The 97,044-nt window shown below is 69.3% G+C and carries 85 protein-coding genes, 6 pseudogenes, 1 CRISPR repeat array, 1 riboswitch and 2 other annotated features; of the genes and pseudogenes, 49 read left to right on the plus strand and 42 right to left on the minus strand.

Features of this window, described 5'->3' with window-relative positions; all coding sequences use genetic code 11:
• Positions 1-56: 56 nt before the first annotated feature.
• The 11 genes and pseudogenes from G4G93_RS29970 to G4G93_RS36645 form a co-directional block, all read right to left on the minus strand.
• The gene (locus tag G4G93_RS29970; RefSeq protein WP_165090322.1) at positions 57-347 is read right to left on the minus strand and encodes a hypothetical protein; all 291 of its coding nucleotides are present in this window, start codon (positions 345-347) and stop codon (positions 57-59) included.
• Positions 348-534: 187 nt separating this feature from the next.
• A protein-coding gene (locus tag G4G93_RS29975) for an IS3 family transposase (RefSeq protein WP_165090325.1) occupies positions 535-1,763 on the minus strand; the annotation gives its coding sequence in 2 pieces (ribosomal slippage) (positions 535-1,469 and positions 1,469-1,763; 1,230 coding nt in all).
• Positions 1,366-1,482: a sequence feature (AL1L pseudoknot), on the minus strand. (Overlaps the previous gene by 117 nt.)
• Before the next feature lie 49 nt (positions 1,764-1,812).
• Positions 1,813-2,528 (minus strand): annotated as a pseudogene (locus tag G4G93_RS29980) (IS3 family transposase); the annotation flags it as partial.
• Positions 2,131-2,247: a sequence feature (AL1L pseudoknot), on the minus strand. Its footprint overlaps the pseudogene before it by 117 nt.
• Positions 2,529-2,638: 110 nt before the next feature.
• Entirely contained in the window at positions 2,639-3,322 is a 684-nt protein-coding gene (locus tag G4G93_RS29985) for an SDR family NAD(P)-dependent oxidoreductase (protein WP_165090328.1), read from the minus strand.
• A gap of 10 nt (positions 3,323-3,332) precedes the next feature.
• Positions 3,333-4,532: a sialidase family protein gene (locus tag G4G93_RS29990; protein ID WP_165090331.1), complete on the minus strand. Its 1,200-nt coding sequence runs from the start codon at positions 4,530-4,532 to the stop codon at positions 3,333-3,335.
• A 15-nt stretch (positions 4,533-4,547) separates the two neighbouring features.
• Positions 4,548-5,984, minus strand: a complete 1,437-nt coding sequence (locus G4G93_RS29995) for a sodium:solute symporter family protein (RefSeq protein WP_165090334.1) — start codon at positions 5,982-5,984, stop codon at positions 4,548-4,550.
• Positions 5,985-6,201: 217 nt separating this feature from the next.
• Entirely contained in the window at positions 6,202-7,119 is a 918-nt protein-coding gene (locus G4G93_RS30000) for a dihydrodipicolinate synthase family protein (protein ID WP_165090337.1), read from the minus strand.
• Positions 7,120-7,131: 12 nt separating this feature from the next.
• Positions 7,132-8,259 carry an iron-containing alcohol dehydrogenase gene (locus G4G93_RS30005; RefSeq protein WP_165090340.1) on the minus strand — a complete coding sequence of 376 codons (1,128 nt, stop codon included), beginning with the start codon at positions 8,257-8,259 and terminating at the stop codon, positions 7,132-7,134.
• Positions 8,256-9,296, minus strand: coding sequence for a 4-hydroxythreonine-4-phosphate dehydrogenase PdxA (gene pdxA, locus G4G93_RS30010; RefSeq protein WP_312892294.1), 1,041 nt, complete (start codon positions 9,294-9,296; stop codon positions 8,256-8,258). The genes G4G93_RS30005 and pdxA overlap by 4 nt, the downstream gene beginning before the upstream one ends.
• Positions 9,293-10,381, minus strand: coding sequence for a four-carbon acid sugar kinase family protein (locus tag G4G93_RS30015; RefSeq protein WP_165090343.1), 1,089 nt, complete (start codon positions 10,379-10,381; stop codon positions 9,293-9,295). The genes pdxA and G4G93_RS30015 overlap by 4 nt, the downstream gene beginning before the upstream one ends.
• 14 nt (positions 10,382-10,395) lie before the next feature.
• Positions 10,396-10,896: an FAD-binding protein gene (locus G4G93_RS36645; protein ID WP_312892295.1), complete on the minus strand. Its 501-nt coding sequence runs from the start codon at positions 10,894-10,896 to the stop codon at positions 10,396-10,398.
• Between the two features lie 214 nt (positions 10,897-11,110).
• Between G4G93_RS36645 and G4G93_RS30025 the strand changes: the two genes are divergently transcribed.
• Together G4G93_RS30025 and G4G93_RS36825 are read left to right on the plus strand one after the other, a co-directional pair.
• Positions 11,111-11,857: a FadR/GntR family transcriptional regulator gene (locus G4G93_RS30025; protein WP_165090345.1), complete on the plus strand. Its 747-nt coding sequence runs from the start codon at positions 11,111-11,113 to the stop codon at positions 11,855-11,857.
• A gap of 166 nt (positions 11,858-12,023) precedes the next feature.
• Positions 12,024-12,156: pseudogene (locus tag G4G93_RS36825) on the plus strand (IS481 family transposase); the annotation flags it as partial.
• Here G4G93_RS36825 and G4G93_RS30030 read toward each other — a convergent pair.
• Positions 12,103-12,500: pseudogene (locus G4G93_RS30030) on the minus strand (transposase); the annotation flags it as partial. The pseudogenes G4G93_RS36825 and G4G93_RS30030 overlap by 54 nt on opposite strands.
• A gap of 78 nt (positions 12,501-12,578) precedes the next feature.
• The gene (locus G4G93_RS30035) at positions 12,579-13,310 is read right to left on the minus strand and encodes a GntR family transcriptional regulator (RefSeq protein WP_206290105.1); all 732 of its coding nucleotides are present in this window, start codon (positions 13,308-13,310) and stop codon (positions 12,579-12,581) included.
• A 190-nt stretch (positions 13,311-13,500) separates the two neighbouring features.
• On the opposite strand from G4G93_RS30035, the gene G4G93_RS30040 reads away from it, so the two are divergent.
• Genes G4G93_RS30040 through G4G93_RS30060 form a run of 5 tightly spaced genes read left to right on the plus strand, consistent with a single transcriptional unit; the run spans position 13,501 to position 18,214 of the window.
• A complete protein-coding gene (locus G4G93_RS30040) occupies positions 13,501-14,271 on the plus strand; it encodes an ABC transporter permease (RefSeq protein WP_246737115.1) in 771 nt (256 codons plus the stop codon).
• Between the two features lie 2 nt (positions 14,272-14,273).
• On the plus strand, positions 14,274-15,059 hold the full coding sequence (locus tag G4G93_RS30045; RefSeq protein ID WP_165090352.1) for an ABC transporter ATP-binding protein: 786 nt from the start codon (positions 14,274-14,276) through the stop codon (positions 15,057-15,059).
• A gap of 37 nt (positions 15,060-15,096) precedes the next feature.
• Positions 15,097-16,065, plus strand: a complete 969-nt coding sequence (locus tag G4G93_RS30050; RefSeq protein ID WP_165090355.1) for an ABC transporter substrate-binding protein — start codon at positions 15,097-15,099, stop codon at positions 16,063-16,065.
• The gene (locus G4G93_RS30055; protein WP_312892296.1) at positions 16,062-17,513 is read left to right on the plus strand and encodes an amidohydrolase family protein; all 1,452 of its coding nucleotides are present in this window, start codon (positions 16,062-16,064) and stop codon (positions 17,511-17,513) included. The genes G4G93_RS30050 and G4G93_RS30055 overlap by 4 nt, the downstream gene beginning before the upstream one ends.
• Positions 17,510-18,214: a sulfite exporter TauE/SafE family protein gene (locus G4G93_RS30060; protein ID WP_165090357.1), complete on the plus strand. Its 705-nt coding sequence runs from the start codon at positions 17,510-17,512 to the stop codon at positions 18,212-18,214. The genes G4G93_RS30055 and G4G93_RS30060 overlap by 4 nt, the downstream gene beginning before the upstream one ends.
• Positions 18,215-18,349: 135 nt before the next feature.
• On the opposite strand, the pseudogene G4G93_RS30065 reads toward G4G93_RS30060, so the two are convergent.
• The 5 genes and pseudogenes from G4G93_RS30065 to G4G93_RS30085 all read right to left on the minus strand — a co-directional run.
• Positions 18,350-18,506, minus strand: a pseudogene (locus G4G93_RS30065) (IS5 family transposase); the annotation flags it as partial.
• Between the two features lie 50 nt (positions 18,507-18,556).
• Positions 18,557-19,468 (minus strand): carbohydrate ABC transporter permease, encoded by a 912-nt coding sequence (locus tag G4G93_RS30070; RefSeq protein WP_165090359.1) that lies wholly within the window; start codon positions 19,466-19,468, stop codon positions 18,557-18,559.
• Positions 19,465-20,343 carry a carbohydrate ABC transporter permease gene (locus G4G93_RS30075; RefSeq protein WP_165090362.1) on the minus strand — a complete coding sequence of 293 codons (879 nt, stop codon included), beginning with the start codon at positions 20,341-20,343 and terminating at the stop codon, positions 19,465-19,467. The genes G4G93_RS30070 and G4G93_RS30075 overlap by 4 nt, the downstream gene beginning before the upstream one ends.
• A 62-nt stretch (positions 20,344-20,405) precedes the next feature.
• Positions 20,406-21,716: an ABC transporter substrate-binding protein gene (locus tag G4G93_RS30080; protein ID WP_165090364.1), complete on the minus strand. Its 1,311-nt coding sequence runs from the start codon at positions 21,714-21,716 to the stop codon at positions 20,406-20,408.
• 74 nt (positions 21,717-21,790) lie between these two features.
• Positions 21,791-22,855, minus strand: coding sequence for an ABC transporter ATP-binding protein (locus G4G93_RS30085; protein ID WP_165090367.1), 1,065 nt, complete (start codon positions 22,853-22,855; stop codon positions 21,791-21,793).
• A 119-nt stretch (positions 22,856-22,974) separates the two neighbouring features.
• Between G4G93_RS30085 and G4G93_RS30090 the strand changes: the two genes are divergently transcribed.
• Both G4G93_RS30090 and G4G93_RS36245 read left to right on the plus strand, forming a co-directional pair.
• A complete protein-coding gene (locus G4G93_RS30090; protein WP_206290106.1) occupies positions 22,975-23,790 on the plus strand; it encodes a DeoR/GlpR family DNA-binding transcription regulator in 816 nt (271 codons plus the stop codon).
• 41 nt (positions 23,791-23,831) lie between these two features.
• A complete protein-coding gene (locus G4G93_RS36245; protein ID WP_165090369.1) occupies positions 23,832-30,224 on the plus strand; it encodes an Ig-like domain-containing protein in 6,393 nt (2,130 codons plus the stop codon).
• 127 nt (positions 30,225-30,351) lie between these two features.
• Here the strand turns inward: G4G93_RS36245 and G4G93_RS30100 are convergent, their stop codons facing one another.
• On the minus strand, positions 30,352-30,552 hold the full coding sequence (locus G4G93_RS30100; RefSeq protein ID WP_165090372.1) for a hypothetical protein: 201 nt from the start codon (positions 30,550-30,552) through the stop codon (positions 30,352-30,354).
• 43 nt (positions 30,553-30,595) lie between these two features.
• On the opposite strand from G4G93_RS30100, the gene G4G93_RS30105 reads away from it, so the two are divergent.
• Positions 30,596-30,958 (plus strand): hypothetical protein, encoded by a 363-nt coding sequence (locus G4G93_RS30105; protein WP_165090374.1) that lies wholly within the window; start codon positions 30,596-30,598, stop codon positions 30,956-30,958.
• A 50-nt stretch (positions 30,959-31,008) separates the two neighbouring features.
• Here G4G93_RS30105 and G4G93_RS30110 read toward each other — a convergent pair.
• The 3 genes and pseudogenes from G4G93_RS30110 to G4G93_RS30120 all read right to left on the minus strand — a co-directional run.
• Positions 31,009-31,200 (minus strand): annotated as a pseudogene (locus G4G93_RS30110) (IS630 family transposase); the annotation flags it as partial.
• A complete protein-coding gene (locus G4G93_RS36255) occupies positions 31,179-31,604 on the minus strand; it encodes an NAD(P)H-dependent flavin oxidoreductase (protein WP_395414206.1) in 426 nt (141 codons plus the stop codon). The pseudogene G4G93_RS30110 and the gene G4G93_RS36255, both read right to left, overlap by 22 nt.
• A gap of 28 nt (positions 31,605-31,632) precedes the next feature.
• Entirely contained in the window at positions 31,633-32,847 is a 1,215-nt protein-coding gene (locus G4G93_RS30120; protein ID WP_165090379.1) for an ABC transporter substrate-binding protein, read from the minus strand.
• A gap of 575 nt (positions 32,848-33,422) precedes the next feature.
• Here G4G93_RS30120 and G4G93_RS30125 point away from each other — a divergent pair.
• Positions 33,423-33,770, plus strand: a complete 348-nt coding sequence (locus G4G93_RS30125) for an AMP-binding enzyme (RefSeq protein ID WP_165090381.1) — start codon at positions 33,423-33,425, stop codon at positions 33,768-33,770.
• A 155-nt stretch (positions 33,771-33,925) separates the two neighbouring features.
• Here the strand turns inward: G4G93_RS30125 and G4G93_RS30130 are convergent, their stop codons facing one another.
• Positions 33,926-34,546 carry a TetR/AcrR family transcriptional regulator gene (locus G4G93_RS30130; protein ID WP_246737116.1) on the minus strand — a complete coding sequence of 207 codons (621 nt, stop codon included), beginning with the start codon at positions 34,544-34,546 and terminating at the stop codon, positions 33,926-33,928.
• A gap of 392 nt (positions 34,547-34,938) precedes the next feature.
• On the opposite strand from G4G93_RS30130, the gene G4G93_RS30135 reads away from it, so the two are divergent.
• From G4G93_RS30135 to G4G93_RS30175, 9 genes are all read left to right on the plus strand, one after another.
• Entirely contained in the window at positions 34,939-35,700 is a 762-nt protein-coding gene (locus tag G4G93_RS30135; protein ID WP_165090384.1) for an SDR family NAD(P)-dependent oxidoreductase, read from the plus strand.
• Entirely contained in the window at positions 35,697-36,899 is a 1,203-nt protein-coding gene (locus G4G93_RS30140) for an acyl-CoA dehydrogenase family protein (RefSeq protein ID WP_165090386.1), read from the plus strand. Before G4G93_RS30135 ends, G4G93_RS30140 begins: the two co-directional genes overlap by 4 nt.
• A complete protein-coding gene (locus G4G93_RS30145) occupies positions 36,896-37,948 on the plus strand; it encodes a phosphotransferase (RefSeq protein ID WP_206290107.1) in 1,053 nt (350 codons plus the stop codon). The genes G4G93_RS30140 and G4G93_RS30145 overlap by 4 nt, the downstream gene beginning before the upstream one ends.
• Positions 37,945-38,733 carry an enoyl-CoA hydratase/isomerase family protein gene (locus G4G93_RS30150; RefSeq protein WP_165090392.1) on the plus strand — a complete coding sequence of 263 codons (789 nt, stop codon included), beginning with the start codon at positions 37,945-37,947 and terminating at the stop codon, positions 38,731-38,733. Before G4G93_RS30145 ends, G4G93_RS30150 begins: the two co-directional genes overlap by 4 nt.
• A gap of 4 nt (positions 38,734-38,737) precedes the next feature.
• On the plus strand, positions 38,738-39,898 hold the full coding sequence (locus G4G93_RS30155) for an acetyl-CoA C-acetyltransferase (RefSeq protein ID WP_165090394.1): 1,161 nt from the start codon (positions 38,738-38,740) through the stop codon (positions 39,896-39,898).
• On the plus strand, positions 39,898-40,680 hold the full coding sequence (locus G4G93_RS30160) for an enoyl-CoA hydratase-related protein (protein WP_165090397.1): 783 nt from the start codon (positions 39,898-39,900) through the stop codon (positions 40,678-40,680). The genes G4G93_RS30155 and G4G93_RS30160 overlap by 1 nt, the downstream gene beginning before the upstream one ends.
• Before the next feature lie 436 nt (positions 40,681-41,116).
• Positions 41,117-42,331 (plus strand): ABC transporter substrate-binding protein, encoded by a 1,215-nt coding sequence (locus G4G93_RS30165; RefSeq protein ID WP_165090400.1) that lies wholly within the window; start codon positions 41,117-41,119, stop codon positions 42,329-42,331.
• Between the two features lie 58 nt (positions 42,332-42,389).
• Complete coding sequence (locus G4G93_RS30170; protein WP_165090403.1) at positions 42,390-43,583, plus strand: acyl-CoA dehydrogenase family protein; 1,194 nt, start codon at positions 42,390-42,392, stop codon at positions 43,581-43,583.
• The gene (locus G4G93_RS30175) at positions 43,580-45,121 is read left to right on the plus strand and encodes an acyl-CoA synthetase (RefSeq protein WP_165090405.1); all 1,542 of its coding nucleotides are present in this window, start codon (positions 43,580-43,582) and stop codon (positions 45,119-45,121) included. Before G4G93_RS30170 ends, G4G93_RS30175 begins: the two co-directional genes overlap by 4 nt.
• Positions 45,122-45,124: 3 nt before the next feature.
• Here the strand turns inward: G4G93_RS30175 and G4G93_RS30180 are convergent, their stop codons facing one another.
• On the minus strand, positions 45,125-45,379 hold the full coding sequence (locus G4G93_RS30180; protein WP_165090320.1) for a hypothetical protein: 255 nt from the start codon (positions 45,377-45,379) through the stop codon (positions 45,125-45,127).
• A 16-nt stretch (positions 45,380-45,395) separates the two neighbouring features.
• Positions 45,396-45,779, minus strand: a complete 384-nt coding sequence (locus G4G93_RS30185; protein WP_165090408.1) for a hypothetical protein — start codon at positions 45,777-45,779, stop codon at positions 45,396-45,398.
• A gap of 814 nt (positions 45,780-46,593) precedes the next feature.
• A riboswitch (cobalamin riboswitch) is annotated at positions 46,594-46,791 on the plus strand.
• 112 nt (positions 46,792-46,903) lie between these two features.
• Between G4G93_RS30185 and G4G93_RS30190 the strand changes: the two genes are divergently transcribed.
• The 8 genes from G4G93_RS30190 to G4G93_RS30225 all read left to right on the plus strand — a co-directional run bounded on the left by G4G93_RS30190 (position 46,904) and on the right by G4G93_RS30225 (position 53,743).
• The gene (locus tag G4G93_RS30190) at positions 46,904-48,868 is read left to right on the plus strand and encodes a TonB-dependent receptor plug domain-containing protein (RefSeq protein ID WP_165090411.1); all 1,965 of its coding nucleotides are present in this window, start codon (positions 46,904-46,906) and stop codon (positions 48,866-48,868) included.
• Positions 48,869-48,928: 60 nt separating this feature from the next.
• Complete coding sequence (locus tag G4G93_RS30195; RefSeq protein WP_206290112.1) at positions 48,929-49,762, plus strand: ABC transporter substrate-binding protein; 834 nt, start codon at positions 48,929-48,931, stop codon at positions 49,760-49,762.
• Positions 49,759-50,787 (plus strand): iron ABC transporter permease, encoded by a 1,029-nt coding sequence (locus tag G4G93_RS30200; protein ID WP_165090416.1) that lies wholly within the window; start codon positions 49,759-49,761, stop codon positions 50,785-50,787. Before G4G93_RS30195 ends, G4G93_RS30200 begins: the two co-directional genes overlap by 4 nt.
• Complete coding sequence (locus tag G4G93_RS30205; protein WP_165090419.1) at positions 50,784-51,581, plus strand: ABC transporter ATP-binding protein; 798 nt, start codon at positions 50,784-50,786, stop codon at positions 51,579-51,581. Before G4G93_RS30200 ends, G4G93_RS30205 begins: the two co-directional genes overlap by 4 nt.
• On the plus strand, positions 51,578-52,549 hold the full coding sequence (locus G4G93_RS30210; RefSeq protein ID WP_165090421.1) for a DUF6925 family protein: 972 nt from the start codon (positions 51,578-51,580) through the stop codon (positions 52,547-52,549). Before G4G93_RS30205 ends, G4G93_RS30210 begins: the two co-directional genes overlap by 4 nt.
• Before the next feature lie 150 nt (positions 52,550-52,699).
• Entirely contained in the window at positions 52,700-52,894 is a 195-nt protein-coding gene (locus tag G4G93_RS30215; protein WP_165090423.1) for a hypothetical protein, read from the plus strand.
• A 202-nt stretch (positions 52,895-53,096) separates the two neighbouring features.
• The gene (locus tag G4G93_RS30220) at positions 53,097-53,342 is read left to right on the plus strand and encodes a type II toxin-antitoxin system VapB family antitoxin (protein WP_165090426.1); all 246 of its coding nucleotides are present in this window, start codon (positions 53,097-53,099) and stop codon (positions 53,340-53,342) included.
• The gene (locus tag G4G93_RS30225; RefSeq protein WP_165090429.1) at positions 53,342-53,743 is read left to right on the plus strand and encodes a type II toxin-antitoxin system VapC family toxin; all 402 of its coding nucleotides are present in this window, start codon (positions 53,342-53,344) and stop codon (positions 53,741-53,743) included. The genes G4G93_RS30220 and G4G93_RS30225 overlap by 1 nt, the downstream gene beginning before the upstream one ends.
• A gap of 2 nt (positions 53,744-53,745) precedes the next feature.
• On the opposite strand, the pseudogene G4G93_RS36830 reads toward G4G93_RS30225, so the two are convergent.
• Positions 53,746-53,982: pseudogene (locus tag G4G93_RS36830) on the minus strand (hypothetical protein); the annotation flags it as partial.
• Positions 53,983-54,054: 72 nt separating this feature from the next.
• Positions 54,055-54,333, minus strand: a complete 279-nt coding sequence (locus G4G93_RS30230; protein ID WP_165090431.1) for a hypothetical protein — start codon at positions 54,331-54,333, stop codon at positions 54,055-54,057.
• A gap of 401 nt (positions 54,334-54,734) precedes the next feature.
• On the opposite strand from G4G93_RS30230, the gene G4G93_RS30235 reads away from it, so the two are divergent.
• Positions 54,735-55,640, plus strand: a complete 906-nt coding sequence (locus G4G93_RS30235; protein WP_165090433.1) for a LysR family transcriptional regulator — start codon at positions 54,735-54,737, stop codon at positions 55,638-55,640.
• A gap of 53 nt (positions 55,641-55,693) precedes the next feature.
• Here the strand turns inward: G4G93_RS30235 and G4G93_RS30240 are convergent, their stop codons facing one another.
• The 4 genes from G4G93_RS30240 to G4G93_RS30255 form a co-directional block, all read right to left on the minus strand.
• A complete protein-coding gene (locus G4G93_RS30240) occupies positions 55,694-58,120 on the minus strand; it encodes a YbcC family protein (RefSeq protein WP_165090436.1) in 2,427 nt (808 codons plus the stop codon).
• A gap of 19 nt (positions 58,121-58,139) precedes the next feature.
• Entirely contained in the window at positions 58,140-59,699 is a 1,560-nt protein-coding gene (locus G4G93_RS30245) for a proton-conducting transporter membrane subunit (RefSeq protein WP_165090438.1), read from the minus strand.
• Positions 59,700-60,677: 978 nt separating this feature from the next.
• Positions 60,678-62,147, minus strand: a complete 1,470-nt coding sequence (locus tag G4G93_RS30250; RefSeq protein WP_165090441.1) for an FAD-dependent monooxygenase — start codon at positions 62,145-62,147, stop codon at positions 60,678-60,680.
• A gap of 109 nt (positions 62,148-62,256) precedes the next feature.
• The gene (locus tag G4G93_RS30255; protein WP_165090443.1) at positions 62,257-62,505 is read right to left on the minus strand and encodes a hypothetical protein; all 249 of its coding nucleotides are present in this window, start codon (positions 62,503-62,505) and stop codon (positions 62,257-62,259) included.
• A 169-nt stretch (positions 62,506-62,674) separates the two neighbouring features.
• Between G4G93_RS30255 and G4G93_RS30260 the strand changes: the two genes are divergently transcribed.
• From G4G93_RS30260 to G4G93_RS30310, 12 genes are all read left to right on the plus strand, one after another.
• The gene (locus tag G4G93_RS30260; RefSeq protein ID WP_246737117.1) at positions 62,675-62,881 is read left to right on the plus strand and encodes a hypothetical protein; all 207 of its coding nucleotides are present in this window, start codon (positions 62,675-62,677) and stop codon (positions 62,879-62,881) included.
• Positions 62,882-63,031: 150 nt separating this feature from the next.
• Complete coding sequence (gene cas3 / locus G4G93_RS30265; RefSeq protein ID WP_165090445.1) at positions 63,032-65,626, plus strand: CRISPR-associated helicase Cas3'; 2,595 nt, start codon at positions 63,032-63,034, stop codon at positions 65,624-65,626.
• Positions 65,627-65,889: 263 nt separating this feature from the next.
• The gene (locus G4G93_RS30270) at positions 65,890-66,063 is read left to right on the plus strand and encodes a DUF1508 domain-containing protein (protein WP_165090447.1); all 174 of its coding nucleotides are present in this window, start codon (positions 65,890-65,892) and stop codon (positions 66,061-66,063) included.
• Between the two features lie 571 nt (positions 66,064-66,634).
• A complete protein-coding gene (locus tag G4G93_RS30275) occupies positions 66,635-68,161 on the plus strand; it encodes a type I-E CRISPR-associated protein Cse1/CasA (RefSeq protein WP_165090449.1) in 1,527 nt (508 codons plus the stop codon).
• On the plus strand, positions 68,151-68,798 hold the full coding sequence (locus G4G93_RS30280; RefSeq protein WP_165090451.1) for a type I-E CRISPR-associated protein Cse2/CasB: 648 nt from the start codon (positions 68,151-68,153) through the stop codon (positions 68,796-68,798). The genes G4G93_RS30275 and G4G93_RS30280 overlap by 11 nt, the downstream gene beginning before the upstream one ends.
• 2 nt (positions 68,799-68,800) lie before the next feature.
• A complete protein-coding gene (gene cas7e / locus G4G93_RS30285) occupies positions 68,801-70,015 on the plus strand; it encodes a type I-E CRISPR-associated protein Cas7/Cse4/CasC (protein WP_165090453.1) in 1,215 nt (404 codons plus the stop codon).
• 5 nt (positions 70,016-70,020) lie between these two features.
• Positions 70,021-70,830 carry a type I-E CRISPR-associated protein Cas5/CasD gene (cas5e, locus tag G4G93_RS30290; protein WP_165090455.1) on the plus strand — a complete coding sequence of 270 codons (810 nt, stop codon included), beginning with the start codon at positions 70,021-70,023 and terminating at the stop codon, positions 70,828-70,830.
• On the plus strand, positions 70,827-71,672 hold the full coding sequence (locus G4G93_RS30295) for a type I-E CRISPR-associated protein Cas6/Cse3/CasE (RefSeq protein WP_165090457.1): 846 nt from the start codon (positions 70,827-70,829) through the stop codon (positions 71,670-71,672). Before cas5e ends, G4G93_RS30295 begins: the two co-directional genes overlap by 4 nt.
• A 4-nt stretch (positions 71,673-71,676) precedes the next feature.
• The gene (locus G4G93_RS35640; protein WP_206290108.1) at positions 71,677-71,895 is read left to right on the plus strand and encodes a hypothetical protein; all 219 of its coding nucleotides are present in this window, start codon (positions 71,677-71,679) and stop codon (positions 71,893-71,895) included.
• On the plus strand, positions 71,892-72,605 hold the full coding sequence (gene cas1e, locus G4G93_RS30300) for a type I-E CRISPR-associated endonuclease Cas1e (RefSeq protein ID WP_312892297.1): 714 nt from the start codon (positions 71,892-71,894) through the stop codon (positions 72,603-72,605). The genes G4G93_RS35640 and cas1e overlap by 4 nt, the downstream gene beginning before the upstream one ends.
• Positions 72,606-72,624: 19 nt before the next feature.
• Positions 72,625-72,978 (plus strand): type I-E CRISPR-associated endoribonuclease Cas2e, encoded by a 354-nt coding sequence (gene cas2e, locus G4G93_RS30305; RefSeq protein ID WP_165090459.1) that lies wholly within the window; start codon positions 72,625-72,627, stop codon positions 72,976-72,978.
• Positions 72,979-73,000: 22 nt separating this feature from the next.
• Positions 73,001-73,577: a CRISPR direct-repeat array (repeat unit 28 nt; unit sequence GGCTCCCCCGCATCCGCGGGGATCGACC).
• 189 nt (positions 73,578-73,766) lie between these two features.
• Positions 73,767-74,051 carry a hypothetical protein gene (locus G4G93_RS30310; protein WP_165090461.1) on the plus strand — a complete coding sequence of 95 codons (285 nt, stop codon included), beginning with the start codon at positions 73,767-73,769 and terminating at the stop codon, positions 74,049-74,051.
• Positions 74,052-74,251: 200 nt separating this feature from the next.
• On the opposite strand, the gene G4G93_RS30315 is transcribed toward G4G93_RS30310, so the two are convergent.
• Both G4G93_RS30315 and G4G93_RS30320 read right to left on the minus strand, forming a co-directional pair.
• Entirely contained in the window at positions 74,252-75,196 is a 945-nt protein-coding gene (locus G4G93_RS30315) for a glycosyltransferase family 32 protein (RefSeq protein ID WP_165090463.1), read from the minus strand.
• A 706-nt stretch (positions 75,197-75,902) separates the two neighbouring features.
• A complete protein-coding gene (locus G4G93_RS30320; protein WP_165090465.1) occupies positions 75,903-76,715 on the minus strand; it encodes an IS5 family transposase in 813 nt (270 codons plus the stop codon).
• A gap of 314 nt (positions 76,716-77,029) precedes the next feature.
• Between G4G93_RS30320 and G4G93_RS30325 the strand changes: the two genes are divergently transcribed.
• The gene (locus G4G93_RS30325; RefSeq protein WP_165090466.1) at positions 77,030-77,695 is read left to right on the plus strand and encodes a DUF1796 family putative cysteine peptidase; all 666 of its coding nucleotides are present in this window, start codon (positions 77,030-77,032) and stop codon (positions 77,693-77,695) included.
• Here the strand turns inward: G4G93_RS30325 and G4G93_RS30330 are convergent, their stop codons facing one another.
• Both G4G93_RS30330 and G4G93_RS30335 read right to left on the minus strand, forming a co-directional pair.
• Positions 77,696-79,951 (minus strand): right-handed parallel beta-helix repeat-containing protein, encoded by a 2,256-nt coding sequence (locus G4G93_RS30330; RefSeq protein WP_165090468.1) that lies wholly within the window; start codon positions 79,949-79,951, stop codon positions 77,696-77,698.
• A 261-nt stretch (positions 79,952-80,212) separates the two neighbouring features.
• Positions 80,213-80,776 carry a hypothetical protein gene (locus G4G93_RS30335; RefSeq protein ID WP_165090470.1) on the minus strand — a complete coding sequence of 188 codons (564 nt, stop codon included), beginning with the start codon at positions 80,774-80,776 and terminating at the stop codon, positions 80,213-80,215.
• A 289-nt stretch (positions 80,777-81,065) separates the two neighbouring features.
• Here G4G93_RS30335 and G4G93_RS30340 point away from each other — a divergent pair, with 289 nt between their 5' ends.
• Positions 81,066-82,064: a glycosyltransferase gene (locus G4G93_RS30340; RefSeq protein ID WP_165090472.1), complete on the plus strand. Its 999-nt coding sequence runs from the start codon at positions 81,066-81,068 to the stop codon at positions 82,062-82,064.
• 549 nt (positions 82,065-82,613) lie between these two features.
• On the opposite strand, the gene G4G93_RS30345 is transcribed toward G4G93_RS30340, so the two are convergent.
• Positions 82,614-83,561 (minus strand): AEC family transporter, encoded by a 948-nt coding sequence (locus G4G93_RS30345; RefSeq protein ID WP_165090474.1) that lies wholly within the window; start codon positions 83,559-83,561, stop codon positions 82,614-82,616.
• Positions 83,562-83,611: 50 nt separating this feature from the next.
• A complete protein-coding gene (locus G4G93_RS30350; protein ID WP_165090476.1) occupies positions 83,612-84,085 on the minus strand; it encodes a site-specific integrase in 474 nt (157 codons plus the stop codon).
• Positions 84,086-84,316: 231 nt separating this feature from the next.
• Here G4G93_RS30350 and hutH point away from each other — a divergent pair, with 231 nt between their 5' ends.
• From hutH to G4G93_RS30365, 3 genes are all read left to right on the plus strand, one after another.
• Positions 84,317-85,858, plus strand: a complete 1,542-nt coding sequence (hutH, locus tag G4G93_RS30355; RefSeq protein WP_165090478.1) for a histidine ammonia-lyase — start codon at positions 84,317-84,319, stop codon at positions 85,856-85,858.
• Positions 85,855-86,664 (plus strand): N-formylglutamate deformylase, encoded by an 810-nt coding sequence (gene hutG, locus G4G93_RS30360; protein WP_165090480.1) that lies wholly within the window; start codon positions 85,855-85,857, stop codon positions 86,662-86,664. Before hutH ends, hutG begins: the two co-directional genes overlap by 4 nt.
• Positions 86,665-86,862: 198 nt before the next feature.
• Positions 86,863-87,435 carry a HutD family protein gene (locus tag G4G93_RS30365; RefSeq protein ID WP_165090482.1) on the plus strand — a complete coding sequence of 191 codons (573 nt, stop codon included), beginning with the start codon at positions 86,863-86,865 and terminating at the stop codon, positions 87,433-87,435.
• Here G4G93_RS30365 and G4G93_RS30370 read toward each other — a convergent pair.
• A complete protein-coding gene (locus tag G4G93_RS30370; RefSeq protein ID WP_165090484.1) occupies positions 87,430-88,341 on the minus strand; it encodes a LysR substrate-binding domain-containing protein in 912 nt (303 codons plus the stop codon). The two genes, G4G93_RS30365 and G4G93_RS30370, sit on opposite strands and share 6 nt — an antisense overlap.
• Positions 88,342-88,581: 240 nt before the next feature.
• On the opposite strand from G4G93_RS30370, the gene G4G93_RS30375 reads away from it, so the two are divergent.
• Entirely contained in the window at positions 88,582-89,934 is a 1,353-nt protein-coding gene (locus G4G93_RS30375; protein ID WP_165090486.1) for an LLM class flavin-dependent oxidoreductase, read from the plus strand.
• 73 nt (positions 89,935-90,007) lie between these two features.
• Positions 90,008-90,544 (plus strand): flavin reductase family protein, encoded by a 537-nt coding sequence (locus G4G93_RS30380; protein WP_165090488.1) that lies wholly within the window; start codon positions 90,008-90,010, stop codon positions 90,542-90,544.
• 243 nt (positions 90,545-90,787) lie between these two features.
• On the opposite strand, the gene G4G93_RS30385 is transcribed toward G4G93_RS30380, so the two are convergent.
• Together G4G93_RS30385 and G4G93_RS30390 are read right to left on the minus strand one after the other, a co-directional pair.
• Positions 90,788-92,401 (minus strand): ABC transporter substrate-binding protein, encoded by a 1,614-nt coding sequence (locus tag G4G93_RS30385; protein ID WP_165090490.1) that lies wholly within the window; start codon positions 92,399-92,401, stop codon positions 90,788-90,790.
• Between the two features lie 51 nt (positions 92,402-92,452).
• The gene (locus G4G93_RS30390; RefSeq protein ID WP_246737118.1) at positions 92,453-94,498 is read right to left on the minus strand and encodes an FAD-dependent oxidoreductase; all 2,046 of its coding nucleotides are present in this window, start codon (positions 94,496-94,498) and stop codon (positions 92,453-92,455) included.
• 156 nt (positions 94,499-94,654) lie between these two features.
• On the opposite strand from G4G93_RS30390, the gene G4G93_RS30395 reads away from it, so the two are divergent.
• The gene (locus tag G4G93_RS30395; protein WP_165090494.1) at positions 94,655-95,593 is read left to right on the plus strand and encodes a LysR substrate-binding domain-containing protein; all 939 of its coding nucleotides are present in this window, start codon (positions 94,655-94,657) and stop codon (positions 95,591-95,593) included.
• Between the two features lie 359 nt (positions 95,594-95,952).
• Here G4G93_RS30395 and G4G93_RS30400 read toward each other — a convergent pair whose 3' ends face one another.
• Positions 95,953-96,678: a transporter substrate-binding domain-containing protein gene (locus G4G93_RS30400; protein WP_165090496.1), complete on the minus strand. Its 726-nt coding sequence runs from the start codon at positions 96,676-96,678 to the stop codon at positions 95,953-95,955.
• A gap of 75 nt (positions 96,679-96,753) precedes the next feature.
• A partial coding sequence (locus G4G93_RS30405) for an aldehyde dehydrogenase family protein (protein ID WP_165089796.1) occupies positions 96,754-97,044 on the minus strand: 291 nt, incomplete at its 5' end.

A 97,044-nucleotide genomic window follows, 5' to 3' on the forward strand; every position in this document is an offset into this window, starting at 1 on the left:
CGAGACGCCCAGCACGCGCGCCATGACGGCGATCGGGAAGTGCGCCTGGTTCTCGCTCATGAACCGGAAGATCCCGATGGCAGAACTCCGGTCTCGCGCGCAAACCAGGCTGTCGCGCGAGAGAGGATGTCGCGCTCCAGCTTCAGCTGACGGTTCTCGCGCCGCAGCCGAAGCAGCTCATCGCGCTCGTTCGCCGACAGGGCAGCCTCCACGGCAGGGGGCTTCACCTCCCGGCGGCCTTCCTGTTGATCGGCCTCGGCCACCCAGTTGCGGATGGCTTGGGCCGACGGCTCGAACTCTCGGGCGAGGTCGGTCGGATCGCGTCCGGCGCGGACCAACTCGACCATCTGGCGGCGGAACTCAGCCGGGTATGGGGGACGGGTTCTCAGCATGGCAAATACACCTCACGCAAAAGCGTTCTCGGTGTCCACCGATCCGGGGCAATCCCAGTCGAGTCCGCCCAGCATCTGGTCGGCTTGGCGGGCCAGTACGGTCTGAACCGCTCCGGGTTTTTCGGAGGCTGATTGTCTTGGGTCAGGCGGCCATGGCTTGGTCGCCGACGTGGGTATGATAGCGCGCTTCGGCCTCGGCGGGAGGGACGTTGCCGATGGGCGCGAGGAGGCGACGGTGGTTGTACCAGTCGACCCACTCCAGGGTGGCGTACTCGACCGCCTCGAAGGAGCGCCACGGCCCGCGCCGATGGATCACCTCCGCTTTGAACAAGCCGTTGATCGTCTCCGCCAAGGCGTTGTCGTAAGAGTCGCCGACGCTGCCGACCGACGGCTCGATGCCTGCACCGATAAGGCGCTCCGTGTACCGTAGAGCCAAGTATTGCGAGCCGCGGTCCGAGTGGTGCACCTGCCCGCTGCCCTGGACGGGACGGCGCTCGTGCAGGGCCTGCTCCAGAGCATCCAGAACGAAGCTTGCATGGGCCCTGCGTGAGGCCCGCCAGCCGACGATGCGCCGGGCGAACACATCGATGGCGAAGGCCACATAGACGAAGCCCGACCACGTCGCCACGTACGTGAAGTCGCTGACCCACAGGGCGTTCGGCCGTGGAGCCTTGAAGTGGCGGTTGACCCGGTCGAGGGGGCAAGCTGCGGCCGGGTCGGGGATCGTGGTGCGCACACTCCTGCCCCGCACCACCCCCGCCAAGCCCAATCGGCGCATCAGCCGCGCCACCGTGCATCGCGCGGTCACGATCCCCTCCCGGGCCAGCTGCCGCCAGATCTTGCGCACGCCGTAGACGCGGAAGTTGGCCTCGAACACGCGCTGGATCTCGATCATCAACGCGGCGTCGCTGCGAGCACGAACTGGTTGCTTCTCGGGATCGGCACGCCGGGCGGCATGCACGTAGTAGGTCGACGGGGCGATCGGCAGCACCCTGCAGATCGGCTCGACCCCGTAGACTGTCCGATGATCGTCGATGAAGCTGATCATGGCCGCGACCGGCGGTCGAGCTCCGCCATGGCGAAATACGCCGACGCCTTGCGCAGGATCTCGTTGGCCTGGCGCAGCTCACGGTTCTCACGTTCAAGCGCCTTGATCCGCTCGCGCTCGTCCGTCGTCTGACCGGGTCGCACACCTTGATCACGCTCGGACTGGCGCACCCAGTTCCTCAGCGTCTCGCCCGAGCAGCCGATCTTGGCCGCAATCGACTGGATCGCTGCCCATTGCGAGCCGTGCTCGCCCTCGTGGTCGCGCACCATCCGTACGGCGCGCTCACGTACCTCGGGGGAAAACGGGGCTGTTCGCTTCGTCATGGCTCCATCCTCTCAGAAGTTGGAGCCTCCGGGAAACCCGGGGCGGTTCATTCGGCCGGGGAGCCTTGAAGTGACGGTTGACCCGATCGAGCGGGCAGGCTGCGGCCGGGTCGGAGATTGTGGTGCGCACGGTCCTGCCGCGCGCCACCCCCGCCAAGCCCATCTTGCGCATCAGCCGCGCTACCGTGCATCGCGCGACCACGGTCCCCTCCCGGGGCAGTTGCCGCCAGATCTTGCGCACGCCGTAGACGCGGAAATTGGCCTCGAACACGCGCTGGATCTCGATCATCAACGCGGCGTCGCTGCGGGCACGAACCGGGTGCTTGTCGGGATCGGCACGCCGGGCGGCATGCAGGGAGTAGGTCGACGGGGCGATCGGCAGTACCCAGCAGATCGGCTCGACCCCGTAGACCTCCCGGTGCTCGTCGATGAAGCTGATCATGGCCGCGACCGGCGGTCGAGCTCGGCAAAAGCAAAATACGCCGACGCCTTGCGCAGGATCTCGTTGGCTTGGCGCAGCTCACGGTTCTCCCGTTCCAGCGCCTTGATCCGCTCGCGCTCGTCCGTCGTCTGTCCGGGTCGCACGCCTTGATCACGCACGGACTGACGCACCCCGTTCCTCAGCGTCTCGCCCGGGCAGCCGGTCCTGGCGGCAATCGACTGGATTGCCGACCACTGCGACCCGTGCTCGCCCTCATGGTCGCGCACCATCCGCACGGCGCGCTCGCGCACCTCGGGGGAAAACGGGGCTATTCGCTTCGTCATGGCTCCATCCTCTGAGAAGTTGGAGCTCCCGGGAAACCCGGGACGGTTCACCGCGAGCTTGACGACACGTCCAGAATGAAACCAACGATCGGTTTCAACGACTGTTGGTATCATAAGGAGCTGCCGCCGCAGATCACCAAGTTCTGTCCCGTCACCACCCCCGCGTCGGGCGACAGGAAGTAGGCGACCGCCGCCGCGACCTCCTCGGGCCGGATGAAGCGCCCGAGCGGCGGGAGCTTCGGCGTCACCCCGGTGCGGGAGGGATCGGTCAGCATCGGGGTCTCGGTCGCGGCCGGGGCGACGACGTTGACGGTGATGCCGCGGGGCATCAGTTCGGCGGCCCAGGAGCGGGCGAGCCCGATGAGCGCCGCCTTTGAGGCCGCGTAGGCGCCCCGTCCCGCTGCGCCGGTCGCGGTGCGGCTGCCGATCAGGACCACGCGGCCGCCCGCCTCCATGCGCGGGACCAGGAGGTCGGCGAGGCGGGCCGCCGCCTCGACGTGGAGTCGCCACATCGCTGCGGAATCCCCGGCCGCCCCGTCCTCCGGCGCGGTCTCGCCGAGGCGGCCGACCCGCAGCAGCCCGGCGGCGTGGACGAGTGCGTCGACGCGCAGTGCGCCGATCGCCGGCGCGATGGCGTCGAGGTCGGAGAGATCGAGCGGGAGGTGGCGGTAGCGCGGATGCGCCGGTCCGCCCGCTCCCCGGCTCACCCCCGTCACCTGCCAGCCCTGGCCGAGGAGCCGCGCGACGATCGCGGCGCCGATGCCGGAGCTTGCCCCCGTGACGAGGGCGCGCATGCCAGCCGCTTCACTCACCGGCTGCCACCCAGTCCTCGCACACCCGCACGTGCTTGATCGCCTGGCGGTGATAGGTGAAGGCGACGTGGATCGCCCCGTCCGGCGTCTGGGTCACGGAGGGGTAGGACAATTCGCGATTGGAGCGGTCGCGGGAATTGTTGGTCATGCAGTAGCCGTCGCCAACCTCGAGGTTGCGCCGCCGCGGCCAGGTGCGGCCACCATCGGGCGAGATCGCCAGCGTCAGCGGCGCCCGCGGCGTGCCCCAGAACGCCGTGCGCTTGTGCGGATCGAGCGGGGCCGCGGCCGCCTCCGACGCGGGCGCCTCGTCCTCGATCTCGTCGTAGAGCGAGGCCCGGCGCTCGGTCTCGGCTTCCGCGTTGATCGCGTTGTAGACCAGGGCGACGTGGCCGTTGGCGAGCACGGTCGCCTGGATCGACGAGTTGTTGTTGGGCAGTTCCGTCGGCACCGGGGCCGACCAGGTCTCACCGCCATCCAGCGAGCGGCTCTCGTGGATCGCGTCGGCCCACCGGCTGCGGAAGAGTGCCAGCAGCGTGCCGTCGTGGAGCAGCAGCACGTTCATATGCACCGCGCCGGTGCTGTCCGGGACCGGCACCTCGCGCCAGGTCCGGCCGGAATCGGACGAGATCATCACCGCGCTGGTGTCGTCGTCGCCGACCCACTTGGCGCCCGGCACGCTCGGGCAGTGGAAGATCGGCAGGAGCCAGGTGCCGTTGTCGAGCACCACCGGCGGCTGGCGCACGAAGGTGCCGCATCCCTCCCGCTGCGCGAACAGGGTCTCGATCGGGTCCCAGGTCACGCCGTGATCGTGCGAGATCCGACGGCGCACGAAGGCGGTGTCCTGGTTGCCCGAAACCTGCGCGGTCCAGATCAGCCAGAGCTCGCCGGCCGGCGCGTTGAACAGGATCGGGTTCTGCTCCGAGCGGGTGGGATCGTCCGAGAGCTTTTGCGTCTCCGACCAAGTGTCGCTGCCGGCGGGCAGGCGCGACCCGTAGACCGAGATGTCGGCCATGCCCTCCTGCGTGCCGCCGAACCAGACGCAGGCGAGGTCGCCGTTCGGCAGCGGCATGACGTTGGCGGCGTGGTTCTGCACGCACGGGGAGGGGATGAAGGCCTCGCGGCGGAGCGGGTCGTTGGCGACAGGCCGGACCTCGCCGGTGCGGTTCGCCGGCTTGTCGATGGTGTCGAGCATGGGGGTTCTCCGGGGTCAGGCGGTAGTGGCGGGACGGGCGGGCTCGACCTTCGCGGCCTCCTTGTCGCCCCGCCTGGGGCTGTCGCCCCAGCGGAAGACGCGCTCGACCGCCATGACGAGGAGCGGCGCGAGGGCGGCGACGTACATGTTGTCGATGCCGTAGGGGTTGCCGAGCGCGTACCACACCGTGGTGGCGAGCGCCGCGCCGAGCAGGCCCAGCGTCGCGCCGCGGTTCGAGCCGAACCAGGGCAGGTAGAAGCCGACCATCGCGACGATCGAGATCGACAGGCGAAGGGCCCGGGTGAAGAACGACAGCTTCAGGATCTCCGGGATGAAGAACACGAAGACCAGCGGCACCACGGCGATGACGAGCGAGAACACGCGGGTCATGCGCAGCTCCCGGGCCGGGTCCGGCTTCCAGTACGGCACGTAGAAATCGCGCACCACCAGCGACGCGATGGCGAGCGCCACGGTGCTGACGCTGACGAAGATCGAGGCCACGAGCGAGGTGGTGACGACGCCGGCAAGCAGCGGGTGCATGGTCTTGAGGAAGATCGGCAGCGCGTAGAGGCTATTCATGCTCGGATAGAGCGTCTTCGCCGCGAGCCCGATCAGCGCCAGCACGAGGCCGAGCGGCAGGCAGAACGCCGCCGCGTAGAGAGCCGAGGCCCGGGCCGCGGACGCACTCTTCGTCGAGGAGATCGCCTGGACGATGAACTGGGTCGAGAAGATCGCCCCCACGGTGCCGAAGGTCCAGGCGAAGATGGTCGCCGCGCCGATCTTGCCGTCCCAGGTGAAGTATTCGGGCGGCAATGCCGCCTGCATCGGCGCGATGCCCCCGGTGGCCGAGAGCGCGACCCACAGGATGATGCCGATGCCCGCGACCTTGATCGCGCTGTGCAGGATCGTCACCCAGGCGACGCCCTTCAGCCCGCCGAACACGTAGTAGAACGTGCTCACCGCCGCGATGATGCACATCGCGGTCGGAATGTTGACGCGCAACGCCGTCGAGATCGCCGCCGCGCCGCTGATGTAGTTGCCGACGTTCACCAGCAGCAGGGCGTAGATCATGATTACCGAGACGGTCATCATGGTCGACTTGCCGTATTTCTGCGCGATCGCGGCTGAGATCGTGTACTCGCCCGAATCGTAGATGCGGCGGACGATCAGCAGTCCGAACAGCAGGAAGCCGATCGATGCGCCGAGCACCGACCAGGCGGCGGCGATGCCGGAACTGAACGCCTCCTGGGCGGTGCCGACCGTCGACTTGGCGCCGACGAATTCCGACATCAGCAGCACGCCGACGACGAGCGCCGGCATCGAGCGCGACGCGGTCATGAACTGGGCGTTGGTGCGGCTGCGCAGGCGCAAGGTCAGCCAGCCGGTGAACAGGATGTAGGCGCCGACCATGACCGCGATGGTCAGGCTCTCGCCCTCGGTGAATTCGTGCATGGGCGTGTCCTCGGGGTGGTGTTTTTTCCGTTTCGGAAAAACGATGGTGTTCTTCTTGGCCGGGCGATCGGTCAGGCGATCAGCCTCTTCGTCGACATCTCTCAGGGTCATCCCGGGGCCGAGAAAGCGGAGCCCGGAATGACGCGGAGGACTGGACGACCTTGATCCGGAAATCGGCATCGGGCCGGCGTCGTCGCGCGCCGTTCCCCGGCCGATGTCAGGACGCCCGGGGCAGTGCTTCGTCCGCGCCCAGCAAAGCCGCCCGCTCGGCCTCGGTCAGGGCCATGAGCGGCGGCCGCAGGCGGTGCCAGTTCGCGTCTCCGGTCCGTGCCGCCGTCAGCGCCTTGAGCGAGGCCATCTGGGCAAAGCGCGAGGCGCGCTCGCGGGTCGCCACCACCCGGCTTTGCGCCGCCGCGACCGCGTCGGCCTTGCCCAAGTCGGCGTGGTGGTCGAAGACGAAGCGCAGGTCGCGGGCGCAGAGGTTGGTGGTGGCGGTGATCGCCCCGGCGCCACCCTTCTCGAGGAGCGGCAGCATCAGCGGGTCGGCGCCGGCGAGCACAGCGAAGCCTGGAAAGCGCTCGACGAGGGCCGTCATGTGGGCGAGGTCGCCCGACGAATCCTTGATGCCGGTGACGAGGCCGGGGAAGCGCTCGCGCAGGGCCGCGATGACCCCGTGCGGGATCGGCACGCCGGACATCTGCGGGATGTGGTAGAGCACGACCCGCAGGCGGTCGTCGCCGACCCCCTCGATGATCCGCGAATAGGCGGCGACCAGGCCGTCCTCCGAGACGCCCTTGTAGTAGAAGGGCGGCGGCAGCACGACCGTGGTGACGCCGACCGAGAGGGCGTGGCGGGTGAGCGCCACGGTCTCGGGGATCGCCGCGACGCCGGTGCCGGGCATCAACCGGGAGGGGGCGACGCCGCCGGCGAGCGCCGCTTCGAGCAGGCGCATCCGCTCGTCAGCGGAGAAGGAATTCGCCTCGCCGGTGGTGCCGAGAAGCGCCACGCCGGTGCAGCCCTCCTCGATCAGGTAGCGGCAATGGGCGGAGAAGGCGGCGTAGTTCGGGTTCAGGTCCCGGTCGAGGGGCGTGAGGGCGGCGCAGAACACGCCGCGCGGGAAGACAGGATCGGTCATGGCGGGCGTTCCTCAGCCGGCGGCGTGGTAGAGGGCGAGGATCTGCTGTTCGCTGATCTCGCGCGGGTTGTTGTCAAGGAGCCGGCGGATGGCGTGGGCCTCGGCCGCCATGGCGGGCAGGTCGCCGGCCGGCACGCCGTGGGTCGAGAGGCGCATGGCGATGCCGAGATCGGCGCACCAGCGCGTCGTCGCCGCGACCACCGAGGCCTCGTCGTCAGCCTCGGGCAGCCCGAGGGACGCCATGACCTGGCGAGTCTTCTCCGGCACCGCCGGCGCGTTGAAGGCGAGCGTGTGCGGGAAGATCACCGCGCAGGCGAGCCCGTGCGGGATGTGGTGGCGGGTGCCGAGGGGATAGGCGACGGCGTGGCCGGCCGTGGTGTTGACCGGGCCGAGGCAGAAGCCGCCGTAGAGCGAGGCCAGCGCCAGCCCGGCCCGGGCCTCGCGGTCGGCGCCGTCGCGCACCGCGCGGGCTAAGAAGCGGCCGACGAGGCGGATGCCCTCCAGCGCGTAGAGGTCGATCAGCGGGTGGGCCTTCTTGCTGGTGAAGGCCTCGACGCAATGCGCCATGGCGTCGACGCCGGTCGCCGCGGTGACGGCGGGCGGGACCGTCATGGTGAGGTCGGGGTCGATCACCGCGGCGTCGGCCAGCATGTGGCGGCTCTGCACCGCGAGCTTGTTCTGCGTCGCCGGATCGGTGACCAGCGCCCGGGTGCCGCCCTCGCTGCCGGTGCCGGCGGTAGTCGGGACCTGGATCAGGCCGATGCGGCGGCCGCGCACCTTCTCGGGACCGACGACCTCGTGCAGGGTCTGCCCGCTGCCCGGCAGCACCGCCACGAGCTTCGCCAGGTCCATGGCACTGCCGCCGCCGAAGCCGACGACGAGATCCGGGTTGATCTCCTCGGCGAGCGCCAGGGCCCGGTCGAGATTCGGGATGTCGGGCTCCGGCTTCACCTCGCCGAACACCCGCACCTCGCCGGGCAGGTCGAGGCAGGCGACCCGGGCGGCGTTGAAGGCGTCGGCGACGACCAGGATGGTGCGGGCGCCCATCGCCCGGGCGCGGCGGCCGACCTCCGCGACGGTGCCGGAGCCGAAGGCGATGTCGGGGCGGACGATCTCGATGGGGGTCGCAAAGGGGTTCATGCGGCGCTCCTCTGGGTGATCGCGCCGTTGGCGGCGAGCCGCTCGGCGTATTCGATGGCCTCGATCAGGCTGCGCTCGTTGGCGATGCCGCGGCCGGCGATGTCGAAGGCGGTGCCGTGATCGACCGAGGTGCGGATGATCGGCAGGCCGAGCGTGATGTTGACGCCCGACAGGTCGACCCAGCGGCCGGTCGCGGGGTCGACCTCGAAGCCGAGCAGCTTGACCGGGATGTGCCCCTGGTCGTGGTACATCGCGACGACCGCGTCGTACTGGCCGGCCCGGAGCTTGACGAAGACCGTGTCGCCCGGGACCGGGCCGACGATGTCGAGGCCGTCCGCCACCTTCCCGGCGATCACCGGCGCGCTGACGTCGATGTCCTCGCGGCCGAACAATCCGCCTTCGCCGGCATGGGGGTTGAGCGCCGCGATGGCGATGCGGGGCTTGTCGAGGCCGATGCCCTTCAGCGCCGCGTGGGTGAGGTCGATGACGAGGCGCAGGCGCTCGGGGGTGAGGCGCTTGGGCACGTCCTGGAGCGCGACGTGGGTGGTGACGTGGCTCACCCGCATGTTGCCGTGGGCGAGCATCATCACCGAGCCGCGCACGCCGATGAGGTCGGCCAGCATCTCGGTATGGCCGGCATAATGGTAGCCGGCGAGGTTCAGCGCCTCCTTGTTCAGCGGCGCCGTCACGATGCCGCCGATCGTGCCGTCGAGCGCGAGCCCGACCGCCCGCTCGATCGCCTTGAAGGCGAAGCGGCCGCCATCGGCACTGAGCTTGCCCGGCTCGATCGGCGCGCCCTCTTCATCGGCCTGGAGGCAGCACAGCGCCGGCCACTCGCCGGTGCCCGACACCTCGGGAATCGCGATGCCGAGGCCGAGCGCGCTTTCCGCCCGCTTCAGCGCCGGGTTGCTGCCGACGACGACGAGCTTCAGGTCGCCGGAGGCGAGACGGTCGCGCAGCTTGTGCGCGGCCTTGACGATGATCTCGGGGCCGATCCCGGCGGGATCGCCCATGGTGATGGCGAGGTGGCGGGTCACGCGCAGGTCCTTTCGTGAATGAGGCCGTTCTCGCGCAGGAGGTCGCGCCAGACGGCGGGCGAGCCGAACGCCCCGGATTTCGAGATGACGGCGGTGCCGTCCCACAGGCCGCCGCGCATGCGCGAGCGCGGCAGGCCCGGGACGACCTGCCCGGTGACGACCAGGGATTCGGCCCCGAGCGCGAGGCACAGGGCCTTCAGGGTCTCCCCCCCGGCGACGATCAGCGTCCCGGGCGGCGGCAGGGTGTGGGCGAGGCGCCCGAAGGCGGCGGCGATGCGGGACGCCGCCTCGTCCCGGGCGGTGCCGGGGGCGAGCGCGAGGCTGACGAGGGCGACACCGTCGGCCGCCAGCCGGTCGGCGACCCGCAGGGCGGATTCGCCTTCGGCCAGCACCAGCCGGTGCTCCGGGCAGGCGGCGAGCTGGCTCTCGGTCTCCGGCCGGTCCGAGCCGAACAGGCCGAGGATCGGGCCGCGCAGGCGCCCGTCGCCGGGGGCCGGCGCGTGGCGGGCCAGCGCCCCGGCGAGGCCGCCGCTGCCGCACCACAGGACCGGCGCGTTCCGGCCGAGCGCGGCGATCCGGTCGAGGTCGTCGTCGTCCGCCGCGTCGTAGACGGCGACGCCGTCGATCAGCCCCTCCGAGACGTCCGCGCGGCGGGCCGGCACGCCGGCCGCGCGCAGGATCTCGGCGATGTTGCCCGAGACCGCCTCCCAGCCGTCACCCCTGCGGGCGAGTTGCCGGCCGTCCCGGGTGCGGCGGCCCTGGTAGGGGAAGGCGGGCGCCACCACCCCATGACGCCATCCGCCGAGACAGGCAGCGAGCTCCGCCGCCCAGGGCCCGCGCAGCAGGCTGTCGAGCTTCTTGAAGGCGAGATCGGCGCCCGCGAGCATCGGGGCCGCCCTGGCGGCGATCCGGACCGCCGCGGCCGCGTCGTGCTCGCGGGTCCCGGTATCGAGGGCGAGGCTGCCGCTCGCGGGAAGCGCGGCGCCGACCCACGCGGCTTCCACCGGCCCGACGAGCCCGGTGAAGCCGGCCGCCGTGTCGAGGGTGCCGGTGAGGTCGTCGGCGAGGAGGCGCAGGGTCGGCATCGGTCTCACGCCCGTCAGGTCGCCAGGGCCGGGGCGGGCGCGCCGCCCTCGTCGTCGTCGCCCTTGGCCTTGAGCGGAGCGATCTCGCCGACGTTGAACAGGTAGGAGGCGGCCCCCACGAGGCCGAGGCAGCCCGCCACCGCGAGCGGGATCACGAACGAGCCCTTGGTGATGCTGACCATCACGCCGGTGAAGGTGGTGAGGGCGATGCCGGCGATGCGCCGCATCCGATCGAGGCGGACGATGACGCTCGGCCGGCCGCCGGACGGGATGGCGGCGCCGCACAGGCCCGTATTGCCGCCCTGGGGCAAGATCGCCACGCCGGCCGCGACTAACAACCTGACAACCTCGGCGACCTCCTGGGTCGAGCCGGGCCGAACCACCGCCAGGGCGTCGCCGCGATAGCGGCCGCGCCAATCGACGGTGTAAGGCTCCTGGTCGTCAACCGGCAGGATGACGTTCGTCCGCCCGACCAGGGCGATGAGCCTGTCCGTCACTCCGCCGGGGTTCTGCATGCCCGTTCCTCCCCTTCGGTGCCCGTACAAGGGCCGAATTTGTTGTAAACTTGTAATTCGGTACGGGAGAAGGACTGGGGTTGTCAAGCGAGGAGACGGGGCGCCGTAGGGCCGCCTGACAACATTTTACAAGCTTGCGCCCGGGACCGGGATCGCGACATACTTGTTGCGAGGTGGCCGGCGATCCGGCCGCCCGGGAAGTCCAGGGGATTCCATGCAATCGGCAGTTCAGGATGTCGTCGAGTCCGAGCCGGACGGGCCCGCGCGACCCTCGGGTCTCGCCGACGGCGTCTACCACGGCCTGCTCGCCGAGATCGCCGGCGGCCTCTATGCCGAGAACCAGAAGCTGCCGAGCGAGAACGACCTTGCCACACGCTATAAGGTCTCGCGCCCGGTGGTCCGGGCGGCGCTCGATCGGCTGCGGCGTGAGAACGTCATCGTGTCGCGCCAGGGCGCCGGCAGCTTCGTGCGTCAGCAGGCGCGAGCCCCGGCCCTCGGCTACGCGCCCGTGGAGAGCATCGCGGACATCCAGCGCTGCTACGAGTTCCGCCTCACCATCGAGCCGGAGGCCGCCCGCTACGCCGCGCTTCGGCGCAATGCCGCGGCGCTCGACCGCATCGGTGCCGCCCTGGACCTGATGACGACCGCGACGCGCCAGCAGCAGCACCGCGACGACGCCGACTTCGCCTTCCACCTCGCCATCGCGGAGGCTTCGAACAACCACTATTACGGCGCCTCGCTCCAGGCGCTGCAATCGCACATCGCCGTCGGCATGAAGATCCATGGCCTGGCGCTGCTCGGGCCCAATTCCGGCCTGCAAGGCGTGCTCGACGAGCACCGCGCCATCTTCGCGTCGATCCGCGACGGCGACGCCGAGGCCGCTCGCGACCGGATGCACCGCCATATCTGCTCGTCGCGCGACCGCCTGTTCGAGGGGCGGCTGCTGGACCTGTCGCTGTAGAGGCGTGGTGAGCGACGCACCCCGCGAGGTTGACCATCAGGAACGTGTGTTGGGTGGCCAAACGTCGTTGGGATGCGGCGCGTTGGGCGATTGAAGCCTATGCATGGCAGTTCGCGGGCGGTGCCACCGTGCCGCCCGGAGGGCCCGCAGATGCTCGCCATCCGTCCCCAAGGCCCGCACAACCTCAGCCGTGCGCGCCGAGATCGCCCGCTCGCACGAGCGCTCCGGCGTGCTGGCTAAGCGCTACGGTGTCTCCACCGAGACCATCCGCAAAGGGCGCAAGCGCGGTCGATGCGCTGTCGATTGTAGTATCCCTCGATGTAGGCGTACGTCCTTTGGGCATCTCCGCGAAGATGCCGTTCGCGTTTTTGCACGTCGCGCTCCATGCCCGTCCGGTCGAGCTCACGGCGCCGGCGGGCGATCTCGGCCGCCTGGTCGGACGGCGAGGCGACCGGGCTCGCAGGAGCGGAGCCCGGCAAGCCTGCGGGTCGCGTTGGCGGGGAGCCCTCCATCGGCACGGTTCGCTACTGGCGCAGCATGGAGGGCTGGATGCCGAGTTCGGCGGCGACCGGCCGCTGCTCTCAAGCAGGGCCACCGCCTCGCGTTTGAACTCGGGGGTGAACCCGCGTCGTGTCCTTGCCATCGAACACCTTCCCGGCCCGAGCCGAGTGTATCAGAGGTGCCCTCGAAACCGAGGGAGGACCACTGTTCGACTCCCGGATCATCGGACGTTCCGATCCACGGTGAGCCGATAGCGGAACGTGTCGCCTCGATAGACGAGGTACTCGAAGTCGATCGGCGTGCCCTCTGCGTCGTGGGTAAGGCGCTCGATGCGTAGCACCGGCGCATTGAGGGCGATGCCGAGGAGGGGGGCGACCTCGCCCGAGGCGAGAGCCGCCTCCACCGTGAGATCGGCGCGTCCGAGACGGCGGCCCAGGTCGTTCTCCAGGATGGTGAAGATGTCCCGGCGCGCCAGATCCGCGCTCGCGAGGCGTGCGCCGATCAAGGGGGGCAGGTACGTCACCTCGTAGGAGATCGGTGCGCGGTCGAGGTGGCGGACGCGGCGGATCTCGGTGACCGCGGCGCCCCGCTTCAGCCGCAGCCGCTCCGCGACCTCGCGGGAGGCAGGAATCTCTCCGAAGCCGACGACGTCGTTCCAGACCTCGTGGCCCGCTGCGCCCATGGCCTCGGCGAAGCCCTCCAGCCGCGACAGAGTCTGCGCGGCCTTCGGCAAGGACACGAAAGAGCCCTTGCCTTGAAGGGCGAAGATCATCCCGTCGGCGGCGAGCGCGCCGAGCGCCTGGCGCACGGTGATGCGGCTCACCCCGAAGCGCCGCATCAGTTCGGCCTCGGACGGAAGCCGGTCGTGAGGCTTGAGGAGACCCGAAGCGATCTCCCGCATCAGGGTCTCGCGGATCGCGGCGTGCAGCGCCATCGGTGCGCGGGTGGGCACACTGCCAGCAGCTTCATCACACTGCTCTGTATTTGAACTTGTCATGTCATGTTATACCTGGCTATTCCCGATCTAGCGTGAGCAATGCGGCGTGGCAACGGCCCGTCGCCCAAATGGCGGAAGCGCGAGCATGACTGTCAGCTCAAGAGATGCGTCGGTGCCAGAGGCCAACAAGGCCGCTCGTTCTTCCTTGCCTGCGCTCGCGGCGCCGGCGTGGCTCGGTCCGGGTTTGCGGGCCGGGCTCGCGATCCTCGGCTTCGCCGGCCTCTGGACGCTGGTGACGGTCTCCGGCCTCGTCAACCGCGAGCTGTTTCCCTCGCCGGCGATGGTCTGGGCGGCCGCCGTCGAGCTGGGGGAGGAGGGGGCACTCGGCTCCGATCTCGCCGCCTCCCTCGGCCGGGCGGCGATCGGGTTCGCTCTCGGCTCGGCCGCGGGCGTCATGGTCGGCCTCCTCACCGCCCGCACGCGGTTGTTCTCCGCGGCGCTGACGCCGCTCCTCACTCTGCTGCGGCCGATCCCGGCGATCGCGCTGGTGCCGCTCGCCATCGTCTGGTTCGGCGTCGGCGAGGGCTCGAAATACTTCGTCATCGCCTACACGGTGTTCCTGGCGGTCTGGCTCAACACCCATCACGGCGCGGCCGGCATCGCCGGCACCTACATCCGCGCCTCGCGCTCGCTCGGCGCCGGCACGCGGCGCGAGTTCTTCGAGGTGGTGCTGCCGGCCGCCGCCCCGCACATCGTGGCGGGCCTGCGCATGGGCGCGGCGCTCGCCTTCCTCAGCCTGGTCGCCGCCGAGCTGTCGGGCGCGTCGAGCGGCATCGGCTACCGCATCCAGGAGTCGCGCCAGTTCTTCCGCACGGACCGCCTGTTCGTGGGCCTGATCGAACTCGGCGCCCTGGGGGCGCTCCTCGACGTCCTGTTCGTGGCGGTGTCCCGCCGCGTGATCCACTGGGAGCACTGACGATGGCTGCCTCCCCCGCTCCCGTTCCGAGCGGCCGCGTCCGCGTCGACGGCGTCGCGATCCGCTTTCCGAGCAGCGGCGGCCGCCAGGTCGACGCGCTCGCGCCCACCGGCCTCGTGCTGGAGCCCGGCTCGTTCACGGCGCTGATCGGCCCGTCCGGCTGCGGCAAGTCCACCTTGCTGAATGCGGTCGCCGGCTTCGTGCCGGTCTCCTCCGGCCGCATCGACGTCGACGGCAAGGCGGTCTCGGGGCCCGACCCGGAGGTCGGGGTCGTGTTCCAGCAATATGCGCTGTTTCCCTGGCTCACCGCCGCCCAGAACGTCGGCTTCGCGCTCAAGCGCTTCGGCCTGGCCAATGCGGAGCGGCGCAGTCGGGCGCTGGCCCACCTCGCCGAGGTCGGGCTCGAGGGCCGCGGCGACCTGTATCCCGGCCAGCTCTCGGGCGGCATGAAGCAGCGCGTGGCGCTCGCCCGGACCCTGGCCTCGCGGCCCAAGGTGCTGCTGATGGACGAGCCCTTCGGGGCCCTCGACGCCCAGACCCGCGTCTCGATGCACGAGCTCCTGCTCGGCGTCTGGGAGGCGCACCGCACGACCGTGCTGTTCGTCACGCACGACGTCGACGAGGCCCTGGTGCTCTCCGACCGCATCCACGTGATGTCGGCCGGCCCCGGCCGCATCGTCGAGACCCTCGACATCGAAAGCCCGCGCCCGCGCCGGGTCGACGACGTCGACGCGACCTACCTCGAGAACCGCAACCGCATCATGCGCCGCCTGCGCCACGCGCGCTGACCGCCCGCTCCCGATCCCAGAGCCGAGAGACGTTCCGATGCTCCACACACTGCGCGTGCTCCTGCTGGGGCTCCCGCTCGTCCTCGCCGCCCCCGCCTTCGCCCAGAAGGTCGTCACCGTCGGCTGGGGCTCCTACGCCATGGACGCGCCGCAATTCCTGGTCGCGTCGGAGAAGGGGTACTTCAAGGAGGCTGGGATCGAGCCGAAGTTCATCCCGTTTCAATCAGGCCGCGAGGGCTTCGAGGCGCTGATCGGCGGCCAGCTCGACGTCAACGTCATGGCGGAGTTTCCTGCCGTCGTCGGCACGATGCGCAAGCAGCCCTTCTCGGTTCTGGCCGTGCTCTCGCGCTACGCGGCGAACCGGTTGATCACCACGCCTGCCAGCGGCGCGAGCGACCTTGCCGGCCTGTCGGGCAAGACGATCGGCCTGCCCCTCGGCACCAACGTCCAGTTCATGGTCGACGAGGACCTGAAACGCGCCGGCGTCAAGGCACAGATCGTCAACCTGACCCCGCCCGACCTGCCACCGGCGCTCCTGCGCGGCGACGTCGACGCGATCGCGACCTTCCCGAATGCGTTCGGAGGCGCGCGGCGCATCCTCGGCGAGCGCTACCGTGAGCTGCCGGTCTCCCCCTATGCGACGACCTTCGTGGTCGCGGCCTCGCGCGAGTTCCTGGCCAAGGACGCGGCCGTGGCGACCAAGCTCCTCGGGGCCCTGACCCGCGCCGACGCCTTCATGAGCAGCGACCCGGCAGGGGCGCAGGACATCGTTGCCAAGACCGCCGGCAAGACGCTGACCCTCGAAGCGATCCGGGCCGGATGGGGCCATTACCACTATGATGTCGCCCTCGACGGCGGCCTGCTCGACCTCATGGCCCGCGAGGGCGCATGGATCCGGGAGCGGGGCATCGTGAGAGATGCGGACCCGAGTGCCGCCTTGTTCCGGTCGAGCGTGGCCGATGCCCCGCTCAAGGGCGTTGCGCCCGCGAAGGTGACCCTGCCGTGACCGGCCTCGCTGCCGACCGCGGGCCGCACCCCATGACGCAAGGCGGCTCCTTTCAGCCGGACGCCTTCGCGGGTCCCGGTTTCGTCCTCGAACCCGAGCAGATCCTGCTGCCGGAGGGGCCGGCGCGGGATCGTGCCATCGTGGTGGAGGCGGGACGGATCGCCGATCTCGGGCCGGCGGCAGCGGTGGCGGGGCGGCGCCCCGATCTCCCGCGGATCGCGCTGCCGAATCGACTGGTGATGCCGGGCCTGATCGACATCCACCACCACCTCACCCAGAGTTTCGGCAAGGCGCTGGCCTTCGGCGAACCCTCGGAGATCTTTCGGCGAATCTGGGTGCCGCTCGAGAGCAGCCTCGACGACGAGATTGTTCATGCCTCGGCGAAGCTCGCGGCGCTCGAGGCCTTGCGGGGCGGCTTCACCACCGTCGTCGATGCCGGCACCCGGGCCGCGGGTGACGTCGGAGCCATCGCGCGCGCCACCGAGGCGGCGGGCTTGCGCTGCGTGCTGGGCTTCATCTGCAACGACCTCGGCGGCGGCAAGGCCGGCGATCCGGACGCGATCCTCGCTGCCGCCGACGCTCACCTGGCCCGCTTCCCATCCGGCGGCCTGGTCCACCCCTCGCTGGCGGTCTCGATCCCCGAGGTCGCGAGCGACCGCATGCTCGCCGCCGTGGCGGCACGCTGCCGCGAGGCCGGTGCGATCTTCCAGACCCACGCCAACGAGCATCTCGTCGCCGTCGAGCGGTCGCTCGTCGCCCGCGGCGAGCGGCCGATCGAGCACCTGGCCTCCGTCGGCGCGCTCGGGCCGGCGACGCTGCTCGCCCATGCCACGCTGGTCACGCCCTCGGAACTCGCCCGCATCGCCGACAGCGGCGCGGCCGTAGCCTACAACCCCGTCGCCACGGTCTGGAAGGGCAACGCCGCGGCGCCGGCGCTCGACATGATCGCCCGCGGCATCCCGGTCGGACTCGGCACCGATGGCACCCGCAGCGACGGCTTCCGCCTTCTCGACGCGGCCGAGACCGTCCAGCGCCTCGCCTTCGGGCTGGCCACCGGCGATTCCTCCTGCGGCGGCGGCTGGACCTGGCTCGAGGCCGGCACCTCCGGTGGTGCCCGGGCGGCCGGGCTCGGGGGCGTCACGGGGACGATCGCCCCCGGGCTCGCGGCGGACCTTCTCGTCGTCGACCTCGCGGTCCCGGAGATGCGCCCATCCTGGGACCTGCCCTGGGAACTGATTCGGCTGGGCAACCGCGACCAGATCGAGGCGGTGCTCGTCGCCGGCCGTCTCAGGCTCTGGCGCGGCTGGCCCGTCGATTGGGACGCCCGCAGGCTGATGGCGCAGGTCGCGGCGCGGGCCGAGGCCGCCGTCGCCGCAGCGCCGATCCAGCGGGTCCACCCGGTCTCGACCCGCCACCGCGTCGGGCGCGCAGGACCGCGCCGTCCATGACGCCCACCGTCTTCGCCGCGCTCGCGGCCGCGGTTGCGGTCGGCGGCTTCGTCCAGGGCGCGATCGGCTTCGGCTTCGCGCTGATCGTCGCCCCGGTCGCGATCGCGCTCGCCCCGGACCTGATCCCGACGACCGTGCTGCTGCTGATGATCCCGCTGAGCCTCTACGTCATCATGAGAGAGCGCGGCGCCATCGACCTCGCGGGAGCAGGCTGGGTGACGCTCGGCCGCGTCGTCGGCACAGGCATGGGCTTGGCGGTTCTGGTCCTGCTGTCGCCGGAACGCCTGCGGGTGCTGGTCGGGCTCTCGACCCTCGCGGCGGCGCTGGTGTCCCTGCTCGCGCCGCCCTTCCTGCCCGGCTGGCGCGCCTGCACGGCCGCGGGCGCCGTGACCGGCGTGACCGAGACGGCGACGGGCATCGGCGGTCCCCCGCTCGCCCTCGTCTTCCAGCACGCCTCCGGCCCCGTCCTTCGCACCACCGTCGCGCTGTGCTTCCTCCTCGGCCAAACCCTGTCGATCGCCACCCTGGCCCTCGTCGGCCGGATCACGGCGGCACAGCTCTTGGGCGCCGTGCTGCTCGCGCTGCCCTTGTCGGGCGGCGCCTATCTGAGCCGCTTCGCCCATGGTGCGCTCGACGCGCGGACGCTGCGGCGCGCGGTGCTCGGCTTCGCGATCGTGTCGGGCCTCTGGCTCGTGCTGTGAACGTCGGGTGCGATCCAGCCTAGTCCCAATCCGAGGCCCCAGCTGCGACTAGATCCGCCCCTGGCGTCGCAGTTGCTATCCGCTTTCCGCGGGGTGCCGAACGAACTCGGCGGCTGCGAGCAGACGCCGTCCAAGCATCCGCGTGCCGGTGTAGATCCCATCCGCCTGACGCCCAGCCCGCATCAGCGGCGCGGTCGAGAAGCCAGCCCGCCGCGTACGTGCCGTGGACGTCGGCCGCCGTCACCACTCCGGCCAGAGTAAAGCCGCGCGAGCACGTGAGCACGTCGCGTTCGTGCGTAGCACCGAATGCATGGGAAGGCTCGGAGGCGTGGCGCAGGCCCCTCACCGGATGCCGGCGCGCATGAAGCTTTGCATGAACTGCCGCTGGAACAGCAGGAAACCGATCAGCAGCGGCGCCGCGCTCATCAGCGTGGCGGCCGAAATCACCGCCCAGTCGACGCCCTGGTCGCCGCCGGCGAAGACTTGGAGTCCGACCGTCAGGGGGCGCGCCTCGACCGAGTTCGTGACGATCAACGGCCAGAGGAAGTTGTTCCAATGGTAGCTGACCGAGACGAGGCCATAGGCGATGTAGACCGGCCGGGCGAGGGGGACGTAGACCCGCAGCAGGATCTGGAGTGCACCGGCGCCTTCGACCCGGGCCGCGTCGTCGAGCTCGCGCGGCACGGTCTTGAAGGTCTGACGGAGGAGGAAGATGCCGAAGGCCGAGGCGATGTAGGGCAGCGCGATGCCGGGGATCGTGTCGACGAGGTTGAGCCGGGTCATGGTACGGTAATTCTCGACCACCAGCACATCCGGCATGATCATCAGCTGCACCAGCACGAGCGCGAAGGCGATGCCGCGTCCGGGAAAGTCGAACCGCGCGAAGGCGTAGGCCCCGAGCGTGCCGAGCACGACCTGGCAGGCGAAGATCAGCGTCACCAGCACGAAGGTGTTGAGGAAGTAGCGCGCGAAGGGCGCCGCGTCCCAGGCCCGGTAGAAGTTCTCCAGGGTCAGGGGGGCGTCGAGGCGCAGGCGGGTCGTGGCGTCCGGCGCGTGGAAGGCGGCCCAGGCGGCGAAGAGCAGCGGCGCGATCCAGATGAGCGCGAGCAGGCCGGCGCCGGCGCCCTCGATCAGGCGCCAGATCCCGCGCGGGGCGTAGGGGTCGCTGCGCGCGGGCGCCTTGCTGCGGGCTGCTGGCGGAGCCGCGACGGACGGCGCCAGGGGCGCGAGCGTGAGGTCGGCCGGGCTGCTCATTGGTAATGAACCTTGCGCTCAAGCCAGCCGTACTGGACCAGGGCCACGACCGCGAGGAGCGCGATCAGGACGAGGGTCAGTGCGGCGGCGTAGGACGTGTCCCAGAACGTGAAGCCGACCTGGTAGATGTGGAAGAGCAACAGCGAGGTCGCGTTGTCCGGCCCGCCCCGGGTCATCACGATGATCAGGTCGGCGGTCCGGAAGGCGTTGATGACGGCGTTGATCAGGACGAACAGCGTCGTCGGCATCAGGAGCGGGAGCTGTACCCGGCGACAATAGGTCCAGCGCGAGGCGCCCTCGAGGGCGGCCGCCTCGGCCAGGACCGGCGGGATCGCCTGGAGCGCCGCGAGATAGAAGATCATGAAGAAGCCGGCCTCCTTCCACACCGCCACCAGCGTCACCGCCGCCAGCGCCGTGTCGGCGGAGCCGAGCCAGTTGTGCGAGGGAAAGCCCAGGGCGCCGGTGATCTGCTCCAGCAATCCGTATTGCGGCGTGTAGAAGAACAGCCAGATGTTGCCCGCCGCGATCATCGGCAGGATCGTCGGGGTGAAATAGGCCATGCGGGCGAAGGTGCGCCCGGGGATGCGGTCGTTGACCCAGACCGCCATCAGGAGGGCGAGCCCGATCGACAGCGGGATCGTGGCGGCGGCGAACCACAGGTTGTTGGTGAGCGACTGCCAGAAGACCGGGTCGGCCCACATCTGCTCGAAATTGGCGGCGCCGACGAAGTGCGAGGGCCGGCGCGGCCGCGCCGTCGAGGTGACGCTCTCGAACAGGCTCGCCAGGGCCGGCCAATGGGTGAAGGCGACGAGCAGGAGCATCGCCGGCATGAGCAGCAGCCAGCCCTGAAGGGCGGCGGAGACGCGGCGGGTCATCGATCGGTCCGGGAGGAAGGGGAGGGGCCCGGACGGCGCGTGGCCATCCGGGCCCGAAGGGGTCAGCGGTAGGACTTCAGGATGCGCTCGGCATCGGCCTGCGCGTCCTTGAGCGCCTTCTCGGGCGTCTTCGAGCCGAGGAGCGCCGCCTGGATGCTGTCGTTGAGCGCCTTCGTCACGCGCTGGTTCTCGTGCGTCGACAGCTCGGCCACCGCGTAGGCGAGCTGGTCGCGGGCGACCGCCGCCGGCGGGAAGCCAGCCAGGTAGTCCTTCATCAGCCTGGTGTCGTAGGCCGCGTGGCTGACGCCGACATAGCCGGTGTCGATGCTCCACTGCGCCGCCCGCTCGGGCTGCGTCATCCACTTGGCGAAGCGGAAGGCCGCCTCCTGCTGGGCCGGCGTGGCCTTCTTCGAGATGGTGAAGTTGCCCCCGCCGGTCGGGCTGCCGCGGCGCTTCTGCGCCGGCAGCATCGCGACCCCGAACTCGAACTTGGCGTTGTTGCGCACGTTCGTCAGGTTGCCAGTGGTGGTCCACATCATCGCGGTCTTGCGCTCGAAGAAGTCCTTCGGCGTGGTGGCCCACTCGACGACGCCCGGCGCGAGGACCTTCCGCTTCTGCGCGAGATCGACCCAGTATTGCAGGCCCTCGACGACGCCCGGCTTGTCGAAATAGGTGCGGTCGCCGTCCTGGCTCGCCAGCACGTCGCCAGCCTCGATCGCCAGCGCCTGGAGCATCCAGTAGGGGAAGCCCGAGGAGGGGATCTGCGTGCCCCATTGCGTGGTGTTGCCGGCGCCGTCGCGCTTGGTGAGCTTCTCCGCGAAGGCGGTGTGCTCGGCCCAGGTCGCGGGCGCCGTCTCGGGGTCGAGGCCGGCCTCGCGGAACAGGTCCTTGTTCCAGTACAGCACGATGGTCGAGCGCTGGAACGGGATGCCCCAGGTCTGGCCGCCGATCTGCCCGTTCAGCAAGAAGGCCGGGAAGAAGTCCTTCAGCCAGGCCTTGTCCTCCGCCGACTTGACAAACCCGTCGACCGGGACGATCGCCTCCTCGTCGATCAGCGTGAAGGTATCGGTGGAGAGCAGCACGGACAGCGTCGGCGGCGTACCGCTCTTATGCGCGGTCAGCACCTTGACCAGCGTGTCCTGGTAGGTCCCGGCATAGACCGGGGTGACCTTGACGTCCGGGTTCTCCTTGGAGAAGGCGGCGGCGTAGCCGTCGATCACCTTGGTGATCGGGCCGCCGACCGCCACCGGATAGAAGAAGCTGACCTCGGTCGGCCCGCCCTGGGCCAGGGCCGGCCGGGCGAGGCCGGTCGTCGCCAGGCCTGCGCCAGCCACCAAGGCCGCGCCGCCCGCCAGGAATTGTCGCCTGTCCATCGTGCTCTCCAAGCTCGGATCGTCGTTCGGGCGCGGGGCCGCCCGTTTTGTCCGTCGCGGTCCGCGACCGGATTTCAGGCCGCGCGCGTCTCGCTTGCCCGGTCGAACCAGTGGGCGTCGCCCGGCGACCAGGCGAGGCGGACCGTGTCGCCGGCCGCCACTCCGGCGCATCCTGAGGCGCGCGCGACGAAGGAGGCACCGCCGAGCCGGGTCTCGATCAGCGTGTCGGCGCCGAGATACTCGACCCCCACCACCTCGGCCGGGACTCCGGCGGGATCGAGCCGCACGCTTTCCGGCCGCACGCCGAGGCTGAGCCCGTCGGGGTCGCCCGGCGCGCCGGACAGGGCCCAGCCCTGGCCGGCGAGGCTCGACGCCGGCACCACGTTCATCGGCGGGGTGCCGACGAAGCGCGCGACGAAGCCCGATTGCGGCCGCTCGTAGAGTTCGGCCGGCGTCGCGTTCTGCTCGACATGGCCGGCGCGCATCACCACGACCCGGTCGGCCATCGTCATGGCCTCGACCTGGTCGTGGGTGACGTAGATCATCGTCATGCCGAGGCGCTGCTGGAGGGCGCGGATCTCGCGCCGCATCTCCATGCGCAGCTGCGCGTCGAGGTTGGAGAGCGGCTCGTCCATCAGGCAGACCGAGGCCTCGGCCACGATGGCGCGGGCGAGCGCCACCCGCTGCTGCTGGCCGCCCGAGAGTTGCGACGGGCGCCGTTCGAGGAGCGGGGTCAGGCCCAGCAGGCCGGCGGCGCGGGCGAGCCGCGCGTTCCTGTCCGCCCGCGACACCTTCCGGACCGTGAGGCCGAACAGGATATTCTCGGCGACCGTCAGGTGGGGGAAGAGCGCGTAGGACTGGAACACCATCGCGAGGCCGCGCCGGGCCGGCGGCTCGGCCGAGACGTCCCGCCCGCCGATGCGGACAGTGCCGGAATCGGCTGCGTCGAGCCCCGCGATGATGCGCAGCAAGGTGGACTTGCCGCAGCCGGACGGACCGAGCAGCACCGTGAGGCCGCCGGCCGGGACCGTGAGCGTGATGCCGGACAGGATCCGGGTGGCGCCGAAGGATTTCTCGATGCCGTGCAGCCCGACCTCGCCCCGCGGCGAACCGGCCTGTGTCAAACCTGGCTGTGTCATGGGGAGACGTTCTAGGAGCGCGGTGTGACATTCATATGAAGCGCGAATGATCTCGCATTCGGCGAGGGAGCCCGGCTAAGTGTCATAGTTACGTCATTCGAGCGTGGTTGGAGGGGAATATGAATATCAACGAACTTCAAATGAGCGTCGGCGGTGGATCCGAGGCCCGCCAGAGCGCCATCACCGAGATGCTGCGCAGCCGCGACTTCATCACGGTCGAGGAGCTGGCCGAGCGCTTCGCCGTTGCGACCCAGACCATCCGGCGCGACCTCGGTGCGCTCTGCGACAGCGGGATCGCCCGGCGGCGTCACGGCGGCGTCGAGCGGGTGCGGCTCGACAAGAACCTCTCGTTCGGGGATCGCCGCGTGCTGAACCGGGACGCCAAGCAGAGCATCGCCGCTGCCGTCGCGGCCCGGGTGCGGGACGGCGAATCCGTCGCCCTCGGCATCGGCACCACGCCGCAATGCGTCGCCGAGGCGCTGCTCGGCCACAAGCGGCTCAAGATCGTCACCAACAACCTGCCGCTCGCCCTGATCGTCGGCCAGAATTCGGACTTCGCCCTGTCGATCGCCGGCGGCGCGGTGCGCGGGGGCGACCTCGACGTGTGCAGCCCGGCCTTCTTCACGACCTACAAGGTCGACGTCGCGATCTTCGGCGTCGCCGGGGTCGATCCCGACGGCTCGCTGCTCGACTTCTCGGAGGAGGAGGTGCGGGTGCGCGAGGCGATGCTGCGCAACTGCCGCCGCTCCTACCTGGTGGTCGATTCCTCGAAGTTCGCCCGCCCCGCCCACGTGCATGGCGGGCGCATCGAGGACGTGACGGCCCTGTTCTGCGAGGCCGAACCGCCGGCCGGCATCCGCCGGATCCTCGACCTGTCCGGCGTCGAATTCGTCCGGTGCCCGGTGGCGCCGCCGCTCTCCGTCGGCCTTGGCTGAGGCGGACATCCCCGCGAACACGAAACCCCGGAGAACCGCCCATGTCCGACAGCCTCACCCTCTACGGCCACCGCGGCGGCGGCGCGCCGTATGCCGATGCCACGGTCGCGAACTTCACCTGGGGCGTCAACTGGGGTGCCGACTTCGTCGAGCCGGACCTCTTCCTGACCAAGGACGGCGTTCTCGTGGCGAGCCACGACGACGCGCCGGGCGGCTTTGCCAACCTGACCTACGCCCAGGCGCTCGCCGCCGATCCGGCCTTGCTGACCCTCGGCCAGCTCCTCGACTTCGTCCGGGACGCCTCGATCGCCACCGGCCGCGACATCGGCCTCATTCCCGAACTGAAGGACCAGAGCGCCGCGGCGGCCGAGGCGCTGGTCCGGACCCTAGTCGCCCGCGACTTCTCCGATCCCGCCCGGGTGGTGATCCAGAGCTTCGGTTCCGCCAACCTGACGCTCCTGCACGACACGATCATGCCGCGCTACGGCGTCGACCTGCCGCTGCTCCGGCTCGTCACGTCGCTCTCCGGCTCCGCCGACACGCTGGCCGGGATCGCGGCTTACGCGGACATCATCGCGCCGCCCATCGGCTCCCTCACCGCCGCCAAGGTCGAGGCGGCGCATGCGGCGGGTCTCAAGGTCGCTGCCTGGACCATCGAGGGCGCGCAATCCGACCTCCAGGCGCTGATCCGGCTCGGGGTCGACGGCGTGTTCGAGGACAACACGCGCTTGGCCCGGAGCGGGCTCGGGGCGATCCAGGGCGCCAGCGTCGTCTACGGCACCCCCGGCTGGGACGTGGTGTCGGGGGCCGGCAACCTCCAGGTCTATGCCATGGATGGCGACGACATCGTGCGGGCCGGGGGCGGCGACGACACGGTCTACGGCGACGGCGGCAACGACCTGCTGTTCGGGGGCGAGGGCGACGACCGGCTCTTCGGCGGCGGGGGCTCCGATTTCCTGGCCGGCGACGCCGGCACCAACGTGCTCGTCGGGGGCGCCGGCAACGACGTGGTGGTGGCGACGGGGCAGGGGGACGAGATCCGGTTCCGCCCCGGCGACGGCATCGATCTCGCCGTCGTGACCGACACGACGACGATCCGGCTCGACAGCATCGTGGCGAGCGACCTGACCGTCACGGCGATGGACGGCGACCTGATCCTCCGCAGCACCGTCGACACGAGCGGCAATCCCAACCTCCCGCACGGCACCGACGCGCTGGTGATCCGGGGCGGGGCCGATTCCACCCATCGCCCCGCCGCGATCCGCTTCGCCGACGGGACGACGTGGAGCGGCACCGAGCTTGCCGCGAAGGCCGTGAGCGGGACCGACGCCGCGGTGGCGGCGGTCCTGCCCGGCCTCGCCTCGGTGCTGGCGCGGGCGCCGGCCCTGGCGCTGCCGTCGACGGTGGCCCTCGGCACCGACATGGCGGCCGGCAACACTCTCGGCAGCGGCATCCTCGCGCAGGACCTCGCCGGGATCGAGACCGGGGCGGCCTATCGGCTCGCCTTCTCCCTCGGCGAGGGCACGGGGCACGCCGGCGTCACCGTGCGGTGGGGCGGCGAGGTGGTGTATGCGGGCGCGCCGGACGGCCCGGCGGGCGAGGTCCGGGTCATCCTCCTCGGCGGGGCCGGCGACGGCTCGAACCGGCTGGTGTTCTCGGGCCACGATGCGACAGGGCAGGATCAGGGGACGTTCGACGCGGGCTTGAGCGCGGTGCGCGTCGTCAAGCTCGCCGATCCCGGCGTGCCGGTGCCGGACAACCACGCCCCCGTGGCGGAGGCACAAGAAATCGCCGTCAGCCGGGATTTCTCGTTCACCGGCCGCATCCGGGCCAGCGACGCGGACGGCGATTCCCTCGCTTATGGCCTCGGCGAAGGCCCGCGCCACGGCGCGGTCACGCTCAACCCCAACGGTATCTACACCTATCGGCCGGAGGCCGGCTTCACCGGCACGGACGGCTTCCGCGTCCTGGTCAATGACGGCCATGGCGGCGTCGCCGAGGCCACCGTCGGCCTTGACGTCAAGCCGGGGATCCAGCTCGGCACCGACCTCGTGGTCAACGGCAGCTTCGAGGACCTGTCCCAGTCCAGCGGCAATACCGGCACCGGCGACTGGGGCTACCGCAACCCCACCGGCACGCTCGCCGGCTGGAGCGAGGCCAACCGCACCCGCATCGAGCAGCATTGGGACACGGCGAACGGCGTGACCGCCCGGGACGGCCGCGTCTGGGTCGATCTGAACGGCTACAACACCAACACCGACATCGCCCAGGCCGTCGCCCATGTCGAGGCCGGCGCCACCTACCAGCTCAGCTTCGCACTCGCCGATGCCGATGCCACGCTCAAGGACGATGCGGTCGCGGTCTATTGGGGCGGCGAGCTGGTCTGGCAGGGCGCCCCGCCGCAGAGTGGCGGTGCCTGGCAACCCATCAGTGTCCGGGTGGTGGGCGGGGCCGGCGACGGCTCCGACACCCTGCGCTTCGCCGGCCGCCAACCCAACCCGGCCGTCACCACCTTCGGGGCGGCGCTCGACGACGTGCGCCTCGTCAAGATCGCCGAACCCGGCGCGGCCCCATCCGACAACCACGCGCCGGTCGCCAATGACGGCAGCGCCGAGGGCGTGGCCGGCACCGTCATCGTCGGCCGGTTGCAGGCGACCGACCCGGACGGCGACACGCCCCTGACCTTCGGCCTCGGTCGTGACGCCGCCCACGGCGACGTCGTGGTCGCGCGGGACGGCAGCTTCCGCTACGTGCCAACCGTGGGCTTCAGCGGCAGCGACGCCTTCACTTTCACGGTGAGCGACGGCCATGGCGGTACGGCGACCGCGACCCAGCGCCTGACGATCGACCGGCGCACCAACCTCCTGATCAACGGCAGCTTCGACGACGTGACCGGCGCCCTCGGGACCGGCGGCACCGGCCGGATCGCCGGATCGGCCGGCACGGTGACGGTCTCGGGCTGGGCCGACCTCGCCGGCCGCCCGATCGAGCTGCACGGCACCAAGGCGGCCTCGTCCGAGAACCGGATCGATCCGGCCGAGGGGTCTTACGCCGTCGATCTCAACAGTGGCGGCGCCAATGCCCAGCTCGCCCAGAGCGTCGCCGGGATCACTGCCGGCACGACCTACGCGCTGAGCGTCTCGGTCGCCAACACCGCGACCACCGCCAGCGACCCGCTCACCATCTCCTGGGGTGGCCAGACCGTCTGGACCGGCACGCCGCCGAACATCCTCAACAGCGCCTACCCGACCAAGCCGGTCTGGCAGACGATCACCCTCGACCTGGTCGGCGGGGCCGGCGACGGCACGAACCAGCTCGTGATCCAGGGCGCGCAGACCGGGACCGCGCTGACCGGCGGCCAGGGCGCGGCGATCGACGCGATCTCGCTGGTGGCGATCGAGGCCCACCCGAACCTGATCCGCAACGGCAGCTTCGACGACCTGACCGGCGCCAACAACCCGGGCAGCTGGGGCTACCGCAACGACAGCGGGGCCAGCCCGGGCAGCATCGCCGGCTGGACCGACCTCAGCCGATACAAGCGGATCGAGGTTCACGGGCCGCGCGCCCTCGACAGCGCGAACAATCCCGTCGATGCCCTCGACGGCAACTACTACGTCGACCTCGTCGGCGGCACCACCGGCAGCAACATCCGCCTCGCCCAGACCGTCGCGGGGGTGCAGGCGGGCCAGACCTACGACCTGACCTTCTCGATCGCCGATGGCGATCCCGGGCGCAGCGACGACGGCGTCACCGTGTTCTGGGGCGGGGCGCTCGTCTACAGCACCTCCCCGGGCTTCGATCCAGGCACCGGCACGATCAGGGCGGGCGCGAGCGCGGGCCAGCCGGCGCCCGCCGCCGGACAGACCTGGCAGACGGTCACCGTGCAGGTCGTGGGCGGCGCGACCGCCTCCGGCGGCACCGCCAACCAGCTCGTCTTCCAGAGCACCGGCAACGCGGCCTCCGGCGACCTCAACGGCGTCGAACTCGACGCGGTGTCCCTGCGGCTGCGCAACACCGCGCCGGTCGTCACCTCTGGCCTGCAGGCCGGCACGGTGACCGAATGGGCGGACGGCAGCGCCGCGCCGCACGTGGTGAGCGGCGCCGTGACCGTCGCGGATCCCGATGCGGGCGATATCCTGGTGGCGCGGGCCACCCCGCGCGGGGCCGATTATCTCGGTGCCTTCACGCTCGACGACGGCGCCCTCGCGGGTGGGACGATCGGCTGGACCTTCTCGGTCGAGGACGGCGCGATCGACGGCCTCGCCGCCGGGCAGGTCCTGGTCCAGACCTACGACATCGCGATCGATGACCGCCATGGCGGAACGGCGACGCAGCCGGTGACCGTGACCCTCACCGGGACCAACGACGCCCCGGCCGTCACCGTCCGGGACGGGGACAGCGCCGGCCCGGCGGACCCGCTCGTCGAGGCCGATGACGGGCTCTCGGCGTCCGGCACCCTGACGGTGACCGATCCCGACCTCGCCGACCCGGTGACGGCCGCCGTCTCGGGCGTGATCGCGACCGGGCCGCGGGGCGGCCTCACCGACGCGGAACTCCTGGGATACCTCTCGGTGACCCCGGGCACCGTCATCGACGACGCCCACACCACCGGCCCGCTGGACTGGCGCTTCGATTCCGGGCTCCAGGCCTTTGACTTCCTCGCCGACGGGGAAGAACTCGACCTGTCCTACCGAATCACCCCGGATGACGGTCACGCCCCGACGGGGACCGGCGACGGCACGGTGACGATCCGGATCATCGGCAGCAACGACGCGCCGGTGCTGGCCGCCGATGCGGGTGGCCACGCGATGACCGAAATCGCCGGCAGCACCGAAGGGGACGCCATCCTGAGAGCGGCGGCGAGCCTCGCCTTCACGGATGCCGACCTGAGCGACGCGCACATGGCCGGCGTCGCGCTGACCGGGGTGGCGTGGTCGGGCGGCGACCTCCCTGCCGGCCTGAGGGCGGCCCTCGCAGATGCCGTGACGGCGCGCTTGACCGAGGGGAGCGGCCGCGTCGCGATCGACTTCGCCCTCGCCGATCGTCTCGCCGACGGCCTTGGCGCCGGCGAGACCCTAACGGCAACTTATGCGGCGAGCGTCACAGACGATGCCGGCGCGGTCGCGACGCAGCCGGTCGCCTTCACCGTCACCGGCACCAACGACGCCCCGGTGGTCGATCAGGCGCGCTCGCTGATCGCCGGGGTGGTGACAGAGCAGAGGGGCCGGACCGGCAGCAGCGTCCTCAATGGTACGGCTGGCCGGATCGTCTTCGAGGACGCCGATCTCGGCGACCGGCCCACCGCCGCGATCACCGGACAGACCCTCGCCTACGCGGATGCGGCGGGGGCGGGCCGGGAGCTGACGGCCGCCCAGGCGGCGGCCATTACCTCGGCCTTCAGCCTCGTCACCGGATCCGCGGAGCAGCAGGCCGGCGCGGTCGACTGGCGCTTCGGCCTGCCCGACGAGGCGATCGACGGCCTTGGCGCCGGCGAGCGGGTCACCCTGGTTTCGACGATCGGCATCGACGATCACCACGGTGGGCGGGCCAGCCAAGCCGTGACGGTGACGCTGATCGGCCAGAACGACGCGCCCACGGCGCAAGGGGACATCGCCGGGTTGAGGTCCCTCGGCCGTCTCGTGATCGGTGCGGACAGGGGCGTGCTCGCCAACGACTGGGACGTGGATGCCCACGATACCTTGTCGGTCACGACGGTCCGCGGCGCCCGCGGCGCGGCCGCGCTCGCCCCCGGTCGGGCGGCGACGATCGCCGGTGCCTATGGCACGCTGACCCTGCGCCCGGACGGCAGCTACGCCTACGAGGCCGGTTTGCGCGGTCTTCTCGCCCAGATCGTACCGCCCGGCCTCGTGCCGCTCGACAGCTTCACCTACACGGCCGATGACGGCCATGGTGGCTCCACCACCGGGTCCCTGACCATCGCGACCGCCGCCCCGGGCCAGGCCGTCGTCATGGGTACGGACGGCGATGACACCCTCGCGGCGACATCCGTCGCGGCGGGGCCCGGTCCGGTCGCGCGCCGGCCGGCAGGACCCGGGCCGTCCTCGCCTGGGCACCCGTTCGGGTTCGACACGGCTACGATGCTGATCGCCGGCAACGGCGACGACCGGCTGATCGGCAGCCGGGCCGACGACGTGCTGATCGCCGGCGCTGGCACCGACATCCTGACTGGCGGGGCGGGGGCCGACACGTTCGTGCTCGCGCCGGGGTTCGGCCGGGCGACCGTGACGGACTTCAGGCCGCGCATTGACGCGGTCCAGTTCGACCATGCCACCTTCGCGAGCTTCGCCGAGGTGAGGGCGCACGCCGCTCAGGTCGGGGCGGACGTGGTCATCACGGCCGGCCTCGACCACACGGTGACGCTGCAGAGCACGACGTTGAGGACCCTGTCGGCCGGCGACTTCCACTTCGCCTGATCGGCGGCGCCCGGGGCAGCGTCGGGGCGCTGCCCGCAGGGTCGGGGCCGGATGCCACGCCTCGCCATGGAGGCCAAGGTACGGGGACGTGTCGGATCCTGCTCCCGGTTTCACACAGACTGGTCGATCAGAGTTCCAGCGTCGTTCGAGAACTCGCCTTGTCCGACATCGCTATGATCCAGGCATGATCATGCCTGGGATTATGGATGATGCCGATCCGGATCTTGGCCCGCCGCGCCGTCAACTCGATGTCTTCTCTATAGAAGCCCGTGCTCTTCGCCCGCGCTGCGGCCTCGGCCGCATCCCGCGACTCGTAGCGCTCGCCCAACCCTGAGGCGGCCTTCTGTGGTAGGTCTTTCATCGACGAGAAGATGGGGGCGCTGGCCGCAATGCGTCATTTTCAGACCTTCGATGATCGCCGTCGGAAGACCCGCTCGACTCCCGACGACCTGCTGATCGTCGGCAACCAGCCGTCCGGATCCCTGGGGCTCACCTTCGCCAGCCGGGCCGCCCGGATCGTCGATCGCCCCATCGTGGTCTTGCTGTCGGCCGCGGACGCGGTGAGGCCGGAAGTACTCTCGGCGATCCCCATCGTGGATGTCGCGCACCGGCCATGGCACTCGCCTGCACTCGCGCTCATGCTGCGGCGGCACCTGGGTTCGGACCCACGAAGTTCCACCCGGCACGGGAGAGCCGGGAATCGAGCGGCAACGCCATCGCAGAGCCTCCACTGAACGGTCGGGACGGGGCGCGGGGGGATCTCGGGTCTTCGAGCGTCGCTCGATCAGGCGGAAACGCGGCGGTCATCCTGGTACCCGGCAGCCTTGAGGTCGTTGCGGCACTCCTGGAGCGTGAAGGCGGCGAAAGCCGGCCGGATCGCAGCATGCAGGTCTTCGACCTTGCGCGCCGCCGCGGTGTGCAGCAGCGTCTTGAGCCTGGCGAAGGCCTGCTCGATCAGGTTGAACTCCGGGCGGTAGGGCTCCCGGGGGTCTCGACGGCCCTGACGCCGCACTCGATGATCGCCCGCCGGTCGTCCGCACAGGGCGGTGGCGAAACTGACGGAAGGATCGTCAGGTTCACGCCGAGCGGCTTGCCGGTCATCTCCCGGCGGCGAGCGATCTCGTGCCGGAGGGCATCCGGTGTCGGCTGGGTCAGGGCCGTCAGGATGCCGAGCCCCCCTGCGTTGGAGACGGCCGACGCCATCTCGGCCGTGCCGATCCACATCATGCCGTCCTGGACGATCGGATGTTGGATGCCGAGGAGTGCCGTGATGCGTGTCCGCAAGGCCCTTCGAGGCCGAACGGCGTGGCCGGGCGCCTCTGCCGCGCCGCAAGGCCGTGCTCTCGTCGATGAGCCGGTATTCAACCGGCTCATCGTCATTGACTGTACAGCATAAGTACAAACCGCATCAGGCGAGTTTGCAGGCACTGCCCTCCAGCGACCGGAACGCCTCGCTGCCCGGCACGGTCGCGACAAGGGTGTACTGGTCCCAGTCGCCGGTCGACTCGGAGGGCCGCTTGACCTTGGCCAGGTACATGTCGTGCTGCATCAGTCCGTCCTTCCGCACCCGGCCGTTCCGGACGTAGAAGTCGTCGACCGGCAGCGCCCGCATCGTCTCCATGACGCGGTCCGCGTCCCGGGTGCCGGCAGCCTGCACAGCCTTCAGGTAGTGGGTCGTCTGGCTGTAGGCCGAGGCCTGCAGCATGGTCGGCATCCGTCCGACCAGCGCGCGGAAGCGCTGCGACCAGGCGCGGGATTCCGGCGTCCGGTCCCAGTAGAAGGCGGTGGCGAGGAGCGTTCCTTGCGCGATCGGCAGCCCTATGCTGCGCACGTCGGTGTCCATCAGCACCATCGCGGCGACGCGCTGGCCGGCCCCTTGAAGCCCGAATTCCGTCGCCTGCTTGATGCAGTTGACCGCGTCGGCGCCGCCATTGGCGAGCGTCACCACCTTCGCCCCCGAGGCCTGCGCCTGGAGCAGGTAGGAGGAGAAGTCCGGCGTGCCGAGGGGCGCGCGGACGGTTCCCAGCACCTTCGCGCCGGCGGCCTGCACCACCTGGGACATGTCGTTCACCAGCGCGGCCCCGAAGCCGTAATCGGCCGCGATGAAGAACCAGCTGTCGCCGCCGTCCCGGACGATCGCCGGACCGATGGTCTTCGCCATCGCATGCGAATCATAGGTCCATTGCGTGGTGTATGGCGAGCAGAACTTACCGGTGATGTCGGACGAGCCGGGGCTGGTCGCCAGCACGATCTTCTTGCGCTCGGCGGAGAGCTGCATGATCGCCAGCGCGATGGCGGTCGAGGGCAGGTCGATGATCGCGTCGACGCCCTCCTGGTCGTACCAGCGCCGGGCGATGGCCGAGGACACGTCCGGCTTGAGCTGGCAATCTGCGGAGACGAGCTTCGCCTTCTGGCCGAGGCAGGGGCCGAAATCGTCGATCGCCATCTGCACCGACTTCACCAGCGCCGGGCCGCTGATGTCGGCATAGGCCGAGGACAGGTCGCTGAGCGCACCGATGGTGACCGGGCCGGTGGCAGCGTTCGCGCCGCGGCCTGACAGGCCGACCAGGGCTGGCGCAGCGAGTCCTCCCAGAATCGTCCGTCGGGTGAGAGAGCCGTTCATCGTCGTTTCCTCCTCCGGAGGCCCGGACAGTTCCGTCCGGTGCCTCAGTCCCTGATTAGGGCCGCTTGGAGCTGCTCGCGGGCCTCTGCCGGGCCCAGCAAGCCGCACCTGCGAACCCGGCTGGACGGTGACCCGGGCCTCGTCGTCCTTCCGACCGCGCGATCCATCTCGCGACCGACGGCGAGGCCGTTTCTGGCTTGCCCCAGAGATCCGGACTCCGTCTCGTTGACGTTATCTTACTTGCCAGTATAGATCATACCTAGACGCAGCCGCAAGCTTCGCGTCAGGCGACGGCGGGGACGCAAGAGCACAATGCAGGCATCCGGCGCCTGCAGTGGATCCGGGCGGCGCTTCATGCGTCGCGCAGGGGCGATGCCCAAGGTGAGCCGGCGAAGCGGCCGCCCGACGAAGAAGCCCGACGGCCTACGCCACGAGGAGGAACACGATGCAGGGGATCGACGGCAGAGAGCCGGATCCGGGCACGAGGACACGCCGCAACACCATCTCGGACGCCTTCGCCCGGACGGCACGGCGCCACGGTCCGCGACTGGTTCCACTCGGGCGATGTCGGAGTGATGGACGAGGCGGGCTACATCACGGTCGTCGACCGGATGAAGGACGTCATCAAGACGGGCGGCACCATCGTGGCGAGCCGCGAGGTCGAGGAGGCGCTGTTCACCCACCCGGCGGTGTCGGAGGTGGCGGTGATCGGCTTGCCCGATCCGAAATGGATCGAGGCGGTGACGGCAGTGGTGGTGCTGCGTCCCGACCATGCCGCCGACGAGGCGACCCTGATCGCCCATGCCCGTGGTCAGCTCGCGCCGTTCAAGCTGCCCAAGCGGATCATCTTCCGCACCGATCTGCCCCGCAACACGGCCGGCAAGCTTCTCAAGCGCGAGTTGCGGTCCGAATACGCGGGCTGATGCAGGAACTCAGAGGCTGTTTGACCTGATCGACCGTATTCAGACCCGCCGTCATTCCGGGCGCCGCTGCGCGGCCCCGGAATGACGGCGGGTGTCAATGCTATGGAATGCAATCAAAAATGCTCCGAGCGCCGTAGGGGCAATCAAGCAGGCTCTCACTCCCTCGGCGCCAGCCCCAGGGTCAGGAAGTCGACCATCTCGGACGCCACCTCGGCCGGCCCTCGCGCCCCTTGCGGATCGTACCAGCGTGCGGGCCAGTTCAAGGCCCCGGCGAGGGTGAAGGCGGCGATCCACGGATCGCCCCGGGCAATCGAGCCGTCCTCCATCCCCTCGGCGATCAGGTCGCGCATCGCCTGGTCGATCCGCTTCTTGAGGGCCCTGAAGGAGCGCGCGCTCTCCGGCGACAAGGCCTCGTCCCCGGTGCGGATCACGCAGCGTCCGAAATCCCCCATGTTGATCTCGGCATAGCGGCGCAGGAACGCCCGCAGGCGCTCGAGCCCGGTCCCGGTCACCGCGCGCGATTCCTCGACCGCCTCGAGCAGTTGCTCGAGGCCGAAGGTCACGCATTCGAGCAGGATCTGATCCTTGTTGCCGAGGTAGTGATAGATCGTCGGCTTCGTGATCCCGAGGCTCGTCGCGACGTCGTCGAGCGAGGTCGCGTGAAAGCCGCGCTCGTTGAACATCCGCACGGCTGCCAGGAGTACGGCCTGCCGCTTGGCCTCGCGCTCGTGGAGCCGTGCGGTCGCGCTCTTGAAGGGAGAGGATGAGTTCGCCAACGCCCGCCGTTCCCGAAAAATTCCTGCACCCCCAGTGGACACGGATGGGGACCGAGTGCAATATACCAGCGAGAATATAATATTCGAAAGGGTAGGAAGCAGCGCCGTTGCGCTCGCCTGGGACGGGCGGAGTCATGCGATTCCATGCGCCTGTCGATGAACGGGTCGCCTGCGACCATCCCGCCCTGGCCGCCGGCTTGGGCTGCCTCGCGTGATCGGGATGGGCCGAGGTCGATCGACAGCGTTAGCAACGTCGTCGTCCAGATACATGCCGGCAAATCTCAATTCAATGTCAGTCGTGCGGAGATGATCCACACAGTACTGCTCGAATTTCGAACGGCGATGCGTCGAGGTTGCCTCAACGACGAGATTATACCATAGGGGAGTTTTCCATGAAGATCCGGGATGTCGGTGCTGTCGTGACGGGGGGCGCGTCGGGGCTCGGAGGCGCAACGGCCGCACGCCTCGCCGCGGCGGGTGCGAAGGTGACGATCATCGACCGCAACGCCGAACTGGGCTTGCGGCACGCCGAGGCCATCGGGGGCCACTTCGTCGCTGCCGATGTGACCGACGAGCAGGCGATCGCCGCCGCCCTCGACGAGGCGGAAGGCCTGCACGGCAAGGCTCGCATCCTCGTCAACTGCGCCGGGATCGGCCCGCCGGCCAAGGTCATCGGCCGCGAAGGGAACGTGCTTCCTCTCGCCGATTTCCGCCGCATCGTCGACATCAACCTGATCGGCAGCTTCAACACCCTGTCGCAATTCGCCGGCCGGCTTCACCGGGCGGAGCCGCTTGGTGAGGAGCGCGGCGTCATCATCAACACCGCGAGCGTCGCCGCCTTCGACGGACAGATCGGGCAGGCCGCCTACGCCGCCTCGAAGAGCGCCATCGTCGGCATGGCCCTGCCGCTCGCCCGCGAATTCGCCCGCTACGGGATCCGCGTGATGACGATCGCCCCGGGCATCTTCCTGACGCCGCTGCTCGCGACCCTTCCCGAGGAGGTCCAGGTCTCCCTCGGTCAGCAGGTGCCGTTCCCGAGCCGTCTCGGGCAGCCGGACGAGTTCGCGCAGCTCGTCGAGGGCATCGTCACCAACCCGATGCTGAACGGCGAGGTGATCCGCCTCGACGGCGCCATCCGGATGACCGCGAAATGAGCGCCCTTCCTTCGCCCGCCGACAAGGCCGCCGGCCTCTCGTCAGAGGCCGCGGACATCGCCGACCGGGTCGAGCGCTTCGTGCGCGACGTCGTGGCGCCCTACGAGAAGGATGCCCGGCGCGACCATCACGATTGCCCGACCGACGACCTCGTCGCCGAGCTGCGGACCAAGGCCCGGGAGGCCGGCATCCTGACCCCGCATATCCGGTCGGACGGCCGCTTCCTCAACCACCGCGAGACGGCCGCCGTGCTGATCCGCACCGGCCTCTCGCCGCTCGGACCGCTCGCCTGCAACACCGCGGCGCCCGACGAGGGCAACATGTTCCTCCTCGACAAGGTGGGCAGCCCGGACATCCGCGAGCGCTTCCTCAAGCCCCTGGTCGAGGGGCGCAGCCGCTCGGCCTTCTTCATGACCGAGCCGGCAGCGGAGGGTGGCGCCGGTTCGGATCCCTCGATGATGATCACCACCTGTCGGCCCGACGGCAACCATTGGGTGATCGACGGCCGCAAGGCCTTCATCACTGGGGCGGCCGGGGCGGCGATCGGCATCGTGATGGCGAAGGCGGCCGAGGGCGCCTGCCTGTTCCTGGTCGACCTGCCCGATCCCGCGATCCGGATCGAGCGGGTGCCCAACACCCTCGACAGCTCGATGCCGGGCGGCCACGCCGTCGTGACGATCGAGGGCCTGCGGGTGCCCGCCGACCAGATGCTCGGCCGGCCCGGGGAGGGCTTCAAGTACGCGCAGGTCCGCCTCGCTTCGGCGCGGCTGACGCATTGCATGCGCTGGCTCGGCGCCTGTCGGCGCGCCAACGAGATCGCCACCGACTACGCCAACCGGCGCCACGCCTTCGGCAAGCCGCTGATCGAGCACGAGGGCGTCGGCTTCATGCTGGCCGAGAACCTCATCGACCTGAAACAGGCCGAGCTGATGATCGACTGGTGCGCCGACGTTCTGGATGGCGGAGCGCCCGGCATCGCCGAGAGCTCGATGGCCAAGGTCGCGGTCAGCGAGGGGCTGATGCGCATCGCCGATCGCTGCGTGCAGGTGATGGGCGGCAGCGGCGTGACCCAGGACACCATCGTCGAGCAGGTGTTTCGCGAGGTGCGGGCCTTCCGGATCTACGACGGGCCGACCGAGGTGCACAAATGGTCGCTCGCCAAGAAGATCCGCCGCGACTGGAAGGAGGCCCAGGCGTGAGCGCGCTCCCCGACACGGCAGCGGCCAGGGATGCGTTCGCGGTCGAGGCGGCCCCCCTCGCCGGCTGGATGGCGCACCATGTCGAGGGTTTCCGGGGCCCGCTCGCCGTCACCCGGTTCAGCGGCGGGCAGTCGAACCCGACCTACCGGCTGCGGACACCGTTCCGCGACTACGTCCTGCGCCGCAAGCCGCCCGGCCCGCTGGTGCCGGGCGCCCACGCCATCGAGCGCGAGGTCAAGGTCCAGGCGGCTTTGGGGCGGGCGGGCTTCCCCGTCGCCCGCATCCATGGGCTGTGCGAGGACCCGTCCGTCATCGGCAGCGCCTTCTACGTCATGGAGCATGTCGAAGGCCGCATCGTCTGGGACGCTACGTTCCCGGACGTGCCGCGGCAGGACCGTCCAGCCCATTTCCTGGCGATGACCCGGACGCTCGCGGCCCTGCACCGCCTCGATCCCGCCGCGCTCGGCCTGTCGGATTACGGGCGGCCCGGGAACTACGTCGCTCGCCAGATCGAGCGCTGGTCGCGCCAGTACCGGGAGGACGCGGTCGCCGGCCGCGATCCCCGGATGGACCGCCTCGTCGAGGAATTGCCGCGCCTCGTCCCGCCGGGGGACGAGGCGGCCCTGGTCCATGGGGATTTCCGCTGCGACAACATGATCTTCCATCCGGCTGAGCCGCGTGTGCTCGCGGTGCTGGACTGGGAGCTGTCGACGCTCGGGCATCCGCTGGCGGATTTCGCCTATCACGCCATGATGTACCGGATACCGCCGCGGATCGTGGCCGGGCTCGACGGAGCGGATCTCGCGGCGCTGAACATTCCGGACGAGGGGGGCTGCATCGCGGCGTATTGCGAGGCCACCGGCCGGAGCGGCATCCCGCATTGGGACTTCTACGTCGCCTTCAACATCTTTCGCCTCGCGGCAATCTTCCACGGCATCAAGGGACGGGTGCTGCGCGGGACCGCCGCCTCGCCGCAAGCGCGGGAGCGTGCCGAGAGCTTCCCCCACCTCGTTGCCCTGGCGATCGACGCCCTGGAGAGAGCCGCATGAGCGACCCCGTTCACCTCGCGATCGAGGGCGCGGTCGCGACCCTCACGCTCGACCGGCCGGGCGCCGGCAACACCATCGACCTTCCTCTCGCGCGCGGCCTCCTGGCGGCGGCGATAAGCTGCGACCAGGACCCGGCGATCCGCTGCGTCGTCCTCACTGGCGCCGGGCGGCTGTTCTGCGGCGGCGGTGACCTCGGCGCCCTAACGGAAGCGGGCGAGGCCCTGCCGGGCTTTCTCAGCGAGCTCGCCGGCACCCTGCACATGGCGGTCTCGCGGCTGATGCGGATGGAGAAGCCCCTGCTGGTCCTGGTCAACGGGCCGGCGGCCGGGGCGGGAATGAGCCTCGCCCTCGCGGGCGACGTCGTGCTGGCGGCACGCTCCGCCCATTTCACCGCCGCCTATGGCGGCGTGGGCCTGAGCCCGGATGGCGGCATGTCGTGGCTGCTGCCCCGCCTCGTGGGCCTGCGCCGGGCGCAGGAGATCATCCTGACCAACCGGCGCGTCGGGGCCGAGGAGGCCGAGCGGATCGGCCTCGTCACCCGCACCGTCGACGACGCGGCCCTGGCGGGCGAGGGCGCGGAACTCGCCGCCCGGCTGGCAGCCTCCGCGACGCGCGCCCTCGGCCTCGCCCGCGGCCTCCTCGCCGACAGCCTCGGTGCCGGCCTGGAGACGCAACTCGAGCGCGAGGCCCGCAGCATCGCGGAGGCCGGCCGGTCGCCCGACGGCCGCGAGGGCATCCAGGCCTTCCTCGCGCGGCGCAAACCCGACTTCACCGGAAGGATATGAGCATATGGCCGAGGCTTACATCGTCGAGGCGGTTCGCACCGCCGGAGGCCGGCGCAACGGCAAGCTCGCCGGCTGGCACCCGGCCGATCTGGGCGGCGCTGTCCTCGACGCGGTGGTGGCGCGGACCGGGATCGATCCGGCGGCGATCGAGGACGTGATCCTCGGCTGCGTGACGCAAGGAGGCGAGCAGGGCTTCGCCTTCGCCCGCAACGCCGTCCTCGCCTCGTCCCTGCCCGAGACGGTGCCGGCGGTGACGATCGACCGGCAATGTGGCAGCTCGCAGCAGGCGGTGCAGTTCGCCGCCCAGGCCGTGATGTCGGGCACCCAGGACGTGGTGATCGCGGCGGGCGCCGAGAGCATGTCGCGAGTGCCGATGTTCTCCAACATCGCACTGCACGAGAAGGCCGGGATCGGCACCGGCCCGGTGAGCGGCCGCATCCGCGAGCGCTACGGCGTCGAGGCGTTCAGCCAGTTCTCCGGCGCCGAGGCGCTGGCCCGCAAATACGGGCTCACGCGCGACACGCTCGACCGCTTCGCGCTCGAGAGCCACCGCCGGGCGGCGGCGGCCACCGCGGCCGGGGCGTTCGAGCGCGAGATCGTGCCGCTCGCCATTCCGGACGGCCTGCACCGGACCGACGAGGGCATCCGCGTCGACGCGACCCTGGAGGGTATCGCTTCGGTCAAGCTTCTCCAGGAGGGTGGCGTGATCTCGGCGGCGAATGCCAGCCAGGTCTGCGACGGCGCCTCGGCGGCCCTCGTCGTGAGCGAAGCGGCGCTGAAGCGTCACGGCCTGACGCCGCTGGCGCGGATCGTCACCATGGCGGTGACCGCGGGCGATCCGGTCATCATGTTGGAGGAGCCGATCACCGCGACCCGGCGCGCCCTCGACAAGGCCGGGATGCGCATCGGGGACATCGACCTCTACGAGGTCAACGAGGCCTTCGCCTCGGTGCCGCTCGCCTGGCTCAAGGCGCTCGACGCCGATCCCGACCGGCTCAACGTGAATGGCGGGGCGATCGCGCTCGGCCATCCGCTGGGGGCGTCGGGCACCAAGCTCCTGGCGACGCTGGTTCATGCGCTCAAGGCCCGCGGTCTGCGCTACGGCCTCCAGACCATGTGCGAGGGCGGCGGCATCGCCAACGTCACCATCGTGGAGGCCCTGTGATGCCGGCCGGCTCCTACGAGTTCGTCACGGTCACCCGCGAGGACCGGGTGACGGTGCTGACCATCAACCGGCCTGCCGCCTACAACGCCCTGAACGCCGCGGCGCACGAGGAGATGGCGGCGGCCTTCGACGCCTTCGCGGCCGACGACGAGCAGTGGGTTGCGATCGTCACCGGCGCCGGCAAGGCGTTCTGCGCCGGGCAAGACCTGAAGCAGCAGGCGGCGGGCGGCGGCCTCGTCACGCCGCGCTCGGGTTTCGGCGGCCTGACCGGGCGGCTCGACCTGACGAAGCCGGTTATCGCCGCGGTCAACGGCGTTGCCATGGGGGGCGGCTTCGAGCTGGCGCTTGCCTGCGACATCATCGTGGCCTCGTCGGCGGCGTCCTTCGCGCTCCCTGAGCCGAAGGTCGGCCTCGCGGCGCTCGCCGGCGGGATGCAGCGCCTGCCCCGTGCCATCGGTCTCAAGCGGGCGATGGGCCTGATGCTGACCGGCCGACGGGTCTCGGCGCAGGCAGGCTTCGATCTCGGCTTCGTCAACGAGGTGGTCGAGGGCGATCCGCTGCCGGCGGCCCGCGCCTGGGCGGCCGAGATCCTGGCGTGCAGCCCGATGTCGGTCCGGGCGACGAAGGAGGCCGTGCTGCGGGGCTTGGAGGGTTCGCTCGAACAGGCTCTGGCGGAGCAGTGGCACTATCCGGCGATGCGGGAGATGCTGGAATCAGAGGATGCGGTCGAGGGGCCGGCGGCCTTTGCGGCGAAGCGCCCGCCGGTGTGGGCAGGGCGGTGAGGCGGTGAGGCGGATCGATGCCATGGCTCCCAGGCAGGCATAGACCTCGGTGGGCGGCCCGGCGGCAACGACGCCCTCCGGGTCATTCCGGGCCCGCGCCGCGGAGCCCGGAACAGTAGATCATTCAGTATCAAGCGGGAAGCGTCCCGCTTCATTCGTCTCGACCTGCGCGTGGATTTCCGGGTTCCGCTCCGTGGCCCCGTCGATCTCGGGCTTGCCCGAGATCGAACCGATGCGTCAGCATCTTGGGCCGTTGGTATGACCCGAAGGGATTCAATACTGTCGATCAGATCAGGTCGCTTTCGAAGTTTGTCGCCTGACATGGCAACATCGACATGGTTTCCAACGTCACACACCGTGCAACGTCCCGCAGAGGACGACACGATCGGACACAAAAATACATGAACGGGATGGACGACGTTTCGAGGGGCAGGACATGAAACGGATCATCGCATCGACGATCGCCGGTTTTCTCACGCTGATGGCGCCGGGCACCGGCCGTGCCGAGATCTCCGACGGGGTGGTCAAGGTCGTGGTGCTCAACGACCAGTCCTCCGCCTATAGCGACACCGCGGGCAAGGGCTCGGCGGTCGCCGCCCAGCTGGCGATCGACGATGCCGGCGGCCGGGCCGGCGGTGCGCCGGTCGTGCTGCTGTCGGCCGACCACCAGCAGAAGGTCGATATCGGCGCCGGCCTCGCCCGCCGCATGATCGACGTCGACCATGCCGACGCCTTCTTCGATATCTCGAACTCGGCGGTGTCCTTCGCGGTCCAGGAGGTGACGCGCGCCGCCCGCAGGGTCGTGGTCCATGTCGGCAGCGGCAATGCCGACCTCGTCGGCAAGGCCTGCTCGCCATCGGCCGCACTCTGGCTCTACGATACCTATGCCCTGGCCCGGGGCCTCGCGCACGCACTCTACGACGACACGCACCGGAACTGGTTCCTGCTGACCGCAGACTACGCCTTCGGCCATGCGATGCAGCGCGACATGACCGCGACCCTGCAGCAGCAGGGCGGCAAGGTGGTGGGCACGGTCCGGCATCCCCTGGGGTTGGCCGATTTCAGTTCGTTCCTGGTCCAGGCCGGGAGCACCGACATGCAAGTCCTGGCGCTGCTCAATGCCGGGGCCGACACCACCAACGCCATCAAGCAGGCGGCGGAGTTCGGGGTGATCCGCGAGGGAGTGAAGCTCGCCGTCCCGATCTTCACTCTCGTCAACGTCAAGGCGATCGGCAACGCTCTTGCCCAGGGCACGACCTTCCTGGCCGGCTACTACTGGGATCACGACGAGCCCGGCCGAGCCTTCGCGAAGCGTTTCGCCGCCAGGCACGGCAAACCGCCGACGCATGCGCAGGCGGCCGTCTACAGCGCCGTGCGCCACTACCTCAAGGCCGTCGAGGCCACGGGCGCCGATGACGGCGTGGTCGCCATGGACCGGATGAAGGCGATGCCGGTCGAGGATTTCATGACGCCGGGCTCCACTTTGCGCCCGGACGGGCGGCTCGAGCGCGACATGCTGCTCGTCGAGGTCAAGGCGCCGAAGGACGTGCGCGGCGAGTGGGACCTGATGACCGTGCGCACCACGGTCAAGAGCGCCGACATGCTCCGCCCCCTGGCAGAGAGCGAGTGCCCGCTCGTCCGCAAGCCCTGAGAGAGCGAGAGCCTGAAGCCTTGCCCGGCCGCCTCCCGCGGCCGCCTGAGGAGTGACAATGCTCAGACGACGCCTCTTCCACCATGAGCACGAGGAGTTCCGCCGCACGGTTCGCCACTGGGCCGAGGCGGAGGTCTACCCGCATGCGAAGACATTCCGCGAGCAGGGCATGGTGTCCCGCGAGGTCTGGCGCAAGGCCGGCGCGCAAGGGTTCCTGGCGATGTTCGCCGATCCTCAGCACGGCGGCCTCGGGCTCGACGATTTCCGATTCGACATGGTGCTGACCGAGGAACTCGCGGCGCGCGAGAACGGATTGTACATCCCGCTCCACAACCGGATCGTCGCGCCGTACATCCAGCGCTTCGGCACCCCGGCGCAGCGCGACCGGTTCATGCCGGGCATCGTCTCCGGCGAGACGATCCTCGCCATCGCCATGACGGAGCCGGATGCCGGCTCGGACCTGTCGGGTCTTCGCACCCGGGCGGAGGATCACGGCGACCACTGGCTTCTCAACGGCTCGAAGACCTACATCTCCAACGGCATCCTCGCCGGCCTCGTCGTCGTTGCGGCCCGGACCGGCGCCGGCCGGCACGAGATCGGCCTGTTCCTCGTCGAGGGCGACCGGCCGGGCTTCACGCGCGGCCGGCGGCTGGAGAAGATCGGTCTGAAGTCGCAGGACACCGCCGAGCTGCACTTCACGGACGTGCGCCTGCCAAAGGAGAACCTGCTCGGCCCTCCTGCGGGCGGCTTCAGGCTGATGATGCGCAACCTCGCCGAGGAACGGCTGGTCGGCGCCGTCCAGTTTCTCGCCCACGCGCAGCGGGCCTTCGCCATCACGCTCGACTACGTCAAGGAGCGCCGCGCCTTCGGCCGCCCGATCGGCACCTTCCAGAGCGCGCGCTTCACCCTGGCCGACCTGCGCACGCGGCTCGACGCCGCGCAAGCCTTCATCGACGCCTGCGCCACCGAACACCTCGAGGGCGCGCTGTCCTCCGAACTCGCGGCCGAGGCCAAGCTGCTCGCCTCCGAGACGGAGGGGCTCGTCGTCGATGCGTGCGTGCAACTGCATGGCGGCGCCGGCTTCATGGAGGAATACGAGATCGCCCGCATGTACACCGCAGCCCGGGTCAGCCGGATCTACGCGGGATCGTCGGAGATCATGAAGGAAATCATCGGACGCGGGCTCGGCCTCGACGACAGGCCGACGCGCCGTGCCGCGCAGGGGCAAAGGGAGGGGGATGACCGCGCATGAAGCACCCATCGCACTTCGCCAAGGTCACGCCCGACAAGGTCGCCTACCGCATGGCGCGCTCGGGTGAGGTGATGACCTACGCCGAGCTCGACGCCCGGTCGAACCGCAACGCCCACGCCCTGCGGTCCCTCGGCATCGGCCAAGGCGGCAACGTCGCTCTCCTGTTCGAGAACCGACTCGACTTCCTCGCCCTGGCTTGGGCCTGCCAGCGCAGCGGCATCTTCTACACCGCAGTCAATACCCACCTGACCCCGGCGGAGATCGCCTACATCGTCGGCGACTGCGAGGCGACGGTCGCGATCGTCTCGGACACGTACGCCTCCGGCTTGGATCAGCTCACCGCCGCTTGCCCCCAGGCCCGCGTCTTCGTCTCCGGCGGGGATGCCCCGCCGGCTTGCGACTGGAACGCCCTGGCCAATGCCCAGCCGGCAACCCCGGTCGCCGACGAGGCGGCTGGAGCAGACCTCCTGTATTCCTCGGGCACGACCGGACGGCCGAAAGGCATCGTCCGCCGCTTCGCGCACCAGCCCATCGACACCGTGATCCCGGCGCTGATGACGAGCCTGTGCGAGACGATCGGGCAGATGGGTCCCGATACGGTGCTGATCTCCCCCGCCCCGCTCTACCACGCCGCGCCGCTGCGCTTCACCATGATGGCGGCGATGCTCGGCGGCACCGCCCTGATCACGGAAAAATTCGACGCCGAGGAGGTGCTACGGCTCATCGAGACCTGGGGCGCCACCCACGGTCAGTTCGTGCCGACGCATTTCGTGCGCATGCTCAAGCTTCCCGAGGCGACGCGCCTTCGCTATCGGCACGACAGCCTGCGCGTCGTCTACCATGCCGCGGCCCCCTGCCCGCGTGACGTGAAAGCTGCGATGATCGATTGGTGGGGGCCAATCTTGATGGAGTACTACGCCAGCTCCGAAGCGAACGGGGTCACGCTCAGTTCCTCGCACGAATGGCAGCGGTTTCCCGGAACGGTCGGACGCTCCCTGACCGGACCGATCGTCATCGCGGATGAGGACGGCAAAGAACTGCCCCCCGGCGAGATCGGCGCCGTCTATTTCGATAGCGGCGTGCAGTTCGAGTATCGCAACGACCCGGAGAAGACTGCCGCCGCCTACCTCCGATCTGGCTGTGCGACCTTTGGAGATATTGGATATGTTAATGAAGAAGGATTTCTCTTTCTAGCCGACCGCAAGGCATACATGATCATTTCTGGAGGAGTGAACATTTACCCGCAGGAGATTGAAGATCTTCTCTTCTCGCATCCCGAGGTTGAGGATGTGGCCGTTTTCGGGGTGCCGAACGAGGAGATGGGCGAGGAGGTCAAGGCCGTGGTCCAGCTCCGTCAAGGGATCGATGGCACGCCGGAGAAGGCGCGGGAGATCATTGCCTGGTGCCGTGCGCGCCTTTCACACTTCAAGGTGCCCCGCAGCGTCGACTTCCGTAGCGAATTGCCGCGCACCCCGACGGGGAAGCTTATCAAGCGCCTCCTGCGCGATGAGTATTGGCCTCATAACTCCTCGACATAATCCTCAATGCAGGCATCGCCGGGCGGTCGGCGGTCGGCGGTCGGCGGTCGGCGGTCGGCGGTCGGCGGTCGCTGCGCCGGGCCGGGCATTCGACGGATTTTCGTGCCAGCGAAGGAGCGAGCGGATCTGCGCGCCGCCATCATCGCCGTCTACAAGAAACGGGCAGACGATTTCCACCGCTGCCGGCACCGCGAAGACCCTGCACAAGCCGGCCACCAACACCGTCTTGCCGACGTCGGAGCCGGTCCCCTGGAGCATCAGGACGGGCACGGATTTAGGCCAGCAGGGATTCGTGGAGATCGTAGGCGGTCGCGGCGATCCGCCCTCCGCTGGCGCAGAGCGCCGAGCCGAGGGCAGCCGAGCCCATACGCTCGTAGCCGCCGACCACGAGCGTGCCGTCCGCCTCCACACGCCCCATCCAGAGCGCCCCTTCCTCGGTGGAGCGGAGGAACCACGTCGGTTGACCCGCGCGGGCCGCGAGGACGACGTCGAAGTTGAACACCTGCGGCAGGCTCGGATCGATGCGCAAGGTCGCCTTGTCCGTGAGCGTCACGCTCCAGTCTCGTGACGCGATCCTGTAACGCCAGAGGTTGGCGTCCGCCGCCCCGACGGCGCAGTTGACCACGAGGAGCCGGTCGCCGAGGGGCACGGCCGCCACGCCCCGGACGTTGTGCAGATTCCAGGGATTGACGGGCTTTGGGGCGCGGACGTCGACGGTCTGGGCAAGGGTCCATCGTGACCTCGTCACCCTGTCGCCAGACGCTGGCGAACCCGCCGGCATGACCGACGGCGAGGCCGGGCGCGCCGTGCGAGACGACGGTGGCCGCGCTGTTGGCGACGCCGAGGCGCGCATCGTAGGCGAGGGCCGCCGCGACGGCGAGATCGCTCCAGTCGCCCGTGGCCGAGGACCAGATCAAAAGGCTGCCTTCGTCGTTGGAGCTCATGAACACGCCCGGCCCCAGCGGCACGATCGCCTGGATGCCTTCCTGCGCCGGACTGTTCACGGCCTTGGCGACCACCGGCCCCTGACTCGGCGAGTCGGTGAAGGCGAACGGCGACAGGGTGCCGTCCCATCGTCCGACCGCATAGTGCCGCTCGTCGACGAAGGCGGCTTCCTGCGCCATGGAGTAGGTCGTACCGGCGGGCGTCAGGGGGATCGCGGACGCCGCGACGGTCCCGAGTGCGGTCGCCGAGCCGAGGGGCATGGGCGAGGTCATCGATCCCTGGCTCCTCGGCCTCGAGTCGATGTCAACGTAGCGTCGAACCTGCCCCGTGTGGAATGAATCTCCCGGAGAGGCGTCGTGGCGGCATTTAAAATGTCACCTTTTGCTTCGAATTTTTGAGAGGATGGACCAGGAGGATCGTCTCTGGGCATCTCCAAGCGGCAGCCGCCCGACGGTTCGACAGTGGGCTGTGCAGGATGAGCCAAGAGAATTGACGGCCCATGGAGAATTGACAGCCCATGGCTGCGCGAATAGCTAAGCCGCGACGGTTCCCCTCGGGGATCAAAAGGGAACGCGGTGAGGGTACGAGCCCGATGCCGCGGCTGCCCCCGCAACTGTGAGCGGCGAGCCTTCCGCCACCATGTCACTGGGCCGCTTCGCCCGGGAAGACGGTGAGAAGGCCGTGACCCGCGAGCCAGGAGACCTGCCGTCAGTCGTGGTCACACGCGAAACGCGCCGGGCGGGGTGTCCTGGCGGGTGTCGAGGCGCTGCCCTGTGAGGCGGCCGCCGAGGCCTCGTTCGCGGTGACGTGCCACTGCCGTCGCCCGAGGCCAAGCCCGTGTTCCGTCTCGTCTCTCCCGCCCTTCGGCGTGCGCTCGCGCTGTCCTGCGCGGCCCCCGGTCTCCTCTGCGTGCCCGCTCTCGCGCAGCAGGTCGCCGCTCCCTTCGCCGATGCCCCACCTGCGCGTGACGGGACGATCGCGCTCTCCGAGATCACCGTCTCGGCCACCGGCGTCCCGACGCCGATCGCCACCACGGGGTCGAGCGTCACCGTGCTCACCTCGGACGTGCTTCAGGCCCAGCAGGTCCGCACGGCGCCGGATGCCCTGCGGCAGGTGCCGGGCCTCACCGTCGTCCAGACCGGCGGCGCGGGCGGCCAGACCTCGGTGTTCATCCGCGGCACCAACTCCAACCACGTCAAGGTCCTGATCGACGGCATCGACGTCAACGACCCCTCGACGCCCAACCGCTCCTTCGACTTCAGCCAGCTTCAGACCGAGGACCTCTCCCGCCTCGAGGTGCTGCGTGGGCCGCAGAGCGGCCTCTACGGCGCCGACGCCATCGGCGGCGTCATCTCCTTCGTGACCAGGCGCGGTGAGGGGCCGCCGAAGGTCACCGCCTTTGCCGAGGGCGGGTCGTACGGCACCTTCAACCAGGGCGGCCGGCTGTCGGGCGCGTCGGGCATCTTCGACTACTCGTTCTCCGTGCAGCACCTGCGCCAGGCCGCCCTGCCGGTCACGCCGTCCGAACTCCTGCCGCCCGGGGTGCCGCTGCGCACCGCCTTCACCGACCTCAAGACGGTCTCGACCCGGCTCGGCGCGCAGCTCACCGATACCTTCCGCCTGAACACCGTCTTGCGCTTCTCTGACAGCGCCTATCTCGAACAGGCCGATGGCGGCTTTCCCTACCGGCCGACGCCCTATCGCAACCTCAACGACCAGCAGCAGCTCCTGATGCGCGGCGAGGCCGAATGGACGCCGCTGCCGGGCTTCCACAACGTGTTCGGGGCCAACTACGCCAAGTTCGACCGTCTGTTCGCCGGTCCCCTCGACCCGCTCGCGCCGCCGACGCCCTCGACCTATCTCGGCGAGCGCACCCGCTTCGACTATCGCGGCGACGTCCAGCTTAGCCCCGGCCACCTGCTGCTGTTCGGAGCCCAGCGCGAGGACGAGCGCTTCCAGGCGACCGGCATCGACAGGTCGAACGGCAATACCGGCGGCTTCGCCGAGCTGCAATCGGCGATCACCGACCGCGTCTTCCTGGTCGCCAATCTCCGTCACGACGCGAACGACCAGTTCGGCGGCGCGACCACCTTCCGGATCGCACCGAGCTACACTCTGCCCTACACGGAGACACGCCTGAAGGGCAGCGTCGGCACCGGCTTCAAGCCGCCGACCCTGAGCCAGCTCTACCAGGACTATCCGGACTTCCGCTCCTTCGGGAACCCGGCCTTGCGGCCCGAGGAGAGCTTCGGGTTCGACGGCGGCTTCGAGCAGCCCCTCGGCGAGAGGGTGCTCGTCGGCGCGACCTACTTCGAGACCGATTTCCGCAACCTGATCCAGACCGCCTACTTCCCGACCTTCTCGACCAGCGTGAATGTCGGCCGCGCCGTGGCCTACGGGGCGGAGAGCTTTGTCTCGGTCAAGCTCACCGACACCCTGAGCGGACGGGTCGACTACACCAACACCGTCACCAAGGACGAGATCGCCCACCAGGAGCTGCTGCGCCGGCCCCGGCACAAGGTCAGCGCCACCGCGATCTGGAACCCGATGCCGCAACTCACGCTCACCGGCACGCTGGTGGCGATCGGCGCGTTCGTCGACGGCAACCGTGACTTCTCGGTTCCGCGGCTGAAGAACCCCGGCTTCACCCTGGTCAACCTCTCGGCCAATTACGCCTACTCGGACAACCTGACGCTGTTTGCCCGCATCGATAACCTGTTCGACCAGCGCTATCAGAACCCGACCGGCTTCCTCGGCGCGGGTCTCGCCGTCTATGGCGGCGTGCGCGTGACCTCGTTCTAGAGACGGGCGCGAATGCGGGCCTTGAGCCTTCTCGGCCTCGTGGGCGGTCTGGCGGCCTACATGGCATCCGGCCTAGCATCGGCAGGGGAGACCCCTGCCGGGCCGGGCTGGCCGTCGCGCATCGTTTCGCTGAACCTGTGCGCGGACGAGCTCGTGCTGCGCCTCGCCGACCGGGCGCAGGTCGCGGCGGTGACCACCCTCGCCGGCGATCCGCGCGGCTCGACCGTGGCCACCGAGGCGACCGGCGTGCCGGTCACACGGGGCCTCGCGGAGGAGATCGTCGCGCTGAAGCCCGACCTCGTCATCGCCGGGGCCTTCACCACCCGCACCACGGTCGGGCTCCTCAAGCGGATCGGCTTCCCGCCGCTCGAACTGGGCGTGCCTGCCGACTTCGACGGCGTGCGGGCCCAGATCCGCCAGGTCGCGGCGGCCGTCGGGCATCCGGAGCGCGGGGAAGCCATGGTGGCGGAGCTCGATGCCACCCTCTCGCAGATCGTGCCGGCGTCTCGCTCCTTGCGCGTTATGGTCCTACGCCCGAACGCCTTCACGGTCTCGCCCGGGAGCCTCGGCGACGCGATCATCCGGGCGGCGGGCCTCGTCAACGTCGCCGCCGAGATCGGCCGGGACCGCACCGGCTCGGTGCCGCTCGAGGCCGCTGCCCTGGCCGACGCCGATCTCGTCGTGCTCGATGCGGGCGAGGCGGGCACGCCGTCCTTCGCCGACGCCCTGCTGCATCACCCGATCCTCGAGCGAATTCGTGCGCAAGGGCGCACGGTTCCAATCCCCAACCGCCTCTGGACCTGTCCCGGGCCGCAGGTCGCCGAGGTCGCCGCCCGGCTGGCGGCGGCGGCGAGGGAACGCGCGCCCATGAGCGCCCCGATGAAGGCCCCATGACCGCTCCGACGCCCCTCGTGACGCGAACGACCCCGGAGACCGGCAGCCGTGGCCTCATCGCGGGGGTGGGCCTCCTCGTCGCGACCCTGACCGTCGCCTCGATCGCGGTCGGCTACGCCGCCATCGATCTCCCGGCCGCCCTCGGCGACTGGTTGGCGGGCCGCGCCACTCTCCCCGCCCTGGTCCTGATGGAGCTGCGCTTGCCCAGGGCCCTCCTCGGCGGGCTCGTCGGCTTCAGCCTCGGCCTCACCGGAGCGGTGATGCAGGGCTACCTGCGCAATCCGCTCGCCGATCCGGGCATCCTCGGCATCTCCTCGGCCGCCGCGCTCGGGGCGGTGGTGGTGTTCTACGGCGGGCTCGCCGGCAGCCTGTCGCTCGCTCTGCCCCTCGGCGGCATCGCCGGCGCCGCCCTCGCGGCGCTCGGCATCAACGGGCTGGCCGCCCGCGGCACCGGCACGCTCGGGCTGATCCTCGCCGGAATCGGCCTGTCGAGCCTCGCCGGCGCGCTGACGGCGCTCGCCCTCAACCTCGCGCCCAACCCCTACGCCGCCCTGGAGATCGTGTTCTGGCTGATGGGCTCGCTCGCCGACCGCAGCATGGATCACGTCCGGCTCTGCCTGCCGCTGATGGCCCTGGGCTGGATCCTGATGCTCTCGACCGCCCGCGCCCTCGATGCCCTGGCGCTCGGCGAGGACACGGCCGCGAGCCTCGGCTTCGACCTCGTCTCGGTCCGCATCCGCATCGTCACCGGGGCGGCTTTGGCGGTGGGCAGCGGCGTCGCGGTGAGCGGGGCGATCGGCTTCGTCGGCCTCGTCGTCCCCCACCTCGTACGACCGCTGGTCGGAGCCCGTCCCGGAGCCAGCCTGTGGCCGAGCGGGCTCCTCGGCGCGGCCCTGGTGCTCGGCGCCGACCTCGTCGTGCGCCTGCTGCCGACGCGGCCGGAGCTGAAGCTCGGCGTCGTCACGGCTCTGGTCGGGGCACCCTTCCTGATCGCGTTGCTGTTCCGGCGGGAGCAGGGCCGATGAGGCTCGCTGCCGAAGAACTCCAGGTCCGGCTCCAGGATCGTCCCATCCTCGACGGGGTTTCGCTGTCGGTGGGCTCCGGTGAACTCGTCGGCCTCGTCGGCCCGAACGGCGCGGGCAAGACCACCTTCCTGCGCGCGCTCGCCGGCCTCGTGCCGCCGTTCACCGGCCGGATCCTCCTCGACGGCCGGCCTCTGTCCGCGATCCCCCGGGACGAGCGGGCGCGCCGCCTCGCCGTCCTGGTCCAGTCCGCCGGGATCGGCTGGCCGATGCGCGTCGCCGAGGTCGTCGCCCTCGGACGCCTGCCGCACCGGCGCGCCTTCGCCCCCTTGAGCGAGGCCGATCACGCGGCGGTCGCCCGGGCGATGGCGCGCGCCGATGTCGCCCACCTGCGCGAGCGAGCGGAGCCGAGCCTGTCCTCGGGCGAGCGGATGCGGGTGCTGCTCGCGCGCGCCCTGGCGGTCGAGGCCGAGATTCTGCTCGCCGACGAGCCGATCACCGCCCTCGACCCGGCCCACCAGCTCGACGCGATGGACCTCCTGCGCGCGATCAGCCGCGCCGGGACCGGAATCGTCGCCGTCCTGCACGATCTGACCCTGGCCGCCCGCTTCTGCGACCGGCTCGTGGTGCTGAGCGAGGGCCGGATCGTCGCCGATGCGCGGCCCGCCCTCGCCCTGACCGACCCGCTGCTTCAGGCCGCCTTCGGCATCTCGGTCCTGCGCGGCACCCATGCCGACGGCACATCCTACATCCTGCCCTGGCATCGCTCGGGGCGCCTCCGGGAGGACGACCCATGACCCAGCCGGCAACGACCGCTCCTGACGGCGACGCGATCGAGGCGCTCCTGTGGGATGCCTTGCGCGACCCGGGCACGGCCTGGAGCCTCGGCAGCTTCGGGGCGATCGCGGAGTTCATGCGTGACCCCGACGAGCCCGTCTCGGCGCTGCCCGACGATCGCCTCGGGATGGCGACGGCGCGCGGGGCCATCGCGTTGCGGTCCCACCCCGACCTGCGCCCGGTCGCCTACGAGACCGCGGTCGCCTCGGGCTGGAACCACGCGGTGGCGCTCTGCCTGCCCGAGGAGACCTGCGCCATGAACCGGCGCGGCGTCGTCACGGAGCTCGGCCCCGATCACGAGGCGGCCCGGCTAGACGACCGCGACGGGGTGCTGTTCGATCTCGGCCTCGACCTCCTCGCCATCGACGCCTGCGTGCGCAGCCGCGATCCCGAGGTCATCGCCTGTCTGCGGGCCGGGGCCGGGCAGCCGCTGTTCGCGCCCGGCAACCCGATCGGGCCGCGCCTCGTCGCCATGAGCCCGCACAGGGTCTTTCTCGCGCGTTTCGGGCGCATCGAGGTCTACGCCCCGATCCCGCCCTCCGGCGGCACCAGCCCGGAGGGGCCGCACACCCACGTCCTGCCGAAGCTCCTCCGGAGCGGCCGCACCCATGCCGCGACGACCCCGATCCCGGCCGGCCTCGTGCCCTGCGCCGCCTTGCACCCGGCCCATCCCTACAAGGACATGCAGGGACAACGCATCGCCTTCGACGCGGACCGCCTGGCGGCGTTCCAGGTTCTGTTCAAGCGCTGGGGCGATCCGGCTCTGGTCGCCATCAAGCACGGGGCGGAGGATCACGGTGCGGTGTCGAGCCGGCACGCGCAAGCCGCGCGGCGGGTGGCCGAGGCGCAGGACCGCTATCTGCGCGGCGAGATCATCGAGGCCGGCCCCGGAGACGAGGAGGACGAGGCGGCCGCCAACAACGCCTGACAATGTCCCCGATCTTCGAGGGCGTTCGGCCTTGACCGAACTGGCTCGTCTCTCGGATGGCTAAACTTTCCCGTCCCAGACCCTCCGCTTGCGACTTTCGATCTGGGCCTCGACTCTCGCTATGGGGAATGGTCCCCTCGGAGCCCTCACATGCGCGCCGTCCTCAACATCACTACCCGAGTCACGCTGCCGGTCGTCAGCATCGCGACCATCACCGCGATCTACATCCTGCCGTCGGGCATCACCGGCGGAGACGTCGGCCCATGGCTCGGCCTCATGTCCATGTCGGGATTGATGATCATGGCCGGCGCCGCGGCGTGGTTCGGGGCTTTGGCCGCTCGCTGACGCACGCGCTACGACCCCGCCAAGGGCACCTGGCGGGATACACACTCCTTGGAAAGGGAGGAGGGACGATCGCCACAATGGCGCCCCCGCGCTCGACGAGCAGCTGATCCCGCCGGGTGCACGACGCCTTGGGGATCGGATTGACGCAATGCGCATTACGTCTTTACGTTCGCTTCATTACGCTTGCGGGGAAGGAGCCGCCATGACGACCACCCTGAATGTCCGCAACCCCCGTGCCCACGAGTTGGCCCGCGAGCTGGCCCAGCGCCGCAATACCGGGATCACTGAGGCCGTGATCCAGGCCCTCGAGCATGAATTGGAGCGGGAGCGAGCCTCAACCCCTCTCGCCCAGCGGCTCGAAGCCCTCGCGGATCGAGCGCTGGCGAAGGCCGGACCCAACCCCCAGCCCGTCACCGATGCCGATCGCGATGCGATGTGGGATCGCTGATGTTCATTGACACGTCCGCCTTCGTGGCGATTTTCTGCAAGGAACCCGAGGCCGGGATTTTCGCCAACTGCATCGAGCGGGCGAAGCGCCGATGCACCTCACCCATGGTCCGCCTGGAAACCTGCATGGTCCTGGCAAGCCGCCTGGATCGCGATCCGGCCGATGTTCAGGCTGACTTCGATGAGTTCCTGGCCGAGGCCGGGATCACCGTCGTGACGATCAGCGACAGCATCGGCCGCATCGCCGTGGAGGCGTTCCAGCGATACGGCAAGGGCCGGGGGCACCCGGCTCAACTCAACCTTGCGGACTGCCTGTCCTACGCTTGTGCCCGCGCTTACCGCGATCCCATCCTCTTCAAGGGCCGGGATTTCGGCCATACCGACCTGACGAGCGCGCTCTAGCATTACAGTTGCAGGATTGCAGCCCTATTTGACCGCGAGCGATAGGAGGTTGCGATGGCGACTGCCTCGCTCGAAGCGATGCTGAACCGCTCCGGCTTTTTCGGAGGGTGACTGGTTTGTGTCAGGCGGCCAAGGTTTGGTCGCCGACGTTGGTATGAGTGCGCTTCGGCCTCGTCGGGAGGGACGTTGCCGATCGGCGCGAGGAGGCGACGGTGGTTGTACCAGTCGACCCACTCCAGGTGGGATGGTGAGGAATCATCGCTGTGCCGGATCCCCGGGCGGGGGGCGCCCGATCTGCGGAACGGGAACGTTCAGCCGCACGCCGCCGCGACCGGCGGGTGAACGAGGCGCGGGCGGTGCAGCAGGAGGGCGCACATCAGCGCCTGCCTGGAGTCGCGCTCGCCGGCATAGGGGAAGTGACTTGCGGAAGCGTGCATCGCGGCGGCGATCTCGGTGAAATCGATCCGGTACAGCGCGTGGAGCACGCACGACCGCACGCTCGGATCGGCGAGGTAGGCATCGACCGCCGCGTCGATGTCGCCGTCCAGGAGATCGCCTCTCCGCAGGAGGTCTAGGATGCTCGGCGCCATGCGCATCGCTCCCGCTGTCGGAGAAGGGCCGAGATCGCACGTCGTGACCATGGCTGTCTGATCCCAGTCTGATGAAGAGGGTTTCGGCCGATTGCAGCAAGCGGGGATACTTTCCGCATCCGACCCCGACAGGGACGGACGCGCAGCTTTCCGCGCGACCGCGAGTCTGAACGCCGTGGCCGCCTGTCTGTGCAGGGTTTCGTGAGATGACAGACCGCTTGCGACTTCCGGCGACGGCCTGCCGATGGGGACGACGGTCTCTTCGTTGTGAGGAGATGCGGCGTCATCTCGGATCTACTCCTTGAATGACGTCCGCAGGTTCGAGATCACGTTAGGGACGGCCGCGCTCGCAGACAAATTCAAAGATTGCCACAGATCGTTCGCTTTCGTAGATATGCCGCATGACGGCCCTGAACTACCATCACCTGCGCCTGTTCCACCGCATCGCGCACGAGGGCAGCCTGACGCGGGCCGCGGACGTCCTCAACCTGTCGCAATCCGCCCTCTCGGTTCAGTTGCAGAAGCTGGAGCAGCAGCTCGGGCACGACCTGTTCGAGCGCCGCGGCAAGAAGCTCGCCCTCACCGAGGCGGGACGGATCGCGCTGGATTACGCCGACACCGTCTTCGAGACCGGCAACGAACTGATCGAGGTGCTGCAGGGACGGCCTCGCGCCGCCCAGCACGTGCTGCGCGTCGGTGCCCTGACGACGCTCTCGCGCAACTTCCAGCTCGAATTCCTGCGCCCCGTGATCGGGCGCCCGGACGTCGAACTGGTGGTGCGCTCGGGCACGATGCGCGAATTGCTGGCGCAACTCGAGATGCATGGCCTCGATGTGGTGCTGGCCACGACGGCGGTGCGCCGGGACGCGGGCACGGTCCTCCACAGCCACCTCATCGCCGAGCAGCCCGTCAGCCTGGTGGGCCGGTCCGGTTCGGCCGCGGAGCCGCTGCGCTTCCCCGATGCCCTCCGGACCGTGCCGGTGACGCTGCCCAGCCTCGACAGCGAGATCCGCGTCGCCCTCGACCGCGTGCTGTCGCTCGCGGGCATTCACCCGATCATCCAGGCCGAGGTCGACGACATGGCCATGCTCCGCCTGCTGGCGCGCGAGAGCGAGGGCGTCGCGGTGGTTCCCCCGATCGTCGTGCAGGACGAGCTCCACACGGGCGTGCTGGTCGAGCATTGCCGCATTCCGGACGTGACGGAACGCTTCTACGCCATCGTCCAGACCCGGCGCTTCCCCAACCCGGTGCTGCACGACCTGATCGCCGCGAGCGTGTCGCCGCGCACCGGCTCGGCGGCCGAATGAGAGGCGCTCCGCCCGGACCCGGTGCCGGGTCGACACCGGGCCCGTGACGCGCCTCAGACGGCGGCCCTCAGCGGAACCCCCGGGGCGACGCCGGCCGGCGCTGCGGTGCTGACCCACCGCAGGTCGCCCGCGTAGCGCCACGCGATCCGGCCGTCCTCGTCCAGGGCGAACAGGTGCAGCCAGCTGTTGTCGAACAGGGCGCGCACCCCGGCGTGGCGCCGCAGCACGTCCGTGATCGCCTCCCGCGGCGCCTCGAGGCAGACCGACAGCCGCAGGGGCTCGTGCGCGTAGGCCTCGCCGTCGTGCACCGATTGCCGGGGCAGGCCGGCCCGCAGGGGCCCGCCATTGCCCTCCAGCACCCCGATGCCGCCCGTGACGTTGTGCAGGAGCTTGTTGCCGCTACCGAACAGCGCGGGTGCGACGGTCGAGCCGTAATATTGCAGGCTGATCCAGCTCGCCACGACGACCGGTGCAGTGAGGATCAGTTCCAGCACGCCGAAGCCCTCGTCCTGCCGCCAGTCGTATTCGTGCAGGAAGGCGCGTCCGTCGAGTGCCCGGCCCGCCGTGCGCTGGCGCGGCGCGGCGATGAACGCGCTGCAACCGGCCAGCCCCCATTCGGGGCGGGTCTCGGCCCAGTCGCGACTGCGGCGCGCGATGCTGGCGCCGTCCCGCGCGCCGGGCAGGCGGAGGGCCCGCTCCCCGCGGGCCAGCGCGCCGGCTGCCGCGAGCCAGCCCCGGATCCGCTCCAGGTCCCGCGGGCGCGCCGTGTCCGGGACGTCGTCCGCGTAGAGCGTGACCGCGTCCGTCGTCGTGTCATGGAGAGCGGCGAGGAACACCGTGTCCGGCGGCACCGCGATGCCCTGCTCCGCGAGGCCCGCTCTCACCGGCGGGTCGTTGAGGAGCTGCGCCAGCAGGCGCGCGTTCACCTCGCCCGAGTAGCCGCCGCAGGCGCCGCAATGCAGCGCGCTGGCGTGAGGGTTGTTGGCGACGTTCGCCCCGTGCCCGGCGAGCAGCACGACGGGGGCGAACGCCTCCGTCAGCGACATCGCGCGCAGGATGCTCGCGGCGCTCGCGACCCGCGCGGCGGGATCGAGCGCCGGATCGAGGCGCGGGGCGGGGTCGTGCGGCGCCGCCGCCTCGCCGAGGCCGAGCGAGGCGCCGACGAGCTTGCCGAGGTAGAGGGGGCCCGCGGCCTCCACGAAGGCGAAGGAGGATACCGCGGCCTGCCGGAAGCGGCCCCAGGCCCGGCCCGCGCGCGCCGCGACCCGGGCGGACCGGTCCGCGGCTGCGACCTCGTGGCCGCCCGCGCAGGTGTGCAGCCCCGGCTCGAGGAGAACGGGCAGGCGAAGCTCCGCGACGTCGGAGGCGAAGCGCCGATGCGACAGGGGCAGGCCGAAGAAGCCTGCGAAGCCCAGGGTGCGGATGCCGGGATCGAGGGATTCGAGGGCGCGGCGGAAGACCTCCGACCGTACGTCGATGCAGAAGGCTGCCTGCAGCACCGGGCGGCCGGTCCCGCCCTGCGGCGCGGCCGCGGCGAGCGTCGCAGCGAGCGCGCGCTGGCCCGCGCGCTCCACGGCCTCCTGCAGGACGGCGTCGACGACGAGGTCGGGCGTCGCTTGAGCGGGCGCGGCGTGAGCGGCCGCGCACGCTACCCAGCGCTCCGCGACCGCCCCTCCGTATCGGGCGAGCAGGGCCTCGTCGAAGATCACCCGGATGGCGATGAGGTCTCGCAGCGTCCCGTCGGTGGTCCCGGACAACTCAGCCTGCCAGAGCCGGTAGCGGGCGACTTGAGCCCAGCCGCCGAGCGACAGCAGCACTTGGTGGAAGTAGCTCTCCAGGGCGTCCGGCCCGAGGCCGAGCCGCGCGACCGCGCGCGCCAGCGCCGGCAGCGTCCCGTCGGGCACCTCCGACACGTGCCGCGCGAAGCCGCTCAGGCCGGCGATCTCCGGGGTGAGGTCGTGCACGGCCCAGGCGCGCCAGAGCGCGAGCGCGTTCTCGCCCGGCGGCGCAGCCCACAGGGCCTGCCCCTCGTCGAAGTAAGCGGCCGCCCAGGCGGTGATCCGGTCGGCGATCAGGCCCGGCCAGTCGATCCCCGACGCCTCGGCACAGAGAGAGGCGAGGGTCGGAAGGACCTGGGCGGGCAGGGCCTCGGCTTGCATCGCCGCCTTGAGGGCGTCGAGGCCGTCCGGGCGCAAGGCCGGAGGCGCGTTCGCCAGGGCGTCCAGGAGATCCTCATCGGTGACGAGCCCCGAGGCGACCCTGTTGCGGTACCAGTCCCGCGGCATCGTCACCGCTGCGCCGCTCGCCCGGGCCAGGCGCGCGCCTGCGGCCCAGAGCGGCTCGCCGGTATGCCCGAGGAAGGGGTTGACCGCGACGCTGGAGGCGAGCGGCCACAGGGGCGGGATCAGCCGGCCCGCTGCGTCGGCCGCGGCCCGGACGGTCTCGTGCGCGGCCGGAAGGGAGTGGACGATCTCGATCATCGGGGCGTCTCCGGAAGGGTCAGGCGGCGTGACGGGCGGACCAGCCGCCGACCAGCCGGTCGAGGGCGGCATTGGCGTAGAGCCCGTTGGCGAGGTGCACCCGCAGGCCGGCGGCGGCGGGGTGGTGGGCCCAGAGCGGGAACATCGCCTGCAGGACCGCGACGAGGCCGAAGCTGAGGAGCGCCAGCACGATCAGCGCCCATTCCAGCGGCCCCGGAGCGGGCGTCGGCGGCAGGACGCCCGCCGTGAGGCGGATCGCGAGGAGTTGCAAGGCGAAGTAGCTGACCGAGGCGGCGACCGCGTAGGCGGCGGTCCGCGCCATCAGCGCCCGGGGCGCGGCGTCGGCGAAGCCTTGCGCGAGCATGTAGGCGACGCCGAGGATCAGGATGGCACCGAGCGCGAGCGCCTGGGGCGACTTGTGCACGAGCCCGAAGCCGAGGCCGACGAGGACGAAGATCAGGAGGGCCGCCAGGAAGGCACGCGCGACGGCGCCCGCGCCCGGGATGGCCACCGGCCCCGGCCGGCGGATCGCCGCGACCGCCGCGACGGCGCCGCCCGACGCCAGGAAGGCGTGGGCCTTGTAGAGCGAGTGCGCCACGATGTGCAGGAGCGCGAGCGGGAACAGGGCGAGCCCGCACTCGAAGGTCATGAAGCCCATCTGGGCGACGGTCGACCATGCGAGCGAAGTCTTCACAGACGGTTGCGTGAGCATCACGAGGCCTCCGAGCAGGGCCGTGAAGCCGCCGACCATCACCAGGACCGCGAGCACGCCGGGGGCGAGGAGGAGGACGTCCGCGAAGCGGATCAGCAGGAACCCGCCCGCGTTGACGATGCCGGCGTGGAGCAGGGCCGAGACGGGTGTGGGCGTCTCCATCACCTCGGTCAGCCAGCCATGCGTGGGGAACTGAGCCGACTTGAGCAGGGCGGCGAGCGCGAGCAGGCCGGCCGCCGCGACGGCGAGCCCGCCGCACTCTCCAGCGCGGGCCGCAAGCAGGATCCGGCCGATGTCGCCCGTGCCGTATGCCACGGCCAGCAGGACCGATGCGGCGATGAGCGCCGCGTCGCCGAGGCGCGCCGTAATGAACTTCTTGCGCGCCGCGCGCCGCGCGCCCGGCCGCTCGGGGTAGAAGAGCAGGAGCCGGTGCAGGAACAGGCTTGTGGTGATCCAGGCGGCGACCAGTTGTACGAGCGTGCCCGCCGTGACGAGCAGCAGCACCGCGGCGAGCGTGAGGCAGAGCCAGCCGGTGAAGGCGCCCTGACGCTCCTCGCCGTCGAGGTATCGCGCGGCGTAGCGCACCACGACCCAGCCGATGAAGGCGACCAGCAGGAGCATGGTGACGCTCACCGCATCCAGCCTGACCGAGAGGCCGATGCCGAGAAGTCCCAGGATCGGGCCGGCCCCCGGCCCGATCATCGCGAGCACGACCAGGGCGACGGTCGCGACCGCGAGGGCCGCGAGCGCCGCTCCCTCCGCCAGCGGGAGGACGAGCCTCGGGCGACACCCCGGACGCGAGAAGCAGAATGCGGCGCAGGCGAGCAACGCCGCGGGCGCGAGCAGCGGCAGGTTGAAGACGGGCACGAGGATCTCCTCGGGATCTGCTGGAACTGCGAGATCTCGTACCCGCCTGCGTCATTTCGGTAAAATTGATTATTTATGACGTATGGTTCTATAAAATAGATAAGGGAGTGGGAGCCACCAGTGGGAAGCGAGTGACATTCCTGCGAGGTGCACGGGTCGGAGACGGGCCTTGGGCCGAGCCACGTCGCCCATCGTACCCTGGCCGGGATCTCGCCCGAGAACGGTCCGAGTTGATCGGTATCGAGGCCGACCGGGGGCATGACGATGAGCCCGAGGTGATCAGCAAAGGGCGGCGCGATGGCCTGCTCGCTGCCGTGCATGGTCGCGAGCACAATTGCGGCACCTCGGTAAAGCGCGGCGACAGGTGGCTGCGGTGTCATCCTGTCCGACATCTCGCGTGGCGGGTTCTGACTTCCGCTCATAACCAAGCCCGCATCTTGTCTCTGACTAGCCGCGTCGGCACGCGTGACTGACGCCCTGGTGGTCCACCTGAATGGAGCGTGCGAGCCCGGGACAGTGCAGGATCTCTCCGACTGGATGCGGCGGCGGACCCATCTGCTGCGGGAGCACCTGTGCATCGTCGTGGTGGCAAGCGACGCGGCAGGCTACACGCTGCCGGGGGCGGACCTCCTGGAGGACCGCACGGGGGCGTTCGCCGGGGCGTATGGGGCCCGAGCGATGAGCTACCTCGTCCGGCCCGATGGCCATCTCGGCTGGCGCGGCCGCTCGTGGCGTGAGCCGGGACTTCGGCGCACCTCCGGAGGCTGTTCGCGGCCGCCTGAGCGGCCTGTCGTGGACATCGGATAAGCGGCAACCGCGGAGGCGAAGTGACCGTCATGGGAACGCTGCTGAGCGGCTCCGATGCTGGCTTCGGCTGTTCACCGCGACATGGCGCGGACTGCCGTCGGCCCCATTCGGACGTGCAGCCTGTCGTCGCTCCGACCTACCTTCCGACCTCTTGCCGGACGTACGAGCCGCTTACCCGGGACCGCCTGCAAGGGCGCGCAGGTAACGCTCCGCACCGTCCCACTCCTCTCCCACGGCCACGAAACCGACATAGCCGTCCGGCCGGACGATGACGAGGGAGGAGCCGTCCGGCGGCATTCGCGGTGCGGGCTCCAGCAGCGCCGGGAACCGCCCCGCCAGAACGGTCCCGCGCGCCGCATCGGCGGCGTAGAGTACAAAGCGCGGCTCGCGCCCGCTTCCCGGCGCCGAGCCGGCATCATGCTGCGGGTCCCACCGAGCGCCGGCGCCTGGCCCGTGCGAGAGGGGGCTCCCGGGATAGGCGATCTCGATCTCGCTCATCGTCGTCGCCATGCGGTCGCGCACCGCATGGAACCCGAGCAGGAAGCGCAGAGCGAGGTTGCGCGCGACTTGTGCCGCCGGATGCGCCAGCGTCGCCATGTCGGTGAGCCGTCCGGCATTGCGCAACACCATGTCGCCGACCCCCGTCCGCTCGGGGCTGTAACTGTCGAGCAGGGTCTCGGCCGCCTGACTGCGCTCCACCATCGCCAGTTTCCAGGCGAGGTTGATCGCGTCCTGCATCCCGGTGTTCATGCCCTGGCCTCCGGCCGGGCTGTGGATGTGCGCGGCGTCGCCCGCCAGGAAGATCCGGCCCCGCCGGTACTCCGCGACCTTGCGCTCGTTGATGCGGAAGTTCGTCAGCCAGACCGGATCGGCGACGCGAAAGCCGCCGCCGGTGCGCCGGTCCACCAGGGCCTGCACGTCCGCCAGTGTCGGATCCGGGCGCGGGTGCGCGGGATCTGCCCGGCCCCGAGTTGCGACGACGCGGGCGCGCCCGCCCGGGATCGGAAAGATCACGAACGGGCCGTCCCGGTGCAGGTATGTGGCGATCTCGTCGGACGGCGGCGCCCCGGCGCCCTCCAGGCGTACATCGGCCAGGAGCCAATCGTCTCCCTGCGTCGAGCCGCCGAATGCGACGCCGAGGCTGTGGCGCACCGTGCTGTGGGCACCGTCGCACCCGATCAGCCAGGGTGTCGCCACCCTCTCTTCGCGCCCGTCAGCGTGCCTGAGATGGGCCTCGACCCGGTCATCCCGTTCCATGAACCCTGTCAGCTCGACTTCACGTTCGATCACGACGCCGAGCGATCTCAGGTGCGCGGTGAGCAACCGCTCGGTTTCCTTCTGCGGGATCATCAGGGCGAAGTTGTAGGCGCGCGCGACGTCGTCGAAGCGGGGGCGGCCCAGGACGGTCCCTTCGCTGCGGATCGAGGCGCCGTGGGCGCGAAGCCCGGCGGCCAGGAAACCCTCCGTGCAGCCCATGCGGTCCATGAGTTCGAGGGTCCGCGACCAGACGACCAGAGCCTTGGATGTCTCGGTCGCGCGCGAGCTGCGGTCGATCAGGCGCACGCCGATCCCGTACCGGGCGAGTTCCGCCGCCAGGGTGAGGCCGACCGGACCGGCGCCGACCACGAGGACTTTCGACATGACACCCTCCTTCAACCTATCCGGGACGCGCCGTCGGTAGCCGACCTGTTGATTCGCCTGCCACGGTTCCGCGCGGGCTCGCCCGCGACGCAGCCCCGAGCTCGTGCCGTCAGAACCGCCGCTCTCGACGGTCCGGGGCGGGAGCACGCCTGTGGTAGGCCGCCATGCAACTGTGCCAGATCTCGGAGCCGAGATCCCAGAGGCTCAGACGGTTCGTGTTGGGGGCGCTGAAGACCTCCGCCCCGGCCTGCTCGCGACAAGCCGCGTCCGCGGGCCCCCCCTGGATGGGTGGCTCGTTGGCCAGGACGCGTGTCGCCGCTCCGACGACGAGCACGAGGGCGAGCACATACTCGCGCATGATGGCCTCACAGACAGTGGCGCATGGAGGATGATACGTTCGACGCTCGACTTGTGCGCCATCGGCCGGAACTTTTCAGCCCTCCGGACGAAGTTCGTCCCTGAGTTCGAGGATGGCGGCGCGGTCCGGCTTTCCCTGTACTGTCCGAGGCACCTGCGAGACGGGACACATGATCAGTCGTCTCGCGATGTCGGGAGGGGAGGTGGCGCGCGTGTTCCGCGATCTCGCAACCGCGACCGGGCTGACGCTGGCGCGCCTGCCCTACGGGCACTCGACCCGGGTCGGGGCGAACCAGGACATGTTCGCGGCGGGGTTCGAACTGCTCGAGGTGATGCAGGCCGGCTCGTGGACGACGCCAGCGACGCCGGCCCGCTAAGGTGAGTACCTTCGGGCCCAGCGCGGTGCAGCCAGGAAGCTTGCGACGCTGCAAAACAGAGCGTGATGGGCTCTTTGTCGGGGTTGCTCGTGCAGGGCCGATGCGGAACGAATCCCGCCCAGGTCCGGGCAACCCGATCGGAAGGGATCGTTGACTGAAGATCACCAAGTCAGAGTTGATCACGCCTGGGCCAAGCGCGACGAGTCCGGTACGACACTTGCTCTGATCGATCACGGCGAGGATGTCGCTGCTGTCCTGCACACCGTGCTGACGCAGACCGTCTATCGGAGCAGGATCGCGATCCTCGCCGGACGCGCCTTGTCCGACCAGGACGTCGAGCGTTTGTGCGCACTTGCCTTCCTCCACGATCTCGGCAAAGCGAATAGTGGCTTCTGGCGGCGCCAATTTCCCGAGATGCCACGTATCGGCCACACCGAGGTCGTTGGCGCTCTGTTCCACCATAGCGTGCAGCTCCGCAACCACGCCGCGGTGCGGGAGCTGGGCGACCTCATCGCGGCCTGGGGGGCGGCCCAACACCTCACGGCCGTGATGGCGCACCACGGCCGTCCGCTGGCGAGTTTCAGCCAGCAGGGCGCGACGAGCGGAGACAGCGCCAGAGAGGCACGGAAGAATGCCGGCTGGTGGCGCCCGGTCGACGGCTACGATCCGGTCGCCGAGGTGGCACGGCTCCTCGCCGCCGCGCGCCAGCGCTTCCCGCTCGCCTTCGCGGAGGGACCGCGGCTGCCCGACGCCCCGCGCGTCGTGGCGCTGCTCGCCGGCCTGACGACCCTGGCCGACTGGCTCGGCTCGGACACGGCGCATTTCCCCCTCGCGACGCCGCCCGATCTGCCGCGGTCGCAATTCGCGACGGCGCAGGCCGCTCTGGCGGTCGCCGAACGGGGGCTCGGCCCGCTGTCGCGCACGGCGCCCGCCTCCTTCGCGGCGGCCTTCGGCTTCTCGCCCTACGAGGCGCAGGAGAAGGCCGCCGCCGCGTGGCTCGGCGCGGTCGCCGCCCTCGAGGCCGAGACCGGCTCGGGCAAGACCGAGGCGGCCCTGTGGCGCGCCCTCGCGCTGATCGCCCGCGGCGAGGTCGACGCGCTGTACTTCGCGGTGCCGACCCGCACCGCCGCGACGCAGCTGCACGGACGGATCAACCGCCACCTCGCCCGCGTCTTCGGTGCCGACGCCCCCCGGGCGGTGATGGCGGTGCCGGGCTACCTGCGCGCCGGCGACGAGGACGGGCAGCGTCTCGCGCCCTTCACGGTGCTGTGGCCGGACGGCGACGCCAACGACGCCCGCTGGGCCGCCGAGGCGCCCAAGCGCTACCTCGCCGCCCGCATCGCGGTCGGCACCATCGACCAGGCGCTGATGGCGGGCCTGCAGGTCAAGCACGCGCACCTGCGCGCCGCCGCCCTGTCGCGGGCGCTCCTCGTGGTCGACGAGGTCCATGCGTCCGATGCGTTCCAGACCGAGATCCTCAAGACCGTGATCGGGAACCACGTCGCGGCCGGCGGCCGGGTGATGCTCCTCTCGGCCACCCTCGGCAGCGCGGCGCGCACGGCCCTTCTCGGCCAGGAGATGCCGTGCCTCGCACGGGCCCTCGCGACGCCCTATCCGGCGCTCTCGGGCTCGGAAGCGGCGCCCGAGACGGTGACGACCGGCGGCCGGCGCAAGGAGATCGCCGTGGAGGCCGCGCCGCTGATCGCGCACCCGCGGGAGATCGCCGCCCGGGCCCTGCGCGCGGCGCGGGCGGGCGCCTCGGTGCTGGTCGTGCGCAACACCGTCGCCGACGCGGTGGCGGTGCAGCAGGCGCTCGAGGCGGAGGGCGCCGGCGACCTGCTGTTCCGGGTCGGCGGCGTTCCGACCCTGCATCACGGCCGCTTCGCCGCCGAGGACCGCCGCCTCCTCGACGTCGAGATCGAGGCCCTGTTCGGCAAGGTGGACGACGACCAGCCGCTCGAAGACCGCCGCGGCCGCGAGCGCCGGCCGGTTGTCGCCGTCGGGACGACGACGCTCGAGATGAGCCTGGATCTGGACGCGGATCTCTTGCTCACCGATCTGGCGCCGATGGACGTGCTGCTCCAGCGCTTCGGCCGCCTGCACCGGCACCGGCGCGACGACCGCCCGTCCGGCTTCGCGACGCCGCGGGCGATCGTGCTGGTCCCGGAGGCGCGCGACCTCTCGCCCCTGCTCGACCGCGCCCGGCACGGGCTGGGTCCGACCAAGGAGGGACGCGGCATCTACCCCCGGCTCGCCGTGATCGAGGCGACCTGGCGCCTGCTGGAAGAGCCCGCCCGGATCGCGGTCCCGTGCGACTGCCGCCGGCTCGTCGAGCTGACGACCCATCCGGAGGCGCTCGACGCGGTCGCCGTGCAGAAGGGCGGTGCCTGGCTCGACCACGCGACCCGCCAGGAGGGCGGCCGCATCGCCGACGCGACCCTGGCGGCCCACCACCGGCTCGACATGGCGACCCGGTTCACGGAGCTGCTGTTCCCGAAGGACGAGACGGTGCGCACCCGGCTCGGCGCCGACGACCGGCTGATTCCCCCGGATGCGCCGTTCGTCGGACCGTTCGGCGCGACGATCACCCAGCTGCGCATCCCGGGATGGATGCTCAAGGACGCCGGCCCGATCCCGGACGACGCGACCGTCTCGGTCCGGGAGGAGGCTGGTGCGGAGGGCGTGCGGTTCACGCTCGGCACGGTCGGCTTCCGCTACGACCGTCTCGGGCTGCGGGTGGGGTGAGGCTGTGTTGGCTGAACCGCCAGATGGTGCTGCCGCAGGCGCCCCGCCATCGGATGGCGCCGTGCCCATCCGGCGCTTGCACTCGGGAAACACCTAGAGTACGAATAATTTGCGAACAGGTAAGGCCCGAAGATGTTGTGGCATCTCCGGGCCTTGGTCCGAACGAACTGCGACTTGGGACCGCAAGATCGTGTGTCGGATCGCGCGACACTTGTAGATCTTCCGCGCCATTCGTCAAGTCGATCCGTGTCGGAGAGACACCGATGAAATACGAAAAGTTCACGGTCGCCGGAGGGCGACGATGGCGTTGGCACTTTCGCGCCGATAACGGCCGCATCATATCGATGTCGCGCGAGACATACGTCACCGAGAACGCATGCGATTATTCGACCGCCTTGAGTAAATCCTCCGCTGGCGCGCCCGTTTCGCGCCTGTAACCGCATCGGGGCAGGATGTCCTGCCCCGAACCGCTCCCTCTCCCGGAGAGGATCGACCACGCCAGATGGTGGCTGCCGCCATGGTGCGGGTTGCTCCCCCGCGCCGTCGGGGACCTCTCAGAGCCTGTTTGCATAGTCGCCAAATTTTATCCTACCACAACCTCATTTCGAGGTGGCGGGTGGGATAAAAAATTTCTCGCGGCGCTTTCCTCACAAGTCGGTCAGAGCTTGATTATCTGTTTGACTGTCTCGACAGTCTTGATATTCTCCACGTCATTCCGGTACCGCGTAGCGGAGCCCGGTATCCAGACACTCAGGTGGGGTCGAGCGAGTCGAAAGACGTTCCGCTCTATTACAAACATCCTACGGCTCGGGATACCGGGCTCCGCTGCGCTGTCCCGGAATGACATCCAGGGAGTCAATTCTGTCGATTTCAGTCAAACAAGCTCTCGGACCATATCTGACTGATTGGCAAATTCTATCTCGCCCGCGATCTCAGAATAAGATCGCGGGTGAAATAAACTAGGAAAAATGTCTCGCGGCGACGTCCTCGCACGGCAAACAGGCTCTCATGCACATCCGCTACTGCGATCGATCCGGCCAAACGAGAACGGCCGACCTGTTCGACATCCTGGCCGCCCTGAGTCGCGATGCCGTCGCGTCCTTCCCGGCCCTGCGCCCGCACCAGCGCCAAGCCTGGCACGCCTTCCTAGTCCAGATCGCCGCGATGGCGCTTCATCGTGCCGGGGAGGCGACACTGCCGGAGACCGGGGAGGCGTGGCGCGGGCTGCTCCTGGCCCTCACCCCGGACTGGCCGGATGGCGAGGCATGGACGCTCGTGGTCGAGGATTGGGGCAAGCCGGCCCTGCTCCAGCCGCCGGTGGCGAGACCCGCGAATGCGGCGGAGTACCGAGGGCGTATCGAGGCGCCCGACGCCCTCGACATGCTGGTCACGGCCAAGAACCACGACCTCAAGGCCGAGCGGATGCGGGAGGCCGCCGACGACCACTGGCTCTTCGCCCTGGTCAGCCTCCAGACCCAGGAGGGCTTCATGGGAGCGGGCAATTTCGGCGTCAGCCGGATGAATGGCGGCTTCGGCAGCCGCACGACCCTCGGGCTGCGCCCGCAAGGGACGCCCGGTGCCGCCTTCCGGCACGATATCGGCCAGCTCCTCGCCTGGGGGCGGGACGAGATCCTGGTGAGACAGCCGGCGCTCGCCGCCCGCGACGGGCCGGGCCTCCTCTGGCTCGAGCCGTGGGACGGACAGGCCTCCCGGGGCTTCTCGGGGCTCGATCCGCTCTACGTCGACGTGTGCCGGCGCGTGCGGCTGATGCGGGAGGACGGCCACCTCGTCGCCCGCACCGCCGGCTCGAAGGCGGCCCGGATCGAGGCGAAGGCGCTCACCGGGCGGACCGGCGACCCGTGGGCGCCGGTGCTGCAGGACGGCGAGAAGGCCTATACGCCGACGGGGGCGGGCTTCGGCTACCGGCAGATCGCCCGGCTGCTGAACAAGGACATCACTGTCCGGCCGGTGCTTTCCACCCCGACCCCCGGCATGCCCACCACCGGCCTCGTCCTCGTGTTCAGCGCCGTCGTGCGTGGCCAGGGCAAGACCGAGGGCTTCCACGAGCGCTACCTGCCGGTGCCGGGCTTCGTCGCTTCCCTTCTGGAGCAGAGCGGCGACGAGATCCTCGACCGCACCGGCCAGGTCGCGCAGGAGCGCGCCGACGAGGCCGGAGAGATGGGGCGCATCCTGCGTCACGCGCTCCTGGCGCTGATGCGCGGCGGCCGCGACGGCGTGCGGCTCGACGACGAGGCGGGTCTGCGCAAGGCCGCGTCGTGGCAGGCGACCTATGACGGCCGCGTCGAGGCGGGCTTCTTCGACGACGCGTTCTGGAACGAGGTGGCGGAGCGGGACGGGCCGCACCGGGTGCCCTGGCGGGCGCGGCTCTCAGGCGTCGCCCGCGCAGTCCTCGCCGAGGCCGCCGAGGCGGCGCCGCGCACCGAGGTGCGGCGCATCCGCGCCAGGGCCCAGGCCTCGTCCCTGTTCGAGCGCCGGGCCGGCGCGTTCATGGCGGAGGTGAAGGATGCCGGTTGAGGTGACGCCGATGGCGGAGGCCGGCGGGCGGGAGGGGCGGCGCGCGCCCTCGCTCTCTGCGCAGCTGCGCTCGATCTCCGGCCGGATGCCGGGTTTGCCGACCGGGACGCGGGCGGCGTTACGGCGCCTCGATCCGGCAGCGCCCGGCCGCGGCGTGGACGCGGTGATCCCGCTCCTGATCGCGGCCGGCGTGAACCGGCGCGCCTTCGCCTCCGACGACGGCCTGCGCCGTTGGGCCTTGATCTGCCACCTGGTCGCGACCCTGTCGGGCACGGCGGCGCGGGAGGTCCACGCACCGGTGCGCGAGCGGAACCCGGACGGGCAGATGGCGGGCCCGCGCCACCGCGAGCGCGAGGCCGGGCGCCGGATCCACGCCGCCGGCGTGTCGGAGACCCGCCTGATGCGGCTCACCACCGCCCGGGGGCCGGCCCTCGTCGCCCAGGCCGCCCGCCTCGGCCGGTTCCTGGCCGCCGCCGGCGCGGTGCCCCTCGACCTCACTCCCCTCGCGCACCTGATCCTCGCCGAGGGCTTCGACGAGACCCGGGCCGACGAGGCCCGCCTGGCGCTCGCCCGCGCCTACTACGCCGCGGAAGCTGGCGACGACCGCGACACCGACGACACCGACGAGGACGCCTGAGCGTGACGACTCCCCGCTTCATCCAGATCCACTTCCTCGCCTCGTATCCGGGCGTGCTCCTCAACCGCGACGATGCGGGACTGGCCAAGCGCCTGCCCTTCGGCGGCGCCACCCGCACGCGGATCTCCTCGCAATGCCTGAAGCGCCACTGGCGCATGACCGAGGATGCCCGCGGCCTGCACCGGCTCGCCGAGGAGGTCGGCCTCGAGGCCGAGCGCTCCAAGGTCGCGATCGAGCAGGAGGTGACGGGCCCGCTGCGCGGGCGGGCCGGCGAGACGGTGCTTAAGGCCATCGAGAAGGTGTTCGTCGAGCAGGTCTACGGCGGCAAGGCCGGCGACAAGAAATCCCGCCAGGCGCTGCTGCTCGGCCGCCCCGAACTCGCCTATCTCGCCGAGAACGCCGCCCGCATCGCCCGGGAGGCGGAGGACGCCAAGGCCGCGGAGGACGCAGCGAAGGCCTTCTTCAAGGACGGCGACGGGCGGGCGAACCTCAAGCAGCTGCGCGAGCAGAACCACCTGGCGCCCGGCCTCGAGAGCGCCCTGTTCGGCCGCATGGTGACCTCGGACGTCCGCGCCAACACCGACGCGGCGATCCACGTCGCCCACGCCTTCACGGTCCACGACGAGCAGCCCGAACTCGACTACTTCACGGTCGTCGACGACCTCGCCGAGCGCGAGGATGCGGGAGCCGCCGGCGTGTTCGACACCGAGCTGACCTCGGGGCTCTATTACGGCTACGTCGTGGTCGACGTGCCGCTCCTGGTCTCGAACCTCACGGGTTGCGTACGCAAGGCCTGGGCCGACCTCGATCCGGACGCGCGCGACCTCGCCGGACGCGCGGTCGAGAACCTGGTCCACCTCGTCGCCACGGTCAGCCCCGGGGCCAAGCGCGGCTCGACGTCGCCCTATTCCTACGCCGACCTCGTGCTGGTCGAGGCCGGCGAGCGCCAGCCCCGCACCCTGGCCAACGCCTTCCGCGATCCCGTCCAGCCGCCCCGGGACCGCCGGGCGCTGGAGGCGGGCGCGACGCTGGCGGGCGAGACCGCGCGGGCGATCGTCCGGGAGATCGAGGGACTGGACGGGATGTTCGGCCCGCACGAGACCCGGATGCAGGCGGCCCGCGGTGCGGCGCGGCTGCCCGGCATCGAGGGGCTGACCCTCCCCGACCTCGCCACCCGTGCCGGCGCCATGGTGCGCCGGGCGCTGATCGCGGGGTAGGGACCGTGCCGGACCACCTCGTCCTCCTCCTCGACGCGCCGCTCTGCGCCTTCGGCGGCGACATCATCGACGCCTACGGGGTCGTGCGCGACTTCCCCGGCCGCTCGACGGTCACCGGGCTCCTCGCCAACGCCCTCGGCTACGACCGGGCCGACGGCGTCCGCCTCGACCGGCTGCAGGCCCGCCTGGTCCTCGGCTCCGCCCGGGCCGCGGAGGGACGGCGGGTGCGCGACTTCCAGACCGCCCGCCTCGGCGCCGGCGACCGGGGCTGGACCACGCGCGGCCGGATCGAGGGCCGCAGCGGCGGGGCGGCGACCTACGACTCGCCCCACATCCGCTACCGCGACGCCGACGCCGACGCCCTGGTGCTGGTCGCCTTCCGCCTCGATCCCCCCGAGGAGAGCCCGACCCTGGCCGAGGTCGAGCACGCCCTCGACCGGCCGGAGCGACCGCTCTTCGCCGGACGCAAGCCCTGCCTGCCCTCGCGCCCGCTGCTGGCCGGACGCGTCGCGGCCGACGACGTCCGCACTGCCCTCGAACGCGGCCTCGCGGCCTGCGCCGCCGGCGAGGGACGGTTCCGCCTGCATTCCTCGCGTGCCCGGCGCGAGCCCGACGGATGGCCCCGCTCGGCGCGTCCGGTGCGCGCCCAATGGCCGGCCGGCTTGGAACCGGGCGATCTGGAGCCGGGCGAGCGCGAGCGGCGCCAGGAGATCTGCGACGAGCGCGACTGGGTGGTGGGCGTGCATGGCGGCTCGCGCGGGGTGACCGAAGGCCGGCTGTCCCTTCCGGCCCAGCCCCGCGGAGACATGCCGTGAGCGGCCCGGTCCTCCACCTCGTGCGCACCCCCGTCGCGTCCGCGGCGTTGCGGGCCTTCGCGGCGTATCAGGGCGTCCTCGACGACGATCTCGGCTACGCGCTGCACCTCGCCCTGCGGCGGCGCTTCGGGGCGGCGGCCCCGCAGCCCTGGCGCCTGATGCCGGGCCGCGACGGCGGGCCGGAAATGCTGCTCGGCTACTCGCAGGATCCCGACGCCCTGCGTTCCGCGGATCCCCGCGCGATCGCGCGTCCCGAGGCGCCGCCGGACTGGGAGGCCGACTGGCGCGGCGACCAGGATGCCGGGAGCGCCTCTGCGGAGAGCGCCCTGGCGGCGCTCTTCCCGCAACCCTTCGAGGCCAAGGCGATGCCGCGCGCCTTCGCCGAGGGCGCGGCCTACGGCTTCGCGCTGCGGGTGCGGCCGGTGGTACGCTACGGCCCGCGCGCCGCCGAGGCCCGGTCGGCGGCGGACCGCCGGGGCGGCCAGGAGCGGGACGCCTTCCTGGCGGCGCTCGAGCGGCGCGACCGTTCGGGCCGCACCGAGGAGAGCGATCCGCTGGACCGCGAGCGGGTCTACCGCGCCTGGCTGGAGCAGCGCTTAGGGACGGCGGCAGCCCTCTCCGCCTTCCGCCTGGTGTCGCATCGGCGCATCCGCACCGTGCGGTCCGTCCCGCTGGACGCCGCGTCCCGCCGCCGGCCCGGGTTCGCCGGGCCCGAGACCGTGGTGGACGGGGGGCTGACGGTGGCCGATCCGGCGGCCTTCGCCGTCCTGCTGGCGCGCGGGGTGGGGCGGCACGGCGCGTTCGGTTTCGGCATGCTGCTGCTGCGGCCGGCCGGGAGGTAGCGCCATGCTGCTGGGCCGCCTCGGCCTCGACACGGCCCGCGTCCCCCACGGCGACCGGCACGGCCTCCTCTGGCTCGACCGCGGCCGCCTGGAGGTGGAGGACGGCTGCCTGCGGTTCGTCACCCGGGCCGGGCCGGAGGGGGCGCGACCCTCGCGCCGGGCGACTACCAGATCCCGCACCAGTCGGTCTCGGCGGTGCTGCTCGGCCCGGGCTCCTCGGTGACCCACGACGCCCTCCGGCTCCTCGCCCGTCACGGATGCGCCCTCTGCGCCATCGGCGAGGGCGGCGTGCGGCTCTACACGGCGCCACCGCTCCTGCCCGACACCTCCGCCCTGGCCCGGCGCCAGGTCGAGCTCTGGGCGGTGAAGGCGACCCGCATGGAGGTGGCGCGGCGGATGTATGCGCTCCGCTTCGGCGAGATCGTGCGGACCCGCGACATCGCGGTCCTGCGCGGCATGGAGGGCGGACGCATCAAGCGGGCCTACGAGCTGGCCGCCGGTCGCTTCGGCGTGCCCTGGCGCGGACGCCGCTACGACAGGGCGAACCCGGACAGCGCGGACCTGCCCAACCAGGCACTCAACCACGCGGCCGTGACGGTGCAGGCCGCCGCCGCCATCGCGGTCGCCGCCACCGGCACGATCCCGCAGCTCGGCTTCATCCACGAGGATTCCGGGCAGAGCTTCGTCCTCGACATCGCCGACGTGCGGCGCCACGACGTCGTCCTCGACATCGCCTTCGGGGCGGCCAAGGAGGCGAGCAAACGCCCGGAGAGCATCGACCGGCTGGTGCGCCGCAGGGCCGCCGAGCTGTTTCGCCGACGCGAGGTCGTTCCAGGTCTGATCGACGTGATCAAGTCCGTCCTGGTACCTCGGGAGCAGGAAGACGACCCTCAGGCCGAGGTCGGTCCGACGACCGACCCCGAGCCGTCGTGAGCGCGACGAGGAGAAGGTTATGCCGCTCTGCGTGGTTGTCACCCGCGATGTCGAGGATCGCTATCGGGGCTTCCTCGGATCCGCCATGCTGGAGCTTGCCCCGGGCGTCTACGCCTATCCGCGCATGAGCGCGAGCGTGCGCGATCGTGTCTGGACCGTGCTGTCGGACTGGTACGGCCAGCTCGGCCGTGGCAGCATCGTGATGACCTGGGCAGACACGGCCGCGGCAGGCGCCCTCGGCGTTCGCACGCTCGGTTCACCGCCCAAGGAGGTGGTCGCCCATGAGGGCGTCCTTCTCACTCGCCGTCCACTGGGTCGCGGAGCGGGGATGCCGCCCCCCGTTCAGGAGGCGGGCTCTTTGATAAGTGAATGATGTCAATATATTGACTGGTAGAGGCTCCCCCGCATCCGCGGGGATCGACCCGCGGTCGAGAAGCCGGTGTAGAGCGTGCGGAGGGCTCCCCCGCATCCGCGGGGATCGACCGGAGAAGCGCTTCTCCGCGCGGGCGCTCGCCCTGGCTCCCCCGCATCCGCGGGGATCGACCCGCGGTCGCGATGTCGAGCTACGCTTCCGCCGTGGCTCCCCCGCATCCGCGGGGATCGACCGGTGTCGTTGTCGTCTAGCGGTTTCATGAGATCGGCTCCCCCGCATCCGCGGGGATCGACCACGGACATGCTCGATGCCAAGACCTGCATCGTGGGCTCCCCCGCATCCGCGGGGATCGACCCAAGCGCCGGGACAAGGTCGCGAAGACCGAGCAGGCTCCCCCGCATCCGCGGGGATCGACCCCCGAGGGTCTGGTAGCCGCGCGAGCGGTCGGGGGCTCCCCCGCATCCGCGGGGATCGACCCAGCTCCGGGCTGGCCCCCTTGGACAGCGCCTCGGCTCCCCCGCATCCGCGGGGATCGACCCGAGATCCAGGATCTGATTGAGGATCTGGAGCGGGCTCCCCCGCATCCGCGGGGATCGAGCCGATCGCCGCATCCCCCCTCCGCCGTGGCATCGACGGTTCCCCCGTATCCACGCAGAGTGAGCAAGGACCAAGGGGCAATCCCAGTCCGGCGCTGCGAGGCGGCCGACTGCCCTCGCTTCTATGAGCCCTATCGCCCAGACGCCGAAGGCGCGCTCGCCTTACCGTAGCGCGAGTTCGGCCTCGACGTCGTGGCGCTGCCCGGCGCCCTGTGCCACCGCGAACATCGCTCGGTCCCGGAGATCTACGACCTGCTGCGGGGATCGGTGCAGTTGATCGCCGGCGTCGTCACCCGGGCGCCGATCAGAGCCGCCGAGGACCTCGGCCAAGTCGACTATAGCCGCTGGCGCGATCTGCGTTGCTCGGTCGACCGAGGGCGGCAGACCCGGGCAGCCCGCACCCGCTACCGCCACGATCGCGACGCCTGCCTCGCAGCACTCGAAAGCCAAGGTCACCAGCAAATTTTGCCGTATTAAGAAAAAACAACTTTTTCCGGAAAAGCTTTGTGTGTGACAGAGATCTCATCTCGGATGAGATCTCTGTCACACAGGGTGCTGACCGTAATCAACCGAGCAAATATTGTAAAATAAAATTGATTATTGTTATATAATTTTAAATACTGCTGACTTTAAAGATGGAAAACCACAGATTATATTCACAAATATTACTATGAGATTCATGTGGCGCGAACATTATAGATTTCGGCATTGCTTCTCCAGTTTCTATCATCCGCTTGATAGCTCAGGCATTTCGCTGTCGCCAACGCATCCCAATCTTTTATGATGCCAATGTGACCTTCCGAAGGAGTAGACAAGAAGTTTCTTGCACAATATTCAAAAGTCGAGTAAGTAAGATTGTTTGGACCAGTGTGATAATGAATATTTGCTAATAACCCAGATTTTTTGCACAGAAAAATATTTTCCACCGCATATTCAATGGCCTTTCCTATTATCGGATGGTTTTTGATCGCAAATATAGGAGAATTATTATAATATAACTTACATTCGCGAGCTATCTCACTATCAGTGCTTGCCTTGATAGGATTGATCATTTTGTTCGAGCTCAAATGATGGGCAAGAGGAGATAAGATTAGATTGAATGATTTATGTTGTTTTTCTATCTTATTAATATCAAATTCCCGCCTCTCGTCGTCAGCATCAATATAATATCCGCCATTATGAAATAAATACAATAATCTAAAAACATCGCTCCTCATAGCTGGATGGTGACTATAATCATATGCTTCAAGCTGTTCTTTGGAGCAAAATTTAGCAATGAAATCTCTAGCCGATTCGTCATTAAATAATTCATATTCCCCATTACATGTGCCTATCCAGCTGTTCATACAAAGGTGGACGTCAGCGGGAATATCTTTCTGAGCCCAAAATTGCACAATTTTCTTTGGGATATGATTTGTGGTAAAGTTTCCTTGAACAGAATCTAATAAATCAGTACTGCTGGCTGTGAAGGAAATATCCGAGTCGATACAGGCCCTGACGAACTTGAACGATAGTTCTGGATTCCAAAATATTTCTTTAGATTTCGCAGTCCCAGCAGAATGTTTAGCTAGTAAATCTAGCTCAGCTTCGGTAAAATATTTTTCCCAGTTTATGCTCGGCATATTGTGAATTCCTCTTTATATTACAGCGTTTTAACTATAGGGCCTGCCGTGTTGAATCTTAGCTCGGCAAGGTCCATGATAGGTGCCAAATGTGGCATCCTCGGCGACATTAGTGCCATTTACCAGCGTCTTGCAACCTCTCGCATCGGGCAGTTTCTAAAGTTTGTGGCCAATCAATCGAGTAGGGCGCAGCTCGCAGCATATTTTGCATTGAGTCATATTTATGTTTTCTCTAACACCTGTCTCACGGCAGAAAATTTCTATTATTTGCTATAAAGTTGTAGTTGTAATTCATCTTTTAGCATCAAATTGACATTTTTTAGCGCCAGTATGACCAGTATAGGTTGAATTTTTTTGATAACACTGCGGAGCTAAAGGCCAAGATAAACCAATCACACGTTGCGTAAGATAGCTGTTGTTAATTTCACGAAATGTAATTGAATATACCAGAGTGATCTAGCGAGCGCTATTGAAGCGGTGATAGGCGGTATCGGTTGATTCACTCAGGAGGCGGAAGGCGATCCTGGATGGCGCGATGACCGAAGCCTGAGATGCCCGCAGGTCTCGGCCATCTCCGGGACCGCTTTGCCGCTATTCCGGATCAGTGCGGTCGCAAAGGGTGCCGGCAAGTACGGGGCGTGTCTCGTGGAGTGGTGTCGCTGAACGGAGGCGGGAAAACCAGCGTGCGCCTCTTCCCTAGAGCGTGTTATGTACTCGTCATAAGTTTTTCGGCCTGCTTGAGCATGAGGAAGACGAAGGCGACCATGTGGAGACCAGCCAAGGTACTGGCGTAGCGCTCGTAATCCTTGACCAGCCGTCGATAGCGAGTGGCCCAGGCAAACGAGCGCTCCACCACCCACCGGCGCGGCAGCAGGACGAAGCCGCGCTTGGCCTCGGGCGCCTTCACCACCTCCAAATCGATGCTGTTGGCACGCGCGGCAGCTGCGGGCTTGGGGCCGGAATAACCCTGATCGACAAAGCCCAGCTCGACGCTGTCGCCTGTCTCCGCCTGAACTTCGGCCGCCAACCGACCGACCTCGGCCCGGTCGTCGGTACTGGCGGGCGTCACGTGCAGCGCCACGACATGGCCGGGCGTGTCCACCGCCAGATGCACCTTCGCCCCGCGCTTGCGCTTGGCCCCGTCGTAGCCCGCCCGCTCGCCGCTCTCGGGCGAGGAGGAGCGCAGCGTCCGGCTGTCGAGGATCACCCCCGAGGGCTCCGGCTCCCGCTCCGCCGCCATCCGCAGCACCGCCCGCAGGTCGCCGGCCACGTCCGCGAAGCTGTCGGCCGACAGCCAACGCTGCGTCTGTTGGTAGACCGCGGCCCAGGGCGGCAGGTCGTGCGGTATGAACCGCCACGGCGCCCCCGTCTTCACGATGTAGCGCAGCCCGTTGAACACCTCGCGCAGATCGTGCTCGCGCTGCGCTGAGCTCTCCCGCAGAAGCGCGAGGTAGGGGGCTACCAGCGCCCATTCTTCATTGGACACGTCGGACGAATAGGCGGGGCGATCGGTCGGCATCACCCTTAACGCAAACGCCACCCAACTAGTTCATAACACGCTCTAGTAATTTACTGAACTTAGTTCGTCGAATCAAGGACGGATTGCTTCAACGAGAGCCGTCAGCCCAGCGCCTGCCATCGCGTTTTTTAGTATACTTTGGTGGCGGAGAGGCCGTCCGCGCGTGCGCTGTGATGGCGCGCACGAAATCACGGAGGGCTGGGCGTCGGCGCTCTTAGGGCCAGAGCGTTGACCCTGTGTCCATCGGCGCCGGGGGGAGTGGACGGCGCCAAGACTGCTCGTGTAGGTTGGGCAGCAAACCGGGGCCTGGAACGATGCTTGATAAAGAATACGATTGGATTATCAGTCTTGGGTCAAACTGTACCCCTGCCTGGAATATAAGAAAGCAGCTTAAACAGCCTGAAGCTTTCCCGTTTGACTGGTGGATTTCCGATTATTACCCAACACTCTCAGTATTGAGATCAAATTTCTCAAATATGTTTGATAATGATGAAATGCTTATTGTAGATAATTGCTCTACGGTTGTATCTAAGCGCTATTGGCTGAAATACCATCACGATTTTCCGCACAAACCCGGAACAGGCCAAGTTTCGGAGGACTTTAAGTCACACCTGAACGCGGTGCGAGGAAAGTACGATCGCCGCGTCCAGCGACTGCATGATGCCATGCGCAGCGGATCGATACTCTTCGTTCGCCAGGGTGGCGTTAACTCCACGCAATCATATCCAGACGAAGAAAAGCTCAAAAACAGTCACGCTCTATATGATATGCTGGTTCGGCTCTGGCCTCACGCGGAGTTTGATCTGCTGGTTATTGAGGATAATAATTTAGGCAACCCAGTTATATCAATGTCGAATGGAAGGATTGCCTTCGATCAATTTCCCCCGTCATCAAGCAAGGGGCATGATTGGCGAGAGGCGGAATATGCTGCGTTGTGGGAGCGTCAGCGGATATCCCGGATAATACCATTGCAGCCGTGATTACTGCACTTTCACCCTGCGCACGTAGGCCACCCATCGCCAGGCGTTGGTGTTCGGGGCCGTGACGCTCACGTCGAGGCACCCGTTCGACGTATCGGCGGTCACCTGAAGCGAGGCCGCCGAGCCGGCTCCGGCCGAGGCCTGGGCCGCGGTCGCGGTACTGAACGCGCCGCTGTAGGTCGTGGCGGCTGCCGAGGCGCCGCGATCGAGGGCGTTGACCCCGGTCGCGGCCCAGTCGGCCCAGTTGCCGGCCGACGAGGTGTCGCGCCCCGACACCCGGAGTTCGAGCTGCATGTGGGCATTGTTGGGCAGGTTGACGCAGTTCGCGGACCCGGCTGCGGCCTGGTTCGATGTTAGCCGTACAGGCGATGTCGATGTCGAGACCTGCCGCAGCACATGCTGACACGTCATCGCCAGCCCCGAGCCGCCGAGGCTGTCAGGGCCGGGACTACCCGACGCCCAGCAATCGGCGCCGTTCAAGCCGTCATCGCCCGCCTGATAGCCGCCGAGTCGGGAGATCGTGCCGATTGCGTTATTATATTGCCCAGTTGCAAAGCATCCGTAGCAGTTCACGTTGTTGCCGAAACCGCCGGCGCCCGAGTTTGGTTTGGAAATCGAGTTAGATTGCCCATAAAGAATAGAAGAATATGGATTGTTGTTCTGGTTGTTGGATGATTGCGGCCCCAAGACTGTGAGATGGCTAGCCCCTCCGGTGGCCACGCCCGAAACATTGTTGTCGGATTGGACGCCCAGCGTGACGTAAGATGGACTGCCGGTGAACGTGACGAAGTACCCGGTGCCGAAGGCGAACGTCGATCCCGTGATGCTGATGTAACGGCTGTTCGTCGAGCCGGCGTCGTTGATCTTCACCGGAGAGGCCATGCCCGAGAAGACGTTGCCGGTGAAATTGATGTTCGAGGACCCGTTGAGCGTCAAGCCGCTCGTGCCCCCCGCAAAGTTATTGCCGTCCCCCACGATGCCGTTGCAGTTCGTGCAGACCAGTGGGCCGCCGGTTGCGAACCAGTTTTGTTGAAAATGGCTTGCGTCGAACCCGTTGAAAAAAGCGCCATTGGTATTCGAGTCGAGATCGTTCCCGCGAATTTTGCTACTATTGATGTTTTTCGTTCCGCCGTTATAATCAAAATACAAACTCCAGCCGTTTTTAAAGATGATATTCTGATTTACGAATATTCCATCGCCGTAACCCTTGTGCTCGATGCCCTTGACCCATCCTTTGATGTAGTTATGATTTTCAATGATGATGTCGGCCGGACGCGTTGCAAGGGTCCCGCCGTACAGGTAAATGCCGGAATTCTTGCCGTCGCTGATCTGGTTGCGCTCGATATAGATCTGATTGGGATTGTATGACGCGCCGTCGATCGCGATCCCGTTCCAGGCGTTCGCGCCGCCGATCGCGTTGCTGTCGATGCGGACGTAATACGAGTCGGTCAGGTGGATCAGCGCACCGGCCGTCGCCGCCTGGGCACGGGCGACGCTGATGTCCGCGATCCTGATGCCGCCGGCATGCCCGCCGACCGAGAGCCAGTCCGCAGTCGCCGTGGGGTCATCGAAGATGAAGCGCGTGCTGTCGCGTGAGGCGCCCAGGAAATTCCAGTTGGACCGCGTTACGGAAAGGGTCGCAGTCGTGCGGTACGTGCATGACCCGCACAGCCTGATCGTACTGGCGCCGCTGTTGATCGCGGCCAGGATCGCGCTGGTGCTGTCGGTGCCGCTGCCGACCGCGCCCGTGCTGTCCCCAATGGCGCCCCACCACTCGGGAGACACCTCGCGCTGCCTGGGCGCCGCGTAGAAGCCCGGGGTGCAGCCATCCGCGAAGATGCGCGACGGCCCCGCCGTGACCGTCCCGGTGAACTGGAGGTTATTCGATCCGCACGACAGCACCGCCCCGGGCTCGACTATGACATCGGCCGCGATCGTTAGGTAGGGGCCGGACAGGTAGCTGTACGATCCAGCGGGCAGCCGCAGCGGCCGACCGGTGCTGGCGGCCCGGTTCGCCGCTGCCGTCAGGGTCGTGTAGTCGAGCGCGTTGATGACCTCTCCTGCGCGATCCGCGTTCGTGCGCGCGATGCTTGCACCTGCCGCTGTCACGCTCATCGTCGACCCGTCGCTGGTGCTGCCGGATCGGACGCCCGGCGCGATCCCGTCCGGGTCTGCAAATGGCATGCGCATCTCGGCGCGAGCGCTGGTTGCCGGAAGCGCGGCGGCGATCAAAAGAGTAGTGGCGAGGCGGTGCATAGCTTTAATCCTGGATCACTCGACCACGGTGACTTTGGCGGTAGCGGCCGTCCGGCCCATGAACCCCAACGACCGTATAGCCCGGGAACTCGCCCGTCCCGATGCCCGCGCAGCCGTCGAGGAGTGACCCCTCGGCCACCAGTATTCGCACGTTGCCGGCGGCCGAGCGCGCGCGGGCGAACCCGCGACCCGCCGTCACGAAGGTGCCGGGGGACTGGGACGAACGGATGAGCAGGGGAGGGGGGCTGTTCAAAATCCGGTCTATTGAGGCGGGTCGGCAGCTAAGAGGTTCACGCGCACGCCGCTCGCGGCGGCGCCGAATACATCGAAGTTCACGAGCGCGGGCTTGGTCGCCGCGGGCCGGACAACGAAGCGATTCGAGACGCAGCCAGGCGAGCAGATGCAGATCGACTTCGGCGAGTTCCAGGTGAGACGCTCGGTGAGGAGCCCGCACGCACGTCCCTGTTCGTGGCAACCCTCGGCGACCTCCGCAGGCGATACCGACCCTGGCCTGCGCCTCGCGAAGCCGCCGGGTATGCCGGGCGCGCGGAGGTTCATGGGTGTTTCGGCGAAGGTCCAGCGTCGGCAAGCCGGATTGACGCGGTAGAATCGCCGCACCTCGATGCGCAGCGTGATCCGCGATGCCAATAGCGGCAGTTCGGCGGGATGGCGGTGGTAGCAGTTACGGATGGACTGGCTCTTAGGACCGCAATCGGGACATCGACCACCGGTTGCGTCCAGTTGTGTCGGAACAACAAGGTGATCGTCGTGTTGCCATACGGACTGCGCGATGCGGAACGCCAGGATGGCGGCGGGAATGTTCATGTCATCCACGATGGGGCGGGCTGAACATGACATCATTAGCGTGAATCAATTCACAAATGGCTACGCAAAGCGTGCATGAACCTTAGGGGCGGGGCAAGCTCGATACTATAGAGCGTGCTCTAGATGAGGATACACCTTGCCATTGCAAAACTGATTTATTATTATAAGGCGGCTGGATCTGAATTCAGATCGCGGCGCGTGTTGATTTTGGGAGGAGCGCGATTATTTTGGCAAGATCTTTGAATATGCTGAGGATATGTAGTAATATGTCAGTACATATGAGGTCGCTATGAATTTCATAGGGTATGATCATCAGAATAAGCCGGCGCCTATTCGCCTTTTCCATGACGATGATAATTTAAAAATAATCCTATTGCATGAGAGTCTTGGCGCTTTGGATGGTATAATAGGCAATACTGACATATCGAGAGTTTTTTTTGCTTTATCGTTTTCCTGGAATTTCGATGATGATAAGTGCGTAATTTGCAAAAATTTCATAGAACAACTATGCGAGAAATATCCACATGCAAAAAATCTCATATTGTCAAATATTATTTTTTTGATGAATTCAGCCTCTGAGCTGCATCGCGCACGTGCTATTATGCCTGAAATTGCGTCAGCGCATGTCAACAATGCCTCTTTTCTCTCGGAGAGGCAGCTTTATATTAAGCACAGCACTATATTATATAATGCAGTTATTAATGCCAAGAATTTTTTATTCAAACGTCATTATCTGGCGCAAGATGTCGCGGATATTGTGGCGATTTCATATGACACCAGTGCCCATGAGGCAAAAATAAAAAGTTTTGATATATCAGATTTTGCGTCCAAAATATATGAATCAATTCCTGAAGAGCAAATTACCGATATCTTATGCCAAGCGAATTGTGGGCTCGCACTTTCTGAAGTCGAAGGCGCATGTTATGCAAGTGCTGAATACTTGCTCTGTGGACTTCCGGTAGTGAGTACAATTTCCTTGGGGGGAAGATCAGATTTTTACGATAGCTATAATTCTCTGATTGTCGAGGCGTCTCCTGGCGCAGTGGCCGACGGAGTGCATGAGTTCAAAGCCCGGCGTCTACGGGGAGATATTGATCCAGAATTAATTAGAAGCTCAACAATATCAAGAATGAAAATCTTCAGAGCGCGCCTTGTTGAAGAATTTTCGAGAATGACCAATGTAGATTATCATGTTATAGATGAAAGATTAAATTTTTGCCTCAGCGATAGCAATAAATTATGGGGATACAAAAATTTTTGGCTGCAACATGTTTGCATTTCTTCTTAGCAGATATGCGTGAGGCGATATATTATAGGACCGTGCGCGCATGCTGTATAGGCATATGTCGTTAAGGCGAAGGCATCCGGCTATCTGAACCTCTGCTATCTCTGCGCACAAGGTGTAAACTTGCGTTACGCTCGGCCTGCTCGGGTGCGATGTAGATGTCTGATTTCGGAACGAGGTGGTGCCGGCCGACCTTGAACCGGCCTGAGTCTTTGCTCCTGACCTTGAAGATGCCTTGGAACGGAGTCTGAACCGCACTAGGTTTCTCGGAAGTGTCTTGGGTCAGGCGGCCAGGGCTCGGTCGCCGACATGGGCACGCAGACGGGGCGATCGGCAGTACCCTGCAGAGTCCATCGATCGTCGCGGGCGACTCGTGGACCAACGTCCGGATCGTTCTGAAGGGATGATCACGCCGAATGCGGCGCTTAAGATCCGCGGACGAAAACACCGAGTTGCTTCGGAAATTCTGGCAACGCACTGACAAACCTTGCGCTGATGCACGAGGGTGAATCACGCTGCACGCGACGAGCGAAGCCCTGTTTCGGCAACCTGCTAGAGCGCCGCCGAGATGATCGCAGTGAGCGTCGCGACGGAGACGACCGTGGCGACCACGACCGTGGCCGCCGAGACCTCCATCATCGCGCCCGAGCGATGCGCGAGGAGGAACGCGTTCGCGCCCGTCGGCAGCGCGGCCGTGACGATCATGATGATCCCGGCCGGCTGCGGCACGGAGGCCATCGCGACAACCAGGCCCATGCAGAGCGGCATCACCGCGAGCTTGATCGCCACCGCGGCGAGGACCGGCGGGCCGATGGTGCCGCGGCGCAAGACCGGCAGCGAGGCGCCGAGGCTGATCAGTGCGAGCGCCGGCGCGGCCTGGGCCAGGAGGTCGAGGATCCGCCGCAACGCCTCCGGCACCGGGAGGCCGGTTCCGTTCCAGAGCGTGGCCGCCACGATCGACGAGATGATCGGGTTCTTCAGGCTGCCGACGACCGTGTCCCGCAGGGTATGGAGGAGGGGGCGCCGGTGCTCGCCCCGGTCCAGCTCGACGAGGACCGTCGCCGCGGGCAGGAGCAGGAGCGAGTGCGCCGCGATGATCGACAGGAGGACGGCGAGGCCCGGCCCGCCCCAGATCCCGCCCACGATCGGGATGCCGAGCAGCACGGTGTTGCCGAACGCGGCGTTGAGCCCGAACAAGGCGCCCTGGGCGATGGTCATGCGCAGCAGCGCGATCCCGCCGAGGACCGAGAGGGCGAAGACCGGCAGCGCCACGGCGAAGTAGAGGCCGATCACGTCGAGGCGCGGCGGGGTCCGGCTGCCGACGATCGACAGGAACAGCAGCGACGGCAGCAGGATCCAGAAGATCAGGCTCGTCAGCCCCTTGGTCTCGGCTTTATCCACGACGCCGAACCGGATGATCAGGCGCCCGATTGCGATCAGGCCGAAGACCGGCAGGATGACGGAGACCAGGGTCGATGCGATGGTCGCGAGGTGTGACATGCTCTCTTTCTCGATTGAAAGCCCGTCACGGTCCCGCCCGCGATCCCCGGTCACGCCGCCCCGGGGCTCGACTCCGACCGGTTCCCCGACAGGGGAGGCCTGACCATCCGCTGCGCCGGCGAGACGTCCGCCTCGGTGTAAACCTCGGTCGTGCCGCGATCGGCGCAGCCGAGAAGCTCGCCGATCACCCGCAGGTCGGCGCCGTTCTGCAGCAGGCGGATCGCGAAGGCCGGGCGCAGCTGGAGCTCGGTCGTCGGATTCCCGGACCCGCTCCCCTCGGCCACCGGGAAGCGATGGAGCCCCTGGGCGACCGAGCGGCGCCGGCTGATCGTCGAGTGCGGGAGGGCGTCCCGGTCGAGATCGGCGCGATACGCCACCATGTCGTCGCGGGTCACGGCAGCGAGGCCGCGCCCGCCGGGACAGCTCGCGAGGTCGCGGCGATAGGTCTTGAGCGACGAGGCGGCGGGACCGCGCGCGGCCGCCAGGGCGTTTAGCCGGAGGTCGGCGATCTCGGCATTGGACATCCCCCGAGCATGGCGGCGACCGGTTAACGACCGATCCCGGCAGGCCGGCCGGGGCTGCGCCGGACGCGCGCCGCGCTTGCCAAGCGGGATTACATGTCTATACATAATGCCGTAACGAGACAGGCGTGCCGCCACGCTCGCCGGCCGACGGCGCGGGGGATGTCGATGCCGCGCGGCATCGGAGCGGCCGTGGGGCTCGCGCGCACCGCTTCAGGAAGCGAGGACCTTGCGATGACTCTGATTCTCCATCCCGGCCGCGTGACGCTCCAGGATCTCGAGCGCGTCTATCGCGACGGCGCGGCGGCGCGGCTGGATGCGGGCTTCGACGCCGCCATCGCACGGGGCGCGAGCCGGATCGCGGCGATCGCCGAGGGCGAGGCGCCGATCTACGGCATCAATACCGGCTTCGGGAAACTGGCCTCCATCCGGATCGCGCCCGGCGACCTCGCCACCCTCCAGCGCAACCTGATCCTGTCGCATTGCTGCGGCCTCGGCGAACTCCTGGAGGCCGACGTGGTGCGCCTCGTGATGGCGCTGAAGCTGATCTCGCTCGGCCGTGGCGCCTCGGGCGTGCGGCCGGCACTCGTGCGCCTCATCGAGGCGATGCTCGCGCGCGGCGTCGTCCCGGCGATCCCGGGCCAGGGCTCGGTCGGCGCGAGCGGCGACCTCGCGCCGCTGGCCCATCTGGCCGCCGTGATGATCGGGGAAGGCGAGGCGTTCCTCGAGGGCGAGCGGATGCCGGGCGCCGAGGCGCTGCGGCGCGCCGGGCTGGAGCCGGTGGTGCTGGCCGCCAAGGAGGGGCTGGCGCTCATCAACGGCACGCAGGTCTCGACGGCGCTGGCGCTCGCCGGGCTGTTCCGCGCCTTCCGGGCCTTGCGCACGGCGCTCGTCACCGGCGCGCTGTCCACGGATGCCGCCATGGGGTCCTCGGCGCCGTTCCACCCCGAGATCCATCAGCTTCGCGGCCATCGGGGCCAGATCGATGCCGGCGCGACCCTGCGGGCGCTCCTCGACGGCTCGGCGATCCGCGAGAGCCACGTCGAGGGCGACGAGCGCGTCCAGGATCCGTACTGCATCCGCTGCCAGCCGCAGGTGGCGGGGGCCTGCCTCGACCTCCTGCGCCAGGCCGGTCGCACGCTCGAGATCGAGGCCAACGCCGTCACCGACAACCCCCTCGTCCTGTCCAACGGCGAGGTCGTGTCGGGCGGCAACTTCCACGCCGAGCCGGTCGCCTTCGCGGCCGACCAGATCGCCCTCGCGGTCTGCGAGATCGGCGCGATCGCCCAGCGCCGGATCGCGCTCCTGGTCGATCCGGCCCTGTCCTTCGGCCTGCCGGCCTTCCTGGCGAAGAAGCCGGGCTTGAATTCCGGGCTGATGATCGCCGAGGTGACCTCGGCGGCGCTGATGAGCGAGAACAAGCAGCGCGCCCACCCGGCCTCGGTCGATTCGACGCCGACCTCCGCCAACCAGGAGGACCACGTCTCGATGGCCTGCCACGGCGCCCGCCGCCTGCTGGCGATGACCGACAACCTGTTCGGCATCCTGGGCATCGAGGCCCTGGCCGGCGCGCAGGGCGTCGAGCTGCGCGGACCGCTGCGCACGAGCCCGGAGCTGGAACGGGCGCTCGCCGCGATCCGCGCCGCCGTCCCGTCCCTGGAGGACGACCGCTACCTCGCGGGCGACCTGCGCATCGCCGCCGCCCTGGTGGCCGACGGCGTGATCGAGGCGAGCCCGTCCCCCGGCCTCCTGCCGGGCCTGGAGGCGGCGCGGTGAGCCCGGTCGAGATCGCGCAGGGAGCCTCGCCGGTCATCCTGGCCTTTCCCCATACCGGCACGGAGGTTCCGCCCGACATCGGTGAGCGGCTGAACGACGAGGGGCGCTGCCTTCGCGACACCGACTGGCACATCCACCGACTCTACGCGGGGCTGCTGCCGGATGCCACGACCGTGCGGGCGACCTTCCATCGTTACGTGGTCGACGCCAACCGCGACCCGACGGGGGCCAGCCTCTATCCCGGCCAGAACACCACCGGCCTCGTTCCCGCGACCGATTTCGACGGCGCGCCGATCTGGCGGGACGGCGCGGCCCCGGACGCGGCCGGGATCGCCGACCGGGTCGCGCGGTTCCACGCGCCCTACCACGCGGCGCTCGCCGCCGAGATCGCCCGCGTGCAGGCGCGGCACGGGATCGCGGTGCTCTACGACTGCCACTCGATCCGCTCGCGGATCCCGTTCCTGTTTCCGGGCACGTTGCCGGACTTCAACATCGGCACCGATGGCGGGCGGACCTGCGACCCGGCGATCGAACGCGCGGCGGCCGAGACCTGCGCCGCCGCCGACCGCTATACCAGCATCGTCAACGGCCGCTTCCGCGGCGGCTGGACGACGCGGCATTACGGCCGCCCCGAGGCCGGGATCCACGCGATCCAGATGGAGCTGGCGCAGAACTCGCACCTCGCGACGGAAGCGCCGCCCTTCGCGCTCGACGAGGCGAAGGCCGCGCGCCTGCGGCCGGTTCTCGGTGCCCTGCTGGGCCGGCTCGCTGCCGCGGCGGAGGTGCTGAAGGGCGCTCGGGCGTGAGGCGGAAGCGCGGCGACGCGCGGCCGGACCCGGCTTCGCGCCGATGCATCCCTGGCGGCTATGTCCGGCAGCGGCGGAGCCGTCCAGGGCATGGAGCGGCCTGAGCTTTCCCCTCTCTCCGCCCGCGGGAGAGGAGCAAACCCGCACCTTTCATTGTGCCGAGCAGTCGCCCGCGCCAACCGAGAAGGATCACGCCCCATGCGCCTCCTGAAGGCCGAGGACCATGTGCGCATGCCGTGGAAGAACGGCGGCGGCGAGACTGCCGAGATCGCCGTTCATCCCCCGGGCACCGGGCTCGGCGGGTTCGACTGGCGCGTCTCGATGGCGAGCGTCGCGGCGGACGGGCCGTTCTCGCTGTTTCCCGGCATCGACCGGACGCTCGCAGTCCTCGACGGCGAGGGGATGGATCTCGCCGTCGAGGGGCACGGCACGCATCGCCTGACGCCGGCGGCTGCGCCGCTCGCCTTCCCGGGCGACGCTCCGGCGAGCGCTCGCCTCGTCGCCGGGGCGATCACCGACCTCAACGTGATGACCCGACGCTCGGCCTGCCGGCCGCAGGTGAAGCGGCTTCGCGGCACCGTCCCGCGCTTCGCGGCGAGCGGAGGCTGGATCGTCGTGGTCGCGGTCGGCCCTTCGACCGTCGTCGTGGACGGCCGGACGGTGCCGCTCGGCCGCCGCGACGCGCTCCTGGGCGAGGGCTCTGCGACGATCTCGGGCGGCAGCCCGGTCGATCTCGTCGTGATCGAGATCGACCCCGTCGCGGCCTCATGACGGCGGGGCGGAGACGAGGCCTTGCGCCCGGCCCTCGCCGAGGAGCCAGCGGTGGAAGGCCCGCGCGCCGGTCTTCCTCAGGGAATCGGGGTTCCAGGCGAGGTAATAGGGCTCCGGCAGGGGCAGTCGCAGGTCGAAGGGGATGACGAGCTTGCCGGTCTCCAGCTCCGGCCCGATGAAGGCCAGCTGCCCGAGCACGAAGCCCTGGCCGGCGAGCGCGGCGTCGATCGCGCTGCCGGACAGCCCGTAGGTGAGGTTGGCGGGCGGCGGCCTCGTGCCGATCCGCCGGCCCCATTCCGCCCAGCCCGGATTCGCGCCGAACCGCGGGTCCCAGGCGATGTGGAGCAGGGGAAAGCGCATGATGTCCTCCGGCCCCGACAGGCGCTGCCCGGCGATCAGCGAGGGCGCGCAGACCGGCACGCTGTAATCGGTGAAGAGTTCGGCGTGGTGCGGCGGGTGCAGGCGGCCGCCGTAATAGATCCGAAGGTCGGCCGCGCCCTGGCTCAAGTCCGGCTCGGCGTCGCTGCCGACGAGCGAGACCCGGGCCTGGGCGTCGAGTTCCGTCCAGTCGTGCATCCGGCGGCCGATCCACTTGCCGAGCACCGTCGTCAGGCAGGACAGCACGATGACGTCCGCGGTCGCGTCGCGTAGCGTGGCGGCGGCCTGCGTGAAGGCCGCGAAGCCCTGGCGGATCTGCGCGTGGTACGTGGCCCCGAGCGGCGTCAGGCGTAACGCCCGCCCGTCATGCTCGACGAGCCGCGCCTTCACCGACGCCTCGAGCTTGCGCAGCTGCTGGCTGACCGCCCCCGGCGTCACCCCGAGATCGGCGGCGGCCAGCGTCAGGCTGCCGGTCCGCCCGAGGGCGTCGAAGGCCTGGAGCGCCTTCAGCGGGGGCAGGGGAGACATGACAGCGGAGACATGACGGTTCGGGCCTCGTGCGCCTGCCGCCCCGCCGGCCCTCCCGGGGACCGGCGCCGACAGATTTTCTAAAGCATGAGTCAGAATTTCTCCGGTCCCGGCAAGCCCGCCCCCGGGCATACTGCACCGGTCGACACCGTGCCGCGCCGCCCGGGCGAGGCCGCGGGCCGAGCCCCCGTCCTCCGGTGAGGCCGCAGGCCGAGCCCCCGTCATCGAGGAGACCCGCGAATGCCCCGCCCGGACACGCTCAAGCTCGGTACGTTCGTCTACACGTTCGGCTTCCATCCGGCGGCGTGGCTGCACCCGGACAGCGACGTGCGCGGCGCCAATGACCTCGGCCACCTGATCCGCTGCGCCAAGATCTCCGAGGCGGGAAAGCTCGACTTCATGTTCTTCGCCGACAGCCCGGCGAGCGCGGTCGGCGATGCGGGCGCGCTCGCCCGCAACCCGACCAAGATGAACCGCTTCGAGCCGATCACCGCCATCACCGCCCTGTCGCAGCACACCGACCGGATCGGGTTCGTGGCGACGGCCTCGACGAGCTATTACGAGCCCTACAACGTCGCCCGGCTGTTCGCCTCCGCCGACCACATCTCCCGCGGGCGCATCGCCTGGAACGTCGTGACCTCGGACCACGACGAGACCGGCTACAACTACAACCGCGAGGGGCTGCCGCCGCATGCCGAGCGCTACGAGCGCGGCGAGGAATTCATCGACACCGTCTTCGGGCTCTGGGACAGCTTCGAGGACGACGCCCTGCTCCTCGACCGGGAGAGCGGCGTCTACCACGACAAGGACAAGCTCCACGCCCTCAACCACAAGGGCAAGCATTTCCAGGTCCGCGGCCCGCTCAACATCGCCCGCACGCCGCAGGGGCGGCCGGTGATCGCCCAGGCCGGCGGCTCCGAGCAGGGCATGGAGCTCGCCGCCCGCACCGCCGAGATGGTCTTCTCGCTCGCCTCGAACATCGAGAAGAACCGCGCCTTCTACGCCAACGTGAAGGGGCGGATGGCGGCTTACGGCCGCGACACGGACGACCTCAAGATCCTGCCCGGCATCGTCGTCAATGTCGGCGAAACGCGGGAGGAGGCCGAGGCGAAGGCCGAGGCGCTGGTCAAGCTGATGCACCCCGATGTCGGGCTCCTGATGCTGCAGGAATTCCTGGAGACCGACCTCCACGGCGCCGACCTCGACAAGCCGTTCCCGATGGACCGGATGCCCGCGACCGCCAAGGGCTCGAAGGCGATGTTCGAGGAGCTGAAGGAGTTCGTGAGCCAGGGCCACACGATGCGCGAGCTGATCACGCATTACGCCCGGCGCCACACCGGCAACGGGCTGACCGGCACGCCCGCGGAGGTGGCCGACTTCATGCAGGAATGGTTCGAGACCCGCGCGGCGGACGGCTTCATCCTGATGTGCCCGACCCTGCCCTCCAGCCTCGAGGACTTCACCCGCCTCGTCGTGCCCGAGCTGCGGCGCCGCGGCCTGTTCCGCGAGGAATACGAGGGTGCGACGCTGCGGGCCAATCTCGGCCTGTCCACGCCGCCCACCCGTCACGCCCTGGCCCGTCGGAGGATGTGACATGACGATGGCGGTCCGGATGCCCTATGAGAGCTTGCGTTGCGGCAGGGGCGGCGATCGGGGAGCGGGGGCGATGAGCGGAGACGAGGCCGGTCCCGTGCTGCGGCCGGGCGATGCCGAGACCTTCCGTCAGGTGTGGCGCGGCTTCGGCTCGACCGTGGCGGTGATCGCCACCGAGCACGGCGCTGTGCGTCACGCGATGCTGGCGACGGCGGTCAGCTCGGTCTCGATGGACCCGCCCTCGCTCCTCGTCTGCGTCAACCGCACCGCCTCGGCGCACGCGGCCCTGCACGGGCGGGGCGCCTTCTCCCTCGGCCTCATGGCCGCTCCCCACCGCGACCTCGCGGCCGCGATCGCCGAATCGCCCTCGGCGATGCGCTTCGCGCACGGCACCTGGCGCCGGCTGCAGGACGCCGACGCCGCGATCGCGGGCCTGCCCTGGCTGGAGGAGGCGCAGGCGACCTTGTTCTGCGCGACCGATGCCTGCCACGATTACGGCACGCATTCGGTCCTGATCGCCCGGATTGCCGGCGCGATCGGCGCGCGCACGACCGATCCGCTCCTCTACTGCGACGGCGGCTACGGGCGGTTCGCGCCCGGGGAAGGGTGAGACGATCCCCGCCCGATCTGCCGGAGTCGAGCACAAGGCGCGTCGCCCCTCTCTCGGAGCCTGTTTGACTTGCTCGACGGTCGTGACGCCCCGATGTCGCTCCGGGCTCCGCCGCGCAGCTCGGAATGACATCGGGGGCGTCGACTTGGGGGATCCGATCAAACGAGCCCCAGAGCGAGATACGTGAACGCCGTAGCCCGCATGGTCGACGCGCCCGACATGCATTCGGGGCGGGAGGCCGTATCAGGCCTCCAGCCAGACGTGCTCGGCGAAGGCGAAGCCCATCATCGCGCCGAGCGGGTTGGCTTGCAGGCCCTTCAGCTTGCTCGCATGGGCGTCGACGTTGGAGATGAAGACCGGGATGCCGCTGCCGGCCTCGTCGGCGATCATCGCCTGCATGTCGCCGTAGATCTGTTTCCGCTTGCCCTCGTCGAGCAGGCCGCGGGCCTCGACGAGCAGCCGGTCGAATGTCTCGGATTTGTACCGGGTCTCGTTCCAGGGCGCCGACGAGGCGTAGAACAGCGAGAACAGGATGTCGGGCGTCGGCCGCGGGTTGATGTTACCGAAGCAGACCGGGGATTTCAGCCAGTAGTTCGACCAGTAGCCGTCCGAGGGCATGCGCTGAAGGTCGAGCGTGAGCCCGATCGTGGCGGCCGCCTGCTGGAGGATCACCGCCATGTCGACCGAGGAGGGCGCCGCGTCGGAGGCGACGACCGGGATCGTCTGCCCCGTCAGGCCGGCCTTGGCGAAGAGCGCCTTCGCCTTCTCGGGGTCGAAGGCGCGCGGCTTCACCTCCGGGTTGAAGTACTTGTTCGAGGGCGGGACCGGCTGGTCGTTGCCGATCTCGGCGAGGCCCCGCAGGGCCGATTTCTGGATCAGCTCGCGATTCAGGAGGTGCTTCATGCCCTCGACGAAGCCGGCCTTGTCGCCGGGCGCCATGTCGAGGCGCATGCTGAGATTGGTGTAGTTGCCCGCATTGCTCTTGGTGAAGGTCACTCCCGGCCGGCTCTCGACGAACCGGATCGAGCGCGGATCGATGGCGCCCGCCAGCTGGATGTCGCCGGCGAGCAGCGCGTTCACCCGGGCGGTGTTGTCCGAGATCGCGATGAACTCGAACGAATCGAGGTATGGCGCGCCCGGCTTCCAGTAGTTCCGGTTCTTCAGCCCGACCGACCGCACGCCCGGCTCGAACACCTCGCAGGTGAAGGCGCCGGTGCCGTTCGCCTTGGCGAAGCTCCGGGTGCCGTCGGCCACGATCATGAAATGGTGCATGGCGAGGATCGTCGGCAGGTCGGCGTTGGGGTTCGCCAGCGTGATCTCGACGGTGCGGTCGTCGGGGGCGCGGAACCCGGTCATCTGCTTGGCCAGCGCGTTCACCTTGGAGCCGACCAGGGGATCGGCGTGGCGCTGGAGCGAGTAGATCACGTCGGCGGCGGTCAGGCCCTTGCCGTCGTGGAAGGTGACGTCCTTGCGCAGGCGCACCGTCCAGGTCCGGGCATCCCGGCTCTCGATGCTCTCGGCGAGCTCCATCTGGACGTCGCCCCTGGCATCCAGGACCGTCAGGCGGTTGTAGAAGGCGCAGCAGCGCGAGTAATCGGCCGAATGCGACGCCTTCGCCGGGTCGAGGGTGTCGGCGGTGGAGGACGACCAGCCCGCCGCGCGCAACGCACCGCCCGAGCGCGGCGTCTGGGCGACGGCGGCGCCGGCCCGGCCGAGGATCGCGCCGCCGGCGCCGAGCGCGACGCCGGACAAGGCCAGACCGCGCAGGAGCTCGCGGCGCGAGGCACCGCGGCGGACGGCGTCCGCGATGCGCGCCTCGTCCGAGCGGGTCCAGTTGGTCACGACGGAATCGGTCATGGGGTGCCCTCTCGGATCGGTGCCGCGGAAAAAGTGGGATCGTCCCGGAGGTCAGAGCCCCGAGCCGAGGCGGTAGGCGTCGTGGATCGCCGAGTGAATGTCCCGGCTCGACACCGCGTCGCCGATGCGGTGCAGCACGAAGCCGCCGGCGGCCGGCGGCGGGTCGTCCCCGCGCCGCATCAGCGTGTCGAGGCGCGTCACCCCGTCATTCGCCGAACGGCCGCGCAAGGCGCCGTAGAGGTCGTCCATCGGAACCGTGCCGTGCTCGACGATCACCTGCGCGGCTTCGATGCGAATCTCGTGCCCGGTATATTCGTTGCTCAGGATCGCCACGAGCCGGTTGCCGGCGCGCAGGACCTTCGTCAGGCGCGCGTCGACCAGGGAGCGGATGCCGCGTTCCGCGACCTGCTTGCGGAAGCCGGTCCGGTCCGAATAGGGCATCTCCAGCGCCAGCGCGTCGTCGGGCGTCGCGACCGTCACCGTCCTGCCCTCGCCGGCGAGGCGCAACGCGCAGGACAGGGCCGCCTGCCGGCCGGTGCCGTCATAGATCAGCGCGTCGTCCTTGCCCGGTACGGACCCGGTCAGCACGTCCCAGACGCTGTCGCAGAATTCCGCGCCGTCGAGCCAGTCGAGGTCCGGGACCCCGCCCGTCGCCACGATGACCGCGTCGGGCGCTTCGGCCAGGATGTCGTCGGCCTCGGCGAATGCGTTGAGGCGCGTCTCGACGCCGAGACGCTCCAGCTCGGCCACGCGCCAGTCGACGATGCCGATCAGGTCGCGCCGCTCGGCCGCCGCGGTCGCGACCAGGATCTGCCCGCCGAGCCGGGCGCCCGCCTCCATCAGGACGACCCGGTGCCCGCGCTCCGCCGAGACCCGCGCGGCCTCGAGCCCGCCCGGACCGCCGCCGACGACCACCACCTTGAGGGATCGTTCCGCGGGTTCGACCGTATGCGCCAGCACCGTCTCGCGGCCGCTCGCCGGGTTGTGGATGCAGTTGACCTTCTTGTAGAGGCAGTACGAGGCCCCGACGCAGGGGCGGATCCGCTCCTCCTCGCCGCGCAAGATCTTGGCGACGATGTCCGGATCGGCGATGTGGGCCCGCGTCATCCCGACGAGATCGACGATGCCCTCGCGGATGACGTGCCGGGCGGTGGCGACGTCCCGGATGCCGGCGGCGTGGATCAGCGGCAGCGTGGTCTCGCGCCGGAACTGCGCCACCCGGTCGAGGAACGGGGCGCCCGGCTGGAACATCCCCGGCATGTTGTGCTCGGTCAGGACGAGGTCCGAATCCATCCGGCCGTAGATGCAGTTGATGTAGTCGATCCCGCCCTCGCGCTCGAACAGGCGCGCCGCCGCCACGGCATCCCCGAAGCTCAAGCCGTCGGCGACGCCCTCGTCGATGACGAAGCGGATCCCCACCACGGTATCGGGCCCGACCGCCTCGCGGATGGCCCGGTGCACCATCAGGCCGAAGCGCGCGCGGTTCTCGATCGACCCGCCATAGGCGTCGGTCCGGGTGTTGGTACGGGGCGACAGGAACTGGCCGATCAGGTGGCCGCCGGTGACCGTCTCGACGCCGTCGAGGCCGGCCTCGGCGCAGCGCCGGGCCGCCGCCGCGTAATCGGCGACGATGCGGGCGATGTCGGCGTGGTCCATCTCCTTCGGGAAGTTGCGGTTGCGGGTCTCGCGGATGCGGGACGGCGCCAGGACCGGGAGCCAGTGGGCGCCGTAGGCCGTCGCCCGGCGGCCGAGATGCGAGACCTGGCACATCACGGCCGCGCCGTGCCGGTGGATCCGCTCCGCCAGGGCGCGCAGGTGCGGGACGACGCCGTCGCCCGACAGGTTGAGCTGGCCGCCGCCCCAGCTCGAATCCGGCGAGGCCATCGCCGAGCCGCCGACCATCGTCATCGCGAGGCCGCCCTGCGCCTTGACCTCGTGGTAGCGCTGGTAGCGCTCGCCCGGGATGCCGCCGTCGTCGAGCATCGAGGCGTGGCTCGTGCTCACGATGCGGTTCCGCAGCGGCAGCCGCCCGAGCCGGAACGGCGTCAGCAGCGGGTCGCCGCTCGTGGCAGGCCGGGGCTCGTCCGTCGCATCCATCGATCGCATCGTCACCGCCCGCCGTGAGCCGCAGCGGCGGGTTGGCCGGCCTGCTGCCGACCGGTCCGCTGCCCTCGGGATCGTGCGGTCAGCTTCGGGGATCGCCGCGGGGGGCACCAGCTTGAAAAGGCGTGGCCCGGCCCATACGCTCAGCGTATGGACGGCTTCTCCCGCCTCGTGCCCTCTGCGCGGGGGCTCCTGATCTTCGAGGCGGCGGCGCGCCGGGGCAGCTTCACGGCGGCAGCGGCCGAGTTCAACATCAGCCAGCCTTCGGTAAGCCGGAACATCGCGCAGCTGGAGGCTGCGATCGGCGTGCCCCTGTTCGAGCGGCGGCCGAGCGGGCTCGTCCTCACCGGCGACGGCCGCGACCTCCACATGGCGGTGCATGACGGCCTGGAGCGGATCGGCGAGGCGCTGCTGCGCATCCGGGCGCGGACGCGGACGCGGCGCCAGGTCGTCACCCTGTCGCTGTCCAGCTCCTTCGTCGCGCACTGGCTCCTGCCGCGCTTGAGCCGGTTCAACGCCGCCTTCCCGGAGGTCGACCTGCGGTTCGACCTCATTCCCGGCATCCTCCGGGCGATCCCGGACAATGTCGACCTGGCAACGCGCATCCTGCCCGACGACGGCCAGTACCATCGCTGGGACCTCGCACCCGAGATCATCCTGCCGGTCTGCAGCCCGGCCTACCGCGCGGCGCGGGGGCCGTGGGAGGAGAGCGGGCGGGCGGGACACGTCTTCCTGCATCTCAGCGAGCATTCGCCGAAGCTCTGGGGGACGCCGCCGGGCAAGGGGGATCCGGGCAGGAGGGGGCCGGGGAAGGCCCCCGGGATCTGGCACGAATTCTCCGACTACGCGATCATCCTGCAGGCGGCGCTGAACGGCGAGGGCATCGCGCTCGGCTGGGTCAGCGTCGTCTCGACGGCGCTCATCGCCGGGACGCTGGTGCCGGCTTCCGGCTGGCGGCTGCGCACGGGGCGTTTCCACACACTGCTGGCGCCGAAGTCGCGCCCGCTGAACCCGGTCGTCGCCGAGATCGCGGAATGGCTCGCGGGTGAATCGGCAGGGGACATCGAGCGGCTGGCGGGGATCGTCTGACCGCCTTGCCGCGGAACTCCCGCGTGTCGATCAGCGAGCGGCCCCCGGCGTCGAAGGCGCGTCCGCCGAAGGCCGTCAGGAAGGTCAGGAGCTCGACCTTCGGCGTCGCCGGCCGCCGCGCCGGTCGGGTTGCCGGCGCCGCAGACGCGCTTGCCCTCGGCGGCTTCGCCCGCGGGCGCCGTCCGCGCCACCGCCGGTCCGGTGAGGCAGGCGGCGACCGGCACGCTCCCGGGGAGCGTCCACGCGACGAAAGTCGGCGCGTTCATCGCCCCATCCGCGGTCGGCAATCGTCCCATCACCGGTGCGGTCGACCGCTTCCGGCCGTCATGCCCGGGAGGATCCGGCGATCGGCGAATCGGTCATCCGCCCGCACCATGCCCGTTCTTCATCAGCAGACGATCGAGATCGCCCGATCCCGTCAGCCGATCGAGACACTCGTCCAACGACCTCACCGTGATGTTGCCGTGCAGCGGCACGGCGATCGCCTGGTCGATCGTCGTGAACCGGCCCGGCAGGACGCGGACGTCGCCGTGCCGCGCCGCGAATGACGCGACGGCCTGCCTCACGCCCGCCGCGACGTCGCACTCGCCTTCGCGGAGTCGGTGCAGGGCATCGCCCGGCGTCGGCATCGCCACCAGTGCGGCGTGCCGGAGGGACCGGACCAGATGGCCGTGATACGCGGCCCCGCTCGCCGAGGCGACCCGCACCTGCGGCCGGTCGACGTCGTCCCCGCTCCGGAACGGACTCGCCTCCCGGACGGCGAAGACGCCCTCGATGCTGAGGTAGGGGCGGCTGTAGGCCACGCGATCGGTGCGGGCCGGATCGACGGCGATGAACGCGACGTCCCATCCCCCGTCGCCGACGGAGGCCATGAGGGCGCCGGCCGACGGGAAGGAGACGAGGCGGACCGGGCGGGCGAGCCACTCGCCGAGAGCGCGGCCGAGATCGACGGCGATCCCGTGCGGTTCGCCGTCGTGCCCGCCGACCTGCACGAGCGCCGCATTGGCGAGGTTGATCGCGATGCGCAGGGGCTCGCGTGAGGCCGGATCGAGAGGTGTTGCGCCGTGTCGGCTGGGATCGCTCATCGTCGGTGCCTCTTCCGGCCGGGAGACGGCGAAGGGGATTCCGGCCTGTCGCCGTCTCCTTCGCCGTCGTCGCCGTCACTTCATGGTCGGCATCACGAACTCGGCTCCGGCCCGGATGCCGGTGGGCCAGCGGGTCGTGATGGTCTTGAGGCGGGTGTAGAACCGCACCCCCTCCGGCCCGTGCATGTGGTGGTCGCCAAACAGCGACGCCTTCCAGCCGCCGAACGAGTGGAACGCCATCGGCACCGGGATCGGCACGTTGATCCCCACCATCCCGACCTGGATCTGGTGCGCGAATTCCCGCGCCGCGTCGCCGTCCCGCGTGAAGATCGCCGTCCCGTTGCCGAACTCGTGCTCGTTGATCAT

Origin of the sequence: Methylobacterium sp. DB0501, assembly GCF_011043735.1 — a bacterium.
In the GTDB taxonomy this organism is placed as follows: Bacteria; Pseudomonadota; Alphaproteobacteria; order Rhizobiales; family Beijerinckiaceae; genus Methylobacterium; species Methylobacterium alsaeris.

Coding starts and splice junctions, on each gene's coding strand:
- G4G93_RS29970 (WP_165090322.1), bottom strand. CDS start 347: ATGGTCGAGTTGGTCCGCGCCGGACGCGATCCGACCGACCTCGCCCGA.
- G4G93_RS29985 (WP_165090328.1), bottom strand. CDS start 3,322: ATGCGCGCCCTCGTCACGGGGGCAAGCTCCGGCATCGGCGCCGCGATC.
- G4G93_RS29990 (WP_165090331.1), bottom strand. CDS start 4,532: ATGCTCGACACCATCGACAAGCCGGCGAACCGCACCGGCGAGGTCCGG.
- G4G93_RS29995 (WP_165090334.1), bottom strand. CDS start 5,984: ATGCACGAATTCACCGAGGGCGAGAGCCTGACCATCGCGGTCATGGTC.
- G4G93_RS30000 (WP_165090337.1), bottom strand. CDS start 7,119: ATGACCGATCCTGTCTTCCCGCGCGGCGTGTTCTGCGCCGCCCTCACG.
- G4G93_RS30005 (WP_165090340.1), bottom strand. CDS start 8,259: ATGAACCCCTTTGCGACCCCCATCGAGATCGTCCGCCCCGACATCGCC.
- G4G93_RS30015 (WP_165090343.1), bottom strand. CDS start 10,381: ATGCCGACCCTGCGCCTCCTCGCCGACGACCTCACCGGCACCCTCGAC.
- G4G93_RS36645 (WP_312892295.1), bottom strand. CDS start 10,896: ATGCAGAACCCCGGCGGAGTGACGGACAGGCTCATCGCCCTGGTCGGG.
- G4G93_RS30025 (WP_165090345.1), top strand. CDS start 11,111: ATGCAATCGGCAGTTCAGGATGTCGTCGAGTCCGAGCCGGACGGGCCC.
- G4G93_RS30045 (WP_165090352.1), top strand. CDS start 14,274: ATGGCTGCCTCCCCCGCTCCCGTTCCGAGCGGCCGCGTCCGCGTCGAC.
- G4G93_RS30050 (WP_165090355.1), top strand. CDS start 15,097: ATGCTCCACACACTGCGCGTGCTCCTGCTGGGGCTCCCGCTCGTCCTC.
- G4G93_RS30060 (WP_165090357.1), top strand. CDS start 17,510: ATGACGCCCACCGTCTTCGCCGCGCTCGCGGCCGCGGTTGCGGTCGGC.
- G4G93_RS30070 (WP_165090359.1), bottom strand. CDS start 19,468: ATGAGCAGCCCGGCCGACCTCACGCTCGCGCCCCTGGCGCCGTCCGTC.
- G4G93_RS30075 (WP_165090362.1), bottom strand. CDS start 20,343: ATGACCCGCCGCGTCTCCGCCGCCCTTCAGGGCTGGCTGCTGCTCATG.
- G4G93_RS30080 (WP_165090364.1), bottom strand. CDS start 21,716: ATGGACAGGCGACAATTCCTGGCGGGCGGCGCGGCCTTGGTGGCTGGC.
- G4G93_RS30085 (WP_165090367.1), bottom strand. CDS start 22,855: ATGACACAGCCAGGTTTGACACAGGCCGGTTCGCCGCGGGGCGAGGTC.
- G4G93_RS30090 (WP_206290106.1), top strand. CDS start 22,975: ATGAATATCAACGAACTTCAAATGAGCGTCGGCGGTGGATCCGAGGCC.
- G4G93_RS36245 (WP_165090369.1), top strand. CDS start 23,832: ATGTCCGACAGCCTCACCCTCTACGGCCACCGCGGCGGCGGCGCGCCG.
- G4G93_RS30105 (WP_165090374.1), top strand. CDS start 30,596: ATGGGGGCGCTGGCCGCAATGCGTCATTTTCAGACCTTCGATGATCGC.
- G4G93_RS36255 (WP_395414206.1), bottom strand. CDS start 31,604: ATGACGATGAGCCGGTTGAATACCGGCTCATCGACGAGAGCACGGCCT.
- G4G93_RS30120 (WP_165090379.1), bottom strand. CDS start 32,847: ATGAACGGCTCTCTCACCCGACGGACGATTCTGGGAGGACTCGCTGCG.
- G4G93_RS30125 (WP_165090381.1), top strand. CDS start 33,423: ATGGACGAGGCGGGCTACATCACGGTCGTCGACCGGATGAAGGACGTC.
- G4G93_RS30135 (WP_165090384.1), top strand. CDS start 34,939: ATGAAGATCCGGGATGTCGGTGCTGTCGTGACGGGGGGCGCGTCGGGG.
- G4G93_RS30140 (WP_165090386.1), top strand. CDS start 35,697: ATGAGCGCCCTTCCTTCGCCCGCCGACAAGGCCGCCGGCCTCTCGTCA.
- G4G93_RS30150 (WP_165090392.1), top strand. CDS start 37,945: ATGAGCGACCCCGTTCACCTCGCGATCGAGGGCGCGGTCGCGACCCTC.
- G4G93_RS30155 (WP_165090394.1), top strand. CDS start 38,738: ATGGCCGAGGCTTACATCGTCGAGGCGGTTCGCACCGCCGGAGGCCGG.
- G4G93_RS30160 (WP_165090397.1), top strand. CDS start 39,898: ATGCCGGCCGGCTCCTACGAGTTCGTCACGGTCACCCGCGAGGACCGG.
- G4G93_RS30165 (WP_165090400.1), top strand. CDS start 41,117: ATGAAACGGATCATCGCATCGACGATCGCCGGTTTTCTCACGCTGATG.
- G4G93_RS30170 (WP_165090403.1), top strand. CDS start 42,390: ATGCTCAGACGACGCCTCTTCCACCATGAGCACGAGGAGTTCCGCCGC.
- G4G93_RS30175 (WP_165090405.1), top strand. CDS start 43,580: ATGAAGCACCCATCGCACTTCGCCAAGGTCACGCCCGACAAGGTCGCC.
- G4G93_RS30180 (WP_165090320.1), bottom strand. CDS start 45,379: ATGCTCCAGGGGACCGGCTCCGACGTCGGCAAGACGGTGTTGGTGGCC.
- G4G93_RS30195 (WP_206290112.1), top strand. CDS start 48,929: ATGGCATCCGGCCTAGCATCGGCAGGGGAGACCCCTGCCGGGCCGGGC.
- G4G93_RS30200 (WP_165090416.1), top strand. CDS start 49,759: ATGACCGCTCCGACGCCCCTCGTGACGCGAACGACCCCGGAGACCGGC.
- G4G93_RS30205 (WP_165090419.1), top strand. CDS start 50,784: ATGAGGCTCGCTGCCGAAGAACTCCAGGTCCGGCTCCAGGATCGTCCC.
- G4G93_RS30210 (WP_165090421.1), top strand. CDS start 51,578: ATGACCCAGCCGGCAACGACCGCTCCTGACGGCGACGCGATCGAGGCG.
- G4G93_RS30215 (WP_165090423.1), top strand. CDS start 52,700: ATGCGCGCCGTCCTCAACATCACTACCCGAGTCACGCTGCCGGTCGTC.
- G4G93_RS30220 (WP_165090426.1), top strand. CDS start 53,097: ATGACGACCACCCTGAATGTCCGCAACCCCCGTGCCCACGAGTTGGCC.
- G4G93_RS30225 (WP_165090429.1), top strand. CDS start 53,342: ATGTTCATTGACACGTCCGCCTTCGTGGCGATTTTCTGCAAGGAACCC.
- G4G93_RS30230 (WP_165090431.1), bottom strand. CDS start 54,333: ATGGCGCCGAGCATCCTAGACCTCCTGCGGAGAGGCGATCTCCTGGAC.
- G4G93_RS30235 (WP_165090433.1), top strand. CDS start 54,735: ATGACGGCCCTGAACTACCATCACCTGCGCCTGTTCCACCGCATCGCG.
- G4G93_RS30240 (WP_165090436.1), bottom strand. CDS start 58,120: ATGATCGAGATCGTCCACTCCCTTCCGGCCGCGCACGAGACCGTCCGG.
- G4G93_RS30250 (WP_165090441.1), bottom strand. CDS start 62,147: ATGTCGAAAGTCCTCGTGGTCGGCGCCGGTCCGGTCGGCCTCACCCTG.
- G4G93_RS30255 (WP_165090443.1), bottom strand. CDS start 62,505: ATGCGCGAGTATGTGCTCGCCCTCGTGCTCGTCGTCGGAGCGGCGACA.
- G4G93_RS30260 (WP_246737117.1), top strand. CDS start 62,675: ATGATCAGTCGTCTCGCGATGTCGGGAGGGGAGGTGGCGCGCGTGTTC.
- G4G93_RS30270 (WP_165090447.1), top strand. CDS start 65,890: ATGAAATACGAAAAGTTCACGGTCGCCGGAGGGCGACGATGGCGTTGG.
- G4G93_RS30275 (WP_165090449.1), top strand. CDS start 66,635: ATGCACATCCGCTACTGCGATCGATCCGGCCAAACGAGAACGGCCGAC.
- G4G93_RS30280 (WP_165090451.1), top strand. CDS start 68,151: ATGCCGGTTGAGGTGACGCCGATGGCGGAGGCCGGCGGGCGGGAGGGG.
- G4G93_RS35640 (WP_206290108.1), top strand. CDS start 71,677: ATGCTGCTGGGCCGCCTCGGCCTCGACACGGCCCGCGTCCCCCACGGC.
- cas2e (WP_165090459.1), top strand. CDS start 72,625: ATGCCGCTCTGCGTGGTTGTCACCCGCGATGTCGAGGATCGCTATCGG.
- G4G93_RS30315 (WP_165090463.1), bottom strand. CDS start 75,196: ATGCCGAGCATAAACTGGGAAAAATATTTTACCGAAGCTGAGCTAGAT.
- G4G93_RS30320 (WP_165090465.1), bottom strand. CDS start 76,715: ATGCCGACCGATCGCCCCGCCTATTCGTCCGACGTGTCCAATGAAGAA.
- G4G93_RS30325 (WP_165090466.1), top strand. CDS start 77,030: ATGCTTGATAAAGAATACGATTGGATTATCAGTCTTGGGTCAAACTGT.
- G4G93_RS30330 (WP_165090468.1), bottom strand. CDS start 79,951: ATGCACCGCCTCGCCACTACTCTTTTGATCGCCGCCGCGCTTCCGGCA.
- G4G93_RS30335 (WP_165090470.1), bottom strand. CDS start 80,776: ATGAACATTCCCGCCGCCATCCTGGCGTTCCGCATCGCGCAGTCCGTA.
- G4G93_RS30340 (WP_165090472.1), top strand. CDS start 81,066: ATGAATTTCATAGGGTATGATCATCAGAATAAGCCGGCGCCTATTCGC.
- G4G93_RS30345 (WP_165090474.1), bottom strand. CDS start 83,561: ATGTCACACCTCGCGACCATCGCATCGACCCTGGTCTCCGTCATCCTG.
- G4G93_RS30350 (WP_165090476.1), bottom strand. CDS start 84,085: ATGTCCAATGCCGAGATCGCCGACCTCCGGCTAAACGCCCTGGCGGCC.
- hutH (WP_165090478.1), top strand. CDS start 84,317: ATGACTCTGATTCTCCATCCCGGCCGCGTGACGCTCCAGGATCTCGAG.
- G4G93_RS30365 (WP_165090482.1), top strand. CDS start 86,863: ATGCGCCTCCTGAAGGCCGAGGACCATGTGCGCATGCCGTGGAAGAAC.
- G4G93_RS30370 (WP_165090484.1), bottom strand. CDS start 88,341: ATGTCTCCCCTGCCCCCGCTGAAGGCGCTCCAGGCCTTCGACGCCCTC.
- G4G93_RS30375 (WP_165090486.1), top strand. CDS start 88,582: ATGCCCCGCCCGGACACGCTCAAGCTCGGTACGTTCGTCTACACGTTC.
- G4G93_RS30380 (WP_165090488.1), top strand. CDS start 90,008: ATGAGCGGAGACGAGGCCGGTCCCGTGCTGCGGCCGGGCGATGCCGAG.
- G4G93_RS30385 (WP_165090490.1), bottom strand. CDS start 92,401: ATGACCGATTCCGTCGTGACCAACTGGACCCGCTCGGACGAGGCGCGC.
- G4G93_RS30390 (WP_246737118.1), bottom strand. CDS start 94,498: ATGGATGCGACGGACGAGCCCCGGCCTGCCACGAGCGGCGACCCGCTG.
- G4G93_RS30395 (WP_165090494.1), top strand. CDS start 94,655: ATGGACGGCTTCTCCCGCCTCGTGCCCTCTGCGCGGGGGCTCCTGATC.
- G4G93_RS30400 (WP_165090496.1), bottom strand. CDS start 96,678: ATGAGCGATCCCAGCCGACACGGCGCAACACCTCTCGATCCGGCCTCA.